Origin of the sequence: Streptomyces sp. NPDC096132 (assembly GCF_044763345.1) — a bacterium.
Lineage (GTDB): Bacteria > Actinomycetota > Actinomycetes > Streptomycetales > Streptomycetaceae > Streptomyces.
Genome location: NZ_JBIWGA010000005.1, coordinates 1 through 109,659, shown reverse-complemented (window position 1 = coordinate 109,659; position 109,659 = coordinate 1). Strand labels below are relative to the sequence as shown.

At 70.2% G+C, this 109,659-nt stretch carries 120 protein-coding genes and 4 tRNA genes (1 of these 124 only partly in view); 37 read left to right on the top strand and 87 right to left on the bottom strand.

What is annotated here, in order from left to right; translation table 11 throughout:
* The 41 genes from ACIRF9_RS13735 to ACIRF9_RS13535 form a co-directional block, all read right to left on the bottom strand.
* Positions 1-372 carry the 5' end (the start) of a DUF2206 domain-containing protein gene (locus ACIRF9_RS13735; RefSeq protein WP_403820215.1) on the bottom strand. It extends 2,112 nt beyond the left edge of the window, so 372 of the gene's 2,484 nt are visible here — the first part of the coding sequence; it begins with the start codon at positions 370-372; its stop codon lies beyond the left edge, outside the window.
* Positions 369-1,463, bottom strand: coding sequence for a glycosyltransferase family 4 protein (locus ACIRF9_RS13730; protein WP_403820212.1), 1,095 nt, complete (start codon positions 1,461-1,463; stop codon positions 369-371). Before ACIRF9_RS13730 ends, ACIRF9_RS13735 begins: the two co-directional genes overlap by 4 nt.
* Before the next feature lie 23 nt (positions 1,464-1,486).
* Positions 1,487-1,942, bottom strand: coding sequence for a hypothetical protein (locus tag ACIRF9_RS13725; protein WP_403820210.1), 456 nt, complete (start codon positions 1,940-1,942; stop codon positions 1,487-1,489).
* Between the two features lie 97 nt (positions 1,943-2,039).
* Positions 2,040-2,873 (bottom strand): glycosyltransferase family 2 protein, encoded by an 834-nt coding sequence (locus ACIRF9_RS13720; RefSeq protein WP_403820207.1) that lies wholly within the window; start codon positions 2,871-2,873, stop codon positions 2,040-2,042.
* 229 nt (positions 2,874-3,102) lie between these two features.
* A complete protein-coding gene (gene truA, locus ACIRF9_RS13715) occupies positions 3,103-3,963 on the bottom strand; it encodes a tRNA pseudouridine(38-40) synthase TruA (protein WP_403820204.1) in 861 nt (286 codons plus the stop codon).
* Between the two features lie 127 nt (positions 3,964-4,090).
* Complete coding sequence (gene rplQ / locus ACIRF9_RS13710; RefSeq protein WP_403820201.1) at positions 4,091-4,588, bottom strand: 50S ribosomal protein L17; 498 nt, start codon at positions 4,586-4,588, stop codon at positions 4,091-4,093.
* A gap of 94 nt (positions 4,589-4,682) precedes the next feature.
* Positions 4,683-5,705: a DNA-directed RNA polymerase subunit alpha gene (locus tag ACIRF9_RS13705; RefSeq protein WP_003966937.1), complete on the bottom strand. Its 1,023-nt coding sequence runs from the start codon at positions 5,703-5,705 to the stop codon at positions 4,683-4,685.
* Between the two features lie 118 nt (positions 5,706-5,823).
* The gene (gene rpsK / locus ACIRF9_RS13700; protein ID WP_055718826.1) at positions 5,824-6,228 is read right to left on the bottom strand and encodes a 30S ribosomal protein S11; all 405 of its coding nucleotides are present in this window, start codon (positions 6,226-6,228) and stop codon (positions 5,824-5,826) included.
* Between the two features lie 66 nt (positions 6,229-6,294).
* Entirely contained in the window at positions 6,295-6,675 is a 381-nt protein-coding gene (rpsM, locus tag ACIRF9_RS13695; RefSeq protein WP_030788235.1) for a 30S ribosomal protein S13, read from the bottom strand.
* A gap of 203 nt (positions 6,676-6,878) precedes the next feature.
* On the bottom strand, positions 6,879-6,992 hold the full coding sequence (gene rpmJ, locus ACIRF9_RS13690) for a 50S ribosomal protein L36 (protein ID WP_004984509.1): 114 nt from the start codon (positions 6,990-6,992) through the stop codon (positions 6,879-6,881).
* A gap of 71 nt (positions 6,993-7,063) precedes the next feature.
* Positions 7,064-7,285 (bottom strand): translation initiation factor IF-1, encoded by a 222-nt coding sequence (infA, locus tag ACIRF9_RS13685; protein ID WP_003948620.1) that lies wholly within the window; start codon positions 7,283-7,285, stop codon positions 7,064-7,066.
* A gap of 185 nt (positions 7,286-7,470) precedes the next feature.
* Complete coding sequence (gene map / locus ACIRF9_RS13680) at positions 7,471-8,307, bottom strand: type I methionyl aminopeptidase (protein WP_403820197.1); 837 nt, start codon at positions 8,305-8,307, stop codon at positions 7,471-7,473.
* Positions 8,308-8,460: 153 nt separating this feature from the next.
* A complete protein-coding gene (locus ACIRF9_RS13675) occupies positions 8,461-9,123 on the bottom strand; it encodes an adenylate kinase (protein WP_403820194.1) in 663 nt (220 codons plus the stop codon).
* A complete protein-coding gene (secY, locus tag ACIRF9_RS13670) occupies positions 9,123-10,436 on the bottom strand; it encodes a preprotein translocase subunit SecY (protein ID WP_403820191.1) in 1,314 nt (437 codons plus the stop codon). The genes ACIRF9_RS13675 and secY overlap by 1 nt, the downstream gene beginning before the upstream one ends.
* A gap of 259 nt (positions 10,437-10,695) precedes the next feature.
* Positions 10,696-11,151 (bottom strand): 50S ribosomal protein L15, encoded by a 456-nt coding sequence (gene rplO / locus ACIRF9_RS13665; RefSeq protein WP_003974249.1) that lies wholly within the window; start codon positions 11,149-11,151, stop codon positions 10,696-10,698.
* A gap of 2 nt (positions 11,152-11,153) precedes the next feature.
* A complete protein-coding gene (rpmD, locus tag ACIRF9_RS13660) occupies positions 11,154-11,336 on the bottom strand; it encodes a 50S ribosomal protein L30 (RefSeq protein ID WP_055632353.1) in 183 nt (60 codons plus the stop codon).
* The gene (gene rpsE / locus ACIRF9_RS13655; RefSeq protein ID WP_009190144.1) at positions 11,336-11,941 is read right to left on the bottom strand and encodes a 30S ribosomal protein S5; all 606 of its coding nucleotides are present in this window, start codon (positions 11,939-11,941) and stop codon (positions 11,336-11,338) included. The genes rpmD and rpsE overlap by 1 nt, the downstream gene beginning before the upstream one ends.
* Before the next feature lie 36 nt (positions 11,942-11,977).
* Complete coding sequence (rplR, locus tag ACIRF9_RS13650; RefSeq protein WP_055632352.1) at positions 11,978-12,361, bottom strand: 50S ribosomal protein L18; 384 nt, start codon at positions 12,359-12,361, stop codon at positions 11,978-11,980.
* Positions 12,362-12,364: 3 nt separating this feature from the next.
* On the bottom strand, positions 12,365-12,904 hold the full coding sequence (gene rplF, locus ACIRF9_RS13645; protein WP_403820187.1) for a 50S ribosomal protein L6: 540 nt from the start codon (positions 12,902-12,904) through the stop codon (positions 12,365-12,367).
* A gap of 24 nt (positions 12,905-12,928) precedes the next feature.
* Positions 12,929-13,327, bottom strand: coding sequence for a 30S ribosomal protein S8 (gene rpsH, locus ACIRF9_RS13640; RefSeq protein WP_055632350.1), 399 nt, complete (start codon positions 13,325-13,327; stop codon positions 12,929-12,931).
* A 241-nt stretch (positions 13,328-13,568) separates the two neighbouring features.
* Positions 13,569-13,754 (bottom strand): type Z 30S ribosomal protein S14, encoded by a 186-nt coding sequence (locus ACIRF9_RS13635; RefSeq protein WP_403821196.1) that lies wholly within the window; start codon positions 13,752-13,754, stop codon positions 13,569-13,571.
* Between the two features lie 5 nt (positions 13,755-13,759).
* Positions 13,760-14,317 carry a 50S ribosomal protein L5 gene (gene rplE, locus ACIRF9_RS13630; protein ID WP_403820183.1) on the bottom strand — a complete coding sequence of 186 codons (558 nt, stop codon included), beginning with the start codon at positions 14,315-14,317 and terminating at the stop codon, positions 13,760-13,762.
* A complete protein-coding gene (rplX, locus tag ACIRF9_RS13625) occupies positions 14,317-14,640 on the bottom strand; it encodes a 50S ribosomal protein L24 (protein WP_030039760.1) in 324 nt (107 codons plus the stop codon). Before rplX ends, rplE begins: the two co-directional genes overlap by 1 nt.
* 2 nt (positions 14,641-14,642) lie before the next feature.
* On the bottom strand, positions 14,643-15,011 hold the full coding sequence (rplN, locus tag ACIRF9_RS13620) for a 50S ribosomal protein L14 (RefSeq protein WP_003998823.1): 369 nt from the start codon (positions 15,009-15,011) through the stop codon (positions 14,643-14,645).
* 106 nt (positions 15,012-15,117) lie between these two features.
* Positions 15,118-15,402 carry a 30S ribosomal protein S17 gene (rpsQ, locus tag ACIRF9_RS13615; protein WP_067249205.1) on the bottom strand — a complete coding sequence of 95 codons (285 nt, stop codon included), beginning with the start codon at positions 15,400-15,402 and terminating at the stop codon, positions 15,118-15,120.
* On the bottom strand, positions 15,402-15,626 hold the full coding sequence (rpmC, locus tag ACIRF9_RS13610; protein WP_003974259.1) for a 50S ribosomal protein L29: 225 nt from the start codon (positions 15,624-15,626) through the stop codon (positions 15,402-15,404). The genes rpsQ and rpmC overlap by 1 nt, the downstream gene beginning before the upstream one ends.
* Positions 15,626-16,045: a 50S ribosomal protein L16 gene (gene rplP / locus ACIRF9_RS13605; protein ID WP_030788270.1), complete on the bottom strand. Its 420-nt coding sequence runs from the start codon at positions 16,043-16,045 to the stop codon at positions 15,626-15,628. The genes rpmC and rplP overlap by 1 nt, the downstream gene beginning before the upstream one ends.
* Positions 16,046-16,050: 5 nt before the next feature.
* Entirely contained in the window at positions 16,051-16,878 is an 828-nt protein-coding gene (rpsC, locus tag ACIRF9_RS13600; RefSeq protein ID WP_189712338.1) for a 30S ribosomal protein S3, read from the bottom strand.
* Positions 16,878-17,225, bottom strand: coding sequence for a 50S ribosomal protein L22 (gene rplV / locus ACIRF9_RS13595; RefSeq protein ID WP_403820179.1), 348 nt, complete (start codon positions 17,223-17,225; stop codon positions 16,878-16,880). The genes rpsC and rplV overlap by 1 nt, the downstream gene beginning before the upstream one ends.
* 45 nt (positions 17,226-17,270) lie before the next feature.
* A complete protein-coding gene (gene rpsS, locus ACIRF9_RS13590) occupies positions 17,271-17,552 on the bottom strand; it encodes a 30S ribosomal protein S19 (protein ID WP_023547380.1) in 282 nt (93 codons plus the stop codon).
* A gap of 12 nt (positions 17,553-17,564) precedes the next feature.
* Positions 17,565-18,401: a 50S ribosomal protein L2 gene (gene rplB, locus ACIRF9_RS13585; protein ID WP_030788280.1), complete on the bottom strand. Its 837-nt coding sequence runs from the start codon at positions 18,399-18,401 to the stop codon at positions 17,565-17,567.
* A gap of 40 nt (positions 18,402-18,441) precedes the next feature.
* The gene (gene rplW, locus ACIRF9_RS13580; RefSeq protein ID WP_133914848.1) at positions 18,442-18,861 is read right to left on the bottom strand and encodes a 50S ribosomal protein L23; all 420 of its coding nucleotides are present in this window, start codon (positions 18,859-18,861) and stop codon (positions 18,442-18,444) included.
* Entirely contained in the window at positions 18,861-19,517 is a 657-nt protein-coding gene (gene rplD, locus ACIRF9_RS13575; protein ID WP_403820174.1) for a 50S ribosomal protein L4, read from the bottom strand. Before rplD ends, rplW begins: the two co-directional genes overlap by 1 nt.
* Before the next feature lie 8 nt (positions 19,518-19,525).
* Positions 19,526-20,170, bottom strand: coding sequence for a 50S ribosomal protein L3 (gene rplC / locus ACIRF9_RS13570; RefSeq protein ID WP_007384065.1), 645 nt, complete (start codon positions 20,168-20,170; stop codon positions 19,526-19,528).
* A gap of 17 nt (positions 20,171-20,187) precedes the next feature.
* On the bottom strand, positions 20,188-20,496 hold the full coding sequence (gene rpsJ / locus ACIRF9_RS13565) for a 30S ribosomal protein S10 (protein WP_003948644.1): 309 nt from the start codon (positions 20,494-20,496) through the stop codon (positions 20,188-20,190).
* 481 nt (positions 20,497-20,977) lie between these two features.
* Complete coding sequence (locus ACIRF9_RS13560) at positions 20,978-22,126, bottom strand: acyltransferase family protein (protein WP_403820171.1); 1,149 nt, start codon at positions 22,124-22,126, stop codon at positions 20,978-20,980.
* A gap of 198 nt (positions 22,127-22,324) precedes the next feature.
* Positions 22,325-23,518, bottom strand: coding sequence for an elongation factor Tu (gene tuf, locus ACIRF9_RS13555; RefSeq protein WP_403820168.1), 1,194 nt, complete (start codon positions 23,516-23,518; stop codon positions 22,325-22,327).
* A 170-nt stretch (positions 23,519-23,688) separates the two neighbouring features.
* A complete protein-coding gene (fusA, locus tag ACIRF9_RS13550; protein ID WP_403820165.1) occupies positions 23,689-25,815 on the bottom strand; it encodes an elongation factor G in 2,127 nt (708 codons plus the stop codon).
* Positions 25,816-25,854: 39 nt separating this feature from the next.
* A complete protein-coding gene (gene rpsG, locus ACIRF9_RS13545) occupies positions 25,855-26,325 on the bottom strand; it encodes a 30S ribosomal protein S7 (protein ID WP_168371942.1) in 471 nt (156 codons plus the stop codon).
* Positions 26,326-26,327: 2 nt separating this feature from the next.
* A complete protein-coding gene (rpsL, locus tag ACIRF9_RS13540) occupies positions 26,328-26,699 on the bottom strand; it encodes a 30S ribosomal protein S12 (RefSeq protein WP_003948652.1) in 372 nt (123 codons plus the stop codon).
* 253 nt (positions 26,700-26,952) lie between these two features.
* Positions 26,953-27,981, bottom strand: a complete 1,029-nt coding sequence (locus ACIRF9_RS13535) for a glycosyltransferase family 2 protein (protein ID WP_403820162.1) — start codon at positions 27,979-27,981, stop codon at positions 26,953-26,955.
* Positions 27,982-28,093: 112 nt separating this feature from the next.
* Here ACIRF9_RS13535 and ACIRF9_RS13530 point away from each other — a divergent pair, with 112 nt between their 5' ends.
* Positions 28,094-29,371: a hypothetical protein gene (locus ACIRF9_RS13530; RefSeq protein WP_403820159.1), complete on the top strand. Its 1,278-nt coding sequence runs from the start codon at positions 28,094-28,096 to the stop codon at positions 29,369-29,371.
* A 22-nt stretch (positions 29,372-29,393) separates the two neighbouring features.
* On the opposite strand, the gene ACIRF9_RS13525 is transcribed toward ACIRF9_RS13530, so the two are convergent.
* The 4 genes from ACIRF9_RS13525 to ACIRF9_RS13510 form a co-directional block, all read right to left on the bottom strand.
* Complete coding sequence (locus ACIRF9_RS13525; protein WP_403821193.1) at positions 29,394-29,879, bottom strand: DUF1707 and DUF4190 domain-containing protein; 486 nt, start codon at positions 29,877-29,879, stop codon at positions 29,394-29,396.
* Between the two features lie 127 nt (positions 29,880-30,006).
* Positions 30,007-30,237 (bottom strand): hypothetical protein, encoded by a 231-nt coding sequence (locus ACIRF9_RS13520; RefSeq protein ID WP_403820156.1) that lies wholly within the window; start codon positions 30,235-30,237, stop codon positions 30,007-30,009.
* Positions 30,234-30,884: a hypothetical protein gene (locus ACIRF9_RS13515; protein ID WP_403820153.1), complete on the bottom strand. Its 651-nt coding sequence runs from the start codon at positions 30,882-30,884 to the stop codon at positions 30,234-30,236. Before ACIRF9_RS13515 ends, ACIRF9_RS13520 begins: the two co-directional genes overlap by 4 nt.
* Positions 30,877-31,194 (bottom strand): hypothetical protein, encoded by a 318-nt coding sequence (locus tag ACIRF9_RS13510; RefSeq protein ID WP_403820150.1) that lies wholly within the window; start codon positions 31,192-31,194, stop codon positions 30,877-30,879. The genes ACIRF9_RS13515 and ACIRF9_RS13510 overlap by 8 nt, the downstream gene beginning before the upstream one ends.
* 222 nt (positions 31,195-31,416) lie before the next feature.
* Between ACIRF9_RS13510 and ACIRF9_RS13505 the strand changes: the two genes are divergently transcribed.
* From ACIRF9_RS13505 to ACIRF9_RS13485, 5 genes are all read left to right on the top strand, one after another.
* The gene (locus tag ACIRF9_RS13505; protein WP_403820147.1) at positions 31,417-31,914 is read left to right on the top strand and encodes a helix-turn-helix domain-containing protein; all 498 of its coding nucleotides are present in this window, start codon (positions 31,417-31,419) and stop codon (positions 31,912-31,914) included.
* Positions 31,915-32,335: 421 nt separating this feature from the next.
* Positions 32,336-32,749: a hypothetical protein gene (locus ACIRF9_RS13500; protein ID WP_403820144.1), complete on the top strand. Its 414-nt coding sequence runs from the start codon at positions 32,336-32,338 to the stop codon at positions 32,747-32,749.
* Between the two features lie 134 nt (positions 32,750-32,883).
* On the top strand, positions 32,884-33,486 hold the full coding sequence (locus ACIRF9_RS13495; RefSeq protein WP_403820141.1) for a phage tail protein: 603 nt from the start codon (positions 32,884-32,886) through the stop codon (positions 33,484-33,486).
* A 97-nt stretch (positions 33,487-33,583) separates the two neighbouring features.
* Positions 33,584-33,874 (top strand): hypothetical protein, encoded by a 291-nt coding sequence (locus ACIRF9_RS13490; protein WP_403820138.1) that lies wholly within the window; start codon positions 33,584-33,586, stop codon positions 33,872-33,874.
* A gap of 65 nt (positions 33,875-33,939) precedes the next feature.
* Positions 33,940-34,281 carry a hypothetical protein gene (locus ACIRF9_RS13485; RefSeq protein WP_403821189.1) on the top strand — a complete coding sequence of 114 codons (342 nt, stop codon included), beginning with the start codon at positions 33,940-33,942 and terminating at the stop codon, positions 34,279-34,281.
* 27 nt (positions 34,282-34,308) lie between these two features.
* Here ACIRF9_RS13485 and ACIRF9_RS13480 read toward each other — a convergent pair whose 3' ends face one another.
* Positions 34,309-35,055, bottom strand: a complete 747-nt coding sequence (locus ACIRF9_RS13480) for a hypothetical protein (RefSeq protein ID WP_403820136.1) — start codon at positions 35,053-35,055, stop codon at positions 34,309-34,311.
* A gap of 389 nt (positions 35,056-35,444) precedes the next feature.
* Here ACIRF9_RS13480 and ACIRF9_RS13475 point away from each other — a divergent pair, with 389 nt between their 5' ends.
* Positions 35,445-35,654 (top strand): hypothetical protein, encoded by a 210-nt coding sequence (locus tag ACIRF9_RS13475; RefSeq protein WP_403820133.1) that lies wholly within the window; start codon positions 35,445-35,447, stop codon positions 35,652-35,654.
* Between the two features lie 122 nt (positions 35,655-35,776).
* Here ACIRF9_RS13475 and ACIRF9_RS13470 read toward each other — a convergent pair whose 3' ends face one another.
* Positions 35,777-36,205, bottom strand: coding sequence for a DUF3592 domain-containing protein (locus tag ACIRF9_RS13470; protein WP_403820130.1), 429 nt, complete (start codon positions 36,203-36,205; stop codon positions 35,777-35,779).
* Between the two features lie 91 nt (positions 36,206-36,296).
* Between ACIRF9_RS13470 and ACIRF9_RS13465 the strand changes: the two genes are divergently transcribed.
* The 14 genes from ACIRF9_RS13465 to ACIRF9_RS13400 all read left to right on the top strand — a co-directional run bounded on the left by ACIRF9_RS13465 (position 36,297) and on the right by ACIRF9_RS13400 (position 49,212).
* A complete protein-coding gene (locus tag ACIRF9_RS13465; RefSeq protein ID WP_403820129.1) occupies positions 36,297-37,163 on the top strand; it encodes a hypothetical protein in 867 nt (288 codons plus the stop codon).
* A gap of 31 nt (positions 37,164-37,194) precedes the next feature.
* Positions 37,195-38,388, top strand: coding sequence for a phage tail protein (locus ACIRF9_RS13460; RefSeq protein ID WP_403820126.1), 1,194 nt, complete (start codon positions 37,195-37,197; stop codon positions 38,386-38,388).
* Positions 38,385-39,665, top strand: a complete 1,281-nt coding sequence (locus ACIRF9_RS13455; protein ID WP_403820123.1) for a tape-measure protein — start codon at positions 38,385-38,387, stop codon at positions 39,663-39,665. Before ACIRF9_RS13460 ends, ACIRF9_RS13455 begins: the two co-directional genes overlap by 4 nt.
* A gap of 62 nt (positions 39,666-39,727) precedes the next feature.
* Entirely contained in the window at positions 39,728-40,657 is a 930-nt protein-coding gene (locus ACIRF9_RS13450) for a phage distal tail protein (protein WP_403820120.1), read from the top strand.
* A gap of 4 nt (positions 40,658-40,661) precedes the next feature.
* Complete coding sequence (locus tag ACIRF9_RS13445) at positions 40,662-41,855, top strand: hypothetical protein (RefSeq protein WP_403820117.1); 1,194 nt, start codon at positions 40,662-40,664, stop codon at positions 41,853-41,855.
* A gap of 50 nt (positions 41,856-41,905) precedes the next feature.
* Positions 41,906-43,120 (top strand): hypothetical protein, encoded by a 1,215-nt coding sequence (locus ACIRF9_RS13440; RefSeq protein ID WP_403820115.1) that lies wholly within the window; start codon positions 41,906-41,908, stop codon positions 43,118-43,120.
* A gap of 21 nt (positions 43,121-43,141) precedes the next feature.
* Positions 43,142-44,332, top strand: a complete 1,191-nt coding sequence (locus ACIRF9_RS13435) for a hypothetical protein (protein ID WP_403820112.1) — start codon at positions 43,142-43,144, stop codon at positions 44,330-44,332.
* A 44-nt stretch (positions 44,333-44,376) separates the two neighbouring features.
* A complete protein-coding gene (locus ACIRF9_RS13430) occupies positions 44,377-45,480 on the top strand; it encodes a hypothetical protein (protein WP_403820109.1) in 1,104 nt (367 codons plus the stop codon).
* Positions 45,477-46,622: a hypothetical protein gene (locus tag ACIRF9_RS13425; RefSeq protein WP_403820106.1), complete on the top strand. Its 1,146-nt coding sequence runs from the start codon at positions 45,477-45,479 to the stop codon at positions 46,620-46,622. The genes ACIRF9_RS13430 and ACIRF9_RS13425 overlap by 4 nt, the downstream gene beginning before the upstream one ends.
* Positions 46,622-47,335, top strand: a complete 714-nt coding sequence (locus ACIRF9_RS13420) for a hypothetical protein (protein ID WP_403820103.1) — start codon at positions 46,622-46,624, stop codon at positions 47,333-47,335. The genes ACIRF9_RS13425 and ACIRF9_RS13420 overlap by 1 nt, the downstream gene beginning before the upstream one ends.
* Before the next feature lie 26 nt (positions 47,336-47,361).
* Positions 47,362-47,763 (top strand): ATP-binding protein, encoded by a 402-nt coding sequence (locus ACIRF9_RS13415; protein ID WP_403820100.1) that lies wholly within the window; start codon positions 47,362-47,364, stop codon positions 47,761-47,763.
* Between the two features lie 79 nt (positions 47,764-47,842).
* Positions 47,843-48,706: a peptidoglycan-binding protein gene (locus tag ACIRF9_RS13410; RefSeq protein WP_403820097.1), complete on the top strand. Its 864-nt coding sequence runs from the start codon at positions 47,843-47,845 to the stop codon at positions 48,704-48,706.
* A 15-nt stretch (positions 48,707-48,721) separates the two neighbouring features.
* On the top strand, positions 48,722-48,949 hold the full coding sequence (locus ACIRF9_RS13405) for a hypothetical protein (RefSeq protein WP_403820094.1): 228 nt from the start codon (positions 48,722-48,724) through the stop codon (positions 48,947-48,949).
* Entirely contained in the window at positions 48,946-49,212 is a 267-nt protein-coding gene (locus ACIRF9_RS13400; protein WP_403820092.1) for a hypothetical protein, read from the top strand. The genes ACIRF9_RS13405 and ACIRF9_RS13400 overlap by 4 nt, the downstream gene beginning before the upstream one ends.
* 55 nt (positions 49,213-49,267) lie before the next feature.
* Here ACIRF9_RS13400 and ACIRF9_RS13395 read toward each other — a convergent pair whose 3' ends face one another.
* The 11 genes from ACIRF9_RS13395 to ACIRF9_RS13345 all read right to left on the bottom strand — a co-directional run bounded on the left by ACIRF9_RS13395 (position 49,268) and on the right by ACIRF9_RS13345 (position 63,518).
* Entirely contained in the window at positions 49,268-53,164 is a 3,897-nt protein-coding gene (locus ACIRF9_RS13395) for a DNA-directed RNA polymerase subunit beta' (RefSeq protein ID WP_403820089.1), read from the bottom strand.
* Between the two features lie 97 nt (positions 53,165-53,261).
* Positions 53,262-56,747 (bottom strand): DNA-directed RNA polymerase subunit beta, encoded by a 3,486-nt coding sequence (gene rpoB / locus ACIRF9_RS13390; protein WP_403820087.1) that lies wholly within the window; start codon positions 56,745-56,747, stop codon positions 53,262-53,264.
* A 526-nt stretch (positions 56,748-57,273) separates the two neighbouring features.
* Positions 57,274-57,657: a 50S ribosomal protein L7/L12 gene (rplL, locus tag ACIRF9_RS13385; protein ID WP_403820084.1), complete on the bottom strand. Its 384-nt coding sequence runs from the start codon at positions 57,655-57,657 to the stop codon at positions 57,274-57,276.
* A 127-nt stretch (positions 57,658-57,784) separates the two neighbouring features.
* Positions 57,785-58,315: a 50S ribosomal protein L10 gene (gene rplJ, locus ACIRF9_RS13380; protein WP_403820081.1), complete on the bottom strand. Its 531-nt coding sequence runs from the start codon at positions 58,313-58,315 to the stop codon at positions 57,785-57,787.
* Positions 58,316-58,609: 294 nt separating this feature from the next.
* Positions 58,610-59,605, bottom strand: coding sequence for a hypothetical protein (locus ACIRF9_RS13375; protein ID WP_403820078.1), 996 nt, complete (start codon positions 59,603-59,605; stop codon positions 58,610-58,612).
* Between the two features lie 59 nt (positions 59,606-59,664).
* Entirely contained in the window at positions 59,665-60,570 is a 906-nt protein-coding gene (locus ACIRF9_RS13370) for a hypothetical protein (protein ID WP_403820076.1), read from the bottom strand.
* A gap of 149 nt (positions 60,571-60,719) precedes the next feature.
* On the bottom strand, positions 60,720-61,445 hold the full coding sequence (gene rplA / locus ACIRF9_RS13365; RefSeq protein WP_403820073.1) for a 50S ribosomal protein L1: 726 nt from the start codon (positions 61,443-61,445) through the stop codon (positions 60,720-60,722).
* Between the two features lie 82 nt (positions 61,446-61,527).
* On the bottom strand, positions 61,528-61,962 hold the full coding sequence (gene rplK / locus ACIRF9_RS13360) for a 50S ribosomal protein L11 (RefSeq protein WP_003998857.1): 435 nt from the start codon (positions 61,960-61,962) through the stop codon (positions 61,528-61,530).
* 153 nt (positions 61,963-62,115) lie between these two features.
* Complete coding sequence (nusG, locus tag ACIRF9_RS13355) at positions 62,116-62,964, bottom strand: transcription termination/antitermination protein NusG (RefSeq protein ID WP_403820070.1); 849 nt, start codon at positions 62,962-62,964, stop codon at positions 62,116-62,118.
* An 80-nt stretch (positions 62,965-63,044) separates the two neighbouring features.
* A complete protein-coding gene (secE, locus tag ACIRF9_RS13350; protein WP_403820067.1) occupies positions 63,045-63,332 on the bottom strand; it encodes a preprotein translocase subunit SecE in 288 nt (95 codons plus the stop codon).
* 113 nt (positions 63,333-63,445) lie between these two features.
* Positions 63,446-63,518, bottom strand: a tRNA-Trp gene (locus ACIRF9_RS13345).
* 227 nt (positions 63,519-63,745) lie between these two features.
* Between ACIRF9_RS13345 and ACIRF9_RS13340 the strand changes: the two genes are divergently transcribed.
* Positions 63,746-64,972 carry a pyridoxal phosphate-dependent aminotransferase gene (locus ACIRF9_RS13340; RefSeq protein ID WP_403820064.1) on the top strand — a complete coding sequence of 409 codons (1,227 nt, stop codon included), beginning with the start codon at positions 63,746-63,748 and terminating at the stop codon, positions 64,970-64,972.
* A gap of 124 nt (positions 64,973-65,096) precedes the next feature.
* Positions 65,097-66,128 carry an adenosine deaminase gene (locus tag ACIRF9_RS13335; protein WP_403820061.1) on the top strand — a complete coding sequence of 344 codons (1,032 nt, stop codon included), beginning with the start codon at positions 65,097-65,099 and terminating at the stop codon, positions 66,126-66,128.
* A 31-nt stretch (positions 66,129-66,159) separates the two neighbouring features.
* On the opposite strand, the gene ACIRF9_RS13330 is transcribed toward ACIRF9_RS13335, so the two are convergent.
* From ACIRF9_RS13330 to ACIRF9_RS13320, 3 genes are read right to left on the bottom strand one after another with little or no spacing between them, the layout of a single operon-like run.
* A complete protein-coding gene (locus ACIRF9_RS13330) occupies positions 66,160-67,641 on the bottom strand; it encodes a hypothetical protein (RefSeq protein ID WP_403820058.1) in 1,482 nt (493 codons plus the stop codon).
* Positions 67,616-68,362 carry a hypothetical protein gene (locus ACIRF9_RS13325; protein ID WP_403820055.1) on the bottom strand — a complete coding sequence of 249 codons (747 nt, stop codon included), beginning with the start codon at positions 68,360-68,362 and terminating at the stop codon, positions 67,616-67,618. Before ACIRF9_RS13325 ends, ACIRF9_RS13330 begins: the two co-directional genes overlap by 26 nt.
* The gene (locus ACIRF9_RS13320; protein WP_403820052.1) at positions 68,359-68,964 is read right to left on the bottom strand and encodes a hypothetical protein; all 606 of its coding nucleotides are present in this window, start codon (positions 68,962-68,964) and stop codon (positions 68,359-68,361) included. The genes ACIRF9_RS13325 and ACIRF9_RS13320 overlap by 4 nt, the downstream gene beginning before the upstream one ends.
* A gap of 346 nt (positions 68,965-69,310) precedes the next feature.
* On the opposite strand from ACIRF9_RS13320, the gene ACIRF9_RS13315 reads away from it, so the two are divergent.
* Positions 69,311-70,012, top strand: a complete 702-nt coding sequence (locus tag ACIRF9_RS13315; RefSeq protein ID WP_403820049.1) for a 4Fe-4S single cluster domain-containing protein — start codon at positions 69,311-69,313, stop codon at positions 70,010-70,012.
* 188 nt (positions 70,013-70,200) lie between these two features.
* Here the strand turns inward: ACIRF9_RS13315 and ACIRF9_RS13310 are convergent, their stop codons facing one another.
* Complete coding sequence (locus tag ACIRF9_RS13310; RefSeq protein ID WP_403820046.1) at positions 70,201-71,313, bottom strand: Appr-1-p processing protein; 1,113 nt, start codon at positions 71,311-71,313, stop codon at positions 70,201-70,203.
* Positions 71,314-71,663: 350 nt separating this feature from the next.
* Between ACIRF9_RS13310 and ACIRF9_RS13305 the strand changes: the two genes are divergently transcribed.
* The 4 genes from ACIRF9_RS13305 to ACIRF9_RS13290 all read left to right on the top strand — a co-directional run bounded on the left by ACIRF9_RS13305 (position 71,664) and on the right by ACIRF9_RS13290 (position 78,933).
* On the top strand, positions 71,664-74,150 hold the full coding sequence (locus ACIRF9_RS13305) for a protein kinase (RefSeq protein WP_403820043.1): 2,487 nt from the start codon (positions 71,664-71,666) through the stop codon (positions 74,148-74,150).
* The gene (locus ACIRF9_RS13300; protein WP_403820040.1) at positions 74,147-75,865 is read left to right on the top strand and encodes a hypothetical protein; all 1,719 of its coding nucleotides are present in this window, start codon (positions 74,147-74,149) and stop codon (positions 75,863-75,865) included. Before ACIRF9_RS13305 ends, ACIRF9_RS13300 begins: the two co-directional genes overlap by 4 nt.
* Before the next feature lie 432 nt (positions 75,866-76,297).
* Positions 76,298-78,352 (top strand): AAA family ATPase, encoded by a 2,055-nt coding sequence (locus tag ACIRF9_RS13295; RefSeq protein ID WP_403820037.1) that lies wholly within the window; start codon positions 76,298-76,300, stop codon positions 78,350-78,352.
* A 38-nt stretch (positions 78,353-78,390) separates the two neighbouring features.
* Complete coding sequence (locus tag ACIRF9_RS13290) at positions 78,391-78,933, top strand: FHA domain-containing protein (RefSeq protein WP_403820034.1); 543 nt, start codon at positions 78,391-78,393, stop codon at positions 78,931-78,933.
* A 10-nt stretch (positions 78,934-78,943) separates the two neighbouring features.
* Here ACIRF9_RS13290 and ACIRF9_RS13285 read toward each other — a convergent pair whose 3' ends face one another.
* From ACIRF9_RS13285 to ACIRF9_RS13245, 9 genes are all read right to left on the bottom strand, one after another.
* Positions 78,944-79,600, bottom strand: coding sequence for an RES family NAD+ phosphorylase (locus tag ACIRF9_RS13285; RefSeq protein WP_403820031.1), 657 nt, complete (start codon positions 79,598-79,600; stop codon positions 78,944-78,946).
* Positions 79,597-80,319, bottom strand: a complete 723-nt coding sequence (locus ACIRF9_RS13280) for a hypothetical protein (RefSeq protein ID WP_403820028.1) — start codon at positions 80,317-80,319, stop codon at positions 79,597-79,599. The genes ACIRF9_RS13285 and ACIRF9_RS13280 overlap by 4 nt, the downstream gene beginning before the upstream one ends.
* Positions 80,306-84,118: a CHAT domain-containing protein gene (locus tag ACIRF9_RS13275; protein WP_403820025.1), complete on the bottom strand. Its 3,813-nt coding sequence runs from the start codon at positions 84,116-84,118 to the stop codon at positions 80,306-80,308. Before ACIRF9_RS13275 ends, ACIRF9_RS13280 begins: the two co-directional genes overlap by 14 nt.
* Before the next feature lie 270 nt (positions 84,119-84,388).
* On the bottom strand, positions 84,389-85,444 hold the full coding sequence (locus ACIRF9_RS13270) for a UDP-N-acetylmuramate dehydrogenase (protein WP_403820022.1): 1,056 nt from the start codon (positions 85,442-85,444) through the stop codon (positions 84,389-84,391).
* Between the two features lie 289 nt (positions 85,445-85,733).
* The gene (locus tag ACIRF9_RS13265; protein WP_403820019.1) at positions 85,734-86,162 is read right to left on the bottom strand and encodes a MaoC family dehydratase; all 429 of its coding nucleotides are present in this window, start codon (positions 86,160-86,162) and stop codon (positions 85,734-85,736) included.
* 6 nt (positions 86,163-86,168) lie between these two features.
* On the bottom strand, positions 86,169-86,621 hold the full coding sequence (locus ACIRF9_RS13260; RefSeq protein WP_403820016.1) for a MaoC family dehydratase N-terminal domain-containing protein: 453 nt from the start codon (positions 86,619-86,621) through the stop codon (positions 86,169-86,171).
* A 111-nt stretch (positions 86,622-86,732) separates the two neighbouring features.
* Positions 86,733-86,897 carry a 50S ribosomal protein L33 gene (gene rpmG / locus ACIRF9_RS13255; RefSeq protein WP_003948671.1) on the bottom strand — a complete coding sequence of 55 codons (165 nt, stop codon included), beginning with the start codon at positions 86,895-86,897 and terminating at the stop codon, positions 86,733-86,735.
* Between the two features lie 90 nt (positions 86,898-86,987).
* A tRNA-Met gene (locus ACIRF9_RS13250) sits at positions 86,988-87,060 on the bottom strand.
* Between the two features lie 46 nt (positions 87,061-87,106).
* Positions 87,107-87,179, bottom strand: a tRNA-Thr gene (locus tag ACIRF9_RS13245).
* 358 nt (positions 87,180-87,537) lie between these two features.
* Here ACIRF9_RS13245 and ACIRF9_RS13240 point away from each other — a divergent pair.
* Both ACIRF9_RS13240 and ACIRF9_RS13235 read left to right on the top strand, forming a co-directional pair.
* Positions 87,538-88,815, top strand: coding sequence for an amidohydrolase family protein (locus tag ACIRF9_RS13240; RefSeq protein WP_403820013.1), 1,278 nt, complete (start codon positions 87,538-87,540; stop codon positions 88,813-88,815).
* 77 nt (positions 88,816-88,892) lie between these two features.
* Positions 88,893-89,549, top strand: coding sequence for an SDR family oxidoreductase (locus ACIRF9_RS13235; RefSeq protein WP_403820010.1), 657 nt, complete (start codon positions 88,893-88,895; stop codon positions 89,547-89,549).
* A gap of 63 nt (positions 89,550-89,612) precedes the next feature.
* Here the strand turns inward: ACIRF9_RS13235 and ACIRF9_RS13230 are convergent, their stop codons facing one another.
* Entirely contained in the window at positions 89,613-89,834 is a 222-nt protein-coding gene (locus ACIRF9_RS13230; RefSeq protein WP_403820007.1) for a hypothetical protein, read from the bottom strand.
* A gap of 98 nt (positions 89,835-89,932) precedes the next feature.
* Here ACIRF9_RS13230 and ACIRF9_RS13225 point away from each other — a divergent pair, with 98 nt between their 5' ends.
* A complete protein-coding gene (locus ACIRF9_RS13225) occupies positions 89,933-90,205 on the top strand; it encodes a hypothetical protein (protein ID WP_403820004.1) in 273 nt (90 codons plus the stop codon).
* A gap of 112 nt (positions 90,206-90,317) precedes the next feature.
* Here the strand turns inward: ACIRF9_RS13225 and ACIRF9_RS13220 are convergent, their stop codons facing one another.
* Both ACIRF9_RS13220 and ACIRF9_RS13215 read right to left on the bottom strand, forming a co-directional pair.
* Positions 90,318-90,551 (bottom strand): hypothetical protein, encoded by a 234-nt coding sequence (locus tag ACIRF9_RS13220; protein WP_403820001.1) that lies wholly within the window; start codon positions 90,549-90,551, stop codon positions 90,318-90,320.
* A 264-nt stretch (positions 90,552-90,815) separates the two neighbouring features.
* Positions 90,816-90,897: transfer RNA gene (locus ACIRF9_RS13215), tRNA-Tyr, on the bottom strand.
* Between the two features lie 224 nt (positions 90,898-91,121).
* Here ACIRF9_RS13215 and ACIRF9_RS13210 point away from each other — a divergent pair.
* Entirely contained in the window at positions 91,122-91,610 is a 489-nt protein-coding gene (locus ACIRF9_RS13210; RefSeq protein ID WP_403819998.1) for a YajQ family cyclic di-GMP-binding protein, read from the top strand.
* 106 nt (positions 91,611-91,716) lie between these two features.
* Here the strand turns inward: ACIRF9_RS13210 and ACIRF9_RS13205 are convergent, their stop codons facing one another.
* Positions 91,717-91,983 carry a GlsB/YeaQ/YmgE family stress response membrane protein gene (locus tag ACIRF9_RS13205; protein ID WP_403819995.1) on the bottom strand — a complete coding sequence of 89 codons (267 nt, stop codon included), beginning with the start codon at positions 91,981-91,983 and terminating at the stop codon, positions 91,717-91,719.
* A 190-nt stretch (positions 91,984-92,173) separates the two neighbouring features.
* Here ACIRF9_RS13205 and ACIRF9_RS13200 point away from each other — a divergent pair, with 190 nt between their 5' ends.
* Complete coding sequence (locus ACIRF9_RS13200) at positions 92,174-93,424, top strand: APC family permease (protein ID WP_403819992.1); 1,251 nt, start codon at positions 92,174-92,176, stop codon at positions 93,422-93,424.
* Between the two features lie 149 nt (positions 93,425-93,573).
* On the opposite strand, the gene ACIRF9_RS13195 is transcribed toward ACIRF9_RS13200, so the two are convergent.
* The 12 genes from ACIRF9_RS13195 to ACIRF9_RS13140 all read right to left on the bottom strand — a co-directional run bounded on the left by ACIRF9_RS13195 (position 93,574) and on the right by ACIRF9_RS13140 (position 105,113).
* Positions 93,574-93,966: a YccF domain-containing protein gene (locus ACIRF9_RS13195; RefSeq protein ID WP_403819989.1), complete on the bottom strand. Its 393-nt coding sequence runs from the start codon at positions 93,964-93,966 to the stop codon at positions 93,574-93,576.
* The gene (htpX, locus tag ACIRF9_RS13190) at positions 93,963-94,826 is read right to left on the bottom strand and encodes a zinc metalloprotease HtpX (RefSeq protein WP_403819986.1); all 864 of its coding nucleotides are present in this window, start codon (positions 94,824-94,826) and stop codon (positions 93,963-93,965) included. The genes ACIRF9_RS13195 and htpX overlap by 4 nt, the downstream gene beginning before the upstream one ends.
* Before the next feature lie 248 nt (positions 94,827-95,074).
* Positions 95,075-96,598, bottom strand: a complete 1,524-nt coding sequence (locus ACIRF9_RS13185) for an NADH-quinone oxidoreductase subunit N (protein WP_403819983.1) — start codon at positions 96,596-96,598, stop codon at positions 95,075-95,077.
* Positions 96,595-98,169 carry a NuoM family protein gene (locus ACIRF9_RS13180; protein ID WP_403819981.1) on the bottom strand — a complete coding sequence of 525 codons (1,575 nt, stop codon included), beginning with the start codon at positions 98,167-98,169 and terminating at the stop codon, positions 96,595-96,597. Before ACIRF9_RS13180 ends, ACIRF9_RS13185 begins: the two co-directional genes overlap by 4 nt.
* A gap of 6 nt (positions 98,170-98,175) precedes the next feature.
* Positions 98,176-100,170, bottom strand: a complete 1,995-nt coding sequence (locus ACIRF9_RS13175) for an NADH-quinone oxidoreductase subunit L (protein WP_403819978.1) — start codon at positions 100,168-100,170, stop codon at positions 98,176-98,178.
* A complete protein-coding gene (gene nuoK / locus ACIRF9_RS13170; protein ID WP_403819975.1) occupies positions 100,167-100,544 on the bottom strand; it encodes an NADH-quinone oxidoreductase subunit NuoK in 378 nt (125 codons plus the stop codon). The genes ACIRF9_RS13175 and nuoK overlap by 4 nt, the downstream gene beginning before the upstream one ends.
* On the bottom strand, positions 100,544-101,200 hold the full coding sequence (locus ACIRF9_RS13165; protein WP_403819973.1) for an NADH-quinone oxidoreductase subunit J: 657 nt from the start codon (positions 101,198-101,200) through the stop codon (positions 100,544-100,546). The genes nuoK and ACIRF9_RS13165 overlap by 1 nt, the downstream gene beginning before the upstream one ends.
* A complete protein-coding gene (locus tag ACIRF9_RS13160; protein WP_403819971.1) occupies positions 101,197-101,757 on the bottom strand; it encodes a NuoI/complex I 23 kDa subunit family protein in 561 nt (186 codons plus the stop codon). The genes ACIRF9_RS13165 and ACIRF9_RS13160 overlap by 4 nt, the downstream gene beginning before the upstream one ends.
* A gap of 2 nt (positions 101,758-101,759) precedes the next feature.
* Positions 101,760-102,728, bottom strand: a complete 969-nt coding sequence (locus ACIRF9_RS13155; RefSeq protein WP_403819968.1) for an NADH-quinone oxidoreductase subunit H — start codon at positions 102,726-102,728, stop codon at positions 101,760-101,762.
* Positions 102,725-104,140 carry an NADH-quinone oxidoreductase subunit C gene (locus ACIRF9_RS13150; RefSeq protein ID WP_403819965.1) on the bottom strand — a complete coding sequence of 472 codons (1,416 nt, stop codon included), beginning with the start codon at positions 104,138-104,140 and terminating at the stop codon, positions 102,725-102,727. The genes ACIRF9_RS13155 and ACIRF9_RS13150 overlap by 4 nt, the downstream gene beginning before the upstream one ends.
* Positions 104,137-104,727 carry an NADH-quinone oxidoreductase subunit B gene (locus ACIRF9_RS13145; protein ID WP_403819962.1) on the bottom strand — a complete coding sequence of 197 codons (591 nt, stop codon included), beginning with the start codon at positions 104,725-104,727 and terminating at the stop codon, positions 104,137-104,139. Before ACIRF9_RS13145 ends, ACIRF9_RS13150 begins: the two co-directional genes overlap by 4 nt.
* Complete coding sequence (locus tag ACIRF9_RS13140) at positions 104,718-105,113, bottom strand: NADH-quinone oxidoreductase subunit A (RefSeq protein WP_403819959.1); 396 nt, start codon at positions 105,111-105,113, stop codon at positions 104,718-104,720. The genes ACIRF9_RS13145 and ACIRF9_RS13140 overlap by 10 nt, the downstream gene beginning before the upstream one ends.
* 209 nt (positions 105,114-105,322) lie before the next feature.
* Here ACIRF9_RS13140 and ACIRF9_RS13135 point away from each other — a divergent pair, with 209 nt between their 5' ends.
* From ACIRF9_RS13135 to ACIRF9_RS13120, 4 genes are all read left to right on the top strand, one after another.
* On the top strand, positions 105,323-106,606 hold the full coding sequence (locus ACIRF9_RS13135) for a sensor histidine kinase (protein ID WP_403819956.1): 1,284 nt from the start codon (positions 105,323-105,325) through the stop codon (positions 106,604-106,606).
* Between the two features lie 146 nt (positions 106,607-106,752).
* Complete coding sequence (locus tag ACIRF9_RS13130) at positions 106,753-108,159, top strand: sensor histidine kinase (RefSeq protein WP_403819953.1); 1,407 nt, start codon at positions 106,753-106,755, stop codon at positions 108,157-108,159.
* A 347-nt stretch (positions 108,160-108,506) separates the two neighbouring features.
* Entirely contained in the window at positions 108,507-109,178 is a 672-nt protein-coding gene (locus ACIRF9_RS13125; protein WP_403819950.1) for a LuxR C-terminal-related transcriptional regulator, read from the top strand.
* Between the two features lie 287 nt (positions 109,179-109,465).
* Positions 109,466-109,659 (top strand): hypothetical protein (locus ACIRF9_RS13120; protein ID WP_403819947.1); only part of this gene is annotated, 194 nt, incomplete at its 3' end.

Sequence of the window (109,659 nt, the reverse complement as noted above, 5' to 3'; positions counted from 1 at the left end):
CGAGACCAGCGTGCGGCCGCTGCCCGTCGGCACGATGCGTCCGGCGAGCGGACGCCACAGCTGCAGCGGGGCGCCGAAGAGGAGATACAGGCCGGCCGCGAGACGTACGAGCGGGGGCGTGACGGGCAGCAGGACCGCCAGGGTGGAGAGCGCGGAGGCGATCAGCACCGTGCCGGCCGGCACCGCGAACCGGTTGTTCTTCCGGCGACGGTCGGCCCGCGGACCGGTCCCGGTGCCTGTCCCGGTGCCTGTCCCGGTGCCTGTCCCGGTGCCTGTCTCCGTGTCGGTCTCCGTGTCGGCTTCCGCCCGGTGCTCCCGGGGGTGCGTCACGGTGGTCAGCGCGAGTGTGTTGTCGTCCGCCTCGATCGTCATGCCAGCGCCTCGGTGTACACCTGCTCGACGCGCTCGGCGACCCGGGACCACGACAGTCCCGCCGCGGTGCGGGCGCTGCGCGCGGCCAGGTCCCGCCACAGGTCCACGTCGGCGGCCAGCTCGTCGATCCGCCGCGCGAGTGCGGCCGGGTCGGGCGCCGCGAGCAGTCCGGTGCCGTCGACCAGTTCGCGGTTGCCGGGCACATCGGTGGCGATGACGGGAAGCCCCGAGGCCATCGCCTCCAGCAGCACGAGCGGCATCCCCTCCTTGTCGGAGGGCAGCACGAAGGCGTCGCTGTCCGCGTACGCCTTCACCAGGTCGTCCCCGTACAGCGCCCCGGCGAACTCGACGTGCCGCAGCCCGAGCCGGGCCGCCTGTTCCACGAGAGAGGCGCGGAGTTCGCCGTCGCCGACGATCCGCAGCCGCACGTCCCCCTGGACCAGCGCCATCGCGTCCAGCAGCCGGGCCACGTTCTTCTGGATCTGCAGCCGTCCGACGAAGAGCAGGCGCAGGGGCCGCGCCGGAGCGGTCCGGGGTTCCCGGAAGTACTCGTGCGCCACCCCGTTCGGCACGATGTGCAGGCGCTGCCGGGACACCCCGTACCGCTCCACCAGGAAGTCGGCCATCTCCTCGGTGAGCGCGACCACCGCGGCGGCCCGGCGCAGCACCCGGCCCAGGAAGTGCTGCTTGTACCAGGGCAGCAACCGCCCCAGCGGACCGCTGGCGTCCACGTCGAGATGGAAGTGGGCGACGTACGGGACCTGCCGCAACGCGGCGACCGCGGAGACGAGTTCGGGCACGAGGGCGTGCGCGATGTGCAGGTGCACGATGTCCCCGGGCCGCGCCTTGGCCAGCTGTACGGGCAGCAGCGCGGAGACGGCCGTGTTGGCCACCTCGACGGCGGGCAGCCGGTGCACCACGACGCCGTCCTCGACGCTGTGCCGCGGCAGGTCGGTGGTCCGCAGCCCCGTGGTGACCACATGCACCTCGTGCCGGTCGGCGAGTTCGCGGGACAGCTGCGCCACCACGCGCTCGAGCCCGCCGAGGGCCGGCGGGTAGTAGGGGGTGACCTGAATGATTCTGCGCCCCATTCGCGGGGGCTCCTTCCCCGCGCTCATCCGGCGCTCTCGAGATGGCCGAGCACGTACTCGGACCGGCCCGCCACCGTGATGCGCAGCGCGTCGGCGCCTTCCGCCTTCGGCACGGAGACCTGCACGACGCTCGCCTTCCCGCTGACGGCACGCACCGTGGCCCATCCGGTGGCGATCGGCTTGCCGTCCCGGTCCGCCTCGGCCTTGAGGACGAAGGTGCCGGACTTGGGCTCGGGCGCGCCGTCCTCCCGCTCCTCGGCGGACGGCCCGGCGGACGACACCGCCCCGTGCGAGGTGAAGGCGACCTGCGCCTGGAGCTTCGTGCCCACGTAGGAGGGGAGCTCGATGAAGTAGAGCTCCAGATAAGGGCGGTCCTGGCGGGTGAAGGACTTCGCGAGTTCCTCACGGACCGCCGGAGTCGACCACGCGGTGATCAGCGCGGCGGCCAGCGCGACCGCCACCAGGGCACGCCGGACCAACGAGCCGCGCCCGCGAACCGGCCTCCCGGCTCCCCCACGGCGCTCGCCTCGCGCTGTCTCAGTCGGCATGTGTCCTCTCAAAAAACCTGGCGGCCCGTCACGCCAGAGAGTGGCCGCTTCCCACCGTTCCCTGTGCCGCGCGGTCCACGGCGCCCCGGGGCACCTCACGCTGAGCCGGCATCAGGGGCGGTGGGACGGGTCTGGTGGAACGGTCGTACCACTGGGCCCGGGTGTCGGTGCGCAGTGCGTTGTCGCGGAGCCGGTGGCGGAACAGCTGGGCCACGTTGGACACCCCGTCGGAGAAGGCGTTGAGCTTCACCTCGCCGCCGCGTGGCCGGTACTCGATGGGTACCTCCATGCAGCGGAAACCTTCCCGCACAGCGGCGTTCTTGATCTCCTGGGAGAAGCCCATGCCGTCGGAGGTGACCTTGAGAGTCTCCCAGATGTAGCGGCGGAACACCCACATCCCGCTCTGGGAATCACGCATCGTGCTCTTGAAGAGCTTTCGGCTGACCAGGCTGAGCGCGTGGTTGGCCACGGTGTGCGAGGGCTTCATGGCCTCGCGGTTCTCCCGGCCGAGCCGGTTGGTGTTGAGGAACTCGACCTGGTGCTCGTCGACGATGCTCAGCAGTCTGGGCAGGTCGTCGAAGGGGTACGTGCAGTCGGCGTCACCGGTGGCGATCACCTCGCCGCGGGCCGCGGCGATCCCCGCCTTGTAGGCGTTGCCGTAGCCGCGCAGCGGCTGGTGGACCACCCTGGCCCCGTAGGACTCGGCGATCTCGGCGGTCCCGTCGGTGGAACCGTTGTCGGCGATGATCACCTCGACGCCCCAACCGGCCGCGGTGAGTTCCTCCACCGGGATCGTCGCGAAGACGCCAGGCAGGTTCTCGGCCTCGTTCAAGGCAGGTATGACGACAGACAGACTCGACACAGCGGGCTCCCCCCCGGCTGACACAAAGGATCGGGCACAGCTCCGGCACCTCTGTTGTCACAACACGCCGGTCTCCCCCGATGGCAGCCTTCACCCTAAACCCACACGATGCACACACCAACCATCAAGGGATGACCTTAATCACACAACTCCCGTCACGGAGGAAAATTAACGTGCACGAAGCACTCCCTCACCAGAAGGGCAACACAGCCCAAATGGTGACGGCCCGTCAGCAGCACCCGGCGCCACCGGACAACGTCCGTTTGTTCCGCGCCTCCTTGCTGCGCGCGGCGAGCAACTCGTCGGCCGGGTAGCCGACCTCCTCCAACGTCAGCCCGTGCGGCCGTACGACATGCACGGCGGAGTCCCGGACGCCGGCGGCCAGTACCTTCCCGGGCCACTCGGGCCCCCGGTGCCCGTCCCCCACGAACAGCAGCGCCCCGATCAGCGACCGCACCATGTTGTGGCAGAAGGCGTCGGCCCGCACGGTGGCCGTGATGATCCCGTCCTCGCCCTTCACCAGGCTCAGCTCCTGGAGCGTACGAATGGTCGTCGCCCCCTCCCGCCGCTTGCAGTAGGCGGCGAAGTCGTGCTCGCCCAGGAGCCGCCGGGCGGCCTCGTTCATGGCGTCGACGTCGAGCGGCCAGTCGTGCCAGAGGACGTGGTTCCGCAGCAGCGGATCGACACCCCCGGGATTGTCGGTGACCCGATACGCGTATCGCCGCCAGACGGCCGAGAACCGAGCGTTGAAGCCACTCGGCGCCTCCCTGAGCGCCCACACCCGTACATCCCGCGGCAACCGCCCGGCGAGCCGCTTCAGCAGCTTCTCGTGGTGCTCACGCCAGACGCCCTCCGGCAGATCGACATGCGCGACCTGCCCCCGCGCATGCACCCCGGCATCGGTCCGCCCCGCCACGGTCAGCTCGTACGACGTCTCCCCCGACCGCGTGACGGTCCGCAGAGCGTCCTCGATCTCCCCCTGCACGGTCCGCCGCCCCCCGGCCTGCTTGGCCCACCCGGAGAACTCGGTCCCGTCATAGGAAAGGTCCAGGCGGACACGGACGTAACCGGGCTGTACTTCGTCACTCACACAGAGATCCTCTCAAGACCACAGAAGCGGGCCCGCTCCTCGAAAGGAACGGGCCCGCTGACGCGCCCCAAAGGGGCGCGGGGAACTGCGCGACCAGCCACAACGGACCGGCAGCAAAAGGACAGCCTTACGCGTCCTTGGACTCCTCGTCGGCCTCAACCGGCGCGGCGTCCTCGACGACCTCGGCGGGAGCCGCGGCAGCCTCGGCGTCCTTGGCGGCACGCTTGGTCGCGGCCTCGGCCTCACCCGTCGCAGCCTGTGCAACGGTCAGCGCCTCGACCAGCTCGATGACGGCCATGGGCGCGTTGTCGCCACGGCGGTTACCGATCTTGGTGATACGGGTGTAGCCACCCGGGCGGTTCTCGTAGCGCGGGCCGATCTCGGTGAAGAGCGTGTGGACGACGCTCTTGTCCGTGATCACCTGGAGCACCTGACGGCGGTTGTGAAGGTCGCCCTTCTTCGCCTTGGTGACCAGACGCTCGGCGTACGGCCGCAGACGGCGGGCCTTCGCCTCGGTGGTGGTGATACGGCCGTGCTCGAAGAGGCTCTTCGCGAGGTTCGCGAGGAGCAGCTTCTCGTGCGCGGCGCTGCCGCCCAGACGGGCACCCTTGGTGGGCTTCGGCATGGTTCTTCTCCTGTGTGTCTGCCCCGGCCGTATCAGGTACCGGGGTCAGGAACCCGATGAGCGGATGCTCACCGGCAACGACCGGTCAGTACGGTCAGTACTGCTCGGTCTCCACGAAACCCGCGTCCGCGTCGTCGTCGGCGCCGAAGGCGTCGGCGGCGGCCGTGGGGTCGAATCCGGGCGGGCTGTCCTTCAGGGCCAGGCCCATGCCGGCCAGCTTCGCCTTGACCTCGTCGATGGACTTCGCACCGAAGTTGCGAATGTCGAGGAGGTCGGCCTCGGAACGAGCGACGAGCTCACCCACGGAGTGGATGCCCTCACGCTTGAGGCAGTTGTACGACCGAACGGTGAGCTCCAGCTCCTCGATCGGCAGCGCCAGGTCGGCGGCGAGGGCGGCGTCCGTCGGGGACGGACCCATGTCGATGCCCTCGGCGTCGATGTTGAGCTCACGCGCCAGACCGAACAGCTCGACCAGGGTCTTACCGGCCGACGCCATGGCGTCACGCGGACGCATGGCCTGCTTGGTCTCGACGTCGACGATCAGCTTGTCGAAGTCGGTGCGCTGCTCGACACGAGTCGCCTCGACCTTGTACGTGACCTTCAGAACCGGCGAGTAGATGGAGTCGACCGGGATACGGCCGATCTCCTGGCCCACCTGCTTGTTCTGCACGGCGGAGACGTAACCGCGGCCACGCTCGACCGTGAGCTCCATCTCCAGCTTGCCCTTGCCGTTGAGCGTGGCGAGGACGAGGTCGGGGTTGTGCACCTCGACACCGGCCGGGGGCGCGATGTCGGCGGCGGTGACCAGACCCGGACCCTGCTTGCGCAGGTACATCACGACCGGCTCGTCGTGCTCACTGCTCACGACCAGCTGCTTGATGTTGAGGATCAGGTCGGTGACGTCCTCCTTGACGCCCGGCACGGTGGTGAACTCGTGCAGGACACCGTCGATACGGATCGACGTGACCGCCGCACCCGGGATCGACGACAGGAGCGTACGGCGGAGGGAGTTGCCGAGGGTGTAGCCGAAGCCCGGCTCCAGCGGCTCGATCACGAACCGGGAGCGGAACTCGTCGACGACCTCTTCGGTCAACGAGGGACGCTGAGCGATCAGCATGTTGTGTTCCTTCAGTCAGGGGCGCCCGCTATTTGACGCCCGACTCTGTACTGCAAGGGTACGGGCGATACGACCCTTTATGGAGCCGTACCGCCCGTAGCCTCAAAACAACCGTGCGTCAGACGCGGCGACGCTTCGGCGGACGGCAGCCATTGTGCGGGGTCGGGGTGACGTCCTGGATGGAGCCGACCTCGAGGCCCGTGGCCTGCAGGGAACGGATGGCGGTCTCACGACCGGCGCCCGGGCCCTTGACGAAGACGTCGACCTTGCGCATGCCGTGCTCCTGCGCGCGACGGGCAGCCGACTCGGCGGCCATCTGCGCGGCGAACGGCGTGGACTTGCGGGAGCCCTTGAAGCCGACGTGGCCGGCGGAGGCCCAGGAGATCACGTTGCCGCTCGGGTCCGTGATGGACACGATCGTGTTGTTGAACGTGCTCTTGATGTGCGCCTGGCCGTGCGCGACGTTCTTCTTTTCCTTGCGGCGCACCTTCTTGGCAGCGCCCTGACGACCCTTGGGGGGCATCTATTACTCCTACGGGAGGTGGTCGGTCCTACAGCGAAGACCGCTGGACGGCGTGTCCGCTGCGGACTACTTCTTGCCCGGCTTCTTCTTGCCGGCGATGGCGCGACGCGGGCCCTTGCGGGTGCGGGCGTTGGTGCTGGTGCGCTGACCGCGGACGGGCAGACCGCGACGGTGACGGAGACCCTGGTAGCAACCGATCTCGACCTTGCGGCGGATGTCGGCCTGGATCTCGCGACGGAGGTCACCCTCGGTCTTGATGTTGTTGTCGACGTACTCGCGGATCGCGACGAGCTGCTCCTCGGAGAGGTCGCGAACGCGGGTGTTCGGGTCGACGCCGGTCGCAGCCAGCGTCTCCTGCGAGAGGGTCCGGCCGATGCCGAACACGTAGGTGAGGGCGACCTCCACGCGCTTGTCGCGCGGGATGTCAACACCGGAAACGCGTGCCATTCAATGGCTCCTGGTGATCTTCGGAGGTCTTCCGCAGAACCGGATCCCAGCCGCCGTACTAGGTACGAACTGGGTCCCCGGCCTCCGAACCGGGGGTGTCAGACAAGGAAAAACCCCCGCCTGGGCCCTGCGTATGAACATATTCAGCTCGCGTCGCGCGAAGTCTCTGCGATATCGATGCAGAGGGTGTGATCAGTGAACGATCAGCCCTGGCGCTGCTTGTGGCGCGGGTTCTCGCAAATGATCATGACCCGACCGTGACGGCGGATCACCCTGCACTTGTCGCAGATCTTCTTGACGCTCGGCTTGACCTTCATGGGATGTGAGGTTCTCCGGGTCAGTTGCCGGCAACCCCGCACACCTACGGCGTACGGGGCCTGGGCAAGATCTACTTGTAGCGGTAGACGATCCGGCCACGCGTCAGGTCGTACGGAGACAGCTCCACCACGACCCGGTCGTCAGGGAGGATGCGGATGTAGTGCATGCGCATCTTGCCGCTGATGTGTGCCAGGACCTGGTGGCCGTTCTGGAGCTCGACCTTGAACATGGCGTTCGGCAGAGACTCGACGACAGTGCCCTCGATCTCGATGGCACCTTGCTTCTTGGCCACGCTTCGCCCTTCGAATCGACTACCTTGATCGACTCCCGGGCTTTCCCTCAAGGGGCGCATGCAGACATGCGGGTGCACAAGAGCCGACGAGTCAGTCTACGTCAGCGCCCCGAGAAACACGAATCGAGAGAGTCTGCCCCACCGAGGAGATCCTTATGCCGCGGATCCCCAGAGGCCGCAGGCGCCTAGCCCAGCGGATCCGGCGCCGCCGTCACCCCGTGCTCCGCCAGCTTCGCCCGGCCCCCGTCCGGAGCCGTCAGGACCAGTGGCCCCTCCTCCGTCAGGGCCACGCTGTGCTCCCAGTGCGAGGACCAGGTGCCGTCCGTCGTGATGACGGTCCAGTCGTCCTCCAGGACCTCGGTGCGCGGGGTGCCGAGGGAGACCATCGGCTCGATCGCGAGGCAGAAGCCGGGGACCAGCTTGGGGCCCTTGCCCCGGCGGCGGTCGACGTAGTTCAGCAGGTGCGGGTCCATGTGCATCTCGGTGCCGATGCCGTGGCCGCCGTAGTCCTCGATGATCCCGTACCGCCCGCCGCCGGGCTTCGGCTGGCGGCGGATGTACGTCTCGATGGCCCGCGAGACGTCGACGAGCCGGCTGCCCTGCTTCATGGCCGCGATGCCCGCCCACATCGACTCCTCGGTGACCCGGGAGAGCTCGATCAGCTCCGGGGCATGGCCCGACCCCACGAACGCCGTGTACGCCGCGTCACCGTGCCAGCCGTCCACGATCGCACCGCAGTCGATGGAGATGATGTCGCCGTCCTTGAGGACGACGTCGTCGGACGGGATGCCGTGGACGACCACGTCGTTCACCGAGGTGCAGATCGTCGCCGGGAAGCCGCCGTACCCCAGGAAGTTCGACTTCGCGCCGTGCTCCGCCAGGACCTTGCGGGCGACCTCGTCCAGGTCCTTCGTCGACGCCCCCGGCACCGCCGCTTCCCGCGTCGCCGCGTGAATCGCGGCGACGACGAGCCCCGCCGCCCGCATCTTCGCGATCTGCTCGGGGGTCTTGATCTGCACCATGTCGGGTTGCGCCTCCTGGCCACTGGTATCGCGGCGCTCCAGGATACGCGTACGCCCGGACGTACGCCGAAGCGGCGGAGGCCACACACGCAAGGCGCCCGGCTGGGAGACCCCGGCCGGGCGCCTTGCGTGAACCGCTTCTGCTTGCCGCTTCTACTTGCCGACCTCGTCGCGCTGCAGCGCCTCCATGGCGCGCGCCGTGACCTCGTCCACCTTGCCCAGCGCCGAGATGGTGACCACCAGACCCTGCGCCTTGTAGTAGTCGATGATCGGCTCGGTCTGCGTGTGGTAGACCTCCAGCCGCTTGCGGACGGTCTCCTCGGAGTCGTCGTCCCGCTGGTACAGCTCGCCACCGCAGACGTCGCAGACGCCCTCCGTCTTCGGCGGGCTGTACGTGACGTGGAAGACGTGGCTGGAGTCCTTGCGGCAGATCCGCCGCCCGGCGATCCGCTTGACGACCTCCGCCTCGGGGACCTCCAGGTCCAGCACCGCGTCCAGCTTCATGCCCTCGGACTGCAGCATCTCGTCGAGCGCCTCGGCCTGGGACACGTTGCGCGGGAAACCGTCCAGCAGGAAGCCACCCTCGGCGTCCGGCTTCTCCATGCGGTCCTTGGCCATCCCGATGGTGACCTCGTCCGGTACCAGGTTGCCCGCGTCCATGTAGGACTTCGCGAGTTTCCCGAGCTCCGTCTGCTGGCTGATGTTGGCCCGGAACAGGTCGCCCGTGGAGATGTGCGGGATCGACAGGTTCTTGGCCAGGAACGCGGCCTGCGTTCCCTTACCGGCACCAGGCGGCCCGACGAGGACGATACGCATCAGCGGAGGAACCCTTCGTAATTGCGCTGCTGGAGCTGGCTCTCGATCTGCTTCACCGTCTCGAGACCGACACCCACGATGATCAGGATGCTGGTCCCGCCGAACGGGAAGTTCTGGTTTGCATTGAAACCAACCAACGCCATCGTCGGGACGAGAGCGATCAGACCCAGATACAGCGAACCCGGCCAGGTGATCCGGTTGAGCACGTACGACAGGTACTCAGCGGTCGGCCGGCCAGCCCGGATGCCCGGGATGAAGCCACCATACTTCTTCATGTTGTCGGCGACTTCCTCGGGGTTGAAGGAGATGGCCACGTAGAAGAAGGCGAAGAACACGATCAGCAGGAAGTACAGGCTGATGTAGATCGGGTGGTCACCCTTGGTCAGGTTGGTCTCGATCCAGGTCTTCCAGCTGGAGTTGCCGCTGGAGAACTGGGCCACCAGAGCCGGGATGTAGAGCAGCGACGAGGCGAAGATGACCGGGATCACACCGGCCTGGTTCACCTTGAGCGGGATGTACGTGGACGTACCGCCGTAGGACCGGCGGCCGATCATGCGCTTGGCGTACTGCACGGGGATCCGGCGCTGGGCCTGCTCGACGAAGACCACCAGGGCGACCATCACCAGGCCGACCGCGACGACGGTGCCGAACTCGATCCAGCCGTCCGCCAGGGTGCCCTGCTTCTTGATGGCCCACAGCGCGGAGGGGAAGGTCGCGGCGATCGAGATGAACATCAGGATCGACATGCCGTTGCCGATGCCGCGGTCGGTGATGAGCTCACCGAGCCACATGACGACGGCCGTACCGGCGGTCATGGTGATGACCATGGTGATGGTGGTGAAGATCGCGCGGTCCGGGACGATCTGGCTGGCGACCGTGCAGCCGGAGAACAGGGCGCCGCTGCGGGCGGTGGCCACCAGGCCGGTGCCCTGCAGGATGGCCAGCGCCACCGTGAGGTAGCGGGTGTACTGCGTGATCTTCGAGGTGCCGGCCTGGCCCTCCTTCTTGAGGGCTTCCAGGCGCGGGATGACCACGGTCAGCAGCTGAAGGATGATGCTCGCCGTGATGTACGGCATGATGCCCAGCGCGAAGACCGTGATCTGCAGCAGCGCACCGCCGCTGAACATGTTCACCAGACCGAAGATCCCCTGGTTGCCGGACGCTTCGTCCACACAGCGCTGAACGGACGTGTAGTCGACGCCGGGGATCGGAATGTGCGTGCCGACCCGGTAGACCACGATGATCCCGAGCGTGAAGAGCAGCTTCTTGCGCAGGTCGGGCGTCTTGAACGCCCGGGCGAACGCGGTGAGCACGGTGCCTCCTGCGACCCCCGCGCATCTGCGTCAAGGGTGACGGTCTTGAAGGTCCAATAAGAACAACGACAAACGACAACGACATGAGTAACGGCCGACTGCCGCTCAAGGTGCCCCCTTGGGAGAACCTTGTGAAAAGTGGGCAGTGCTGGTCACCTTACCCGCGACACAGCTTCCCTAGGAACGACCAACCGGGGATACCCCATTTGTGGGGTATCCCCGGTCGGGGTCGCTCAAGTCATCGAGACACCTGATGGAGTCAGACGAGCTCGGTGACGGTACCGCCGGCGGCGGTGATCTTCTCCTTGGCGGAGCCGGAGACGGCGTCGACCGTCACCTGCAGCGCCACGGAGATCTCGCCCTGGCCGAGGACCTTGACGAGGCTGTTCTTGCGAACGGCACCCTTGGCGACGAGCCCCTCGACGGTGACCTCGCCACCCTCCGGGTACAGCGCGGCCAGCTTGTCGAGGTTCACGACCTGGAACTCGGTCTTGAACGGGTTCTTGAAGCCCTTCAGCTTCGGGAGACGCATGTGGAGCGGCATCTGGCCACCCTCGAAGCGCTCCGGAACCTGGTAACGGGCCTTCGTGCCCTTGGTACCACGACCGGCCGTCTTACCCTTCGACGCCTCACCACGACCGACACGGGTCTTGGCGGTCTTGGCGCCCGGGGCGGGACGGAGGTTGTGGATCTTGAGCGGGTTGTTCTCCGCCATGATCAGTCGACCTCCTCGACCGTCACGAGGTGGCGGACGGTGTGCACCATGCCGCGGAACTCGGGGCGGTCCTCCTTGACGACCACGTCGTTCAGGCGCTTGAGCCCGAGCGAGCGCAGGGTCTCACGGTGGTTCTGCTTGCTGCCGATGTACGACTTCGTCTGCGTGATCTTGAGGCGAGCCATTACGCACCCGCTCCCGCACGCGCACGAAGCAGAGCCGCGGGGGCGACGTCCTCGAGCGGCAGACCACGGCGGGCCGCGATCTCCTCGGGACGCTGCAGGCCCTTCAGGGCCTCCACGGTCGCGTGCACGATGTTGATGGCGTTGTCGGAGCCGAGCGACTTCGACAGCACGTCGTGGATACCGGCGCACTCGAGCACGGCACGCACCGGACCACCGGCGATAACACCGGTACCCGGGGACGCGGGCTTGAGCAGCACGACGCCGGCAGCCTTCTCACCCTGGATGGGGTGGGGGATGGTGCCCTGGATACGGGGGACCTTGAAGAAGTGCTTCTTGGCCTCCTCAACGCCCTTGGCGATGGCGGCCGGCACCTCCTTGGCCTTGCCGTAACCGACACCCACGGTGCCGTCACCGTCGCCCACCACGACCAGCGCGGTGAAGCTGAAGCGACGACCACCCTTCACAACCTTGGCGACGCGGTTGATCGCGACAACGCGCTCAACGTACGCGGTCTTCTCGGCGGCAGCAGCGCCGCCGTCACGGCCCTTCCGGTCCCGCCGCTCGCCGCCACCGGCACCGCCACCGCGGCGCTGGGGTCCAGCCATTGGATTACCTCTCTCTTTCCGCTAGCTACAAGCGGCTCAGAACTTGAGCCCGGCTTCGCGGGCGGCGTCCGCCAGGGCGGCGATGCGCCCGGCGTACTGGTTGCCACCACGGTCGAACACGACGGCCTCGACACCGGCGGCCTTGGCGCGCTCGGCGACCAGGGCACCGACCTGCTTGGCCTGCGCGGACTTGTCGCCCTCGCCACCGCGGACCGAGGTGTCCAGGGTGGACGCCGACGCCAGGGTGTGACCCTTGATGTCGTCGATCACCTGGGCCACGATGTGGCGGTTCGAGCGGGTAACGACCAGACGGGGACGCTCCGCCGTACCGGAGATCCGCTTGCGGATCCGGATGTGACGGCGCTTGATCGCGGCGCGCTTGTAGGCGTCGCCCTTCAGGATCTTCTGTCCGTATGCCATGGCTTACTTACCCGCCTTTCCGACCTTGCGGCGGATGACTTCGCCCTCGTACTTGACGCCCTTGGCCTTGTACGGGTCGGGCTTGCGCAGCTTGCGGATGTTCGCCGCAACCTCGCCGACCTTCTGCTTGTCGATGCCCTCGACCGAGAAACGGGTCGGAGCCTCGACCTTGAAGGTGATGCCCTCGGGGGCCTCGACGAGGATCGGGTGGCTGTAACCGAGCGCGAACTCGAGGTTCGAGCCCTTGGCGGTCACGCGGTAACCGACACCGCTGATCTCGAGCTTCTTCACGTAACCCTGGGTCACGCCGGTGATCATGTTCGCCACCAGCGTGCGGGAGAGGCCGTGCAGGGCCTTGCTCTGACGCTCGTCGTTGGGGCGGGTCACCTGGAGAGTGCCGTCCTCGCCCTTGGCGATGTCGATCGGAGCAGCAACGGTGTGGGTCAGCGAACCCTTCGGGCCCTTGACCTCGACCGTGCGGCCGTCGATGGTGACGTCCACGCCGGCGGGAACCGCGATGGGGAGCTTGCCGATGCGCGACATAGCTGTTTCCTCCGTTCCCTTCTGCTACCAGACGTAGGCGAGGACTTCCCCACCCACGCCCTTCTTGCCGGCCTGCTTGTCGGTGAGGAGCCCGTGCGACGTGGAGATGATCGCCACGCCGAGGCCGCCCAGCACCTTCGGCAGGGAGGTGGACTTCGCGTACACCCGGAGACCGGGCTTGGAGATCCGCTTGATGCCCGCGATGGAGCGCTCACGGTTCGGGCCGAACTTCAGCTCGAGGGTGAGGTTCTTGCCGACCTCGGCGTCCTCGACGCGCCAGCCCGTGATGAAGCCCTCCTGCTGGAGGATCTCCGCGATGTGAGACTTGATCTTGGACGCCGGCATCGTCACGGAGTCGTGGTACGCCGAGTTCGCGTTCCGCAGACGAGTCAGCATGTCTGCGATCGGATCAGTCATGGTCATGAATTGGCCTGTGGCCTCTCTCGCCGGGGTTTCCTGGTGCGCCATCCCTCTCCCCGATCCGAGACGGGACGGGTGCGGCGCGGTGGACCTACGGCGTAGTAAGCAGACTTCAGCGGACAGCTGTCCGCGTGCGTACGGGCGACCGTCAGGCGCCCAACCCTCCAAGCCTAAGCCATGAAAGGGAGGGCGCCTGACACGCCCATTGCTTACCGAGAGCTTCAGGAATCCCGAATTACCGGGATTACCAGGAGCTCTTGGTCACGCCCGGCAGCTCGCCACGGTGAGCCATCTCACGAAGGCACACGCGGCAGAGGCCGAACTTGCGGTACACGGAGTGCGGACGGCCGCAGCGCTGGCAGCGGGTGTAGGTGCGCACACCGAACTTGGGCTTGCGAGCAGCCTTAGCGATCAGAGCCTTCTTCGCCATCTCGCTCACGCCTCCTTGAAGGGGAAGCCGAGGTGACGAAGGAGCGCGCGGCCCTCAGCGTCGTTGGTCGCCGTGGTGACCACGGTGATGTCCATACCCCGGACACGGTCGATCTTGTCCTGGTCGATCTCGTGGAACATGACCTGCTCCGTGAGACCGAAGGTGTAGTTGCCACGGCCGTCGAACTGCTTGGGGGACAGACCACGGAAGTCGCGGATGCGCGGCAGCGCGAGCGACAGGGTGCGGTCCAGGAACTCCCACATGCGGTCGCCACGGAGCGTGACGTGGGCACCGATCGGCTGACCCTCACGCAGCTTGAACTGCGCGATGGACTTGCGGGCCTTGGTGACGGCCGGCTTCTGACCGGTGATCTGGGTCAGGTCGCGGATCGCGCCCTCGATGATCTTCGAGTCACGGGCGGCGTCGCCGACACCCATGTTGACCACGATCTTGACGAGGCCGGGGATCTGCATGACGTTCTCGTACTTGAACTCGTCACGCAGCTTGCCCGCGATCTCCTCGCGGTACTTCGTCTTGAGACGCGGAGTGGTGGTGGTAGCCATCAGATGTCCTCACCCGTCCGCTTGGCAACGCGGATCTTGTTGCCCTCGTCGTCGAAGCGGTAACCGACACGCGTGACGACCTTGTTGCCGTCCTTCTCCACGACCAGCTGAACGTTGGACACGTGGATCGGGGCCTCGGTGGTCACGATGCCGCCGGCCTGGGAGCCCTTGGCGGTCGGGCCGGCCTTGGTGTGCTTCTTGACCCGGTTGACACCCTCGACCAGGACGCGGTCCTCGCGGGGGAAGGCCGCGATGACCTTGCCCTGCTTGCCCTTGTCCTTACCGGTGATGACCTGGACCAGGTCGCCCTTCTTGATCTTCATGCTTACAGCACCTCCGGCGCGAGCGAGATGATCTTCATGAACTTCTTCTCGCGCAGCTCACGGCCGACCGGGCCGAAGATGCGGGTGCCGCGAGGGTCGCCGTCGTTCTTCAGAATGACGGCGGCGTTCTCGTCGAAGCGGATGTACGAGCCGTCCGGACGGCGGCGCTCCTTGACGGTGCGAACGATGACCGCCTTGACGACGTCACCCTTCTTCACGTTGCCACCGGGGATCGCGTCCTTGACGGTGGCGACGATGACGTCACCGATGCCCGCGTAGCGGCGACCGGAGCCACCGAGCACACGGATGCAAAGGATCTCCTTCGCACCAGTGTTGTCGGCGACACGCAGTCGCGACTCCTGCTGGATCACGTCTATCTCCTGTTTGTCTGCCGGTTCCCGGCAGGGGCTTCCTCTTTACGAGGTGAAGCCCCTGCCGAGCCTGGCGGAACTGTCCTGCGGGGATGCCCGCAGGAAATTACTTGGCCTTCTCGAGGATCTCGACGACGCGCCAGCGCTTCGTCGCGGACAGCGGCCGGGTCTCCATGAGGAGGACGCGGTCGCCGACACCCGCGGCGTTCTGCTCGTCGTGCGCCTTGAGCTTGTTCGTACGGCGGATGACCTTGCCGTACAGCGCGTGCTTGACGCGGTCCTCGACGGCGACGACGACGGTCTTGTCCATCTTGTCGCTGACGACGAGACCCTCACGGGTCTTGCGGAAGCCGCGCGCCTCTGCGTTCTCAGTCACGTTGTTCTCGCTCATCAGGCGCTCTCCACCGTTTCGATGCCCAGCTCACGCTCGCGCATCAGGGTGTAGATCCGCGCGATGTCCTTGCGGACCGCCTTCAGACGGCCGTGGTTCTCAAGCTGTCCGGTCGCCGCCTGGAAGCGGAGGTTGAACAGCTCTTCCTTGGCCTCGCGGAGCTTCGCCAGAAGCTCCTCGTTGCCCAGCTCGCGCAGCTCGGACGCCTTGGTACCGGCCGACATCACGCTTCACCTGCCTCGCGCTTGACGATCCGGCACTTCATCGGCAGCTTGTGGGCGGCGCGAGTGAGGGCCTCACGGGCGATCTTCTCGTTCGGGTAGGACAGCTCGAACATGACCCGGCCCGGGTGCACGTTCGCGATCCACCACTCCGGCGAACCCTTACCGGAACCCATGCGGGTCTCGGCGGGCTTCTTCGTGAGCGGGCGGTCCGGGTAGATGTTGATCCAGACCTTGCCGCCACGCTTGATGTGGCGGGTCATCGCGATACGGGCCGCCTCGATCTGGCGGTTGGTCACGTACGCCGGCGTGAGGGCCTGGATGCCGTACTCGCCGAACGCGACCGTCGTACCGCCCTTGGCCTCACCGCGACGCTTCGGGTGGTGCTGCTTGCGGTGCTTGACCCTACGGGGGATCAGCATGTCGGTCAGGCCTCCGTTCCGGTGCTCTCAGCCGGAGCGGCAGCCGGAGCCTCGGCCTTGGGGGCCTCGGCAGCGGGAGCCTGCTGCGGCTTGCGACCGCGACCGCCACGCTCGCCACCGCGGCCACCACGGGCCGGGCGGTCGGCGCCGCCACGGGCCGGGCGGTTGCCGGCGCGGGCAGCAGCGTTCTCGGCGCGGACCTCGGCGATGTTCTTGACGTCGCCCTTGTAGATCCAGACCTTCACACCGATGCGGCCGAAGGTCGTCTTGGCCTCGAAGAAGCCGTAGTCCACGTTCGCGCGGAGCGTGTGCAGGGGCACACGGCCCTCGCGGTAGAACTCCGAGCGGGACATCTCGGCGCCGCCGAGGCGGCCACCGCACTGGATCTTGATGCCCTTGGCGCCGGCCTTCATGGCGGACTGCATGCTCTTGCGCATGGCCCGACGGAAGGAGACGCGGGAGGAGAGCTGCTCGGCGACGGCCTGGGCCACCAGCTGAGCGTCCGTCTCCGGGTTCTTGACCTCGAGGATGTTGAGCTGGACCTGCTTCTTGGTCAGCTTCTCCAGGTCACCGCGGATACGGTCGGCCTCGGCGCCACGGCGGCCGATGACGATGCCCGGACGCGCGGTGTGGATGTCCACACGCACACGGTCGCGGGTGCGCTCGATCTCGACCTTGGAGATGCCGGCGCGCTCCATGCCGGACGTCATCATCCGACGGATGGCGACGTCCTCGCCGACGTACTCCTTGTACGACTTGTCGGCGTACCACCGGGACTTGAAGTCCGTGGTGATGCCGAGCCGGAACCCATGCGGGTTAACCTTCTGGCCCATTACCGGGTTCCTTCCTTGCTGGCGACGACCACGGTGATGTGGCTGGTCCGCTTGCGGATCCGGTAGGCACGGCCCTGGGCGCGCGGACGGAACCGCTTCAGGGTCGGACCCTCGTCGACGTACGCCTCGCTGATGAACAGCGAGGAGGCGTCCGTGTGGTCGTAGTTGTGCGCGGCGTTGGCAATGGCGCTGTCGAGCACCTTGCCGACCGGCTCGGAGGCTGCCTGCGGAGCGAATCGCAGAACAGCCTGAGCCTCCGTGGCGTCCATGCCACGGATGAGGTCCACCACACGGCGGGCCTTCATGGGCGTGACGCGGATGTACCGCGCCTGGGCCCTGGCTTCCATGGTTGTCCCTTCAGAGTTACTTACGTGTCTGAATGCGATCCGCTACTAGCGGCGCTTCGACTTCCGGTCTTCCTTGACGTGACCCCGGAAGGTGCGCGTCGGCGAGAACTCGCCGAGCTTGTGGCCGACCATCGACTCGGTGACGAACACCGGGATGTGGGTCTTGCCGTTGTGCACCGCGAGCGTGTGGCCGAGCATGGCCGGCACGATCATGGAGCGACGGGACCAGGTCTTGATGACGTTCTTGGTGCCGGCTTCGTTCTGGGCGTCCACCTTCTTGATCAGGTGGTCGTCGACGAAGGGCCCCTTCTTGAGACTGCGCGGCATCTAAACCCGCTCCTAGCGCTTCTTGTTCGTCTTGCGGCGGCGGACGATGTACTTGTTCGAAGCCTTCTTCGGCGAACGAGTACGACCCTCCTTCTGACCCCACGGGGAGACCGGGTGGCGACCACCGGAGGTCTTGCCCTCACCACCACCGTGCGGGTGGTCGACCGGGTTCATCGCGACACCACGGACGGTCGGGCGAACGCCCAGCCAGCGCTTGCGGCCGGCCTTGCCCCAGTTGATGTTGCTCTGCTCGGCGTTGCCGACCTCGCCGACCGTGGCGCGGCAGCGCTGGTCGACCAGGCGGATCTCACCGGAGGGCATGCGGAGGTGGGCCATCGAGCCCTCCTTCGCGAGCAGCTGCACGGAGGCACCGGCGGAGCGGGCGAACTTGGCGCCGCCACCGGGACGGAGCTCGATCGCGTGGATCGTGGTACCGACCGGGATGTTGCGGAGCGCCAGGTTGTTGCCCGGCTTGATGTCGGCCCCGGGACCGTTCTCGACGCGGTCACCCTGCTGCAGGTTGCGCGGGGCGAGGATGTAGCGCTTCTCGCCGTCGGCGTAGTGCAGCAGCGCGATGCGCGCGGTGCGGTTGGGGTCGTACTCGATGTGCGCGACCTTCGCCGGCACGCCGTCCTTGTCGTGACGACGGAAGTCGATCACGCGGTAGGCGCGCTTGTGTCCGCCACCCTGGTGGCGAACGGTCACACGACCGGAATTGTTACGGCCGCCCTTGCTGTGCAGGGGGCGGACCAGCGACTTCTCCGGCGTGGACCGCGTGACCTCGACGAAGTCGGCGACGCTGGAGCCACGACGGCCCGGCGTAGTCGGCTTGTACTTGCGGATTCCCATTTCTCAGTCCTCGTCCGATATCGGACGATCCGGACCGCCGTCAGGCGGTCGGACCGCCGAAGATGTCGATACGGTCGCCCTCGGCGAGGGTCACGATCGCGCGCTTGGTGGCGGCGCGCTGGCCGAAGCCCGTGCGGGTCCGCTTGCGCTTGCCCTGGCGGTTGATCGTGTTGACCCCGGTGACCTTGACCGAGAAGACCGCCTGGACGGCCTGCTTGATCTGGGTCTTGTTGGCGTTCGGGTCGACGATGAACGTGTACTTGTTCTCGTCGAGGAGCGCGTAGCTCTTCTCCGACACGACCGGCTTCAGCAGCACGTCACGGGGGTCCGTGTACGCCTTGCTGGGCGCGGTGACGACGGTGTTCTTGCCCTCGGTGGCGTGGCGCTTCGCCTTGGCGACGCGCGCGGCCTTGGCGGCCTTGGCCGCCTTGGAGGCGATGCTCGGGTGACGCGTAGCCATCAGGCCTCGCTCCCTTCGGTGTCGTTGGCCTTCGGGCCGGCGACGAAGGACTCGAGAGCGGCCTGGGTGAAGACCACGTCGTCCGAGACGATCACGTCGTACGTGTTCAGCTGGCCCGGCTCCAGGATGTGGACCTGGGGCAGGTTGCGGGCGGACAGCCACGCGGCCTCGTCGGCGCGCTCGACGACCAGGAGCAGGTTCTTGCGCTCCGAGATCTTGCCGAACAGCGTCCGAGCGGACTTGGTGGAGGGGGTGTCGCCCTCGATCACGCCGGTGACGACGTGGATGCGGTTGTGGCGGGCCCGGTCGGTGAGGGCGTGACGCAGGGCGGCAGCCTTCATCTTCTTCGGGGTCCGCTGCGAGTAGTCACGCGGCTGCGGGCCGTGGACGACGCCACCGCCGGCGAACTGCGGCGCGCGGGTCGAGCCCTGACGGGCGCGGCCGGTGCCCTTCTGGCGGTAAGGCTTCTTGCCACCACCACGGACCTCGCCACGGGTCTTCGTCTTGTGCGTGCCCTGGCGGGCAGCCGCGTTCTGCGCGACGACGACCTGGTGGATCAGCGGGATGCTGACCTTCTCCACGCCGAAGATCTCCGCGGGGAGCTCGACGCTACCGGTCTTCTCGCCGGCAGGCGAAAGGATGTCAACAGTGCTCATCGGTTACCTCAGGCCCCCTTGGCCGCGGTGCGGACCAGGACGAGGCCGCCGTTCGGACCGGGGACAGCGCCCTTGATGAGCAGCAGACCCTTCTCCGCGTCAACGGCGTGGACGGTCAGGTTCTGGGTGGTGACACGCTCGTTGCCCATGCGACCCGCCATGCGGAGGCCCTTGAACACGCGGCCCGGGGTGGCGCAGCCACCGATGGAACCGGGCGAGCGGTGCTTGCGCTGGGTGCCGTGACCGGCGCCGAGGCCCTTGAAGTTGTGACGCTTCATGACACCGGCGAAGCCCTTGCCCTTGCTCTTGCCGGTCACGTCGACCTTGATGCCGGCCTCGAACACCTCGGCGGTGATCTCCTGGCCGAGGGTGTACTCGCTGGCGTCAGCGGTACGGATCTCGACGAGGTGGCGGCGGGGAGTGACGTCGGCCTTGGCGAAGTGGCCCTTGAGGGGCTTGTTCACCTTGCGCGGGTCGATCTCGCCGAACGCGATCTGGACGGACTCGTAGCCGTCGGCGTCGTTCGTACGGACCTGGGTCACGACGTTGGGGCCGGCCTTGACGACGGTGACCGGAACAACACGGTTGTTCTCGTCCCACACCTGCGTCATGCCGAGCTTCTCGCCCAGGATGCCCTTGATCTGCTTAGCCATTCTCAGATCACCGGCCCCTAGAGCTTGATCTCGATGTCGACACCGGCCGGGAGGTCGAGTCGCATCAGAGAGTCAACGGTCTTGGGCGTCGGGTCGAGGATGTCGATCAGGCGCTTGTGCGTGCGCATCTCGAAGTGCTCGCGCGAGTCCTTGTACTTGTGCGGCGACTTGATGACGCAGTACACGTTCTTCTCAGTGGGCAGCGGCACCGGGCCCGCGACCGACGCACCAGTGCGGGTCACCGTCTCGACGATCTTCTTCGCCGAGGAGTCGATGACCTCGTGGTCGTAGGCCTTGAGCCGGATGCGGATCTTCTGTCCCGCCATGGCTACTCAGTAGTCCTTTGTCTCGTAACGCTCTGGAACCCGGTGCCCCGGCGACGTCTCCGCCGCCCCTTCTCCGACCCACGCGGTCGGGCGTGTCGCGCTCCCGCTGACACAGATGCCCCTTGTTCGAACATCCCTGCAGGGAATGCACACGGCCCTTCCGGAACCGCAAGCCGGGGACAAAGGTCCACCGGGCGCCTGGCCGGTGCCGCACCTTGCTTCCCGAAAGATTCCCGTACGTCCGCCCCAGCGCTGCCGTACGGCAGTTAGGGCGACGAGTACTGTGGGACTCGCTTCCGGTCCTCCCGGCGGGAGGCGCGCAGCATCAACACTCGACCGAGCAACCCCGCTAGTCTGCCATACGGGGCCGCACCTCCGCCAATCGAGCCGGAGAGAATACCCCGGACGTGACACAGGTCAAACGCGTGTGGGACTCACCCTCGATTCCGGGGCCCGCGTTGAGGGTGATCACCCAGCAAGCTCAACCCGCCTGCCCCCCACTCCGCACCCGGGCGAACGCCCCGTCCAGCCCCCGCTTCACCACCCCCGCCACCGGCCGCTCCACAAAGCGGTGCACCGCCCAGCTCAGCGCCAGGAACCCGGCCAGGACCGACGCCACCAGCAGTCGTGGGTCCATGTCGTCCCGCAGGCGGCTGATCACGGCCGTGCCCGCCGCGTAGTGCATCAGGTAGAGCGGATAGGTGAGGCTCCCCGCCGTCACCAGCCACCGCCACCGGATCCGGTCCGTGAAGCCGAGGGCCACGGCGACCATGATCAGCAGGAACACGGTGAAGATGACCACCGCGCCCCGCCAGCTCCCCACATGCTCGACCTCGTCGATCCGCTGGCCCAGTTCCTTCTGGCCCATCAGCCAGGCCATCGCGAGGATGCCCCACAGGAGCAGGTCCTGGCCGAAGCGGTGCATGAGGTACAGGGCGAGGCCGGCGATGAAGTACCAGGAGGCCTCAGGGTCGGCGACCAGCTCCAGCAGGGGCAGCTTCGCGACCGGGGCGAGCATGGCCGCCGCGCCCCACACGCAGCAGAACACCACCACCCGGCGATAGGTCAGGCCCATCCACACCACGACCAGGAACAGCAGGTAGAAGCGCAGTTCCGACCAGAGGGTCCAGTAGACGCCGTCCACGTTCTGCACGCCCGAACCCGACTGAAGCATCGTCAGGTTCAGCAGGACGTCCCGCAGCCGCAGCCGCTCCCACACCCCCGGCAGGGCCACCAGCACACCCGTCGTGAACAGCACCGCGAACCAGTAGGCGGGGTAGAGCCGGATGACCCGCGACACGAAGAACTGGCGCGGCGTCCGTCCCCAGCACGACATGCAGATCACGAAGCCGCTGATCACGAAGAAGATCTCGACGCCGATCCAGCCGTAGGCCGCGAAGTGGAAGACCGTCGGCATGATGTCCGACGTGGGGCGGTCCCAGATCAGGTTGCCGGGCTGGTTCACGCGGCGGGTGCCGGCGTAGTGGTGGACCGCGACCATGAGCGCGGCGAGGAGCCGGATGCCGTCGAGGGCGTAGAGGCGGGGGCGCCGCGCGCGGCTGGGGCGTGGCGGCACCACGAGGGGCGTGGGGAGCGGTTGTGCGGTGCGTATGAGAGGGAGGCCAGACATCGTCCGTCAGGCTAGGCCCGGCACAGGTACCTCATGGGCGACACAGGGCAACGTTCGTCCACGGTTCACCCACCGCACATCCGTACGACTCCCCGCGCCGAAAAGCACGCACCCAAGCGCGAAAGGGCCCGTACGACCGGAGTCGTACGGGCCCTCTCAGGAGCTCAGCTCAGGCTGTGCTGCCGCTCAGGCTCAAGATCACTTGTTGATCTTGATGACCTGGCCGGCGCCGACCGTCCGGCCACCCTCACGGATGGCGAACTTCAGGCCCTCTTCCATGGCGACGGGCTGGATGAGCTCCACCTTCATCTCGGTGTTGTCACCCGGCATGACCATCTCGGTGCCCTCGGGGAGGGTCACGACGCCGGTCACGTCCGTCGTACGGAAGTAGAACTGCGGACGGTAGTTGTTGAAGAACGGGGTGTGGCGACCACCCTCGTCCTTCGACAGGATGTAGGCCTGGGCCTCGAACTCGGTGTGCGGGGTGACCGAACCGGGCTTGATGATGACCTGGCCGCGCTCGACGTCCTCGCGCTTGATGCCGCGGAGCAGCAGACCGACGTTCTCACCGGCCTGGCCCTCGTCGAGCAGCTTGCGGAACATCTCGATACCGGTGACCGTGGTGGTGGTCTTCTCGGTCTTGATGCCGATGATGTCGACGGTCTCGTTGACCTTCAGGACACCACGCTCGATACGGCCGGTGACGACCGTACCGCGACCGGTGATCGTGAAGACGTCCTCGATCGGCATCAGGAACGGCTTGTCGACGTCACGCTCGGGCTCCGGGATGGAGGTGTCGACGGCGTTCATGAGCTCGAGCACGGACTGGGTCCACTCGGCGTCGCCCTCGAGCGCCTTGAGCGCGGAGACGCGGACGACCGGCAGGTCGTCGCCCGGGAACTCGTACTCGGAGAGGAGCTCACGGACCTCGAGCTCGACGAGCTCCAGGATCTCCTCGTCGTCCACCATGTCGGCCTTGTTCAGGGCGACCACGATGTACGGAACGCCGACCTGGCGGGCCAGGAGCACGTGCTCCTTGGTCTGCGGCATCGGGCCGTCGGTGGCGGCGACCACGAGGATCGCGCCGTCCATCTGCGCGGCACCGGTGATCATGTTCTTGATGTAGTCCGCGTGACCCGGGCAGTCGACGTGCGCGTAGTGACGGGTCTCCGTCTGGTACTCGACGTGCGCGATGGAGATGGTGATACCGCGCTGACGCTCTTCGGGCGCCTTGTCGATGTTGTCGAACGCGGTGGCCTCGTTCAGGTCCGGGTACGCGTCGTGCAGCACCTTGGTAATGGCGGCCGTGAGGGTCGTCTTACCGTGGTCGATGTGACCGATGGTGCCGATGTTGACGTGCGGCTTAGTCCGCTCGAACTTCGCCTTCGCCACTGGGGTCCTCCTGTGGAGTGGTTCTGTACGCCTTGGATCGTCGGCGCCAGGTGATCTTTGCTGTTAAGTCCCGGGCCCCGGGTCATTCACCCACAAAGGCGGATGAATGACCCGTGAGGCTCCAGGGTCAAGCCTAAAGCGTGTGCACGCGGTGCGTTAAACGCGGTGCGTCACTCGCCCTTGGCCTTCGCGATGATCTCCTCGGCGACGTTCCGCGGAACCTCGGCGTAGGAGTCGAACTGCATGGAGTAGCTCGCACGGCCGGACGTCTTGCTGCGCAGGTCGCCGACGTAACCGAACATCTCCGAGAGGGGCACGAGGCCCTTCACGACGCGGGCACCCGCCCGCTCCTCCATGGCCTGGATCTGGCCACGGCGGGAGTTGATGTCGCCGATGACCTCGCCCATGTAGTCCTCGGGCGTGGTGACCTCCACGGCCATCATCGGCTCGAGCAGCACGGGGCTGGCCTTGCGCGCGGCCTCCTTGAAGGCCTGCGAACCGGCGATCTTGAACGCGAGCTCGGAGGAGTCGACCTCGTGGTAGGCACCGTCGATGAGCGTCACGCGGACACCGGTCATCTCGTAACCGGCGAGGATGCCGAACTGCATGGCCTCCTGCGCACCGGCGTCGACCGAGGGGATGTACTCCTTCGGCACGCGGCCACCGGTGACCTTGTTGACGAACTCGTACGACGTGTCGCCGCCCTCGATCGGCTCGATGCCGATGATGACGCGCGCGAACTGGCCGGTACCACCCGTCTGCTTCTTGTGGGTGTACTCGACCTTCTCGACGGCCTTGCGGATCGTCTCGCGGTACGCGACCTGCGGCTTGCCGACGTTGGCCTCGACCTTGAACTCACGGCGCATACGGTCGACCAGCACCTCGAGGTGCAGTTCGCCCATGCCGCCGATGATGGTCTGGCCGGTCTCCTCGTCGGAGTGGACCTGGAAGGACGGGTCCTCCTCGGCGAGGCGCTGGATCGCGATGCCCAGCTTCTCCTGGTCGCCCTTCGACTTGGGCTCGATGGCGACCTGGATAACCGGCGCCGGGAAGTCCATGGACTCCAGGATGACCGGGTTCTTCTCGTCGGCCAGCGTCTCACCGGTGGTGGTCTGCTTCAGGCCCATGACGGCGACGATGTCGCCGGCGCCCACCGACTCGATCTCCTCACGCTTGTTGGCGTGCATACGGTAGATCTTGCCGATGCGCTCCTTGCGGCCCTTGACCGAGTTGAGCACGGCGGAGCCGGACTCGAGGCGGCCGGAGTAGACGCGCACGAAGGTGAGCTTGCCGAGGTGCGGGTCGCTCATGATCTTGAACGCCAGCGCCGACAGCGGCTCGTCGTCGGACGGCTTGCGCTTGACGACCTTCTCCGGGTCCTTGACGTCGTGGCCCTCGATGGCCTCGATGTCGACCGGGGACGGCAGGTAGCGCACGACCGCGTCGAGCAGGGGCTGAACGCCCTTGTTCTTGAACGCGGTTCCGCAGAACACGGGGGTGACGGTGGTGCCGCCGCCCTTGCCGGACGCGATGGTGATACGACGGATCGCCGCGTAGAGCTGCTCCTCCGAGGGCTCCTCGCCCTCGAGGTACAGCTCCATGAGCTCCTCGTCGTTCTCCGCGACGGCCTCGAGCAGCTTGCCGCGCCACTCCTCGGCAGCCTCGGTGTGGGTGGCCGGGATGTCGACGACGTCGTACATCTCGCCCTTGGTCGCCTCGGCGGACCAGACCAGGGCCTTCATGCGGACCAGGTCGACGACACCCTGGAAGTCGGCCTCGGCACCGATCGGGAGCTGCATGACGATCGGCTGCGCGCCCAGGCGGTCGACGATCATGTCGACGCAGCGGTGGAACTCGGCACCGGTGCGGTCGAGCTTGTTGACGAAGCAGATACGCGGAACGCCATAGCGGTCCGCCTGACGCCAAACCGTCTCGGACTGGGGCTCGACGCCGGCGACGCCGTCGAACACCGTCACGGCACCGTCGAGCACGCGGAGCGAACGCTCCACCTCGACGGTGAAGTCGACGTGACCCGGGGTGTCGATGATGTTGATCGTGTGGTCAACGTCTTCGAGCGGCCAGTGACAGGTGGTGGCAGCAGAGGTGATCGTGATGCCACGCTCCTGCTCCTGCTCCATCCAGTCCATGGTGGCAGCACCGTCGTGGACCTCACCGATCTTGTACGACACACCGGTGTAGAACAGGATCCGCTCGGTGGTGGTCGTCTTGCCCGCGTCGATGTGGGCCATGATCCCGATGTTGCGGACCTTGGCCAGGTCAAGCGAAGTGGTAGCCATAAGGCTTCAGTCTTCTCTCGGTCTCGATGTGGACTGCGACTACCAGCGGTAGTGCGCGAAGGCCTTGTTGGACTCGGCCATCTTGTGCGTGTCCTCGCGCTTCTTCACAGCGGCGCCGAGGCCGTTGGACGCGTCGAGGAGCTCGTTCAGCAGACGCTCGGTCATGGTCTTCTCGCGACGGGCGCGGGAGTAACCGACGAGCCAGCGCAGCGCCAGGGTGTTGGCACGGCCGGGCTTGACCTCGACCGGGACCTGGTAGGTGGCGCCACCGACACGGCGGGACTTGACCTCGATGGTCGGCTTGATGTTCTCGAGAGCGCGCTTGAGCGTGATGACCGGGTCGTTGCCGGTCTTGTCGCGCAGGCCCTCCATGGCGCCGTAAACGATCCGCTCGGCAGTCGAGCGCTTGCCGTTCAGCAGCACCTTGTTGATCAGGGAGGTCACCAGAGGAGAACCGTAGACCGGGTCGATGATGACCGGGCGCTTCGGGGCGGGGCCCTTACGAGGCATTCTTACTTCTCCTTCTTGGCGCCGTAGCGGCTGCGGGCCTGCTTGCGGTTCTTGACACCCTGGGTGTCGAGCGAACCGCGGATGATCTTGTAGCGAACACCCGGCAGGTCCTTCACACGGCCGCCGCGCACGAGCACGATGGAGTGCTCCTGCAGGTTGTGTCCCTCACCCGGAATGTAAGCGGTGACCTCGATCCCGCTGGTCAGACGCACACGCGCGACCTTACGCAGGGCCGAGTTCGGCTTCTTCGGGGTGGTCGTGAACACACGCGTGCAGACGCCGCGACGCTGAGGGGAACCCTCGAGTGCGGGCGTCTTGTTCTTCTCGACCTTGTCCTGCCGGCCCTTGCGGACCAGCTGCTGGATCGTAGGCACTACTTCTCCGGTTTCTGTGTGCCGATGGGTACAGCTAACCTGGAACTTCGCCGACCCACGCGGTCGGGTGTGTCGAATCCCGCGGACTTCCGCCGCGAGGCAGCGGAAAGCTCGGATTACGGTGGCCGGTCTCGGCCCCGATGCGGTGTGATGGCACGCACGAGGGCCAGGGCACACCCCAGGCACAAGGTCTGAGCGTACCCAGCGCAATCACTCCGGTCAAAACAGAAGCAGTACGCCCGACACACCGCGGTTACGTTCGCGAACCCGATCGCTGCTGTGGTACGGGCGTTTCCCCGCCCTTCGGCTGCTGAGCCGCGGTGTCGTGGCCGACGAAATACGTCGGCCGGTTCTGCACGGCCGTGTAGATACGGCCGACGTATTCGCCGAGCAGCCCCACGCAGATCAGCTGGACCGCGCCGATGAACAGCACGCCGGTGAACAGGGAGGTCCAGCCGGGGACCGTGTGGTCGAGGAAGTGGGCGCTCAGGGTGTACCCCATCAGCCCCAGACAGACCAGGAAGGCGAAACCGCCGAGCCAGGTGGCGATCCGCAGTGGGGCGGCGGAGAATCCGGTCACACTGTCGACGGCCAGCCGGATCATCCGGCCCAGCGGGTACTTGCTCTGCCCGGCCGGGCGCGGGGCGCGCTCGTACGTCACCCGTCCGCTGGGGAAGCCGAGCCAGGGCACCAGCAGCCGGTAGACGCGCTGCTGGTCGGGCAGTTCCTTGAGCGCGTCCACGGCGGCCCGGCTGAGCAGCCGGAAGTCGCCGGCCTGGGCGGGAACGGACGGCCCGGCCAGCCGCCGCACGAGCCGGTAGTACAGACCGGCCGTCCACCGCTTGAACCCGGTGTCGCTGGCGCGGTCGGCGCGGATGCCGTAGACGATGTCGAGCTTCTCGGCGCGGGCCAGTTCCAGCATCTCGGGGATCTTCTCGGGCGGGTCCTGGAGATCGGCGTCGATGCTGACGACGTAGGCGCCGAGGGCGCGGTCCAGGCCGGCGGTGAGGGCGGCCTGGTGGCCGGAGTTGCGGCGCAGCCCGATGATCCGCAGTTCGGGCCAGCCCAGCCGGAAGGCGGCGAGGAGTTCGGCGGTGCGGTCGGTGGAGCCGTCGTCGACGGCGACGACCTCGTACGCCGTGCCGAGACCGGCGAGCACCGGGCGCAGCCTGCTGACCAGCGCCGGAAGGACCTCTTCCTCGTTGAACATGGGAATGACGACCGACAGGACGGTCGCCCCGGCCACGGTGTCCGACGTCTCCGCCACGCGCCCTCCCCTCACCTGTGGCCCACATGTGCGACTCTGGTGCGATCTTATGACCACGCTTCACGATCGCCCGGACGGCGGCTCCGACCCGGCCCGTCCGTTGATCGCCCTAGGGGGGACCCCAGTCATGAGCACGGCCCGCAGCGACGCGGCGACGGACTCGGCCATACCCGAACAGGGGCAGGAGCGGCCCCCGCGCGGCCGCCGGCTCGCGCTTCCGGACGGTCTCCGACCGTACCTCCTGCCGCTGCTCCTGTACGGCGTGACGAAGCTGGTCGGTCTGACCGTCTTCGCCTGGCTGCTGGAGTGGGCCGACGACTACCACAAGAAGAACCCGCGCTTCGGCGGCGGCGCCCACTGGTGGGACGTCCTGGCCACCTGGGACGGCTGGTGGTACCTCCAGGTCGCGGAGAAGGGGTACGACCCCCGGCCGCTGGAGCCGCTTCCGCCCGGTGGGCTGTTCACGGTCCAGCAGAACTCGGTCGCGTTCTTCCCGCTCTTCCCCGGGCTGATCCGGGGCGTCTCGGAGAGCACCGGCCTCGGCCTGTACGGCTCGGCGATCCTGGTGTCCGTGCTGGCGTCCTTCGTGGCCGCGGCCGGGATCTACGCCGTGGTCGCGGCGCTCGCGGGCGTGCGGGCGGGCACGATCGCGGCCGGGCTGTGGGCCGTGGTGCCGGGCGCGGGTGTGGAGTGGGCGGTCTACTCGGAGTCGCTGTTCGTCGCGATCGCGTCCTGGTGCTGCTACTGCGTGATGAAGCGCCGGTGGGTGGCGGCCGGGCTGCTCGCCTTCCTGGCCGGACTGAACCGGCCGACGTCCGCCGCGCTCATCGGGGCGGTGGGGCTCGCCGCGATCGTGACGCTGGCGCGGCGGGAGAGCAGGCGCGAGCACGGCGTCGCCGGTCCGGTGTACGCGATGCTCGCCGCGCCGCTCGGGCTGCTCACCTACATCGCCTGGGTGGGGCTGAGCATGGGCGATCTCACCGCCTACTTCACGCTCCAGCGTGAGGGGTGGGCGCACTACTTCGACTTCGGCAAGTACACGCTGGACGTGCTCGGCAACACGGCGGTCGGCCACAACCAGTATCTGTTCGCCTTCTCCGTGCCCGATCTGTTCGGCGTCCAGATCGTGCTGGCGCTGCCCTTCCTGGTGGCGCTGATGCTGCGCAGGAAGCCGCCGCTGGTGCTGGTCGCGTACGCGCTGGCGTCGATCGTGACGGTGCTGGGGACGCAGCAGATGTTCGCCAACACGGGGAGGTATCTGCTCCCGGTGTTCCCGCTGCTGCTGGCCCCGGCGGCGGCGATGAGCCGGCTGAAGTGGCCGAGCCTGGCGGTGTTCTTCACGACGGCGTCGATCGCGTCGGGCTGGTACGCGCACTATGTGATCTTCGAGCTGGGGATTCCGTAGCCGAGGGGGCCCCCGGCGGCGGTCAGGTGGAGGAGACCGCCGCCAGGACCATGATCATCACGAAGAACGCCCAGCCCGCCACGGAGAGCCAGCCCAGGATGAGGCCCGCCATGGCGAACCCGTCACCGCCCTCGCCGGTGCGGCGGATCTCGGCGCGGGCCTTGTGGCCGAGGATCACCGCGGGGAGGCCGGTGAGCCCCGCGGTCATGGTGGTGAGCACACCGCAGACCATGGAGCCCACCGCCTTGCCGTTCGTGGGCGGCGGCGGGGCGGGCAGGAACGTACGCGGGACGGGCGGGCCGAACGCGGGGGGCGCGGCGAGCGTGGGCTGGACCGCCATGGGGCCCTGCGGAAGGTCGGAGATGACGAGTTGCAGTTCGCCGACGGTACGGGCCTGGTAGGCACGCTCCACGCGCTTGTTGAACTCGTCCTGCTGCAGGCGTCCTTCGCTGAAGCCGGCCCTGAGCACGTCCACGGCGCGCTCGCGGTCGGCGTGCGAGGCGAGCATCGAGGCACCGTTCGGCACCGGCCCCTGCGGCTGCCATGGTGACGGATAGGACACGGGCACCTCCCCCCGGACGGCTGAATGCCTCCATCATCTCTCAACGCGCTCCGAGTGCCCACGGTTCCCCCGGTCAGCGCAGGTTACGGTTCGGTCCGCGCGCCGCGCGTTCGGCCGCGAAGACGTCCTCCAGCCGGAAGAGCTGGGCCCGGCCCGCCTTGCCGGCCGGTTTCAGCCGGCCGAGCTGGACCCACTTGCGGATGGTCGCGGGGGCGACGCCGACCTCCTGGGCGGCGAGCGGCGCGGGAATCAGGGTGGGCCGGTCAGGGCCGTTCGCGGTGGCGCCGTTGCTCCCGTCGCTCATGCCCGCTCCCACTCCCCCTGGTCCCAGGTGTGCCGGTAGGCGGGGTCGTCGTGGCAGCCGCAGTCGGGGTCGGCGCAGCGGCAGGCCGGGTTGACGCACAGGACCGCGTGACGGTCGGGAAAGGCCCGCAGGGAGACCGAGTCGCACCAGGGGCAGCGGCCGGAGATCCGTACGACGGTCTCGGTGTCGCCCAGCGCCCGGGCGCAGCGCCGGGCCATCCGCCGGGTCTCGTCCCGTACGTGCGCGGACAGCACCGGGTCGGCGGCGATGCCGTCGAGGAGGCCGGCGATCCGGCGCAGCCGCTCGGGCACGGGTGCGCGGCGCGCCCGGGGCAGTCCGAGCCGGTCGCGGACGGCCTCCTCCAGCTCGACCACGCCGTCCGTGATGTCCCGGATGGTGTCGGAGACGTGCAGGCGCAACGGGGCGGCGCTGTGGCCGGGTGCGACGAGTCCGTGCCGCTGCTGGAGCAGCAACGCCTCCTCCCGCTCCTCGCGCGACCGCGCGGCGAGTTCGGCGGGCGGCGGAGCGGAGGGACGGGGAGCGGGGGTGCCGCGGCCCGGCACGAGTTCCGCGGACAGCTCCGGGAACTGCTGGAGCAGGGTGGCGATCCAGAGGGCGGCGTGGGTGGTGGGGCGGTCCTCAACCACGGGCGCCTCCCGGGTTCGGGAGGTGGGCGGCCACGGCGGCCAGGGCGGGCGGCAGGAACTGGGACGGTACGGAGACCGGCCGGCCGGAGCGCCACAGCCGGCCGCCGCAGACGCCGTCGAACCAGCTCTCCGCCGGCGCCACCGTCTCCTCGCAGGCGCGCCGGACCCGGCAGACCCCGCACGCCCGCAGCGCCGGGGCGGCCTGCTTGGGCTTCTTGGAGAAGACGACATGGGCCGGGAGCCCGGCGCAGGCGGCCGCAGACTGCCAGCGATCAGGTGGTGGGCAGGAACTGGTTGCGGGCACGGACATGGGACCCCCCTGTCGGTTCGTGAACGAGCCGTACGAAGTGAACGCCCCAAGAGTACAGATTGCGCGCGCGCTCGCAACGAACTTCCGGACCCCGTCCGTCCGCCATTCCCCCCCGAACCTCCATGAACCGCACGGATTTTCCTCATTGCTTGCACGAGAGCACGTAATTCCGCGCGCGCAAGCAAGCTAAACTCTTGCCACCCCCGAAGGAAGCGAGCTGACATGACCAGCCAGGATCTGGACGCGTTCGCCGCGTGGGTCGAAGACCTCATGCGCGACCGCGGCTACGACATCGACAGTCCACGCGGCGGCGGAAAGTCACGGATCGCGGACGAGGCGGGCGTGCACCGCGCGGCCGTCACCCGCCTGCTGCAGCGCCAGAGCATGCCGGACCTCGAGACCACGCGCCGCCTCGCGCGGGTGCTCGGCGTTCCGGTCCGCGACATGCTCATCCGTTCCGGCCGGCTGACCGCCGAGGAACTGGCCGATCCGCACGACTACCTGGCCGCGCCCGCGCCCAGCGCGGAGTCCGGCCGCCGCCCCACGCTCGAGGAGGTCGCCGACCTGCTCGGCGTGCCCGCCGACCGGCGGGAGATGTTCGTGCGGGTGGTGGAGCAGTTCCTGCCGAACGAGGCGGAGGCCGTCGGCCACAAGGGCGAGGGCGGCGACGGACGGGTGCTGGTGGAGTCGGCGACGGCCGCGTCCACCGGCGCCGACTAAACCCCGGCCGACCGACTGCGGGCACCCGTGGGCCGACGGGTGCACCTCGTGACACGGTCGCTTCACCCTCGTACGCCCCACCAGCCCCACCAGCCCCACCAGCCCCACCACGTACGCCTCCCCCACTCCCCACCGCGCTTCCCCCCACATCACCACTCCCCCCAGCCTCACCGCCCCCGCCTCGCGCTTTCCCCCCTCCCGCGCCTCCCGGCGCACCTCTCTCGCAGATTTAGTTGCGTGCGCGCACGCTCATCTGTCACAGTTGGTGCAGCGGCGGAGCTGTGCCCGCACCCCGCAGGACGGGGTCGTACCTCTCGCCGTACGCCGGGCCGAGGCGCCGTGCCGCCTCCCCCGCCCCGCCCCCGCGCGGCGCCCGCCCGGCTGCCTTCCCCTTCTTCCCGCTTCCGGCGAGGTGACCGGCATGACCACACCCACTCCACCGAGTTCGTTCCCCGACGTCGAAGCCATGATCGTCGACGTTCTGCAGGACGACTCCAGGCTCTCCGGCGCGATCGTCGACGTACAAGCCCCCACCGGTTTCGACGGCACGGCCGCCGCCGTCTTCGTCAACCGGCGCGGCGGCGCCTGGGTCGGCGAACTCCACGTCGACCAGCCGCTGATCGAGCTGGAGGTGTACGGCCCGACCAAACAGGCCGCGCACGTCCTGGCCAACGACGCCCGTCAGGCCGTGCTGGCCATGGCCAACAACCGGTACGGCACCAACCTCGTCACGGAGGTCGAGGAACAGGACGGCCCGCGCTGGCTGCCCGACTACCTCTACTCGGCGGCCAACCGCTACGTGACCGTGATGAAGGTGTACGTGGACATCTACTGACGGACGCTCCACCCCACAGACCGAAGGCCCCGCCCCTCGCCTCCCCGAGCCGGCGGGGCCTTCGCCGTACCCGGAAACCGCCGGGACGGCACCCCGCACCACCACACCGCACCCCTATATAAGGAGACCCACCCATGGCAGGCACCAACTCCTCCGAGATCCGCATCGCCGGAGTCGGCCGGCTCTACGTCGCCGCCGCCGACACCAAGGTTCCGACGACCTTCTCCACCGACCCGTCCACCGACTGGGCCACCGGCTGGAAGAACCTCGGCTTCACCAACGGCGAGGGCGTCACCTTCAGCAAGAAGGACAAGCTGGAGCCGGTCGACGTGTGGCAGGCCGTCAGCCCGGTGCACTTCGTGTACTCGGACCGCGACCTGACCCTGAAGTTCTCGCTGCTGCAGTTCAACGAGGACACGCTGCCGTTCTTCATGGGCGGCGGCCAGGTCGACGCCGTGACCGGCTCGACGGGCGTCTACAAGTACGACATCGCCGACCGCCCGTACGCCGATGTGCGCGCCCTCGGCCTGGAGTTCACCGACGTCCGCGCCGGTGACGGGGCGGCCGTGACCTACCGCTTCGGCATCCCGCGCGGCCAGGTCACGGCGGCGGACGACATCAAGCTGGCCCGCAAGTCGCCGGCCCAGCTCGGCATCACCTTCACGGCGATGGCCGCGACCGACGGTTCGGCGCTGGCCAGCTTCGTGATGAAGGACGCCGCGTACGCCGCGTCCTGACCCTCCGGGGTGGGGTGAGCGGGCACCCCTGCCCACCCCACCCCGGACCCCTTCTCCTTCCCCATCAGGCCTCATGACCCAAGGAGCACCCATCACCATGGCCCGTTTCGACGTCAACGCCGCCCGCGCCCAGCGCCTCGAAGCCCTCGGCCGTACCTGGTCGTTCGAGCTCGACGGCGAGAGCTTCACCCTGCCCACGGAGCTGACCCGCGCCACCGCGAAGGCGCTGCGGGGGCTCGACGACAACGACGTGGACGGGCTGCTCGGGCTGCTCATGGGCGAGCAGCAGTTCGCCCGCTTCGAGCGGCACGACGTGACCATGCAGGACATCGCCGCCATCCTGGAGGCCTACGGCAAGGAGACCGGGCTCGGCCTGGGGGAAGGCTGAGCCTCGTCGGGTTCGTCGACGAACACGCCGAGGCCCTCGAAGCGGATCTGCTCCGCTACTACGGCATCGACCTGCTCGACTGGCACCGGGAGCGGCTCTCCGCCCGACGGCTCTCGGTGCTCATCAAGCATCTGCCGCGGGACAGCGCGCTCAACCGGGATCTGCACGGCGAGGCCGCGGACTGGTCGGTGACCGACCATCTGCTGGCCGCCGCCGTGGACCATCTGGCGGCTGCCAACTGGATGTTCGCCTGCGTCAACTCCGACGAGGGCGATCAGCCGGAGCCGCCGGCGCCGGTGCCGCGTCCCGGGGACGCGGGGGAGGAAGAGGAGGACTCGCCTCCGCCCAAGGAGCCGAGTGAGGGTGCGGCTCCGTCCGCGGTTCAGTTGGCTCGGTTCTTCGGGTGAGCGGGTACGTCCGGTCCCGTCGATCGATCAGTCCTCCCTGCGACGACTGCCCGCTCTTCCCTCCAGTTCCTCTGCCAGGGCCCGCGCCTTGTCCGACAAGCGGGGGCGTGGCTCGGTGAGGTCCTCGGGTGAGCGGTCCTGCGGGTCCGCACGGCGGCTCCTCTCCCGGCTCGTTCCCCCCGTGCCCTCTGTGTTCAGCGGGGGCACGCTGGGGCGGCCGTTGCGGCGGACCACCGCTCTGCGGGCCGAGCGGGCCGTGCGCTTCTCGCGGACCTCACGGGCGGAGAGCAGGATGTCGCCCGCGGAGTCGCCCGGCGCGGGAGCGGAGGCGGAGGCGGGGGCAGGAGTCGGCGCCGGCGCGGGCACACGTCCCGGGCCGCCGTCCGCCACCGAGCGTTCCCGTTCCCCCCGCTGTTCGACGCGCGTCACCGCGGAAGGCGGTCGCAGCAGCTGGACGTACGGCAGTGGGATGACCTCGCCGCCGGGCTCTCCCTCCGCGCGTCGGGCGCGGTGCGGGCGGTGGCCGGTGCGGGCGTCCTCCTGGCCCTGGAGGTAGGCGGCGGTGATCCGCTCCTCGTAGGCGCGGCGGATCGCCGGAACCTGTTCGGCGACGACGTCGGCCCAGCCGGCGCTGTAGGCGGCCAGTTCGCGGCGGTCGAGTTCGCCGCGCGGAAGGATCACCAGGTCTTCCGGGGCGATGCCGAGGCGCAGGACGAACTCGGAGAGACGGGCTATGAGGTGGGGCAGATCAGGGGACTGTTCGAGCCAGTCCATCGCTTGATCATTTCGCGCGTTGCTCGCGTCACTGTCCACCCCGTTTGGCCTTGCTCTCGTCTCCTGCCCCTTCGCGCCCCCGCGCGAGGACGGCTCCCCTTCGCCGTCCGCCGTCGTCTGTCGTGCCCTCAGTTCACTTGCGGGGCACCGCAGTTCACCGTTGTCCACCGACGGAAGAACGGCCGGATCCTACTCCAGGTTCCCGACGCGGCATTCAGCGCACCCCCGGCATCGCCGCAGGTCCGGACCGTTGAAACACGGAGAGTTCTGACCAAACACGGAACGACACCATGAGATTACTCGTACACTAGTTCGAAAAGACGCTTCGAACACCCCAGGAGCGTCATCTGCACCACAGCCCAGCGGACAGACCGGAAAGCAGGCCCGACATGGCGACTGGCACCAGCAACTCCCCGAAGCAGCCGATCGACACCTACACCCGCCTCGCGCACCTCCTGCACAGCCCCACGCACGACCACGAGGCCCTGCTCGACCGGGTGTACGAAGAACTGCTCGCCCGGGAGTCCCGCGCCTACGCGGCCGGCTGGACGGACGCCCTGACGGAGGCCCGCCGGGCACAGCGGGGGCGCCGGCCCTGACGGCCGGTCCCACCCAGGTCCCCCACACCCCGAGCCGTCGGGTGCCGCGCACAGCGGGCCCCGACGCCGTCGCGCCGCGCGAGTCGAGGCATCCCAGCCCGTTGACTCGCGGCGCCGTTACGTCACACCAACACGCCGATGAGGCACAGCAGCGCCCCGGCGCCCAGCATCACGAGCCCGGCGCCACCCATGAGGAGCACGACAGGCCGCTCCTTGTCGAAGTCGAGATCCTCGCGTTTCCCCGTCTTCGCGCGCTGCGGCTTTCTGCTGTCGTACACGACCGGCACGACCGTGCCCTCGGGGCCGGGCAACGCCTGCATGTACTCGTGGAACCGGGCCTGCGGCTGCCCCTCCGGGAGGCGGACGTCGAAGAAGGCCCGATGCGATCCGGTCACGTACTCATAGAACTTGTAGACGGCCTGCCCTTCGACGCCATGGTGCTTCAGGTGCCGCATGAGGCGATATTCCACGAAATTGCCCGACTGGGCCAACAGGGCAAAACACCCGAACATCATGAGAACAAGACCCAGGACCACCGGGAAATCAGGCACGACCCCCACCCTTCCCACTCCCGTTAAAAATTCCAGACATATTACCATTCGGTAACCACGGGAAGCAACCCCTCGATATCAAGAGGTGAATATGGCCAGCGGTTCGGACTCCCAAGTCCTGGACAGGATCGCCGAGCTCAAGGACGAGATCAGCAAGGTGAAAACCACGCTGAACACGCATGTCCTGGACGCGAACAACGTGACCGACAAGGAACTCACGGCCGCCAAGGACGAGATCAAGGAGGCGGTCAAGAAAGGAAAGGACGAAACAAAGACGATCTGGGAGGCCCTGTTCGAGTCGCTCGGCCTCAAGGACTTCTTCGAGGCGTTCAAGCAGGAGGACTTCTGGACCAAGGCCACCCTGATCATCGGCGCCCTGGGCGCGGTCATCATGGGCAAGCTGCTCGATCTGGGGAAGCTGTTCAACCTCGGATTCGAGAAGCTCACGAAACTGATCGCCCGCCGGATGCTGGGCCGTACGAATTCCCAGGGACGTGTTCTTGCCACGGGAGAGAGCGGTCTTCCACGGGCCCTGAGCCGCCAGCAGGCGGACGCCCTCTCGGCGGTCAACATCAGCCCGACCAACGTCACCGCGGCGACGCTCAACGGCCTCAGGGACGCACTGAAGGAAGTCGTCCCGGAAATCATCAAATTCAACGACGCGATACGGGACACACCTTCCTCGGGGAAGATCAACAGGATCGCCAAGGCGGTGGAGAAGCTCAAGGCCAAACTGACCCCCGACCCGAGCCAGACCATCAGCGGCGCGGCCACGGCCATCGGAGCTCTCAACACGAAACTCGAGCACTACGACGCGAACAAACTCCCCAAGGTGAACGACCTCCGTCAGGTCCAGAGCGCGGCCCACAACCTCGCCGAGACCGCCGAGACGCTCCGGGCCAAGTTCGTGGCCCTGTCCAACGGGTTCAGCGGCGCCGCCGGCTCCCTCGGTACCTAGTGATCCCCGTCCCGTTCGAAGGAGGTGTGCGATGACTCTCATCAGTTCCCTGAAGAAGGCCTCCGGCTCGCTGCAGGACTTCAAGTCGAAGGCGTCCGGCGCCGCGAGCGCGGCCAAGGGGATCGGCAGTGCCGGTCAGACCGGGGCGGACAGGCTCAAGGCCCTGAAGACCGCCGCACAGGGCTCCGAGAAGGAGCTCAAGGAGCTCAAGACCGCGTCCGACCAGGCCGAGAAGTCCATCGGCAAGACCGGCAAGACCGGCTCCAGCGCCGGCAAGAACCTCGGGAAGTACGAGTCGGGGGCGAGCAAGGCGGCCAAGGGCCAGGACAAGATGAACAAGTCGATGAAGGGCAACTTCTTCGGCATGCTCATGAGCCTGCTCCAGCCGCTGATCGAGAAGGTCGTCGACATGGCGGCCAACTCCAAGACGATGCAGAAGGTCCTGAAGACGGCCTTCGAGGTCATCAAGTCCGTGATCAGCACCGTCATGAAGGCCATTGGGCCGATCATGAAGAACGCGGCGAAGCTGATCAAGTCGGTCTGGAACGGCATCAAGAAGGCGGTCTCGGCCGTCGTCAAGGCGATCGCCACCGTCATCAAGACCTACGTCAACATCTGGAAGAAGGTCATCAGCACCGCGCTGAAGGCGATCAAGACCGTCGTCTCCAGCGTCTGGAAGGGCATCAAGGCCGTCATCTCCCCGGTCGTGAACTGGGTCAAGTCGGCGATCCCCAACGCCTTCCGCGCGGTGAAGGACAAGCTGTCCAGCATCTGGGGCGGCCTCAAGGGCATCGCGAGCCGAGCGTTCGACGGCATCAAGAGCGCGGTGAAGGGCCCCATCAACGCCGTCATCGGCATCATCAACCGCGCGATCGGCGCCCTCAACGGCATCAAGGTCTCCATCCCGGGCTGGGTCCCGGGCGTCGGCGGCAAGACCTTCGGCGTCAGCCTGCCGAAGATCCCCATGCTGGCCACCGGTGGTGTCGTCATGCCCCGCTCCGGCGGTGTCCCGGCGATCCTCGCCGAGGCCGGTGAGGCGGAGGCGGTCCTGCCGCTCAGCAAGCTCGACCGGCTGCTGCGCCGGGCGGCGGCGCAGGGTTCGGCGTACGCCGGAGCCGCCGGCAGCGGCGGCGCGCTGCACATCGAGCACTACTACGCGGCCGAGACCAGCAGCCCGCAGCGCACCGCCGACGCGCTGATGTTCCTGGCGAAGGCACGCGGATGAGTGCCGCCGTCGCCGCGGGCGGTGTCACCCTCCGCAACCCGTTCAAAGGGGCCGTGCCCGTCCTGCGTTCCTTCCGGACCAAGGTGGAGCAGACCCACACCGCCGTGCGCTCCTTCACCGACCGGATCAGGGCGACCGCCACCGCCGTCGACGGCATCCGTCCCGCCACCGACCAGTCCGGCACCGCCCTACGGCAGTTGAAGACCCGTGCCGACGGCGCCGCCCGTTCCGTCACCACCGCCGGCCGGACCGCCACCACCGCCGCCCCCGGGATCAGGAACGCCGGTGGCAAGGGCTCCACGAAAGCCCTCGGCAGGCTGAAGTCCGCCCTCGGCGGGGTCTTCACGATCGTCGGCGCGCTGATCGAGGCCTCCGGCGTCTTCGGCGACCTCCTCGGCACCTTCGGCACCCTCATGACCATCGGCTCCGGCGTCATGCTGATCATCAACGCCCTCACCCGCGCCAACCCCATCGGCTTCGTCACCGGCCTCCTCCTCCCGGTCGCCGGCTGGCTGCTCGATCTCGCGCTGAACTCCGAGACCGGGCAGCGGCTGATGGAACAGCTCGCCGGCCTCGTACTGAAGTACGTCGAGGGCTACTTGACCGCCATGACCCCGCTGCTCAAGGCCATCGCGAGCGCGGTGAACACGTACGTCACCGGCTACCTCGCCGTCGTCACCACCGCGCTCACCGCCATCGGCGCCCTCGTCGGCACCGGCTTCGCCGTGCTCAAGGCGCTGACCACCGGGGACACCCGGGCGCTCAGCGGAAGGGTGGCGTCGATCTGGCGCGGGTTCAAGGACGCGATCAGGCCCGCGCTGAACTGGATCACCAAGGACATCCCGCGGATGTTCACCCGGATCAAGGAGGCCACCTCCCGCACCCTGAACGCGATGGGGCAGTTCGTCACCACCGGCGCGCAGACCTTCGCCAGTGTGGTCAAGGGGCCGATCCAGGGGCTGATCGCCTTCGCCAACTGGGTCATCGACAAGCTCAACGGCCTCAGCGTCAACATCCTCGGCAAGGAGTTCGGCGTGCACCTGGACAAGATCCCGATGCTCGCCGAGGGCGGCATCGCCGTTCCCGGCGCCTCCCGCCGGGCGGGCCGGGTGCTGCCGCTGACCGCCCTGGACCGGCAGCGGGCGCTCGCCCGGCGGCACCGGACGCCCTCTCAGCTGCCGTACCGCGTCAAGGAGTTCCACGAGAGCCGGGGCACGGGTGCCCGCGGTACGGCGGAAGACCTGCTCTTCCTCGCCGACGCCCACGCCTGCACCTGAGCCCCCGCCCCCGCCTCCGCCCCCGCCCACACCCGCGACCGAGAGCGAGGTGACGGCCCACCATGGCCGAGATCACGACAACCGCATACACCGACTACACCGAGGACACGGCTCCCGGCTCACTCATCACCCGCGACGGGCAGATGCAGTGGGCCGGACTGCTGATGGGGCCCGGCACACCGTACGAGATCGACCGGGGCGGGCTCAGCGGCTGGGAGGACCTGCCGGAGTACGACTCCTCCGACGCCGACCACCCCACCGCGCACGGCGCCTGGCCCGGCGCCCGCTACGCCAGGCCCCGCAAGATCGGCGGCACGGTGTGGACCGTACCGCCGCAGGACGACACCGCCTCCTCGCTGGCCGCGACCCGCGCCCTGCGCCAGGCCCTGCTCCTCGGCGACCAGGAGCGCTGGCTGGCGGTACGGCTGCACGGCGAGACGCTGGCCGTGCGGGCCCGGGTCAGCCAGCGGGTGCTGGCCGCCGACCGGACGTACACCACCCAGGGCGTGTCGAGGGCGTCCGTGCAGTGGTACGCCACCGACCCGCGCCGCTACGCGGTCACCGAGCAGAGCGCGGTCACCGGCGCCCCGCAGCCGGAGAGCGGACTGACCTGGCCGCTGACCTGGCCCCTGTACTGGGGACAGGCGGCCTCCACCGGCGACGTCAACGCCGACAACCACGGCTCCGCGCCCACCCACCCGGTGCTCACCTTCACCGGCCCGTGCACCAACCCGACCGTCACCGACCGGACCTCGTCCCTGCGGCTGCGCTACGAGATCGGGCTCGCCACCGGTGACGAGCTGGTCGTGGACACCGCCGCCGGCACGGTCACCCTCAACGGCACCGCCTCCCGCCGGCACACCGCGGCCGCCGACAGCAGCCCCGAGGAACTGTTCGCCTTCGCCCCGGGCCGCGCCCAGCTGGCCTTCCGACCCGACACGAACGACACCGGCGCCCGGATGACGGTGCGCTGGCGAGCAGCGGAGTGGTGATCACATGACCGTACGCCCCGCGTGGCTGACCGAGACCGGTCAGACCCGCGAGGACACCCGCCTCACGCTGTCCGGTCTGCTCACCGTCAACGCGTCCGCCGCCGAGAACATCCCGCTCAAGTCCCGGGGCGGCATCGTGCCCGGCGGCTTCGCACTCACCGGCGGCGCCGGCGGCATGACCTTCACCGTCGGCACCGGCCGCGCCTTCGTCCAGGGCGGCCGGATCAACCAGGGCGCCTACCCCGTCGCGATCACCGAGCCGGAGACCCTCACGGTCCCCGACGGCGACGCCCAGTACGCCCGGATCGACCTCGTCGAACTCGTCGTCCAGGACGGCGTCTACGACGGCACCGCCACGACCGAGGCCAAGGTGCGCCTGGTCAAGGGCACCCCCGCGGCCACGCCCGTGGTGCCGAACACGCCCGACGGCAGCGCCCTGCCGCTGTACCTGATCACGGTGCCCGCCGGGACGTCCGCCGGGACCGGCGGTGTGTCCTGGGACTCCGCGGTCACCAGTCTGCGCTACCCGACGGTGGCCCTCGGCGGGATCGTCCCGGCCGGCGGCTTCAACGGCGCCTACGCCGGCCAGTACCGCGAGGAGTCGGGGGTGCTCCAGCGCTGGGACGGCTCGGCCTGGGTGCCGTATCCGAGGTCGGTCGGCGGGATCGCCCCCTCCTCCCCCCTGCCGGCCACCGGCAGTTACGTGGGCCAGTACCGGGAGGACGCCGCCGGGCTGCTCCAGCGCTGGAACGGCAGCGCCTGGAGTTACGCGGAGGGCCGGACGACCGTCCTGCTCAGCGTCTCGCAGAGCACCGCGCAGTCCGTGCCCAGCGGCACCTGGACGCAAATGAACCTGAACGTCACGGACGTCGACGACGCGGCCGGCTGGGCGACCAACGTCTACACCGTGCCGAGGTCCGGCTGGTGGCGGGTGGCCGGCGCCGTCACCTGGTTCACCGAGTCCACCTCCGGCACCCGGGGCTCGCGCATCCACGTCAACGGCACCGGAGTCCCCCGCGCCACCTGGCAGATCGGCGCGGGCCCCGGCGCGACCACCGTCGGCGGGACGGCCCTGCTGAAGCTGGCGGCCGGCGACAAGCTCGCCCTGTACGGGATGCAGGGCTCGGGCTCCACGATGACCACCCTCGGCGGCTCCGGCTACTACACCAGCCTCAACGCCGAGTGGCTCAGGTCCTGACACCCCCTCAACCCCACCCGTACCTCCGTGAGATCACAGGAGACCAGCAGATGAACCTGCGCAGCTCATGGGTGGCCGCGACCGGCCAGACCCGCGAGGACACCCGGCTCACCCAGATGGGCGCGACGACGCCGGCCAACCCCCTGGAGGTCCGCTCCGGGATCCTGCCCGGCTCCTACGACGGCCAGTACCGGCTCTCGGGCTTCTGGATGGAGGGCGGCGCCGGCACCATGTCCGCCACCGTCCACGAGGGCCGGGCCGTCGTCCAGGCCGGCGGCAGCCAGGGCGCCTACCCGGTCACGCTCCCCGAGCAGCTGACCCTGACCTTCGCCGACGGCGACGCCTCCGCCGGCCGCATCGACCTGGTCGTCCTGAGGATCTACGACACCCAGTACGACAACTCCGGCTTCACCAAGGTCGCCGTCGAGATCGTCAAGGGCACCCCGGCCGCCACCCCGGCCGAGCCGGCGGTGCCGGGCATCGGACTGCCGATCTACCGGGTCCTGGTCCGCGCCGGCGTCAGCTCCGGCAGCGGCGGCATCAACTGGAACAACGACGTCACCGACCTGCGCACCCCCACCGTCGCGGTCGGCGGCATCCTCCCGGTGTACGGCGAGACCGGCAACGGCGCCTACCCGGGCCAGTACCGCGACTCCGGCGGCGCCCTGCAGCGCTGGGACGGCTCGGCCTGGGTCGGCTATCCGAGCGCCCTGGGCGGCATCGCCCCGGCCGGCGCGGTCACCACGGCCAGCTACACCGGCCAGTACCGCGACAGCGGCTCCGCGCTCCAGCGCTGGAACGGCACGTCCTGGGTGACGTACCAGCCGGTGCCGACCTGGACCGACTACACGCCGGTGTGGCGCGCCGACACCGGCACCGCGCCCAGCATCGGCAACGGCACGCTCGCCGCCTCGTACGCGAAGACGGGCACGATCGTGCACGTCCGGATCTATCTCAAGATCGGTTCGACGACCAACCTGTCGGCCCAGGCGGCCAACGGCAACTGGTCCTTCTCCCTGCCGGTGGCGCCGCTCGGGACGACCTGGAAGCTGGACGGCCGGGTGCTGGACGTGCTCGGTTTCGACAGCTCCGAGGGCCTGATGTACCCGGGCAGCGGGCTGCTGTCGACCAGCAACGGCGGTGTCGTGCGCTCCCTGCGCGAGTCCCTGAAGCAGGCCAACGCCTTCTGGGACAAGGGCTTCCCGTTCACCTGGGGCACCAACGACGTGCTGTCGATCCACGGCACCTACGAATCCGCCTCCTGACCCTCGCCGGAAGGACTCGCCATGAACGCACGTTCCGCCTGGCTGTCCCCGGACGGCCAGACCCGGGAGGACACCCGGGTCACCCCGCTCGGCGCCCACACCCCGGTCTCCCCCATCGGCACCCGCTCGGGCGTCCTGCCCGGCTCCTACACCGGCGAACACCGCGTCTCCGGTTTCTGGCTGGCCGGCAACGCCGGCACCATGACCGCCACGGTCAGCGCGGGCCGCGCCGTGGTCCAGGCCGAGGAGTCGCGCGGGGTGTATCCGGTGGCCGTCACCGACGGCGTCGCGCTGACCTTCGCCGACGGCGACGCCCAGTACGGCCGCCTCGACCTCGTCGTCCTGCGGATCTACGACAACGCCTACGACGCCTCCGGCCGCACCGAGGCCGCCGTGGAGATCGTCAAGGGCACCCCGGCCGCCACCCCGACCGCGCCCGCCGCACCGGGCCTGTCGCTGCCCCTGTTCACGGTCGCCGTGCCGAAGGGGACCAGCACGGGCGGCGGCGGCATCACCTGGAGCACGGCCCTGACCGACCTGCGCACCACCACCGTCGCCCTCGGCGGCATCCTGCCGACCGTCGCCGGCGACACGGTCAACGGCGCCTACCCCGGCCAGTACCGGGACGTCAACAGCGCGTTGCAGCGGTGGAGCGGCACGGCCTGGGTGCCGTATCCGAGGGACATCGGCGGCGTCGCCCCGGCCGGGGCGCTGGCCACGGGCGGCTATCCGGGCCAGTACCGCGACTCCTCGCTGGGCCAGCTCCAGCGGTGGAACGGCAGCGCCTGGCTGCCCGCCGTACCGGGGCCTGCTTTCGCCCAGTCGCTGGACGCCGGGTACACCACCTCCACCACGTACACCGCCGCCCTGCAGGACACGACCCTCGCGGCGCTCACCCTCACCTTCACCGCCCCGCCCTCCGGCGCCGTGATCGTCAGCGCCGGCGCCCGGATCTCCACCTCGGGCAGCGAGACCGTACAGGCGCACATGTCCCCGCAGGTCACGCTGGGCTCCACGGTGATCTGGGCGGCCGACGACGAGCGCGCCGCGTCCGGCTCGGGCGCCGTGAGCAAGTCGAACCAGACCCAGCTGCGCCTGGGCTCCCTCACCGCCGGCTCCGTCTACACGGTCACCGCCATGCACCGGTCGAGCAGTGCCAGCGTGAACGCCTGGTTCGACACGATCTTCCTGCGCGTCGACCCGATCGCCTGACCTCGCCCGCTTCCGCACCAGGAACTCTTCGAAAGGAGCCGACCATGCCCGTACGTTCCGGATGGCTGTCCCCGGACGGTCAGTCCCGCGAGGACACCCGGCTCGTCTCGCTCGGCGCCCTCACCCCCACCTCACCGGTCGCCACCCGCTCCGGCATCCTGCCGGGCTCCTCGGACGGCGTCTCCCGCATCTCCGGCTTCACCCTCACCGGCGCCGCCAACACCATGACCGCCACGGTCAGCCCCGGCCGTGCCGTGATCCAGAGCACCGACGCCCGGGGCGCCTACCCGGTCGCCCTGACCGAGTACCTGCCCCTGACCTTCGCCGACGGCGACGCCCAGTACGGCCGCATCGACCTCGTGGTCCTGCGCGTCTACGACCACGACTACGACGCCTCCGGCCGCAGCGAGGCCGTCGTGGAGATCGTCCAGGGCACCCCGGCCGCCACCCCGGCCGTCCCGGCGGCGCCCGGGCTGTCCCTCCCGCTGTACGAGGTCGTCGTGCAGAAGAACGCGAGCGGCGGCACCAACGCCATCGCCTGGAGCACCGCGCTCACCGGCCGCCGCACCGCCACGGTCGGCGTCGGCGGCATCCTCCCCGTGACCACGGACACGTCGATCGGCGCCTACCCCGGCCAGTACCGCGACCTGGGCGGCCAGCTGCAGCGCTGGAGCGGCACCGCCTGGGCCAACTACCCGGTCCTGCCGACCTGGCAGAGCTGGACGCCGGCCTGGACGACCGGCACCGGCAGCGCCACTCCGTCGTTCGGCGACGCCACCGTCAACTGCCGGTACCTCAAGTCCGGTACGACCGTGCACCTCAACTTCGTGATCCAGTTCGGCAGCACCACCAACTTCGGCACCAGCCCGACCACGTCGGACAACTGGCGGTTCTCCCTGCCGGTGACCGCTTCCGCCGCCCACCCCGTCATCGGCTTCGCCGAGCTGGGCGCCTCCAACGCCGCCCGGGCCATGAGCCGGATCTATCTGCCCACGACCGGCACGTTCGAGCTGGGCATCTCCTCGGGCCGGCCCGACGCCAGCGCGATCGCCGCCGCCGGCCAGGGCAGCGTGGACTCCCTGTCGCCCTGGACCTGGGCCAATGGCTTCGCCATCCGGGGCACCGCCACCTACGAGGCGGCCGTATGAGCACCGGCACGCCGTATCGGGCGATCTTCTGCGACCTGCTCTCCGACCACCCCATCGACATCCTGCCGCTGCGCGACGTCACCGTCGACGACTACATCGGCAAGGCCGGCTCGCTCTCCGGCACGATCCCGGTGCCCGACGCGGCGATCGCGGCCCGGGTCCGCCGGATCGAGGAGGGCCGTACCTCGGTCTACCTCCAGCGCGGCAACGACCTGTGGTGGGGCGGCATCGTCTGGACGGCCACCCTGCAGAGCGACGACCGCGGGGTGCTCAGCCTGGGCATCCAGGCGGCCACCTTCGAGTCGTACGCGGGCCGCCGCCGCATCCGCCAGGACCTCTCCTTCACCGGCCAGGACCAGCTGGAGGTGGCCCGCAAGCTGTGGCGGCACCTCCAGACCGGGACGGTCGATCCGCTCGCCGAGAACGTGCCGCCCCCGGTCGACGGCGGCGACATCGGCGTCAGCTACGGGGCGGAGACCTCCGACCCGCCGCATCCGGTCACCGTGACCTACCGCTACGGCGACGAGACCGTCTATCTGGAGGCCCTCGACGCCCTCGCCGCCGTGGACAAGGGCTTCGAGCACCACATCGCCGTGTACCGCGACCCGGGCACCGGGCAGCGCGTGCGCCGGCTGCGGCTGGGCAGCCCGACGATCGAGATCGGGACGACCGACCTGGTGCTGGACCGGCCGGGGAAGATCCTGTCGTACAGCTTCCCCCGGGACGCGACCCGCGGCGGCACCACCGCCATGGCCCGCGGGGCGTCCCAGAACGACAACCAGGCGGCCGAGTCCCGCCCGCAGTGCTCGGACGTCCAGGTCGCCCAGGAGCTGCTCGACGCCGGTTTCCCCCGCGTCGATCTGTCCTCCGACCACACCGAGGTCACCTCCGGGGCGACCCTGAACTCGCTGGCCACGGCCGAGCTGGACTCGGCGACCGCGGCGGTGGTGATCCCCGAGATCAGCATCCGGCTGGACGACCTCGTCCCGCCCGCCCTGCTCGGCCGGACCGTCCGCCTGCGGATCACCGACGAATGGTGGACCGAGGGCCTCGACGCCCGCTACCGGATCATCGGCGTCAAGGCCAGCCCCGCCCAGCGCGGCCGCCCCGACACCGCCGAGCTCTACCTGGAGGAGGTCTGATGCCCCAGCTCCCCGAAGACATCATCGACCGGCTGACCCAGATGGAACGCCGGATCCAGCAGCTCTCCACCGCCGTCAACAGCCTGCCCCCGCTCAACAAGGGGTCCGGCGGCGGCGGTTACGTCTCCGTCCGGGCGCCGAAGAAGGAGGGCGAGAGCACGGGCGTGGAGGTGTTCCGGGTCGGCAACTGGGGCGGGGAGGAGTTCGGCCTCGCGATCCGCCGCCAGACCGGCAAGTACGCCCTGAGCCTGTACAACGGCGACGGCACCAGCACCTCCCGGCAGCCGCTGCGGATCTACGACGCCGACGGCCGCGAGATCATCTCCGACGACATCGTCGCCGGTGGCCTCGCCCGGCCCTGGCTGACCATGCTGCCCCCGCAGGACAGCTCCACCGCCCGCTGGCCGCAGACCACGGCGACCGCCTACACCACCATCGCGATGTCGTACAACGTCGTCTGGCAGCCGCAGATGAGGCTCCTGGTGAGCACCAAGGTCAGCTCCGGCGGCTCCGGCACGGTCCAGGTGCTCGTCAACGGCGCCGTCTGGGGCACCGAGGTCGGCGCCGGCACCGACTACGACCACACCGGGCCGGTCAGCAGCGACTTCGCCTCCGCCTTCGGCGGCCTGCTCAAGGTCGAGATCCAGGCCAAGGCGGCCTCCGGCAGCACCGTCTACGCCAACCCGATCCTGATGTACGGCCGCCAGAGCTGATCCGCACCCCGAGGAAGGCAGCACCCATGGACATCGACCCCACCCAGCCCTGGGGCCTCGCGATCGACTACGCCGGGCGGGCCACCGTCACCGAGAACGGCCACACGGTCTACGTCAACGTCACCGACACGAGCCTCAGCTCGATGATCGGCCCCGACTCGCTCACCGGCACCTACTCGCCGGTCACCGTCACCGCCCAGTTCACCGAGACCGGCGACCGCGGCACCGTCCTGCGCGGCACCGGCCGTATCACCGTCATGCCCGTCGGCACGGACCCGGTCGTCCCCGACCCGACGGCGATCCAGCGGGCGATCGCCGCGGCACTGGCCGACTTCGAGGCCGGTACGGCGGCGTACACCGCCCTGTGCGTCACGTGGACGACGGCGGCCGGCGGCGACACGGGCGGGGGAAGCGAACCCGCCGCCTGACATCCCTCCGACCTCCGACCCCGAGCCGCCGCGGCCGGGGTCTTCTCATGCCCGAACACTCCCCCAGGGAGGCACCACCATGGCCAAACCCCTCTCCGCCGACGCCCTCGTCGCCGCTCTGCAGGCGGAGGGCGTCACCGTCGTCGAGCACTCCGGCTGGCGCACCCACAACCGCAACCACAAGGGAAGCTGGGGCCCGGTCAACGGCGTGATCATCCACCACACCGTCACCTCCGGCACCGGCAACAGCGTGAGCCTGTGCTACAACGGCCACTCCACCCTGCCCGGTCCCCTCTGCCACGGCGTGATCGCCAAGGACGGCACGGTCCACCTCGTCGGCAACGGCCGCGCCAACCACGCCGGCAGCGGCGACGGCGACGTCCTGCGGGCCGTCGTCGCCGAGAGCGCGACCCTGCCCGCGCCCAACGAGAACGACACGGACGGCAACGTCCACTTCTACGGCTTCGAGTGCGTCAACCTCGGCAACGGCAAGGACCCCTGGCCCGAGGTCCAGTTGGAGGCCATGGTCCGGGCGTCCGCCGCGCTGTGCCGGGCGCACGGCTGGTCCGCGCACTCCGTGATCGGCCACAAGGAGTGGACGAACACCAAGATCGACCCGCGCGGCTTCGCGATGTCCGACTTCCGGTCCCGGGTCGCGACCCGGCTCGGCGGTGAGCCGCGGCCCACACAGCCGTCCTACCAGCCCTTCCCCGGCACCGAGTGGTTCCACAAGAACCCCAGGTCGGCGATCGTCACCGCGATGGGCCGGCGTCTGGTCGCCGTCGGCTGCTCCGCCTACGCGAGCGGCCCCGGCCCGCAGTGGACCGAGGCCGACCGCACGTCGTACGCCGCGTGGCAGCGCAAGCTCGGCTACACCGGCTCCGCCGCCGACGGCTGGCCGGGCGCAACGTCCTGGGCGGCCCTGAAGGTCCCGCACGTCTGAGAGCGAGGTCAGCACATGTCTGAGGCCGCCAAGCGGACCCTCCGCACCGTCGTACAAACCGCTGTCGGCCTGTGCGTCCTGCTGCCGACGGTCGTCGACGCCGCCGGCATCCCGGACACCCTGCCCTGGGTCGCCGGCGCCCTGGCCGTCGCCGCCGGCGTCACCAGGATCATGGCCCTGCCCGCCGTACAGGCCCTGCTGCCCGGCTGGCTGCGGACGGACACCGAACGGAGGGATGCATGAACGAACCCCAGCCGTTCTCCGATCCGACCGCCGTCGCCGTGGAACTGGAACGCCTGCGCGGCACGGTGGAAGCCGGTTTCGCCCGGGTCGACGGCTCGCTCGCGCTGCTGGTGCAGCGCAGCGACCAGACCGACAAGCAGCTCGCCGACCACGAGCAGCGCCTGGACGCCCTGGAACGCTCCCGCTGGCCGCTCGCCAGCATCGGCGCGCTGGCCGCCGTCGCCACGGTGGCCGTGACGGTCTGGGAGCTGACAGCGCGTTAGACATGCCGAAGGGCGGTCACCCCGTACGCAACGGGGTGACCGCCCTTTCGGTCATTTACTGGTTGTACGGACCGTAGTCGTAGTCCTCCAGCGGAACGGCCTGGCCGGAGCCCGTGCCGAACGGCGAGTAGTCGATGTCGTCGTAGCCGACGGCCGAGTACATCGCGGCCTTCGCCTCCTCGGTCGGCTCGACCCGGATGTTGCGGTAGCGGGACAGACCCGTACCGGCCGGGATGAGCTTACCGATGATGACGTTCTCCTTGAGGCCGATGAGGCTGTCGGACTTGGCGTTGATCGCCGCGTCCGTCAGGACTCGGGTCGTCTCCTGGAAGGAGGCGGCCGACAGCCAGGATTCCGTCGCCAGCGAGGCCTTGGTGATACCCATCAGCTGCGGACGACCGGAGGCCGGGTGACCGCCCTCCTGGACCACACGACGGTTCTCGGTCTCGAACTTCGAGCGCTCGACCAGCTCGCCGGGCAGCAGCTCGGCGTCGCCGGACTCGATGATCGTCACACGGCGCAGCATCTGCCGGATGATGATCTCGATGTGCTTGTCGTGGATCGACACACCCTGCGAGTTGTACACCTTCTGGACCTCGCCGACCAGGTGGACCTGGACGGCACGCTGACCCAGGATGCGCAGCACGTCGTGCGGGTTGGTGGCACCCACGGTGAGCTTCTGGCCCACCTCGACGTGCTCGCCCTCGCTGACCATCAGACGGGCACGCTTGGAGATGGGGTAGGCCATCTCGTCGCTGCCGTCGTCCGGGGTGACGACGATCTTCTTGGTCTTCTCGGTCTCCTCGATCCGCACGCGGCCGGAGGCCTCGGAGATCGGGGCGACACCCTTCGGGGTACGGGCCTCGAAGAGCTCGACGACACGCGGCAGACCCTGGGTGATGTCGTCACCGGCCACACCACCGGTGTGGAAGGTACGCATCGTCAGCTGGGTACCGGGCTCACCGATGGACTGGGCGGCGATGATGCCGACCGCCTCACCGATGTCGACCAGCTTGCCGGTGGCCAGCGAGCGGCCGTAGCACATGGCGCAGGTGCCGACGGCGGACTCGCAGGTCAGGACCGAGCGGGTCTTGACCGTCTCCACGCCGTGGCGGACCAGCTCGTCGATGAGCACGTCGCCGAGGTCGGTACCGGCCGGGGCCAGCACCTTGCCGTCGACCACGATGTCCTCGGCGAGGCAGCGCGCGTACACGGACGTCTCGACGTTGCCCGTCTTGCGCAGGACACCGTCCTCGCGCTCGGCGATCGCCAGCTTGAGGCCGCGCTCGGTACCGCAGTCCTCCTCGCGGATGATGACGTCCTGCGAGACGTCCACCAGACGACGGGTGAGGTAACCCGAGTCGGCGGTACGCAGGGCGGTGTCCGCCAGACCCTTACGGGCACCGTGCGTGGAGATGAAGTACTCCAGCACGGACAGACCCTCGCGGAACGAGGCCTTGATCGGACGCGGGATCGTCTCGTTCTTGGCGTTCGACACGAGACCACGCATACCGGCGATCTGACGCATCTGCATCATGTTGCCTCGTGCACCCGAGTTCACCATCATGAAGATCGGGTTGGTCTTCGGGAAGTTCTCGTTCATCGCCTCGGCGACCTCGTTGGTCGCCTGGGTCCAGATCTGGATGAGCTCCTGGGTGCGCTCTTCCTTGGTGATCAGACCGCGCTCGTACTGCTTCTGGACCTTCTCGTCCTTGGCCTCGTACCCGGCGACGATCTCCTTCTTCGCCTCGGGGACGACGACGTCGGAGATGGCGACGGTGACACCGGAACGGGTCGCCCAGAAGAAGCCGGACGCCTTCAGGTTGTCGAGCGTCGCCGCCACGATGACCTTGGGGTAGCGCTCGGCGAGGTCGTTGACGATCTCGGAGAGCTGCTTCTTGCCGACCTCGTAGTCGACGAACGGGTAGTCCTCGGGCAGCAGCTCGTTGAAGAGCGCACGGCCCAGCGTGGTGTTCAGCCGGAAGCTGTCACCCTGCTGCCACTCCGGCTCGCCCTCCTCCTGCGCCGGCGGGGTCCAGCCGCGCGGCGGGATGGTGCCCACCGGGAAGCGGACGTCCACCCGCGACTGCAGCGAGAGCTCACCGGCGTCGAACGCCATGATCGCCTCGGCCACGGACGCGAACGAACGGCCCTCGCCCTTGACGTCCCGCATCTCGCCGTCGGTGGTGAGGAAGAACAGACCGAGGACCATGTCCTGGGTCGGCATCGTCACCGGACGGCCGTCGGCGGGCTTGAGGATGTTGTTCGAGGACAGCATCAGGATGCGGGCCTCGGCCTGCGCCTCCGCGGACAGCGGCAGGTGCACGGCCATCTGGTCACCGTCGAAGTCCGCGTTGAACGCGGTGCAGACGAGCGGGTGGATCTGGATGGCCTTGCCCTCGACCAGCTGCGGCTCGAAGGCCTGGATGCCGAGGCGGTGCAGGGTGGGCGCACGGTTCAGCAGCACCGGGTGCTCGGCGATGACCTCTTCGAGGACGTCGTACACCACGGTGCGGCCGCGCTCGACCATCCGCTTGGCGCTCTTGATGTTCTGCGCGTGGTTCAGGTCGACCAGGCGCTTCATCACGAACGGCTTGAAGAGCTCCAGCGCCATCGCCTTCGGCAGACCGCACTGGTGCAGCTTCAGCTGCGGACCGACGACGATCACGGAACGCGCCGAGTAGTCGACACGCTTGCCGAGCAGGTTCTGACGGAATCGACCCTGCTTGCCCTTCAGCATGTCGCTGAGGGACTTCAGCGGGCGGTTACCGGGGCCGGTGACCGGGCGACCACGACGGCCGTTGTCGAACAGGGCGTCGACGGCCTCCTGGAGCATGCGCTTCTCGTTGTTCACGATGATCTCGGGCGCACCGAGGTCGAGAAGGCGCTTCAGTCGGTTGTTCCGGTTGATCACACGGCGGTACAGGTCGTTCAGGTCGGAGGTCGCGAAGCGGCCACCGTCCAGCTGCACCATCGGGCGAAGGTCCGGCGGGATGACCGGCACGCAGTCGAGCACCATGCCCTTGGGGCTGTTGCTGGTCTGCAGGAACGCGGAGACGACCTTCAGGCGCTTGAGCGCACGGGTCTTCTTCTGGCCCTTGCCGGTACGGATGATCTCGCGGAGCTTCTCGGCCTCCTCGTCGAGGTCGAAGGACTCCAGGCGCTTCTGCAGCGCCGCGGCACCCATCGAACCGTCGAAGTACGTGCCGAAGCGGTCGCGCAGCTCGCGGTAGAGCAGCTCGTCGCCCTCGAGGTCCTGGACCTTGAGGTTCTTGAAGCGGGTCCACACCTCGTCGAGACGGTCGATCTCGCGCTGGGAGCGGTCACGCAGCTGCTTCATCTCGCGCTCGGCGCCTTCGCGCACCTTGCGGCGCACATCGGCCTTGGCACCCTCGGCCTCGAGCTCGGCCAGGTCGGTCTCGAGCTTCTTGGCGCGGGCCTCCAGGTCGGCGTCCCGGCGGTTCTCGATCTGCTGCCGCTCGACGGAGACGTGCGCCTCCAGGGAGGGCAGGTCACGCGTACGGCGCTCCTCGTCGACGTACGTGATCATGTACGCCGCGAAGTAGATGACCTTCTCGAGGTCCTTGGGAGCCAGGTCGAGCAGGTAGCCCAGCCGGCTCGGGACACCCTTGAAGTACCAGATGTGCGTGACGGGCGCGGCCAGCTCGATGTGGCCCATCCGCTCACGGCGCACCTTGGCGCGCGTGACCTCGACGCCACAGCGCTCACAGATGATGCCCTTGAAGCGGACGCGCTTGTACTTGCCGCAGTAGCACTCCCAGTCCCGGGTCGGACCGAAGATCTTCTCGCAGAAGAGTCCGTCCTTTTCGGGCTTGAGGGTGCGGTAGTTGATGGTCTCGGGCTTCTTGACCTCGCCGTGGCTCCACTGACGGATGTCGTCCGCGGTGGCCAGGCCGATCCGGAGCTCGTCGAAGAAGTTGACGTCGAGCACTATGCGTCAATCCCTCTCAGGGTTGTAAGTCTTGGGGTCTGAAACGGGGGTCCCGGGGCCGGCGGACCCTGATGGTTCAAGGTCCGCCGAACTCCCGTCAGACCTCTTCGACGCTGCTCGGCTCACGCCGGGACAGGTCGATGCCGAGCTCCTCCGCTGCGCGGAAGACGTCCTCGTCGGTGTCACGCATCTCGATGGACATACCGTCGCTGGACAGCACCTCCACGTTCAGGCAGAGCGACTGCATCTCCTTGATGAGCACCTTGAAGGACTCGGGGATGCCGGGCTCGGGGATGTTCTCGCCCTTGACGATGGCCTCGTAGACCTTCACGCGGCCGGTGACGTCGTCGGACTTGATGGTCAGCAGCTCCTGGAGGGCGTACGCGGCGCCGTAGGCCTCGAGGGCCCACACCTCCATCTCGCCGAAGCGCTGGCCACCGAACTGCGCCTTACCACCCAGCGGCTGCTGGGTGATCATCGAGTACGGGCCGGTCGAGCGGGCGTGCAGCTTGTCGTCGACCAGGTGGTGCAGCTTCAGGATGTACATGTAGCCGACCGAGATCGGGTCCGGGAACGGCTCACCGCTACGGCCGTCGAACAGCCGCGCCTTGCCGGACGGGAGCACCATGCGCTCGCCGTCGCGGTTCGGGATGGTGTGCTGCAGCAGACCCGCCAGCTCGTCCTCGCGGGCACCGTCGAAGACCGGGGTCGCGACGTTGGTGCCGGGGGCGACGGAGTCGGCGCCGATCGCCTGGAGGCGCTGCGCCCACTCGTCGGCGAGACCGGAGACGTCCCAGCCGCGGCTGGCGAGCCAGCCGAGGTGGATCTCCAGGACCTGTCCCGGGTTCATTCGGGACGGGACACCGAGCGGGTTGAGGATGATGTCGACCGGGGTCCCGTCCTCGAGGAACGGCATGTCCTCGATGGGCAGGATCTTGGAGATGACACCCTTGTTGCCGTGACGGCCGGCGAGCTTGTCACCGTCGGTGATCTTGCGCTTCTGCGCAACATACACACGGACCAGCTGGTTGACGCCGGGCGGCAGCTCGTCGCCCTCCTCGCGGTCGAAGACGCGCACACCGATGACCTTGCCGGTCTCGCCGTGCGGCACCTTCAGCGAGGTGTCACGGACCTCACGGGCCTTCTCACCGAAGATCGCGCGCAGCAGGCGCTCCTCCGGCGTCAGCTCGGTCTCACCCTTCGGGGTGACCTTGCCGACGAGGATGTCACCGGCGATGACCTCGGCACCGATGCGGATGATGCCGCGCTCGTCGAGGTCGGCGAGGACCTCCTCGGAGACGTTCGGGATGTCCCGGGTGATCTCCTCGGGGCCGAGCTTGGTGTCACGGGCGTCGACCTCGTGCTCCTCGATGTGGATCGAGGAGAGGACGTCGTCCTGCACGAGGCGCTGCGACAGGATGATCGCGTCCTCGTAGTTGTGACCCTCCCACGGCATGAACGCCACGAGCAGGTTCTTGCCGAGCGCCATCTCGCCGTTCTGGGTGGCCGGACCGTCGGCGAGGACCTGGCCCTCGATGATCCGGTCGCCCTCGTTGACGATGACCTTCTGGTTGACCGAGGTGCCCTGGTTGGAGCGGGCGAACTTGGCCAGCCGGTAGGTGATGTAGGTGCCGTCGTCGTTGGCGGTGGTGATGTAGTCCGCGGAGACCTCCTGGACCACACCCGCCTTCTCGGCCTTGACCACGTCGCCGGCGTCGACGGCGGAGCGGTACTCCATGCCGGTGCCGACGAGCGGGGACTCCGAGCGGATCAGCGGCACGGCCTGACGCATCATGTTCGCGCCCATGAGGGCACGGTTGGCGTCGTCGTGCTCGAGGAAGGGGATCATGGCGGTCGCGACCGACACCATCTGGCGCGGCGAGACGTCCATGTAGTCCACTTCGTCACCGGGGACGTAGTCGACCTCGCCGCCACGACGGCGGACCAGGACGCGGTTCTCGGTGAAGCGCAGGTCGTCGTCGAGCGTGGCGTTGGCCTGCGCGATGACGAAGCGGTCCTCTTCGTCGGCCGTCAGGTAGTCGACCTCGTCGGTGACGACACCCTCGACGACCTTGCGGTACGGCGTCTCCACGAAACCGAACGCGTTGACGCGGCCGTAGGAGGCGAGCGAGCCGATCAGACCGATGTTCGGGCCTTCGGGCGTCTCGATCGGGCACATGCGGCCGTAGTGCGAGGGGTGCACGTCACGGACCTCGAAGCCGGCCCGCTCACGGGAGAGACCACCCGGGCCAAGAGCCGACAGACGGCGCTTGTGGGTGAGACCCGACAGCGGGTTGTTCTGGTCCATGAACTGCGACAGCTGGCTGGTGCCGAAGAACTCCTTGATGGAGGCGACGACCGGCCGGATGTTGATCAGGGTCTGCGGCGTGATCGCCTCGACGTCCTGGGTCGTCATGCGCTCACGGACGACGCGCTCCATACGGGCCAGACCGGTGCGGACCTGGTTCTGGATGAGCTCGCCGACGCTGCGCAGACGACGGTTGCCGAAGTGGTCGATGTCGTCGGTCTCGACGACGATCGTCTGACCGCTGTCGCCGACCGTCTCGGTCTCGCCCGCGTGCAGCTTGACCAGGTACTTGATGGTCGCGATGACGTCCTCGACGGTCAGGACACCGGCGTCGAGCGGCGCGTCCGCGGCCAGCTTCTTGTTGACCTTGTAGCGGCCGACCTTGGCGAGGTCGTAGCGCTTGGGGTTGAAGTAGAGGTTCTCGAGCAGCGTCTGCGCGGCCTCACGCGTCGGGGGCTCGCCCGGACGGAGCTTGCGGTAGATGTCGAGCAGCGCGTCGTCCTGGCCCTGGGTGTGGTCCTTCTCCAGGGTGGCGCGCATGGACTCGTACTCGCCGAACTCCTCGAGGATCTGCTCGGTCGTCCAGCCGAGCGCCTTCAGGAGGACGGTCACGGACTGCTTGCGCTTGCGGTCGATGCGGACACCGACCATGTCGCGCTTGTCGATCTCCATCTCCAGCCAGGCACCCCGGGACGGGATGATCTTGGCGGAGAAGATGTCCTTGTCGGACGTCTTGTCGATCGAGGAGTCGAAGTACACACCCGGCGAACGGACCAGCTGCGACACCACGACACGCTCGGTGCCGTTGATGACGAACGTGCCCTTGTTCGTCATGAGCGGGAAGTCGCCCATGAAGACCGTCTGGGACTTGATCTCGCCGGTCTCGTTGTTGGTGAACTCGGCCGTCACGAACAGCGGAGCCGCGTACGTGAAGTCGCGCTCCTTGCACTCGTCGATGCTGTTCTTCGGCGGCTCGAAACGGTGGTCGCGGAAGGTCAGCGACATCGACCCGGAGAAGTCCTCGATCGGGGAGATCTCCTCGAAGATCTCCTCGAGGCCGGACTTGGTGGGGACGTCCTGACCGTTGTCCAGAGCCTCCTCGACCCGACTCTGCCAGGCGGTGTTGCCGAGCAGCCAGTCAAAGCTCTCGGTCTGCAGCGCGAGCAGGTTGGGAACCTCGAGAGGCTCCTTGATCTTTGCAAAGGAGATGCGCAGCGGGGCGGTGCTGGCGCCGTTGTTCGTATTCGCGGTCGAGGCGTTGCGCGAGGCGGCCAAGAGGGGGTCCTTCCGAGGGCTCGGACTCACTACGCGCGTACCGGCCCCTCTCCCGGACACACAGCCAGAAATCCCAGCTCACGGGATGTTCGGCCGTCGGTCTCGAGTGAGGACAGACCCCTGGTGACGGACAGGGGACAGCTAACAGGCAGCGCAAAGGGTCAGTGTAGCCAGATGGCACACTGATGTCCAGTCCCGTTTTTCAGAGACCCCTGCTGTCCTCAACGCCTGCGTCACATGCCTGCCTTCAACGCGTTGATACTGCCCTCTTCGTCGTCGATCCATGCCTCGGATTCGGATCGTTGTGACGACGCGTCCTGAGAATTGCGCGCTGCGTGCGGTTCGTCAAGGCCTCCCTGCGTCAGCTCTGGCTGCAGGAGACACGACGAAGATCACCATACCCCCCGCCGTCACGGGTGCAAGGCAACCGTGGCCGACCCCCCGGGAACGCCGAAGAGCGACCACCCAGATGGATGATCGCTCTTACGCGCTACGGCGTTACAGGTCTCGTGGGACCTGTGCGGTGTTACTTGACCTCGACGGAGGCGCCGGCGCCCTTGAGGGCCTCGGCGGCCTTCTCCGCGGCGTCCTTGGCGACCTTCTCGAGAACGGGCTTCGGGGCGCCGTCCACGAGGTCCTTGGCCTCCTTCAGACCCAGGGAGGTCAGCTCACGCACGACCTTGATGACCTGGATCTTCTTGTCGCCCGCACCGGTGAGGACGACGTCGAACTCGTCCTTCTCCTCCTCGGCCTCGGCGGTGACGGCCGGACCGGTCGGGCCGGCGACGGCAACCGCGGCGGCGGCGGTGACGTCGAACTTCTCCTCGAACGCCTTCACGAACTCGGAGAGCTCGATGAGGGTCATCTCCTCGAACTGCGCGAGCAGGTCTTCCTGGCTGAGCTTCGCCATGGTGGGCGATCCTTCCACTAATTTCGGCTGGTGCCGGATGTACATGTCTGGCGGGCGTACGTTCGGCCCGCTACGACCTCTGCCTCAGGCGGGCTGCCTGAAGGCGGCGGTCATTTCGCGAGCCGAGTTACTCGGCACCGCCCTGCTCGGCCTGCTTGGCGCGAAGCGCGTCCACGGTGCGGACGAGCTTCGACGGGAGCGCCTGGAACACCTGAGCAGCCTGAGTCTGCTTGCCCTTGAAGGCGCCCGCCAGCTTGGCGAGCAGAACCTCGCGGGACTCGAGGTCCGCAAGCTTCTTGATCTCGTCGGCGGACAGCGCCTTGCCGTCAAGGACACCGCCCTTGATGACGAGGTTCGGGTTGTCCTTGGCGAAGTCACGAAGACCCTTCGCCGACTCCACCGGGTCACCGGTGACGAAGGCGACCGCCGTCGGACCGTTGAACAGGTCGTCGAGCGAGGTGATCCCGGCCTCGTTGGCCGCAATCTTGGTCAGCGTGTTCTTCACCACGGCGTACTGGGCGTTCTCACCGAGCGATCGGCGCAGCGTCTTGAGCTGCGCCACGGTGAGACCCCGGTACTCGGTCAGCACGGCGGCGTTCGAGCTACGGAACTGCTCCGTGAGCTCGGCCACCGCGGCAGCCTTGTCGGGCCTTGCCATAGAGCGTCGGCCTCCTTCCGGGTGATGAGGACCGCTCGGAAGGGGCTGGAACAAACGAAACGCCCCGGCGCAGGCGCACGGGGCGTAGCTCGACCGAACGAGATCCTGGCGGATTCCGGTCCGGGAGCACTTCCACTGTCACCTGCGCGGGTCGTCCGCATATCAAGCGGATCCTTCGGCCACCGCACCCTCTCGCGAGCGCACGGCAACGACCAGCGGTCTTTGGCTTCGATAGGAGAGTACGGGACCCGGACGCCGTCAAGCAAATCCGCCCGTACGGGGCCGGCGGCACCCTCAGAGGGCGGGCGCGGTCTCCAGCCCCTCCAGGTCGAGGCTGCCGCCCAGGTCGGCCAACTCCTCGTCCAGCGCCGGGTCGCCGGTGCCGTCCTCGTCGAAGCCGCTGTCCTGCAGGTCCTTGAACATCTCGGCCATGTCGAAGGTCTCGTCGGCCGGCGGCACCTCGACCTCGGCCTTCGTGCCGTAGTCGGAGAAGCTCATGCTGATCTCGATGTCGCCCTCGGGGGTGTCCATGCCGACGTCCATCCGCACCGGCAGATCGTCGTCGTTGACCCAGACCTCGGTGTCGTAGCCCGTGACACCGGCCTTCTCGGCCTCCTTCAGGACCTTGTCCCGCTCGTCGGGGTCGAGCACGTCCAGCGAGTCGCCCGAGTCCAGCATCTCCTTCAGGGTGAGCGTGCCCTTGTAGTGCTGGGCCTCGGCCCCGTCGATCTTCTCGCTGCCCACGTGCTTCAGGTTGGGCGAGTCGAGCAGCACGGCCAGCTGCTCGGCCGGGTCCTGGTTCATGTTCTCCAGGCCGGAGGTCATCTGCCTCCGCGCGGCCTTGTCGTCGACGGTCTCCGCCAGGGCGGCCATGTCCAGCTTCACCCAGCGCTTGCCGTCCATCTCGGCCGATGCCTCGGCACCCATGTCCATGTACATCACGCTGTCGCGGACGATCATCCGGACCCGCTTCGGGGCGTCCGGGTCCGCCGCGAGGGCGGAACCCTCCATCGTGACGTCCATGACGGCGGGGTCCCAGCCCATGACCCCGGACATCCTCATGTCGCCGAGGTCGCCCCCCAGGGCCGCGGGCGCGGACATGGTCATGGTGACCCGGGCGGACCTGGCCTCGGCCGTCTTCTCGTACGCGGCCGTGAGCACCTGCGTGGCGGACCGCTGGACGCCGTCCGCCGCACCCTTCCCCCGGCCCGCCTGGCCCCCGCACGCCACGGCGCCGGTGAGCAGCAGGACCGTGCCCGCTGCCGCGGCGGTCTTGTGGCGTCTGTTCATGTGTCCCCCTCGTTCAGAAGTCCGTTCCCCGCTCCGAGCCCCCCGAGGCCGACGGGAGGTCAGCCCGCCGACTGCTGCTGCACCAGCTCGGTGAAGTCGGCCGTGTCGCTCGCCGGGGGCTCCTCGACCGCGACCTCGGTGCCGTAGTCGCTGTAGTACGCGGTCTGGCTGTACGCGCCCGCCGTGGTCTCGCCCTTCTCGACCTTCTTGACCAGCAGGTCCTGGTCGTCGACCCAGATGTCGACGGTCTCGGTGGTGACACCGGCCTGCTCCAGGGTCTTCTTCAGGTCGTCGAGCTGGCTCTGGCTGAGGTTGGAGTTCTTCTCGGCGAGGTCGGCCACGTCGACCGTGCCCGAGTAGTGCGTGGTCTGCTGACCGCGCACCTTCTCCTCGCCGACCTTGCGGACGTCCCCGGAGGCCAGCAGGAGCTTCACCGACTGGTTCGGGGTGGTGTTCTGCATCTGGTCCTTCAGATACGCGCCACCGCTGCCGCCGAGGGTCTCCAGGTCGTCGTACGCGTACTTGATCCAGTGCTTGCCGCCGGCCTGCTCGGCGAAGGTGTCGCCCATCCGGGCGTAGTAGGCGTCGGGCAGATACCGGGCCTCCATCGACGCACTGCCCATCTGGCGCATGGTGTCGGCCATGGTGCCGTCGGTGTACGTGATGGTGAGCTTGCCCGTGAGGCCGTCGCCCCAGGCGAGGGCGCCGTCGGCCGTCATCGACATCACCGAGCCCATGGTGGTGGTGGACTCGACCTTCGCGGAGTCGGCGCCGTCCGTGGACTTCTCCGCGCTGCGCAGGGCGGCGATGGGGTCGAACCGGACGCTCCCGTCCCCGCCGGAACCGCCCGAGCCACCGGAACCGCCGGAGCCCTTCGAGCCGCCCGAGCTGCAGGCCGTCACTCCCGCCAGCAGGATCGTCGCCGCGATGGACAGGCTCGCCGTCCGCACGATCGTGCGCTTCATTCGCCCCACCCCCATGAGAATTCCGTGAATGCACGCTAACGCACGGCACTGACAGCCGTACGAAAATAAGTGCGTACGACCAAAAGGGACGAGCCCCGCACCTCGAAAGGTTGCGGGGCTCGTCGCCGACCGAAAAGGAACCGTCAGGTTCAGACCGCGGCCGGGTCCTCCTCGACGAGGAGGTTGCGGGTGCGGTTCGGGTCGACCGGGATGCCGGGGCCGATCGTGGTGCTGATCGCGGCCTTCTTGATGTAGCGACCCTTGGCGGCGGACGGCTTGAGACGGGTGATCTCTTCCAGCGCCGCGGCGTAGTTCTCCACCAGCTTGGTGTCGTCGAAGGACGTCTTGCCGATGATGAAGTGCAGGTTCGAGTGCTTGTCGACGCGGAACTCGATCTTGCCGCCCTTGATGTCCGTGACGGCCTTGGCCACGTCGGGGGTGACGGTGCCGGTCTTCGGGTTCGGCATCAGACCACGGGGACCGAGCACGCGGCCGAGGCGGCCGACCTTGCCCATGAGGTCCGGGGTGGCGACGACGGCGTCGAAGTCCAGACGGCCCTTCGCGACCTCGTCGATCAGTTCGTCGGAGCCGACGATGTCGGCGCCCGCGGCCTCCGCGGCCGCAGCACGGTCACCGGTCGCGAAGACCAGGACCCGGGCGGTCTTGCCGGTGCCGTGCGGCAGGTTCACGGTGCCACGGACCATCTGGTCGGCCTTGCGCGGGTCGACACCCAGGCGGAAGGCGACCTCGACGGTGCCGTCGAACTTGGTCGTGGAGGTCTCCTTGGCGAGACGGACGGCCTCGAGCGGGGCGTAGAGCTTCTCCCGGTCGACCTTGGCGTCCGCAGCGCGGAGAGACTTGCTGCGCTTGCTCACTACTGCTCCTGGTGATTCTGAGGAGTCGTGGTTCGGGCCGAGCAGGCCCCACCACTCATCTGCTTGGTACGGGGGGTGGGGGTCAGCCCTCGACGGTGACGCCCATGGACCGGGCGGTGCCCGCGATGATCTTCGCGGCGGCGTCCAGGTCGTTGGCGTTGAGGTCGGGCAGCTTGGTCTGGGCGATCTCGCGGACCTGCGCCTCGGTGATCTTGGCGACCTTGGTCTTGTGCGGCTCGCCGGAGCCCTTCTCGATGCCCGCGGCCTTGAGGATCATCTTCGCGGCCGGCGGCGTCTTGGTGATGAAGGTGAAGGAGCGGTCCTCGTAGACCGTGATCTCCACCGGGATGACCCAGCCACGCTGCGACTCGGTCGCGGCGTTGTAGGCCTTGCAGAACTCCATGATGTTGACGCCGTGCTGACCCAGCGCCGGACCGACCGGCGGAGCCGGGTTGGCGGCACCGGCCTGGATCTGGAGCTTGATGAGCCCCGTGACCTTCTTCTTCTTGGGAGGCATTTCGGGTCCTCTCCCGTTTCTTGTCGATTTCCGAGTGCCCGAAGGCAACCGCACAACCCTAACGGGTAGGGTCGCGCGGCTAAAAACCGAGCAGGTCAGGCGGGCTGTGTGAGCCCGTCTGACCTGGCCGGTAGCTCTGTGTCGCCGAAGGCGTCAGTTCTTCTGGATCTGGTCGAAGGAGAGCTCGACCGGGGTCTCCCGGCCGAAGATCTCCACCAGACCCTTGACCTTCTTCGAGTCGGCGTTGATCTCGTTGATCGTGGCCTGCAGCGTGGCGAACGGGCCGTCGGTGACGGTGACCGAGTCGCCCACCTCGAAGTCCAGCACCTGGACCTCGACCTTGCGCTGCGGAGCCGGCTTGCCCTCGGCCTCGGCGGCCTCGCGGGCGGCCTTCTCCTCGGCCTCCGGGGCGAGCATCTTGACGATCTCGTCCAGGGTCAGCGGGTACGGGTCGTAGGCGTTGCCCACGAAGCCGGTGACACCGGGGGTGTTGCGGACGACGCCCCAGGACTCGTTCGTCAGGTCCATACGGACCAGGACGTACCCGGGAAGCTTGTTCTGGCGGATCGTCTTGCGGTCGCCGTTCTTGATCTGGACGACCTCTTCCTGCGGCACCTCGGCCTGGAAGATGTAGTCCTCGACATTCAGCGAGACGGCGCGCTGCTCCAGGTTGGTCTTCACGCGGTTCTCGTAACCGGCGTAGGTGTGGATCACGTACCACTCGCCGGGGAGGGTGCGCAGTTCCTCGCGCAGGGCGGCGACGGGGTCGACGGGCTCGGCCGGCTCTTCTTCCTCGGCCTCGAACTCGTCCTCGGCGTCCTCGCCATCCTCGGAGTCGGCCTCGTCCTCGTCCTCGACGTGCAGCGCGGTTTCCTCCGCGGCCTCGCCCGCCTCGGCGTCGGCAGCCTCGAACTCGTCCACCTCGTCCGCGCCCTCGACGATGTCGAGCTCGTCGTCGACCTCGTCGGGCTCGATGGCGTCGTTCAGGTTCTGGTCAGACACGGTGGCTGCTTCTTCCTGGATACATAGGGGTGGAACATGCGAAAGGGGCGCCGGATACCTCGGCGCCCTTCGCTCTTGGATCAGCCGAAGACGTACTTGGCGGCGTGGCTGAGTCCATAGTCAATCACGGTCACCAGGCCGATCATGATGATGACGAAGACGATCACCACGGTCGTGTACGTCGTCAGCTGGCTTCGCGTGGGCCAGACGACCTTGCGGAGCTCCGCGACGATCTGGCGGTAGAAGAGGGCCAGTCGCTTCAGCGGACCCTTCTTTGCACGCTTGCCACCCTTGCGGGTCTTCTTCTGCGCCTCAGGCAGCTCGTCCTGGGCATCAGGCGTGTCGATGGAGCCCACGGCATCCGCCATTCGTCCTCACCTGTTCCCGGGTCGTGGCCGTGCCGCGCCCGGTCTGAGCCGCACGGCGGTGCGTTGCTGTACGTACATGCGCTGCGCACACATCCTGGTGATGGTGTGTGTAGCAGGGCCGGAGGGACTTGAACCCCCAACCGCTGGTTTTGGAGACCAGTGCTCTACCAATTGAGCTACGACCCTTTGTGTGTCCCCAACGTACCGCATCCGACCGGGTGCTCGGTGTGCACCTGCTCTGCCACGGGCTGTTGAAGGCCAACGACGGATGAGTGTACGTGGTCCGACGCGTGCCGTCGAACGGAAAGTGGTCTTGAGCGGATTCATTCTGATGTTCAGTCGGCTGCCCGTCCGGTGCCCAGTCCGTGAAACCCGTGTGCCCGGCCGGTTTCCGGTCTGAAAACATGGGCCGTATGAGCGCTGCAACCCCTCCCACCGAGCGCCGGGTCTCCGCCCGAGTCGGCGCGATCTCCGAGTCCGCCACCCTCGCCGTGGACGCCAAGGCCAAGGCCCTGAAGGCCGCCGGGCGTCCGGTGATCGGCTTCGGCGCCGGTGAGCCCGACTTCCCGACCCCGGACTACATCGTCGAGGCGGCCGTAGAGGCCTGCAAGGACCCCAAGTACCACCGCTACACGCCGGCCGGCGGCCTGCCCGAGCTGAAGGCCGCGATCGCCGCGAAGACCCTGCGCGACTCCGGCTACGAGGTCGACGCCTCGCAGATCCTGGTCACCAACGGCGGCAAGCAGGCGATCTACAACGCCTTCGCCGCGATCCTCGACCCGGGCGACGAGGTCATCGTCCCGGCGCCGTACTGGACGACGTACCCGGAGTCGATCCGTCTCGCCGGCGGTGTGCCGGTGGACGTCGTGGCCGACGAGACCACCGGCTACCGGGTCTCCGTCGAGCAGCTGGAGGCGGCGCGCACGGAGAAGACGAAGGTCGTGCTCTTCGTGTCCCCGTCCAACCCGACCGGCGCGGTCTACAGCGCCGAGGAGGCCGAGGCGATCGGCCGCTGGGCCGTCGAGCACGGCCTGTGGGTGCTGACGGACGAGATCTACGAGCACCTCGTCTACGGCGACGCGACGTTCACCTCGCTGCCCGCGATCCTGCCCGAGCTGCGCGACAAGTGCGTGGTGGTCAACGGTGTCGCCAAGACGTACGCCATGACCGGCTGGCGGGTCGGGTGGATCATCGGCCCGAAGGACGTCGTCAAGGCCGCCACGAACCTGCAGTCGCACGCCACCTCGAACGTCTCCAACGTGGCGCAGGTCGCCGCCATCGCCGCCGTCTCCGGTGACCTGTCGGCCGTGGAGACGATGAAGGAGGCCTTCGACCGGCGCCGCAAGACCATCGTGCGGATGCTGAACGAGATCGACGGCGTGGTCTGCCCGGAGCCCGAGGGCGCGTTCTACGCGTACCCGTCGGTGAAGGCGCTGCTCGGCAAGGAGATCCGCGGCAAGCGCCCGCAGAGCAGCGTCGAGCTGGCCGAGCTGATCCTGGAGGAGGCCGAGGTCGCGGTCGTCCCGGGTGAGGCCTTCGGCACGCCGGGCTATCTGCGGCTGTCGTACGCGCTGGGCGACGAGGACCTCGTCGAGGGCGTGAGCCGGATCCAGAAGCTGCTGGCGGAGGCCACGGACTGACGTCGGCTTCCCGCAGGGGGGCACGTCCCGGATTCGGGAGGTGCCCCCCGTTGTTTTGTGCGAGCAAGACCACGTTCGGGGAATCGGCTACCGGGACACCGTCGCCGTACGGCAGGATCGCTGAATGGAGCGTGTACGTGATGTCTCTGAGCTGCCGAAAGCCCATCTGCACCTGCACTTCACCGGGTCGATGCGGCCCGCGACCGTGCTGGAGCTGGCCGACAAGTACGGGGTGCGCCTGCCCGAGGCGCTGACCGACGCGCTGACCAGCGGGGAGCCGCCGAGACTGCGGGCCACGGACGAGCGGGGCTGGTTCCGCTTCCAGCGGCTGTACGACGCGGCGCGGTCCTGCCTGCGGGAGCCGGAGGACATACGGCGGCTCGTGCGGGAGGCGGCGGAGGAGGACCTCGCGGACGGCTCCGGGTGGCTGGAGATCCAGGTCGACCCGACGTCGTACGCGCCCCGGCTGGGCGGGCTGATCCCGGCGCTGGAGATCATCCTGGACGCGGTGGAGACGGCCTCGCGGGACACCGGGCTCGGGATGCGGGTGCTGGTCGCGGCGAACCGGATGAAGCATCCGCTGGACGCCCGGACGCTGGCCCGCCTCGCGGTGCGGTACGCGGACCGGGGCGTGGTCGGCTTCGGGCTGTCGAACGACGAGCGGCGGGGCATGGCGCGGGACTTCGACCGGGCCTTCGCCATCGCGCGCGACGGTGGGCTGCTGTCCGCGCCGCACGGCGGTGAGCTGACCGGTCCGTCGTCCGTACGGGACTGTCTGGACGATCTGCACGCCACCCGGGTCGGGCACGGCGTCCGGGCGGCGGAGGACCCGCGGCTGCTGAAGCGGCTGGCGGAGCGGGGGGTGACCTGCGAGGTGTGCCCGGCGTCGAACGTGGCGCTGGGGGTGTACGAAAAGCCCGAGGACGTGCCGCTGCGGACGCTGTTCGAGGCGGGGGTGCCGTTGGCGCTCGGCGCCGACGACCCACTGCTGTTCGGCGCGCGGCTGGCCGCGCAGTACGACATCGCGCGGCAGCACCACGGCTTCACGGACGAGGAGCTGGCGGAGCTGGCCCGGCAGTCGGTGCGGGGTTCGGCGGCGCCGGAGGACGTACGGGCGAAGCTGCTGTCGGGGATCGACGACTGGCTGGCCTCCTGAACGCGGGTGCGTGCGGGAGGCCGGCCCGGTCTCACCGTGGTGCCGGGAGTTCCGGCAGGAGCGGGTAGCGGGTCGACAGACGCATCGCGCCCTCGGTGACCGCGGGGTCGCGCGAGGCCGACTGGACGCCGTCGAGGTAGGCGTGGGCCGCCGCCTCGAAGACGTTGTCCACGGCCGTGAGTTCGGCGGCGAGGGCCTGGGCGCGCTCGGTGCGGCGGCTCTCCTGGGTGTCCTGTTCCCGCTGGGCCGCCGCGACCGCCGCCTCCGCCCGCGCCAGCGCCTCCTCGGCCTTGGCGAGCCGCTTGCCGTGGAGGCGGTAGGCGGCGACGAAGGGGTGTTCCTCGGACACCGCCAGCAGGAAGGCGATGCCGCCGGACAGCAGCAGCAGGGCGATGAAGGTCACGCTGACCGTGTGCTCGTCCAGATGGAGCTGGTCGAGCAGGGTCGGCGCGGGCGGCAGGTCGACGCCCAGCTGACGGGCGGTCTCCTCCAGGCCCGAGGTGTCGTTGTCGCGGAAGACGATCCGGGCCCGCAGGTCGCCCAGGTACCAGGCGGCCCAGCCCCACAGGGTGACGAGCGCGGCCGCGACCGGCAGGACCAGCCGCAGGGCGGCGGTGGCGCCCCGGCGGCGCCACTGGCGGCCGGCCTGGAAGGGGCCGAGGGTCATGGCGACGCCGACGGCGGCGGTCAGCAGGAAGGCGCTCGCCCGGCCCTCGGGGGTGCCGTCGTGGATCGCCAGGAACACGCTGAGGTACACGGGGAGTTCGACCAGGATCAGCAGCAGGGTGAGGATCCGCCGGGGCCAGCGGGCCATGGCCGCGGTCTCCGTCAGTCCCTCCCAGGGCACCTCGGTGGCGGCGGCCGGCCGGGGTGCCGGCTCCCCTTCGGAGTCGTCGTCCCACTCGTCGGGGGCGTACAGCCCCTGGTCCTCGCCCTTGGGGTCGGGGTACGGGTCCGTGTCGTCCGGCCGGCGGCGGGCCCCGGACCGCGCCTCGGACCGGGCCACGATCCGGGGCAGCAGGCGGTCGCGGCGGTCCTCGCGGGCGGCCATCCGGGTCGCCGCCCGGTCCAGGCGGGCGGACGCCGCGTGCCGGCGGCGGGTCTCCTCCTCCTGGGTGTCCCGGGCCCGGCGGGCCTCGGCCAGCCGGGCCGCCGTGTCGGCGTACAGCTCGGCGGAGGCCCGCAGTTCACGCTCCTCGCGCTCGTGGTGCTCGGCGACGACCCGGTTGCGGGTGTGGTCGCGCAGGCCCTGGAGCCGGCCGAGGTAGGGCAGCCGGCGGCTGGAGCCGAGGACGTACGGGTTGAGCGTGCCGTCGGCGGCGGCGCGGCGGCCGGCGTTCTCGGCCCGCTCCAGCAGGCGCCGGCCCTCGCGCGTCTCGGACAGCGGGACCCGGCCGCGGGGTGCGGCGGGGGCGGTGCGGCCCAGGCCGGGGGCCCGGCCCTCGGAGCGGCGCAGCCGGAAGGGGTTCCGCAGCCGGCGGGGCTCGTCAGGCGCCGTATCCGTCGTCGACATCGACCTTCACCTCCTTCTCCAGGAGCTGCTTCCAGAACTCGCCCAGCTGCTCGACGTGTTCGGGGCTGGTCTTGCCGCCGCGCATGGCGAAGCCGACCCGGTAGACGGTGGTGTCGGGCAGGTCGGGCAGATTGCGGCCGTCGACCATCGCGGCGACGGCGGTGTCCCGCTGGGCCTGGGTCGCGATCTTGTACTTGGACAGCTTGAAGCCGGGGTCGGCCTGTTCGAAGTCGCTGACCACGAGGACCTGGAAGGTGCCGTCGCCGTCGCGGGGCACCTTGGCCGCGCGGGTGAGGCCGCCGAGGACGTCCGAGCCGGGCTGGCGGTCGCGGGCGCACTCCAGCATCTTCTCGGCGCCGGCCTCGGCCAGGACCCGGGTCTGCTTCCACAGGGGCTCGCGTTCGGAGCGCTTGTCGGAGTCCGGGTCGATGTCGATGCGGGGCACCTGGCAGGAGGAGGCCTCGGAGGCGGAGGTGATGGGCGCGTAGGAGACGTACTTGCACTTCTTGTCGGCGAGGAAGCGGGGCAGGGTCGCCTTCAGCTTCTCCTGGGCCCGGAAGCCGTCGTCGCTGTCGGCGCCGGAGCCGGAGCCGTCCACGACGACGGCGCAGTCGGCCTTGAGCCGTTCCGGTCCCTTCAGCTGACTGCACCCCGTCAGCAGCAGCGCCGCCGCACCCAGAGTCGCGACCACGCGGATCGCGCCGGTGGTGGTTCTCGTCATCGGTTCCCCCGCTCTCTTCGGCCGGCCGCCGCGGGCGCCGGCCCGATCCTCTGCTCCAGAATCTGCAGCGCCCTGCGGACCACGACGCCGTCGAGCAGCCAGTCCGGCGGGCCCGTCCAGGTCTCGTCGAGGGCCGCGGCGCCCGGGCTCTCGGCGGGCGGCAGCTCCTCCAGCCGGGCGGCGCGGGCGTACGCGGCCTCGTAGTGGGCGAGTTCCTGGTCGGCGCAGGCGGCGAGGGCCAGGCCGCGCTGCTGGCAGGCCGTCACCTCCGTGCGCCATTGCGACACCCAGCCGCCGAAGCGGGCCAGGGCCGCCGGTACGTCCTCGCGTCGCAGGTCGTCCTCGCGCGGAGCGTCGTACTCCGTCACGATCCGTTCGGACTCCTCGTGCACCCGGCCGACGAGGGCCGTGTGTTCCTTCAGGAACCGGGCCATCAGATCGTCCAGGGCCATGCGCGCCCCGCGTTCCAGCTGCCGGGCGTAGTGCTCGGTGCCTATGCCGGCCCTGCCGTCCCGCCGCGCGCGGCGGGAGGCCCGCCAGCGGGTGCGTGCGGTGAGGCGGGCGCGGCCGTAGTCCGCCGGGACGGACTTCACCTCGCTCATTCCATCCCCCTCGTCGGATTCCCCGGACCACCCACGGGGATTCGCGCGCAGCCTAGGGGATAAACGAACGCGCGCGGGAGAGATTTACGACACCGGATTTACCGCATCCGGAAATCAGCCGGAGATCGACCGGCGAACGACCAGGGCACCGGCTTTGCCGCCGGAGGGTTCTTGGAAAACTTCCGAAAACCCGGGCCGCTCCGGCGGGACTCGGAATAGGCTCCCTTCCGCTCGGGCGGGAGTGTGCCCGGAGACGAAGAAAAGATCTTCGAATAGGGGTACGGAGTTTCGGCATAGGGCTTCGGGCATATGCCGATGCGGGAAAAGCGGGGGACATGTGGCTGGAGTGACGGGAGAGACCACCGGGGACAGGGCCGTCGAGGCGGAGCTGCCGGTGCGGGTGGCCGACGGGTACTTCCCGGTGGAGACGCTCGGTCCGGGCCGTCGGCTGGCCCTGTGGTTCCAGGGCTGTGCGCTGGCCTGCCCGGGCTGTATGTCCCGGCACACCTGGGACCCGTCGGGCGGCCGGGCCGCCACCGTCGGTGAGCTGTTGCGCCTGTGGGAGACGGCGCTGGCGCGGGGCGCGGAGGGCCTGACCGTGAGCGGCGGGGAACCGCTCGCCCAGCCCGTCGCGCTGGCGGCGCTGCTGCGCGGCGCCGGCCGGCTGCGCGAGCGCGCGGGGCGGACCGCCGACCTGCTCGTCTACACCGGTCACGAGCCCGACGAGGTGCCCGAGGAGGTGTGGGCGGCGCTGGCGGGCGCGGACGCGGTCGTGACGGGCCGGTTCCGGGTCGCCGAGCCCACGGACCTGGTCTGGCGCGGCTCCGCCAACCAGCGGCTCGTGCCGCGCACCGCCCTCGGCGCCCGCCGCTACGGCCCGCATCTGGCCCGGGTGTGTCCGCCGGGGCCACGCGTGAGCCTGCGGGCGGACGGCACCGGGACGGGCACGCGCGTGTACGGCGTCCCGGCCCGCGGCGAGCTGCGCCGGCTGGAGCGCGACCTGGCGGCGGGCGGAATCCGTCTGAACGGCCCGAGCTGGCGCCCGTGATGCCGGGCCCGGCGGGAGCACCTGCTCCGACGTCTGTCTCGCGCGCCCCTTCACAAGCCCCCCGCGCTTCACAAGCCTCGCGCGCTTCTCTACGAGCCTCGCGCACCCCCGTGAGCGTCGCGTGCGCCCCCGTGAGCGCCCTGCGAATCAGGGCTTCCGACCTCTTATGGAACCCTTCACCGCTCTCATTACCGCTCTCTTTTCTCCGCTGTCTCCACCCCGAACACCCGGGCCGCGTCCGGGTAGCGCGTCACGACGTGGACGGACCAGTCGGGGTCCGCGGTGAGGGCGTCCTCGATGGCCCAGCACAGCCATTCCGCGCTGGTCCTCCGCTCCAGGCCGCCCCGGCCGGCGCCCAGCAGCGGGAAGCAGATCGACCGCAGGGCCGGTGGGCCGTCCGCCCGCTCCCGGCGGGCCTGCGCGAAGCAGGCGGCGACGGCCGTCGCTATGTGCTGCGGGTCGACGCGATAGGCGTGCCCGTCCGGTACCGCCACGGCCGCGTGATAGACGCGCCGCACCCCGCGCTCGGCGAGGGCGCCCGCCCCGGTCGGCACGACCGTGCCCGGCCGCAGCGGCAGCACACCGGGCCGGTCCCGCACCCAGGCGGCGAGCTCGTCCGCGAGCACGTCGACCACCGGCTCGTCCGCCGCGCGGCCCAGGGCGGCAGAGCGGCGCAGCGCCCCGGAGACGGTGGGCCGGAACGACTTCGACATCTCCAGGTGCACGTTCTCGGAGGAGACCAGGATGTCGATGTCCCGCAGCAGTTCGATGGGCGAGAGATGGACCGTGACCGGCCTGGTCCCGGCCCGGCCGGCCAGCCCGGTGCGCGGTACGACGATCGGTCGGGCCACCGCGGCCCGTGTGGGCCCGGCACCCGGCGGCACCGGCCGCGCCGGACGCCCGGTGGGCTCACGGGCCTCGGCGAGCACGGCTCCGGCCAGCTGCTCGACGACCTGTTTCTCCTGGCTGTGCCGGAACCGCTCGCTGGTCACCCCGTACACCAGGGCGGCCGCCCGGCGCCGGTCCGCGGCGGGGTCGCCGCGGTGGCCGGGCAGCAGTCCGAAGGTGCACTGGGCGGCGCGGCCTATCAGGTCGTCGGTGCCGAGCCGCTCGGCGGCCGCGCGGATCATCCGTTCCGCCCCGTCGGCCAGATCCTCCTCGCCCCCGGCGTACCCCGCGTGCAGGGTGACCGCGCGCAGCGCCTCGGGCACCAGCGCCTGGAGCGCGGGCAGACCCCCGCGGCGAAGCTGCCGCAGCTCCCGCACCAGGTCGGCACGCTCGGGCAGACCGTCAGGGTTCATGGCCGTCAACATATCCACGCCGGTGCCGCGCCCGCCCCGCCTTCACACAGGACCTTCCCGATCGCTGTACACGCCCGGTACCGGTCGCGGATTTCCCCGTTTCCCGGTGCGCGGCGCCAAGATCCCGCTACCCTTCCGGCCCGGGTGTCTTCCTGCGCCGGGGCGCCGCTCCCCGTGTCCCGTAATTCGGTGCGCCGCGCGGCGGAGCCGTATCTCGTGTCCATCCGGATTCCTTTTCCGGCACACCATTCCGCACACGGTTCCACACATCTTTCCGCAGATCCTTCACACATCCTTCCGTACGCCCTCGCCGGCGGCCGCCGGTTCCTTTCCGCGCGCAGGTGAATTCCATGACGTTTCCTGTCGGTCCCGATCCCCGTGGCGACGACGACGGTCTGGCCCCGCCCACGCTGTACGAACCGCCGAACGGCAGCGGCGGCATGGCCGCGCCCGACCCTCGGGGCGACCCGATCGAGCTGCCGCCCTCGCTGGCCGGCCGTTTCCAGCCGCGTGAACGGCTGCCGCGGCGCGGGGAGCAGACCGTGCACCGGGCGGCCGAGGAGGGGCGCTCCGCCGAGCTGCGGGCGGCCGTGTTCCGGGTGCGCTGCCCGGCCGACGGCGCCGAACGGATCGTCAAGTGGTTCCACCCGGACGCCGCGCCCGACCCCGAGGTGACCGCGCTGCTGTCGCGGGGGCAGCTGCACGCGGGGCTGTCGTACGTCCTGGAGGCGGGGGCCGACCGGGGGGCGCCGTTCCATGTGCTGCCCTCGCACGGCAACACGGATCTCGCCACCCGGCTGCGCGACCACCCGGGCCGGCTGCCCGCGGCGGACGTCGAGCGGATCGTGGAACGGCTGCACGGGGCGCTGACCGCCCTGCACGCGGCGGGGGTGGTGCACCGGGACGTCAAACCGTCCAACCTGGTCCTCGGCGACTACGACGACCCCGCCGGAAGCATGGTCCTGATCGACTTCGGCATCTCCGTCGCCGGACACTTCCCGCGCGAGGTGCGCCGCGGCTGGGCCGGCACCCCCGGGTACGCGTCGCCGCAGGCGCAGGTCCAGGTGCCGATCGTGCGGCCGGCGGACGACTGGTGGTCGCTCGGGATCGTCGTCGCCGAGGCCGCGCTCGGCCGGCATCCCGTCCCGCACCGGGAGACGGCCTCGGTCATGGACGCCGTCCACCGCGGCGACATCGACCTCGACGGCATCCGCGACCCGCGCCTGAGGCTGCTCTGCGAAGGGCTGCTGACCTGGAACCACGAGAACCGCTGGGGCGCCGACCAGGTCCGCCGGTGGCTCGACCGCGAAAGCCCCGAGGTGGTCCGCGAGGGGCCCCGGCCCCGGCCGGGCGGGCGGCCGGCCGCCGACCCCGAGGCACCCCGCTTCGAGCACGCGGGCCGGCGGTTCACCGACCCGGCGGAGCTGGGCGAGGTGTTCGACGCGGACTGGCCCGCCATGAACCGCCGGCTGTCCCGCGGCAAGGGCCGGGAACAACTGGCCGACTGGCTCGCCTGGTTCCGCCCGGAGGGGGACGCCGACCGGGCCGAGGAACTCGACGCGCTGCTGGAGCGGCTCAGAAGGTCGCGGCGGAGCCCGGGCGCGGCCACCTTGATCGACCTGATCGGCTGGATGGCGCCCCAGCAGGAGCCCGGCTACCGCGGCATCCCGCTGGGCATGGGCGACCTGCCCGCCTTCGCCCGGCGCGCCGCCGACGGCGACCGGCAGTGCGTGTCCGTCATGAACGAGCTGTACGAACAGCGCCTGCTGACCCGGCTGGCCCGGCGCCGCGGCGGCGAGGAGCTGACGTACGTCGCGCGGCGCTGGCACGACCACCATCGGCAATGGGCGCAGGCCACCGCCCGGCTGTCGGAGATACCCGAGCTGCGCGACCACCGGGACGATCTGCGCGCCGCGACCGCCACCGGCCCGGCCCTCACCGCCGAGCTGCTGCGGCTGGCCGCCGATCCCGCCCCGGTCACCCGACGGCTGCGCGCCGAGCTGCGGGACGCGCTGCGCGCGCTGCCCGCGCCGGTGCCCTGGTTCATCCGGCTTGCCGAGGAGGCCGAGGAACCCGTACCGCTGCTGCTGACCCTGCGGCTGCGGCCGCTGGCCGAGGCCCGGGCCCGGGAGACCCGGCGGGCCCAGGAGGAACGCCGGCAGCTGGTCGCCATGGGCCGGCGCGCGGAGCACACCCGGCTGGTACGGCGCCGCCTGGAACTGCCCGTGGTGCTGGGCCGGGCCGCGGGCGGGGCACTGCTGCTGTTCTTCCCGCACACCTTTCTGGTGGGCCTGGCCGACCTGTACGGGTGGGCGCCGCAGACCACCGTGCTGATCGCCTGGATGCTGAGCGTGCCCTCGCTGGCGGCACTGCTCGTGATCGAGTGCTGGACCGCCTGGTACATCGGCCCCTGGTACCACCCCCGGTTCTCGGTGATGGGCCTGATGACCCGCCGGGCGCTACCGCTGACCAGCAGGATCGGGCGGCGGGGGTGGAAGCGGTACCTGTGGGCGGCCGTCGGCGCCGCGGCGCTGGGCGGCACGGTCGCGGGGACGTTCTTCCTCGCGGTGTGGATCTGGCCGACGGGCACCGTGCTGGCGCTGCTGGTCTCGGCGGTGCTGCGGGCGCGGGCCTGGCACCGCTACCAGGCCGACGCCCGCAGCGGCACCCCGCCGGCACCGCCGGCCGATCCGCGCGAGGACCCGCGCGACGACCCGCCGGCCGACCCGCGCGGCACGGTCCCGGGTGCGCGCAGGCCTCCAGGGTCCCCGTCCCCCTCCCCCTCCCTGTCCCCATCCGGTCCCCGACCCGGTTCCCGTACTGGAGGAATGGCGTGAGCAGTGCGTACGCCGGTACCGATCTGTTCGCCGTGATGCCGGACGTCTCGGCGTCCGGGGTCGACCCCACGCTGGCCCAGCCCGACCTCGGCCTGCAGCTGCCGGACACCAACGGTCTCCAACTGCCGGACACCAGCGGCCTGCAGTTGCCGGACACCGGCGTCGGCGATCTGGCCCACACGGCGACCGGCCACATCGACGCCGTGCAGCACGCCGTCGACCACGCGGTGGACGAGGCGGTCCAGGAGCTGCACGACATGATCGTGCCCGCGCTCATCGGCCTCGCCGACCTCAGCGGGGCGCTGCTCGTCACCCGGCTGGCGCTGCGCGGCACGATGGCGCTCGCCGCGTTCAACAACAAGGTCGCCGTGGAGCAGGAGGCCATGGTCCGGCGGCAGATGTCGCTGGAGGACGGCAGCGAGTGCTGGCGGCGCGCGGCGGAGGCCGCGGCCGGCCTCAACGCCCGTATCACCGTGCTCGGTCTCGACCCCGCCGGACCGGGCGACCCGCCGCTGCCCGCCCCGGTGCAGCCCGTCGGCGTCCCCCTCGACCTGCTGTGGAGGCGGCTGGCCGAGACCGAGCGGGCACTGCGCCGGGTGGAGGCCCAGCGCGCGGCCCGCGCCACCGCCCGGCTGCCCTTCCAGCACCGCGAGGACCCGGAGCGCGCCGACTGGTACGACAGGCTGCGCGAGCAGCGCCGCCGCGCCCTGAAGACGTACGCGGAGGGCGGGGAGCTGCCCGCGCCGGCGACGACCGGGCCCCGTACGGACCGGAACACCGCGCTCACCGAGGACGACGTCCTGCGCGAGGGCGCCGAACTGCTCGCCCGGCTGCCGCTGGAGTTCACCTCCGAGAGCCGGGAGCTGATCGACGACTGCCTGCTGGAGGCCCTCCGGGCGATCGGCCGCCGCCCCACCGCCGTACGCCGCTACCTCGACGAGGCCGCGCTCATCGCGCACAAGGAGTCCGAGCGGGCGCGGCGCGCCGAGACGGCCCGCCGTGAGGCCGCCCTGCGCCTGGAGGTGCTGCGGGCCGCCACGCCCGAGGGCGTCGACCCGCTGCCGGAGGCACCCACCGCGGTCGGGATCCTCGAGCGGGTGCTGCGGGACGGCGTCCCGGCGTCGAAGGAGGACGAGCGGACCGTCCAGCAGGCCCTCGCCGCCCGCTCCGCCGCCCTGCACCGGGCCTACCTGGTGGCGGCGCTGCGCCGGGCGAGCGAGCGGTGGGGGGACGGTTCGGTGCACGCCCGGGCCGACGCCGAGCACTGGGACTTCGCCCCGGCGGCCTGGGGCGGCCACTACTGGCTGCGGGTCCGCCTCACCACCGGCGGCCAGGCCCGCGTCCTCACCATGCGCAGACCGCTCACCGCCCGGGAGGCCGCCGATCCGGAGACCGCGGCCCGCTGGCAGGCGCTGGACGCCGAACGCTGCGCCGAGAGCGCGGCGTACGTCGACGAACTCGGCCTGCTCAGCGAGGAGGAGGGCGTCCGCGCGGAGTTCACCTGGACGGAGAGCCAGGTCCTCACCGGGGAACCGGCGCCGGGCCTCACGGTCGAGCCCGGACGGGCCCTCACCGCCGAGTCCGGCCGGAACGCCGACGGCACCTCCGGCCGGGCCCGCGGCGACGGTCCCGGCGCGGTCGGGGCCCGGCCCCGGCGGACTCCGCGCCGCCCGTCACCGGCAGCGACCAGGTACCGACAGAGCGGCGACCACTGATCCGGCCGGCGCCCGACGACCCACCGACGACCACTGGCCCGATCGGCCCCCGACGACCCACCGACGACCACTGACCCGATCGGCCCCCGACGACCCACCGACGACCACTGACCCGTCCGACGCCCGACGACCCACCGACGACCACTGACCCGGCCGACGCCCGACGACCCACCGACGACCACTGACCCGATCGGCCCCCGACGACCCACCGACGACCACTGACCCGGCCGACGCCCGACGACCCACCGACGACCACTGACCCGATCGGCCCCCGACGACCCACCGGCGACCACTGGTCCGATCGGCCCCCGACGACCCCGCTGCCGCACCGCCCGACGCCCCGGCTGCCGACCCGACAGCCGCCTCCGCCCGACGCCCCGCCCGGCGACTCACCGCCCGCCCGCCCCTCCCTTCCCGCCCCGTGGAGGCCCCTTGACCAGCACCCCCGTCGAGTCGCTGCGCGTGACCCGGACGGTCCATCCGCCGTTCGCCGCCGAACTCGTCCACACCCTCAGCGTCCACTCCCAGTACGTGCTGCACGGCAACATCCGCGACGACTACGTGGTCGCCGACGACCTGAGCGACGACCGGCGGGTCTACCGGGCGGTGTCCCTGGAGGACATGCTGTGGGAGCCGTTGCAGCGGGCCGGCTACAAGAGCCTGCTGCGCTACGACCCGGTGGCGGGCTTCCGGGTCGTGCACAGTTCCGTCGAGGCGGAGATGAACACGCTGCTGGAACGCAACACCCGCCGGTTCCCGGGCCGTTCGGACGACTCCGGCACCGACGAGGTGGCCCGGGTCCTGGAGTCCTTCTCCCGCGGCTGGGTCGGCGAGCGCCCCGGCCCGCCGCAGAAGGACCCCCGCTACGAGGACTACCAGCAGCCCCTGCACGCCGCCCTGATCGTCGACTACGCCTCCCGGATCCCGACGCAGGTCAACCAGCTCAGCGACGAGGAACGCACGTTCTTCCTGCGCTGTCTGAAGATCGCCGAGGAGGCGCGGCCCTTCGTCCGCGCGAAGTCGGGCCGCGCCCTGTTCAACCCGGTCATCTGGCTGGCGGACGGCGAACGGGACCTGCCGGCCTGGCTGGTGACGAGCGGCGTACGGGTGCGCGGCATCGGCGTGCCGACGCCGGACCTCGGCCAGCGCCGCCGGATGGCCGCGCTCCTCGCCCAGCAGGCCGGCGTCCCCGGCACCGCCACCAAGCTGGACGTGGGCCCGCTGGTGAACCGGGACGTCCGGGAGGAACCGACGGACGAGGACGTCGAGCGGTTCGCCCGGGCGGCCAGCGGGCTCACCCTGCGCGCCATGCGGGAGAGCATGCGGCTGGCCCGCGCCTCGAAGATCACCTTCGACCGGATGGAACAGGCCGTACGGATCTACGAACTGGGCGTCAGCCGCAACCCGTGGACCGGCGGAGCGGTGACCGACAGCATCCGCGACGGCCAGGCCTACATCGGCGGCCGGGTGCAGGGGCAGGAGAAGGCGGTGACGCAGACCCTGGACGTGCTGAAGCGGGCGGCGCTCGGGCTGTCCGGCGCGCAGGCGTCCTCGCCGGCCGTGCACCGGCCCCGGGGTGTGCTGTTCTTCGCGGGGCCCACCGGCACCGGCAAGACGGAGCTGGCGAAGGCGGTGGCCACCACCTTGTTCGGCTCGGAGGACGCCTGTCTGCGCTTCGACATGAGCGAGTTCTCGGCACCTCACTCGGCGGACCGTCTCGTGGGCGCCCCTCCCGGGTACGTCGGCTACGAGGCGGGCGGCGAGCTGACCCGCGCGGTGCGTGAGGACCCGTTCCGGGTGGTGCTCTTCGACGAGATCGACAAGGCCGACAAGGGCGTCCTGGACAAGTTCCTCCAGGTGCTGGAGGACGGCAGGCTGACGGACGGCCAGGGCGTGACGACGTACTTCAGCGAGTGCGTCCTCATCTTCACGTCCAACCTGGGCGTGCACGGCCCGTCGGGCGAGGACGGCCGCCCCCTGGCCGCCTCCTCCGGGCAGGAGCGGATCCCGGAAACCCCCGAGGAACGCGCGGAGTTCGAACGGCGGATCCTGGGCAACGTACGCCACCACTTCGAGCACACCCTGAAGCGCCCGGAACTGCTGAACCGGCTCGGCGGGAACATCGTCGTCTTCCAGTACATCGACGCGGACACCGCCCGGCGCATCTTCGCCGGCCAGTTGAGCAACATCGTCGACCACATGGAACGCCAGAGCGGCCTGCGGCTGCGGGTGCTGCCCGAGGCCGAGGAGGTGCTGGCCGGCCTGTGCACCGCGGACCTGCGCAACGGCGGCCGGGGCATCGGCATGAAACTCGAGACCCACCTCATCAACCCGCTCGCCCGTGAGGTGTTCGACCTCGGCACGCTCGAGCCGGGCTCGGTGGTCACCGTCTCGCAGGTCACGCCCCTCCCGGACGGCGCGGTCCGCCTGACGGTGGAGGCGTCGGCCGACGAGCCGCTGTCGATGCGGAAGCCGACCGTCCGGTGACGGAGGGCCCACGCCGCCCCGAGGGCCCCCGTCGCCATGTGGACAAGAGCCTCGCCCAGGACGACCTCCTGCCGGACTACGGGGACGAGGGCGACGACGACGTCGTACTCCCGCCGTACCAGGGCGGCCACGGGGGCGACGCGCAGGCGCCTCCGGAACCGTCCCGCTCCCACCCCTGCTGGTCCTGTGGCACGGCCGTGCCCTCCGGCTCCCCGGTCTGCCCCGAGTGCCAGGAGTCGACCCGGCATCTGCGGCTGCTCGGCCCCGGGGCGTCGATCGACCTGCGGCACGGCGAGGGACCCCCGCTGCGCCTCGGCCGGCACCCGGTGTGGGCGACCGCCGTGGCGGCCGCCCTCGCCGGCGACAGGGGGAAGGGTGTGTCGCGCCGCCACGCGGAGATCCAGCTGACGCCCGACGGCAGGATGTGGCTGACCGAGTACGCCCACGGCACGCTGAACGGCACCTACGTCAACGACGAGCGCATCGGCCGGGGTGCCCGTGTCCCCCTGGACGACGGGGACGTCATCGGGCTCGGCCAGAACTGCGCCTTCACGGTGCTGCTGGTCGAGCCCGACGCGTGACCCTCCCCGGTCACCCGGTCGGCGGCACGATCGCGGCGCGCAGCGGGGCCAGCAGCAGGTTCGCGGCGTGGGCGCCGTCGAGGGTGCCCAGGTCATGGCTGACCAGCGGCTCGGGCGCGAACGGCAGGTCGCCGCAGCGGTCCCCGAACAGCACCAGGGCCTCCCGGGGCCGGTGCCGCCGGGACGTCCACACCAGCCCCTGCGCCTTCTCCGCCTGCCGTCGCAGCTCCTGCGCCCAGTAGCGGGTGCGCGGGTAGTCGTCGGGCTCGGAGTCCAGCAGCCAGCTGTCCTGGCAGACGGCCGCCAGGTCCTCCTCCACCCGCAGCGACACGAGGGTCAGCTCGGCCGTCGTGACGATCTCGGCGAGCGTGTACCGGGCGGCCTGCGCCCACGGCACGAGCCTGCTGCCGAGGACCGGGTCGAAGTCCATGGACCGCAGCAGCACCTCGGCCAGCGCGGTGGCGGGTTCCCGGGTGGCGTAGAGGTAGGGGTACGGGTCGTCGGCCGTGCAGTCGAAGCGGCTGCCGCCGAACAGGGTGTGCGCGGCGGCCTCCTTGAAGCCGGTCGCCGGGTAGTTGCTGCGGTGGCAGCGCCATAGCGGGGTACCGGCCGGAAGCACGGTGGTGCGGGGCGCCATGGTGACCGAGGGCGGGATCTGCCGCGTCATCGGGCGTCCTCCTCGACCAGGGCCAGCGCGGCGTCGGCGAGCCGGTCGTCCGGCACCCGCCCGAGCAGCGTCGCGGGCGCGCCGCCGAGCCAGGAGTTGCCGCCCAGCCACCAGTCGGCGGCGCCCCAGGGGTCGCGGTCGGCGAGCAGGATCCGGTTGATGCGTACGACGATGTCCAGCGGCCGCCCGGTGTCCGGGTCGAACTGGAACTCGGGACTGCGCCGCCCCGTCTCCGGATCGGCCAGCACGATGACGTCGGCGCTCCCCCCGGCACCGGGTCCCGCCGCCCGCGACGGCGCGGCCAGCAGCCTGCGCCGGGCGGCGGCGACGAGGTCGGCGACCGAGGGCTCCTCCCGCTCCGGCGGGGGCGCCGGGCGGTCTCCCGGCTCCACCGCGCGGTGTTCCGGCTCCGCCGCCGGCGCCGCGTACAGCGCCTCCAGGGCCGCGAGGACCACGTCCTCGGTGGGCACGGTGGCCGTCGCGGCGGCCGAGCGGCCGTAGTCGTGCAGGAGCCGGGCGAGTTCGCCGGCCTCGTCGGGGACCGGCCACAGGGAACGGATGATCCCCATCACGGCCATCGCGGCCCGCTCGGCGTCGGCGCCGGCTTCGCGGAGCCGTTCCAGCATGGCCAGGAAGTGCTGGTACTGCTCGTCGTCCAGCCACCGTCCGAGGTCCTCGCGGTGGCGGACGAGCAGGGCCAGCAGCTCATTGGTGTCCAACGTGTTCCCTCCGGGTCGGGCCGGTGGCCGGTGTCGGATTGCCCTGGTGGATGAAGGGGGCCCAGGCCGCCACGGGCAGGGCCCCCTTGCCCCGGATCCGGGCGGCCAGCGGCCCGTGGAAGCCGGGGAAGAGGGTGCGGGCGGGGTCGAGCGCCCACAGCTGGGTGAGCCGCAACGCCTGTGCCGGGTCCGCGCCCTGGGCGAGATGGTGGTGGACGACGTACATCAGGACGGCCGAACTCGCGTCGTCCACACCCCACTTGGAGCCGATCACGTCGGCGGCTCCCCGGGCGACGAACGCGGTGGTGAGGGTGAGCGCCTCGTCGTGGTCACGGGAGCTGAAGTCGGTCTCGCAGGCGCTGAGCACCACCAGCGGCCCGGCCGCGTTCCGCCCGCCCGCCGAGGGCGCCCCGAGCAACTGCCGTACGGTGAGCGCCCCCGGGTCGTCCCCGTCGCCCTCGCCCGGGCGGGGCGGATGCAGCAGCAGCCTCGACACGGTGGGCCGGTCCCCGACACGGCCGTGCACACTGAGCTGCACGAGCGTGGCGGGCCGCTCGGCCGTCCCGCCCGGCAGCAGCGGCAGCAGCTCGTCGGGCGTGCCGTCCACCTTCCACAGGTTGCGCGCGAGATAGCCGTGGCACCGGGCGTGCGGGTAGAAGGACTCCCGCACTCCGTCGATCTCGTGCTCCGCGTACGGCAGCGAGAACCGCGGATCCGCGACCAGTACGGGATCGGCGGCCACGGGCAGCCGGGCCCGGCCGACGGACCGCAGGAACTCCGCCTCGGACGCGGCATGGCTGATGACGGCGAGATCGACGGCGTACACCGGCCGCTCCCCCGCCCCCGCGGCGACCCGCGCCGCGTGCCAGGGCACGGATCCGAGGTTCCCGGCGGGCAGCAGCACCAGCCGCACGGGGTCCACGGGCCGCGCGGGCCGTCCGGGCCGTACGACGTCCAGGACCGGCCCCATCACGGCCGGCCCCGCCCAGTCGCACACCTCCTCCAGCGCCCCCTGCCACGCCGCCTCGGCCTCCGCCCGCCCGGGCGCGTCGCGCGGCACACCGGGCGCGGTGAACGCGGACCGGTCACGGGCCGCGTCCAGATACCGCTCCAACGGCCCGCGCTCCGCCCTGCCCAGCCCGCCCAGCTCCAACGGCAACGGCGCCAGCCCGGGCCGCACGACCAGCGCCCGGCCCGCCCCGTCCCCCTGCCCGACGAGCAGATGCACCACGGCGTCCACGCCACCGCGCTGAGCCGCGTCCGCCACCTCCTGCCAACCGCCCCCGCCCGGGGAGACCTGCTCCTCCGGTCCCCCGATGGCATGGGTCCGCAGCGCGGCGAGGGCGCGTCGGCGCAGGGTGCTGGGGATGAGGGTGTCGGGGGTGTCGGGGGTGTCGGCAGATGTACGGGGTCCGTCGGCGCCGTCGCCCGCGCGGGCGGCCTCCCGCCACCGGACGGCCAGTTCGTGCTCGCCGTACGCCTCCAGTTGCTCCGGCACGCTCGCGGAGGCCGCGACCGCCCTCAGCACCAGCGCACGGCCCGCTTCCAGCACGCGCAGCGCGGTCACCGCGTCGTCCGCCTCCGCCGCCCATACGGCCGCGGTGACGCCCCGGTCGGCGGCCGCGCGGGCGGCGGCGAGCCCGTGCTCGGCGCCGATCTGCAGCAGCACGTCCTCGGCGACCTTCTCCAGCTGCCGTTCCGTCGCCTCCAGCGCCCGCGCGGTGTCCCCCGGACCCTTGCGGCGGCGGTACAGCCCGGCGAGCTCCTTGTACACCTCCTGGGCCGTGCCGCCCCCGGTGTGGTCGCCGATCTCGGCGCGAGCCGCCTCCAGTTCGCGCAGCGCGCCGTCGAGGGCGGCCGGGTCGCCGTGGCGCTCGTGCTGGACGTTGAGGGCGAGGGCGATGCCGAGCCGGGCCCGGATGTCCTGGTCGGCGAGGACGACGGTGCCGCCGAGTGCGGCGCGGGCCCGTTCGACCTCCTCCAGAACGCCGCGGGAGGAGGGGTCCACGTACTGCTCCAGCGCGCTGGTGACGGCCCCCATCGAGGCCATGACCCCGCGCAGCGCCATCGGCATCGCCGGATGCTCCTGTGCCTCGCGCAGATACATCAGCGCCCGCCGCAGCGGCGGTCCGACCGTGCCGCCCGCGTTCCCGATGGCCATGGCCCGACGCAGTTGCACCGTGCCGAGGTTGAACAGGACGAGGGACGCCACGCTGTCGTCGTCGGCCAGGTCCTGGCGCATGTCCAGCAGGATCTCGGCGATCTCGTCCAGCTCGTCGAGGTCGTCGTCGGCGGCGGCGCTGATGCGCTGGTGCAGCAGCAGGGCCCGGCCACTGGTCGACAGCTCCTTTCCGGCCGGCCCCGGCAGGCTGTCCCCCGTGGTGTCCCCCTTGCCGAAGAGGCCGGTGAGCAGCTGGTGCGCGGTCGCCTCGTCGAGGAGGTTGCCGCCCTGCATGGAGGCACTCGACAGCAGGCCGGCCAGCAGGATGGGCGACAGTCCGGCGGGGGCGTCCGCGCTGCGGGCGGCGTCGAGGAGCGGTTCGCCCGCCTCGACCAGCCCCTCCGCCGTGCCGTCGCGCATGGCGATCGCCATCCGGATCAGACCGGCGGTCATCTGCTCCTGCCAGGTCCCCACCGGCAGCGCCTCGGCGGCCCGCTCGAACTCCTCCGGCTTCAGCAGCCCGGGCGACATCAGCTCCATGGCGGGCAGCCACTCCTGCGCGAACCGCGCCAACTCCTCGGGCGACGTGCCCGGCATCTCCTGGGCGGGGCCGGGCGAGGTTCCCTGCGTCTCCGGGGCGGGCCCGGGCGAGGTTCCCTGCGTCTCCGGGGCGGGCCCGGGCGAGGTTCCCTGCGTCTCCTGGGCGGGCCCGGGCGAGGTTCCCTGCGTCTCCGGGGCGGGCCCGGGCGAGGTTCCCTGCGTCTCCGGGGCGGGCCCGGGCGAGGTTCCCTGCGTCTCCTGGACTGGTCCGACCGAGGTTCCCTGCGTCTCCTGGGCGGGCCCTGCCGGGGTCACCTGCGTCTCCTGGGCGGGCCCGGCCGGGGTGTCGGGCATCCCCTTGAGCAGTTCCGCGACCGCGTTCATGGCCAGGCTGATCTGGGGTGGCATCGTGCCCAGCGTGTTGGCCCGGGCGAGCACGTCGAGGAGGGAGGCCCGGTCGTTCGTCATCCCGGAGATCATCCGCAGGGAGGCGATCCAGCGTTCCAGGTCCGGGCGGTCGACCGGATCGGCCGTCTCGGCCAGTTCCTCCAGCAGCGAGGCCACTTCGGCGATGTCCGCACGCGAGCCCGAGCCGCCGGGCGCCAAATAGGCGGCGCCGACCTTCATGATCTCGGTGAAGTCCCGCTGCCCCTGCCCCTCCAGCTCCGGAAGCCTCGGCATCAACAGCCGGATCAGCAACCGGACCACGGCCTCCCGGGACCGCACCTCCCGCTCCGTCACGGGAACCGCCGACCGTGCCTCCCGCAACAGCACGAGCGCCTCGGCCCGCTCGCGATCGGGATCCACTCCGCCCCCGGCCAGATGCCGCACCGCCAGCAACGCCCCCCGAGCCATCCGCAGAGCCCGCCGCTCCACCTCCCCCACGGCCCGCTCGGCCTCGACGAGCTCCCGCAGCATCCGCTCGGTGGCAGCGGTGTCGGGTAAGGACGGGAAGGGGTCTGCCGCGCGCCGCTCCCTGGCGGCCTGGTCCGCGGCGGCCCACTCCCGGCTGAGCGCGGAGGCCCGGTCGAACAGCTCCCCGCCTCCTGCCGCTCCCTCGTCCGCTCCGGCACTTCCCTGCGTCCCGCTGACCGCCACGCGCGCCTCCCCGGCTCCCCTTCGCCCCACATACTGGCGGCGCCGGGGCGCCCGCGAGGCGCGTTCGGCCGCATTTCAGCCGAACCGACCGGGAAACAACCGCACTTCGGGGCCCTCGGCGGCAACGGAAGCGGCACCATCGAGGAGGGGGCGCCGCGGCAGCCCGGGCTACGGATCGGGGGAGGCCCAGGGCCCGCGGACGCCCCCGCCCGAAAGCCGGGGAACCACCCGTCGGGAAGCCGGGGAACCACCCGTCGGGAAGCCGGGGAACTACAACTCGACGCCGACCATCACCGGTTCGTTGACGAGGGTGATCCCGAACGCCTCCCGCACCCCGGCCACGACCTCGCGGGCCAGCGCCAGCAGATCCTCCGTGGTGGCCGCGCCGCGGTTGGTGAGGGCGAGGGTGTGCTTGGTGGAGATACGGGCGGGCCCGGTGCCGTAGCCCTTGGTGAAGCCGGCCTTGTCGATCAGCCAGGCCGCGGAGGTCTTGGTGTGCCCCTGGCCCGTGGGGTAGGCGGGCGGCTGCACGCCGTCCCCCAGCCGCTCCTTCACGCGCGCGTGGAACACCGCGAAGTCGGCGTCGGTGAGGATCGGGTTGGTGAAGAACGACCCGGCGGACCAGGTGTCGTGGTCCTCGGGGTCGAGCACCATGCCCTTCCCGGCCCGCAGCTTCAGCACGGTCTCCCGGGCGTCGGCGAGCGCCACCCGCTCCCCCGGCTCCACTCCGAGCGCCCGCGCGGTCTCGGCGTACTTGATCGGCGCCGACAGCCCGCCCGCGTCCTCCAGCTCGAACCGGACCCGCAGGACGACGTACCGCTCGGGGTCGGCCTTGAAGCGGCTGTGCCGGTAGGCGAAGGCGCACTCCTCGTTGGTGAGGGTGACCGTCTCGCCGCGTCGGCGGTCATAGGCGATGACCTCGGTGATGGTGGAGGAGACCTCCTGCCCGTACGCCCCCACGTTCTGGATCGGGGTGGCACCGGCCGAGCCGGGGATACCGGCAAGGCACTCGACCCCGGCCAGCCCGGCCTCGACGGTCCGGGCGACGGCGTCGCTCCACACCTCACCCGCGGCCAGCTCCAGCGTCGTACCGACGAGCTCGAAACCGCGCGTGGCGATGCGCAGGGCGGTGCCCTCGAAGCCCTTGTCCCCGATGACGAGGTTCGACCCGCCCCCGACCACCAGCAGCGGCGTGCCCTCGGCATCGGCCGCCCGCACGGCGTCGACCACCTCGGCATCGGTGACCGCCGTCACCAACCGAGCGGCGGCCCCCCCGAGCCGAAAGGTGGTCAGCGGCGCAAGCAAGGCATCGAAATTCTCCAACACGCCCCCAAGACTACGAGACGCCTACGACACCCAGCCGCACCGCTGACACGACGCCCGCAGCCGACGCGACATCCCTAGCTGCGGGCACGTACCGCACTTAGCTGCGGGCAGTCGTGCCGCTGGGGCGGCACGGGTGGGCGATGGGGGTCCCCCGCTCGAGCGAAGCCGAGAGTGGGGGAGGCACCCCGCAAGCGCGGGCAAGCACCCCCACCCCCGCCCAACCCCAGCGCACGCGCGCGAACAACTCCGCCCAGGACACAGCCGTACGCGCGCACCCACACCCGAGCCCTCAGCCCAGCCGCACAACCACCCGAGACATCCCCAGCACCTTCTGCCCCCCACTGGTCACCGTCAGATCAACACGCACAGTGTTGTCCTCGAGCTTCGCCGCCACCTTCCCGGTGACCTCGATCACGGCCCCCTGATCGTCGTTCGGCACGACGACAGGCTTGGTGAAGCGAACCCCGTAGTCGACGACCGCCCCCGGATCACCGGTCCAGTCCGTGACGACCCGAACCGCCTCGGCCATGGTGAACATGCCGTGCGCGATGACGTCCGGCAGCCCCACCTCCTTGGCGAACTTCTCGTTCCAGTGGATGGGGTTGAAGTCCCCGGAGGCACCCGCGTACTGCACGAGGGTGGCCCGGTTCAGAGGAAAGGACTGCGCGGGCAGCTCGGTGCCGACCTCGACGTCGTCGTAAGCGATCTTCGCCGTCATCGGCCCTCACACCTCCTCGGCCGCACGGGCGACCAGCTTCGTCCACGCGGTCACGACGTGCTCGCCGGCCTCGTCGTGCACCTCACCACGGATGTCCAGGATGTCGTTGCCCGCCATGGACTTGATCGCCTCGATGGTGGAGGTGACCGTGAGCCGGTCACCGGCGCGCACCGGGCGCTGGTAGGCGAACTTCTGGTCGCCGTGCACCACACGGCTGTAGTCGAGGCCCAGCTGCGGGTCCTGGACGACCTGTCCCGCCGCCTTGAAGGTGATCGAGAACACGAAGGTCGGCGGGGCGATCACATCGGCGTACCCGAGCGCCTTGGCGGCCTCCGGGTCGGTGTACACCGGGTTGGTGTCCCCCACGGCCTCCGCGAACTCGCGGATCTTCTCCCGGCCGACCTCATAGGGATCGGTGGGCGGGTAGGTCCGCCCCACGAAGGACTGGTCGAGCGCCATGAGCTCGGCACCTCCTGCTTGCTGTGCTGACCGATACTGACGGGTACGGGTCGTTCAACGACACGAGGCCGCCCCCGATCACTCGGGGACGGCCTCGCATACGAGCCTGATTTATCGCGTCTCGCGGTGCGCGGTGTGCGCGTTGCAACGCGGGCAGTGCTTCTTCATCTCAAGACGGTCCGGGTTGTTACGCCGGTTCTTCTTGGTGATGTAGTTCCGCTCCTTGCACTCCACGCAGGCCAGCGTGATCTTCGGGCGGACGTCGGTGGCAGCCACGTGAGTGCTCCTTGACGAACGGATGGGATTGGTTTAACGCAAGAAAGAGTAGCCGATCGAAGGACCGACCCCACAATCGGCTACTGCGTGTAGCGGTGACCGGACTTGAACCGGTGACACAGCGATTATGAGCCGCTTGCTCTACCGACTGAGCTACACCGCTTTGATGTGATCCGTTCCCGCCTCGCGACGGGAACCTCTCACACCAGAGCCCCAATACGGAATCGAACCGTAGACCTTCTCCTTACCATGGAGACGCTCTGCCGACTGAGCTATTGGGGCGAGCGATGAAGACATTACACGGTCCGCAGCCGTTCACCCAAATCCGTTTCCCGGGCCCCACGGGGGACGCGGGGACCGGCCTGCTCGCAGCCAGGAACGGCTCCACCGGGGAGACCGACACAGGCCCGCGACGGCCGCCCGAGCGGCCCGTTCTCCCCGGTCGCAGCGGCCTCGCGAGCCTCTCCGGCCCCCTCCGCCCCACCCGCCACCACGCCGGTACGACTATTGCGCTCCTCCCCGCCCGCACCGGAGGGCCGTCCTAGGCTCGACTCACTCTGCGTGACCTTGCGTCCCCTGCGCGGTCCCGGGTCTCCGCCGCGCAGCCCCGAGCCCCGAGCCCCGAGCCCCCTGGAGCGCGATGCCCGACAGCCGGCCCCAGCCACCCTCCTCGCCGTCCTCCCCGTCCTCCCCGCCCTCTTCGTCCGGCACCCCGGACCCGACCGCGATCCTGCTGTGCGGGGCGCGGCTGACGGACGGCCGGACCGTGGACGTACGGCTGGGCCGGGGGCGCATCGAGGCGGTCGGCACGGCGGGCAGTCTGGCGGCCGGTCCGGCCCGTGGGGGCGCCGGCCGGGTCGACCTCACCGGCTACCTCCTCCTCCCGGCCCCCGCCGAGCCCCACGCCCACGCCGACACGGCCCTGACGGCCGACACCGACGGCCCCGTGCCGTACGACCCCCAGGAGGTCCAGCGCCGCGCCACCGAGGCCGCACTGCTCCAGCTCGGGCACGGCGCGACCGCGCTGCGGGCACACGTGCGCGTGGGCGACGTCCAGGGCCTCGGCGCGCTGACCGCCGTACTGCGGGCCCGGCGCTCGCTGCGCGGCCTCGCCGAACTGACGACGGTCGCGATGCCCCGCGTCCTCACCGGCGTGGCCGGGGCGGACGGGCTCGCGATGCTGCGGGACGCGCTGAAGATGGGCGCCTGTGTCGTGGGCGGCTGTCCGGACCTGGACCCCGATCCCACGGGGTACGTGGAGGCCGTCCTCGACATCGCCTCCGAACACGGCTGCCCGGTCGACCTGCACACCGACGCCTTCGACCCCGCCCGGCTGGCCCGCCTCGCCGCGATGGCCGGCGGTCTGCGCCCCGGCGTCACCCTCGGCCCCTGCGGCGGCCTGGGCCGGCTCCCCGCCGGGACGGCCGGCCGCACCGCCGACCAACTGGCCGCCGCCGGCGTGACGGTGGTCTGCCTCCCCCAGGGCGGCTGCGGCGCGGCGGAACACCACGGCACGGCGCCCGTACGGCTGTTGCGCGCGGCCGGGGTGCGAGTGGCGGCGGGCAGCGGGGCGTTGCGCGACGTGTCCAACCCGGTGGGCCGCGGCGACCCCCTGGAGGCGGCCTACCTCCTCGCCTCCCTCCACGGCCTGCGCCCCGAGGAGGCCTACGACGCCGTGAGCGGCTCGGCGCGGGCGGCCCTGGGCCTGCCCGAGGTACGGGTGGAGGCCGGCTTCCCGGCCGACCTGCTGGCCGTCCGCGCCGACCGCCTGGCGTCCGCGCTCTCCCTGGCGTACAGCCGCATCGTGATCCACCGCGGCCGGGTGGTGGCCCGGACGAGCGCGGTACGGGAGTACTGCGACTCCGCGGCGTCGGCGGAGCTGGGGCTGCCCCGGCAGGGGCGGGGGCAGCTGTCGTAGGCCGACAGCGGCACGGGAAGGCGACAGGCGCCCGTACGGCGCGGCGGACGGGGACGGCCGGGCGTACGGTCGGAAGCATGCGCATTGTCATCGCTGGTGGTCATGGTCAGATCGCGTTGCGGCTGGAGCGGCTGCTCGCCGGGCGCGGGGACGAGGTCGCGGGGATCATCCGCAAAGCCGAGCAGGCCGACGACCTGCGGGCAGCCGGCGCCGAACCGGTCGTACTGGACCTGGAGTCCGCGACGGTCGAGGAGGTCGCGGAGCGGCTGCGGGGCGCGGACGCGGCGGTGTTCGCGGCGGGCGCGGGACCGGGCAGCGGGGTGGCCCGCAAGGACACCGTGGACAAGGGCGCGGCGGTGCTGTTCGCGGACGCGGCCGTCCGGGCGGGCGTACGGCGCTTCCTGGTCGTGTCCTCGATGGGCGCCGACCCGCGCCACGAGGGCAGGGAGGTCTTCGACGTCTACCTGCGCGCCAAGGGCGAGGCGGACGCGTACGTGCGGCGTCTGGACTCCCTCGACTGGACGATCCTGCGCCCCGGGGCGCTCACGGACGATCCCGGCACCGGCCTGGTCCGCCTGGAGGCCCACACGGGCCGCGGCCCCGTCTCGCGCGATGACGTGGCGACCGTCCTGGCGGAACTCCTGGACACCCCGGCGACCTCCGGCCTCACCCTGGAGCTGATCGGGGGCAAGGCACCGGTGTCGGTGGCGGTGAAGTCGGTGGCGGGAAACTGAGGGAGGCGGAAATCTGAGGGAAGCTCACCTGAGCGCCCTTCAGGACACCACCCGCCGGGGGCTTCAGAACAGTGGGAGCTGCCCCGGGAACTCGGGAATGACGTAACCGTCCAACGACGGCTGGGCCGCGCCCAGTTGGGCCAACCTGCGTGACCCCGGGCAGGAGACGAGCTCCCCGCTCTCCCGGGCCCCCGGCGGGTCGTGCCGGGCGTACCGTCCGGCCACGACGGCGATCTCACGACGGCACTCGGGGCAGGTTCTGCGACGGCTGGAGACGCTGGGCATGGGGCCAGTGTGCCCCAGTACGCCACGCGGGCGGCCGGCCGCGGCACCCGCCCCGCTCGCCGCGCGGAACGGCCGACATCTCCCTAGCATCCGTACATATGGCACATACCTTCGAGGAACTCGTGGCGATGCAGCGCCTGGCCGACGAAACCCACACCAGGGTCGAGGAGCTACGGGACGCGTACGGCCCTCCCACGAGCACCCCCTGGTCGGAGACCCAGACCGACACCTACGAGACCGCCTGGCGCGCCTGGCGCGACCTCGCCCGCGACGTCCAGGCCGCGGTGACGGAGTACGCCAAGGACGAGGCCAGACCACGCAGCGACGTGGAGGCCGAAGTGAAACAGGCAGCGAAGACACCCGGCGCCTGACCACCGGTGACCATGCGTCGCAGGCTCATCACCTCCCGCCCCGCCCGCCCTCGCCCCGAGGGCCGCCACCCGCGGTGGAGTGGCGGCCCTCAGCCGTGTTCCGTCGAACCGGTCAGACCACCACGATGACCAGGACGACGCCGTTGTTGAAGTCGTTGTGATTGTTGAAGTCGTTACGGAAGTCGCAGTTCCCGTAGCGGTCACACGAATTGGAGCTGAGCTGGGTGGGAAGGTTGGCCTGGGTGGTTGCCGAGGCCGCACCTGCCGCGCCGATCGTGGCACCCGTGGCCATCAGAACCCCGACGGCGGACACCGCGAAGAGACGCCTCGCGCGTTGTACGTTCATGGATCTACCTTTCTTCCACCCCTCGCGCGATGCACGAGACGGTGGCCGCGTCCGCTGCAGGAAACCTGGGAGCGCGGTCGTAGATGTTGCCGCCTGGGTACGTGAACAAGGCCTCGCCGATCGGCGGGCGTACCCGGAGTGCGGCTCTCACTCATAAAGGCTAGGCGCCCCACACGGATGCCGCCCCTCCAAGCCCGCCACCGCAACACGCAAAGACCCTCTCCGATCTACGTTCTCGCAGATCAGAGAGGGTCTCTCTCAGCGTGGCGGCGCCAGGATTCGAACCTGGGAAGGCTGAGCCGGCAGATTTACAGTCTGCTCCCTTTGGCCGCTCGGGCACACCGCCGGGTTTGCTGCCCTTCGAACCGCTTTTCGGCGGTGCTCCCTGGCAACGACGTAAACAATACCCGATGCCGAGGGGTGCTCCGCCACCCGATTGATCTGCACCGGGAGGACCACGGGTGGCTAGGCTTGTCCGGATGCGGCCCGGGATCACGCCGGGCTCGGCGGCCGCCCCCACGTACGCCGATCCGCACCTCACACGCACCCCGATACAAGGAGCCACAGGACATGGCCGACTCCAGTTTCGACATCGTCTCGAAGGTCGAGCGGCAGGAGGTCGACAACGCCCTCAACCAGGCCGCCAAGGAGATCTCACAGCGCTACGACTTCAAGGGCGTGGGTGCCTCGATCTCGTGGTCCGGTGAAAAGATCCTGATGGAGGCGAACTCCGAGGACCGGGTGAAGGCTGTCCTCGACGTCTTCCAGTCGAAGCTGATCAAGCGCGGGATCTCGCTGAAGGCACTGGACGCGGGCGAGCCCCAGCTCTCCGGCAAGGAGTACAAGCTCTTCGCGGAGATCAAGGAGGGCATCTCCCAGGAGAACGCGAAGAAGGTCGCGAAGCTCATCCGCGACGAGGGCCCCAAGGGCATCAAGGCCCAGGTGCAGGGCGACGAACTGCGCGTCAGCTCCAAGAGCCGTGACGACCTGCAGGCCGTCATCGCCCTGCTGAAGGGTCAGGACTTCGACTTCGCCCTGCAGTTCGTGAACTACCGGTAGCCGGCCGCCGGCCACACACTCCCGGTGACGAAGAAGGGTGGGCACCCCACGGTGCCCACCCTTCTCGCCTGCCGGTCTCGTCGGCCGGGACCGGCCCGGGCCGCGCTCAGTCGCGCGAGTTGCCGAACAACAGGCGGTAGACGATCAGGAGCACGAGCGATCCACCGATCGCCGCGGCCCAGGTGGCGCCGTCGTAGAAGTCCTTGGTGATGGGGTGGTCCAGCCAGCGGGCCGATATCCAGCCGCCGACGAACGCGCCCGCGATGCCGATGAGGGTCGTTCCGATGAAGCCGCCCGGGTCCCGGCCCGGCAGCAGGACCTTGGCGATGACTCCGGCCAACAGTCCCAGGATGATCCAGCTGATGATGCCCATGTCCTGAACCTGCCCTTCCGTGCTGTGCCCGCGCTGTCCGGGCACTGTGATCTCGCTCGCTCCGGACGGGCTGTGCTCGTCTCCCACGCGCCCGCCCCGCGTCCTGCGTCGCACGCGGGTTCGTGTCGTGTTGATGATGACGACGTCACGGCGACACCGCCCGGTTCCGCCGATCAGTAGGGTGCGGCCCATGACACAGTCCGGATCCCCCGCCGCACTGCGGCGGACCCTGGGCGTGGGCGACGCCGTGGTCATCGGGCTCGGCTCGATGATCGGGGCCGGCGTCTTCGCAGCCCTCGCCCCCGCCGCGCACGCCGCGGGCTCCGGGCTGCTGCTCGGCCTCGCCCTCGCCGCGCTGGTCGCCTACTGCAACGCCGTGTCGTCGGCACGCCTCGCCGCCCTGTATCCGGCCTCGGGCGGCACCTACGTGTACGGGCGCGAGCGTCTCGGAGAGTTCTGGGGGTACTTGGCCGGCTGGTCGTTCGTGGTCGGGAAGACGGCCTCCTGCGCGGCGATGGCACTGACGGTCGGTGCGTACGTCTGGCCGGAGCAGGCGCACGCGGTGGCGGTCGCGGCCGTGGTGGCACTGACCGCCGTGAACTACGGCGGCATCCAGAAGTCGGCCTGGCTGACGCGGGCGATCGTGGCGGTGGTCCTGGCGGTCCTCGCTTCCGTGGTCGTGGCGTGTCTGAGCTCCGGGGCGTCCGACGCCGGGCGGCTGGACGTCGGGGCCTCGGGGGGCGTGGGCGGTGTGCTGCAGGCCGCCGGTCTGCTGTTCTTCGCGTTCGCCGGGTACGCGCGCATCGCGACCCTCGGCGAGGAGGTGCGGGATCCCGCGCGCACCATCCCGCGCGCGATCCCCCTGGCACTGGGCATCACGCTGGCCGTGTACGCGTGTGTGGCGGTGGCTGTCCTTTCCGTGCTGGGGGCGGGGGAACTCGGTCGGGCGACCGCGCCACTGGCGGACGCGGTGCGGGCGGCGGGCGTGCCGGGGCTGGTGCCGGTCGTACGGGTCGGGGCGGCCGTGGCGGCCCTGGGTTCACTGCTCGCCCTCATCCTGGGCGTCTCACGCACCACGCTGGCCATGGCCCGCGACCGTCATCTGCCGGGCGCGCTGGCGGCTGTGCACCCGCGCTACCAGGTGCCCCATCGAGCCGAACTGGCCGTCGGCGCGGTGGTGGCGGTCCTGGCCGCCACGGTGGATGTACGGGGCGCGATCGGTTTCTCCTCCTTCGGTGTGCTCGCGTACTACGCCGTGGCCAACGCCTCGGCCTGGACCCTGGACACCTCTCCCGTGGCCCGCGCGGTACCGGCGGTGGGTTTCCTGGGCTGTCTGACCCTGGCGTTCGCGCTGCCGGGGACTTCGGTCGTGACGGGGGCAAGCGTCCTGGCGCTGGGCGCTGCCGTGTACGGGGTGCGGCGGTGGGCGGGGGCCCGCTGACGGGTGGGCGTCCGTTGACTTGTCGAGTCACTCACGGGCCCGGGAACGACCCGCACATCCATGGTGCAGCCCGCCACTGACAGTCGCGCAGACCTGTGGAAAACCCGCCGGTTGTGGACAACGAGCCGGGTACGGGCCGGGTCTCGGCGTCAGCGCCCGGCGAACGGCTCGTCCGTGGGCACGATCTCGCGGCCGAGCGGGAACAGCGAGACCGGGATCAGCTTGAAGTTCGCGATGCCGAACGGGATGCCGATGATGGTCACGCACAGGGCGAGGCCGGTGACGATGTGGCCGAGGGCCAGCCACCAGCCGGCGAGCACCAGCCAGAGCACGTTGCCCACGCAGGAGGGAGCGCCCGCGTCCCGCCGCTCGATCGTCGTGTAGCCGAAGGGCCAGAGGGCGTAGACGCCGATACGGAAGGCGGCAATGCCAAACGGAATGCCGATGATCGTGATGCAGAGCAGCAGTCCCGCGAGGAGGTAGGCGAGGAACAGCCAGAAGCCGCTCAGGACGAGCCAGATGACGTTCAGGATGGTCTTCACTGGTGGCGACCTGCCATTTTCTCGAGCCGGGCGATGCGTTCCGCCATCGGCGGGTGGGTCGAGAACATCTTGGAGAGCCCCTGACCGGGACGGAACGGGTTCGCGATCATCATGTGGCTCGCGGTCTCGATCCGGGGCTCGGGGGGCAGCGGAAGCTGCTTGGTGCCCATCTCCAGTTTGCGCAGAGCGCTGGCGAGCGCGAGCGGGTCGCCGGTGAGCTGGGCTCCGGAGGCGTCCGCCTCGTACTCCCGGGAGCGGCTGATCGCGAGCTGGATGAGGCTGGCGGCCAGCGGGCCGAGGATCATGATCAGGAGCAGGCCCAGCAGGCCGGGACCGTCGTCGTCGTCGGAGCGGCCGATCGGGATCAGCCAGGCGAAGTTGACCAGGAACATGATCACGGAGGCGAGGGCGCCGGCGACCGAGGAGATCAGGATGTCCCGGTTGTAGACGTGACTGAGCTCGTGGCCGATGACTCCGCGCAGTTCGCGCTCGTCGAGGATGCGCAGGATGCCTTCCGTGCAGCACACGGCGGCGTTGCGCGGGTTGCGTCCGGTGGCGAAGGCGTTGGGCGCCTCGGTCGGGGAGATGTACAGACGGGGCATGGGCTGGCGGGCCTGGGTGGAGAGGTCCCGGACCATGCGGTACAGGGCCGGCGCTTCGAACTCGCTGACCGGGCGGGCCCGCATCGCGCGTAGCGCCAGCTTGTCGCTGTTCCAGTACGCGTACGCGTTCGTACCGAGCGCGATCACGACCGCGACGACGAGGCCCGCGCGGCCGAAGAAGCTGCCGATGACGATGATGAGTGCGGACAGTCCCCCGAGGAGTACTGCGGTCCTGAGCCCGTTGTGCCGGCGGTGCACGGTACGCCCTCCAAATCGTGCAGCGGGGAACCCTTTGCCTGTGGATGGTCCTTCTCTCCGGTGCCCTCTGGTGCCGTGATGTCACGTCCAGTGGACCCTCCCGTACTGGTCAACGCCAGGCGGGAGTCACTAGTTCCCTTGTGCGTACGGGCACGGGTGTGCGCCGTCCGGGTGAGGGCGGGGCACGGGGGCGACGGCGGGCGCGTACGGGCGGCGGTGGCCGCGTACGCGCGCGTGGGGCGCTCGGCTCAGAAGAGGCCGGTGTCGGTGAAGCGCAGGACCAGTTGGGGGGCTCCGGAGAGGACGATGCCGAGGGCGGCGGTGAGGACGATCGCGGCGGTGAGGGGGGCGGGGACGCGGTGCTTGACGGGTTCGCCCTCGGGGGCGCGGAACAGCAGCGCCGTCCACTGGAGGTAGTAGTACAGGGCGATCACGACGTTGACGGCCATGACGACCGCCAGCCAGCCCAGGCTCGCGTCGACGGCCGCGGAGAAGACGGTGACCTTCGCGAAGAGCCCGATGATGCCCGGCGGCAGTCCGGCGAGGCACAGCAGGAAGAAGGCCAGCACGAGCGCGGAGACAGGGTTCCTGGTGTAGAGGCCCCGGTAGTCGGTGAGGCGGTTCTGTGCGCTCGTACGGCCCACCAGGGCGGCCACCGCGAAGGCGCCGAGGTTCACGGCGGCATACATGAGGGCGTACGCGACGGTGGAGCCGATGGCGTGCTCGGCGTCGTCGGTGTACGCGGCGGCGGCGATCGGTACGAGGAGGTAGCCGGCCTGGCCCACGGAGGACCAGGCGAGCAGGCGTACGGCGCTGTACGCGCGCGTGGCCTGCTGGCGGAGGGCGCCGACGTTGCCGACGGTCATGGTGAGGGCGGCCAGCGCGGCCAGGGCGGGGCCCCAGACGTCGGCGTAGGACGGGAGGCCGACGACCGTGACGAGGATGAGGCCGGAGAAGCCGACCGCCTTGCCGACGACCGACAGGTAGGCGGCGATCGGCAGGGGGGCGCCGACGTAGGTGTCGGGGACCCAGAAGTGGAAGGGGACGGCGGCCGTCTTGAAGGCGAAGCCGACCAGGGTGAGGACCACGCCTGTCTGGGCGAGGGTGTCCAGTTGGCCGTCGACGTGCTGGATGCGGTCGGCGACCTGGGTGAGGTACAGGGTGCCGGTGGTGGCGTAGACGAAGCTGATGCCCATCAGGCTGACGGCGGTCGCGGTGACGGACGACAGGAAGAACTTCAGGGCCGCCTCGGAGGACTTGCGATCGCCATGCCGGATGCCCACAAGGGCGAAGGCCGGCAGGGAGGCGACCTCCAGGGCGACGACGAGGGTGGCGAGGTCGCGGGAGGCGGGCAGCAGGGCGGCGCCGGCGGCGGAGGACAGCAGCAGGAACCAGAACTCCCCTTCGGGGAGTCTTCCGCGGGCGTCCTTCAGGGCGGTGACGGACAGGAGGGCGGCCAGCAGGGCTCCGCCGAGGACCAGGAACTGGATGACGAGGGTGAAGGTGTCGGCCGTGTAGCTGCACGCGCTCGGGTCGCCGGTCAGGCAGAAGGTGGAGCGGTCGCCGTCGAGGAGGGGCAGCAGCAGGGCCGTGGAGACGGCGAGTCCGGCTACGGACAGCCAGCCGAGCAGGGGCTTGCGTACGTCGGGGACGAACAGGTCCGCCACCAGGACGGCGAGTGCGACGACCGCCGCGAGGGTGGGCGGGGCGATCGCGAGCCAGTCGACGGACTGGACCAGCGATGCGGCCTGGGCCTGGGCCGGGGAGCTCATCGGGTGCCTCCTGCGAGGAGCTGCTGCACGGCCGGGTCGGTCAGGCCGAGGAGGGTCTTCGGCCACAGGCCGGCGACGACGGTGAGGGCGACGAGCGGGGTCCAGGCCGCGAACTCGTACGTCTGGACGTCGGCGAGCTTCGGCGCGTCCTGCGGCAGCGCGCCCATGCAGACGCGGCGGACCACGACGAGCAGGTACGCGGCCGTGAGGAGGGTGCCGAAGGCGGCGATCGCCGTGAAGGTGAGGAAGGCGGGGCGGCTGAGGTCGTCGGCGGGGTCGAACGCGCCGAACAGCGCGAGCATCTCGCCCCAGAACCCGGCCAGTCCGGGCAGGCCGAGCGAGGCGACGGCGGCGAAGGCGAGCAGTCCGCCGAGGCGGGGGGCCTTGCCGTACAGCGCGGCGCCGGTCTGTTCGGCGAGGGCGTCCAGGTCGGTGGTGCCGGTGCGGTCCTTCAGCGCGCCGACCAGGAAGAAGAGGAGGCCGGTGATGAGGCCGTGGGCGATGTTGGCGAACAGGGCGCCGTTCACGCCGGTCGGGGTCGTGGAGGCGATGCCGAGCAGGACGAAGCCCATGTGGCCGACGGAGGAGTAGGCGATCAGGCGCTTGAGGTCGCCCTTCGCGCCCTGCTTGGCGAGGGCCAGGCAGGCCAGGGATCCGTAGATGATCCCGACGACGGCGAAGGCGGCGAGGTAGGGCGCGAAGGTGTGGAAGCCGTCGGGTGCGATCGGGAGCAGGATCCGGACGAACCCGTACGTACCCATCTTCAGCAGGACGCCGGCCAGCAGGACCGAGCCGACGGTCGGGGCGGAGGTGTGGGCGTCGGGCAGCCAGCTGTGCAGGGGCCACATCGGGGTCTTGACCGCGAGCCCGATGCCGATCGCGAGAACGGCGATGACCTGCACGGATGTGGTCAGCGACCGGCCGTTGTCAGTGGCGAGTGCCACCATGTCGAAGGTGCCCGCCTTGATTCCGATCAGGAGCAGGCCGAGCAGCATGACCACGGATCCGAGCAGTGTGAAGAGGATGAACTTCCAGGCCGCCTGGGCCCGGCCCTCGCCGCCCCAGCGGGCGATGAGGAAGTACATCGGGATCAGGACCGTCTCGAAGGCGAGGAAGAACAGCAGCAGGTCGAGGACGGCGAAGGTGGCGAGGGTGCCGGACTCGAGGACGAGCAGCAGCGCCACGAAGGCCTTGGGGGTCGGTCCCGAAGGCATCTTGAAGTACGAGTAGAGCGCGCAGAGGAAGGTCAGCAGCGCGGTCAGGACCACGAGGGGGAGGGAGATGCCGTCGATGCCGAGGTGGATGCGCACGTCGAGTGCGGGGATCCAGCTGATGTCCGTGCTCGCCTGCATCTTCGACGGATGGTCGTGGTCGAAGCCGAGCGCGAGGACGATCGCGGCGATGAGGATCACGCCGGTCACCGTGACGCCGTGGCGGAGTACGGCCTGCTCGGGTGACTTCCCCTTCAGTCCGGGTGGGGCGGGCAGCAGAGCGGCGGCGGCGCCGAGGAGCGGGCCGACGACGACGAACGCCAGAAGGAACTGCATCACGGACTCGTTGATATCGATCACGCCTGCTCACGCTCCCGAGGCGACGAGGAGGGCGGCGACCGCCAGGACGACGGTGCCGGCGAGCAGCGCGCTCACATAGGTCTGGACGTTGCCGGTCTGGGCGCGCCGTACGGCGGCGCCGAGCCAGCGGGGCAGGGTGCCCGCGCCGCGTACGTAGGTGTCGACGACCTCGCGGTCGAGGAACCGGACGAGGCTCGCACCGCCCTGGACGGGGCGGACGAACAGCGCCCGGTACACGGCGTCGATGTGGAAGCCGACGGCCGCGGGGCGGTGCAGCGGGCCGAGCAGCAGTCGGCCGGGGTCGGCCGGGTCGGGTGCGGAGGCCACGTCTCCGTAGGCGGGCGCGTGGGTCGCGATGGCCTCGGCCTCCACCTGGGCCGCGTCTCCCTCGGGGTGGGCGGCGACCGCACCCATCGGGGCGACGACGGCAAGGACCCGGAGGTGGCTCCAGGCCGCGTAGGTGAGGAGTCCGCCGGCCAGGGCGACGCCCGTGCCGATCACCGAGGTGGTGAGCGTCGGGGCGAGGTCGTTGCCGTCGAACCAGTCGGGGAGCGTGGCGTAGGCGAGCGCGCCGAGGGCGAGGGACGGGACTGCCAGGACCCACAGCACCACGGTCATGGACAGCGGCTGGCGGCCGTGGTCGGGGGCTTCGGCGCCCCGGCCGCGGAAGGCGAGCAGCCACAGACGGGTCGCGTAGGCGGCGGTGAGGAGGGCGGTGATCAGCCCGGCGACGAGGATGAGCCAGCCGGCGGCGCCGGGGGCGTGCTCGGTGTGGCCGGTGGTGACGTCCTCGGCAGCGCCGAGGACGGACTCCTTGGAGAAGAAGCCGCTGAACGGCGGGATCGCGGCGAGCGCGAGGAGCGCCACGGTCATCGTCCAGTAGGCGTCCGGGATGCGGTCGCGCAGATGGCTCATGCGGGACATCGCGGCGAGCGAGTTGGTGCCGGCGGCGTGGATGATCACGCCGGCCGCGAGGAACAGCAGGGCCTTGAAGGCGCCGTGCGAGAGGAGGTGGAACACGGCGGCCGAGCGGTCGCCGACGGCGAGGGCGCCGGTCATGTAGCCGAGCTGGCCGATCGTCGAGTAGGCGAGGACGCGTTTGATGTCGTCCTGCGCGAGCGCCGCGAGGCCCGAGCCGACCATCGTGACGGCGGCCATCACGGCGAGGACGACCATCGCGGCCGCGGATGCCTCGAAGACCGGGAGGAGCCGGGCGATGAAGTAGACACCGGCGGCGACCATCGTCGCGGCGTGGATCAGCGCGGAGACGGGCGTCGGGCCCGCCATCGCGTCGGGGAGCCAGGTGTGCAGCGGGAACTGCGCCGACTTGCCGGCCACGCCCGCCAGGAGCAGCAGGGCGACGACGGTGGGGTGGTCCAGGCCGTCGTGGGCGACGGCGCCGAGGACCTTGGTGATCTCGAAGGAGCCGGCGTCCGTGGCGAGGGCGAACAGGCCGATCAGGAAGGGGACGTCGCCGAGCTTGGTGACCAGGAAGGCCTTGAGGGAGGCGGCGCGGGCCTCCGGGGTCTCCCAGTAGTGGCCGACGAGGAAGTAGGAGCAGATGCCCATGACCTCCCAGCCGACCAGCAGCACGATCAGGTCGCCGGAGTAGACGACCAGGAACATCGCGGAGGTGAACAGGGAGACGAGCGCGGCGTACGAGGGGTAGCGCGGGTCCTCGCGGAGGTAGCCGGTCGAATAGATCTGCACACAGGTGGCGACGGTGCCCACGAGGACGGCGACCAGGGCCGCGAAGCCGTCGATGTACAGGGACAGCTCGATCGGGATCGAGCCGGTGGGCGTGAGTTCGGTGGCCGCGGTGACGGCCGCGTCGCCGCCCTGGCGTACGGCGACGACGGCGGCCAGGGCGAGGGAGGTGAGGGTCGGCAGGACGGCGAGGGGGCGGACGAAGCCGGGGGCGGTGCGCCCGAGGAGCAGTCCGGCGATCGCGCCGAGGAAGGGAAGGAGGGGGACGAGTGCGGCGAGGGTGGTCGTGGTCACGCGGTGGCCTCAGCCTTCTCGGCGCCCGGCTCGGTCTCGGGGGTGTCGATCTCGTGGCCCTCGGCGGTGTCGCGGAGCTTGTCGATGTCCGAGGTACCGCGGCTCCGGTACACGGCGAGGACGATCGCCAGGCCGATGCCGATCTCGGCGGCGGCGATGGCGATGGTGAACAGGGTCAGGGCCTGCCCGGAGTGCAAGGTCTCTTCCGCGGTCCGGCTCAGCCAGACGTCGAAGGCGACCAGGTTGAGGTTGACGGCGTTGAGCATCAGCTCGACCGACATCAGGACCAGGATCGCGTTGCGGCGGGCGAGGACGCCGTACAGGCCGGTGCAGAAGAGGAGGGCGGAGAGGACGGCGGGGTAGGCGAGGTGCATCAGTGGGCGCCTTCCTGCTCGGCCGAGGTGTCGGAACTTTCTGTGACCGTCCGGGAACTCTTCGTGACACCTCGGGCGTTCACGGGGGGAGAGCTCGACTCCGCCTTCGCTTTGCGGGACAGGACGATCGCGCCGACCAGGGCCGCGAGGAGGAGGACGGAGAGGGCCTCGAAGGGAAGGACCCAGTTCTGGAAGAGGCTCGCTCCGGTGACCTCGGTGGAGCCGGCGGCGGGGCCGTCCAGATCGATCCAGGTGGTGCGGAAGGCGTCGACGACCACCCAGACGAGCGCGGCGGCCGCGGCGACGGCGACCGTGAGGGCGGCCCAGCGGTTGCCGGAGTCGGCGTCCGGGGAGCGGCCGATGGGGGCCTTGGTGAGCATCAGACCGAAGAGAAGGAGGACGACCACGGAACCGACGTAGATGAGGACCTGCACCCAGGCGATGAACTCGGCGGTGAGCAGGAGGTACTCGACGGCGAGGCCGCCGAGGGCGACCACCAGCCACAGGGCGGCGTGCACCAGCTGCCGGGTGGTGACGGTGACCAGGGCGGCGCCGAGGGTGGCCAGGCCGACGAGGACGAACGCGATCTCGACGCCGTTCGGGGAGAGGAAGCCGTGCGGTGCGGCGGCCAGGGCCTCCGTGGTGGCGGGGGTCACGACTCGCCTCCCTGTGGTTCGGCGGGCTCGGCCTGGGCGGCGGCCAGTTTCTCCGCCGTCTTGCGGGCGGCGGCGATCTCCTTCGGCTCCTCGGCGGCGGGGTCGAGGGCGGGCGGGGCCGGCACCGTCCACATCCACTCGCGGAGCTTGTCGCGTTCGTGGGTGAGGTCATGGATGTCGGTCTCGGCGTACTCGAACTCCGGAGACCAGAACAGGGCGTCGAAAGGACAGACCTCGATGCAGATACCGCAGTACATGCACAGGGAGAAGTCGATGGCGAAGCGGTCGAGGACGTTGCGGCTGCGCTCGCGGCCGCCGGGGGCGGCGGGCGGGACCGTCTCCTTGTGGGAGTCGATGTAGATGCACCAGTCGGGGCACTCGCGGGCGCAGAGCATGCAGACCGTGCAGTTCTCCTCGAACAGGCCGATCACGCCTCGGGTGCGGGGCGGGAGTTCCGGCTGGGCGTCCGGGTACTGCTCGGTGACGGACTTCCTCGTCATCGTGCGGAGGGTGACGGCCAGGCCCTTGGCCAGACCGGAACCCGGAATGGGAGCCATGGTTACTGGATCACCACCTTCACGACGCCGGTGAGGGCGATCTGGGCGAGGGAGAGGGGGACGAGGAGGGTCCAGGAGAGCTTCTGGAGCTGGTCCTCGCGCAGTCGGGGGTAGGTCACGCGCAGCCAGATGACGACGAAGGCGAGGACGGCGGCCTTCAGGAGGGTCCAGACCCAGCCGAGGCCGTCGGCGCCCCAGGGGCCGTGCCAGCCGCCCAGGAAGAGGACGGTGGTCAGGCCGCACAGGACGACGATTCCGGCGTACTCGGCGAGGAGGAAGAGAGCGAAACGCAGACCGGTGTACTCGGTGTAGGCGCCGAAGATGATCTCCGAGTCGGCGACGGGCATGTCGAAGGGCGGGCGCTGGAGTTCGGCGAGGCCGGCGACGAAGAAGACGATCGCGCCGACGATCTGCCAGGGCAGCCACCACCACTCGAAGGCGTCGACGATGCCGGGCAGGGAGACCGTGCCGGCCGCCATCGCCACCGAGGCGGCGGTGAGCAGCATCGGGAGTTCGTAGGCGAGGAGTTGGGCGGCGGTGCGCAGACCGCCGAGGAGGGAGAACTTGTTGGCGCTGGCCCAGCCCGCCATGAGGGAGCCGAGGACGCCGACGCCCATCACTGCGAGGACGAAGAACACGCCCGCGTCCAGGACCTGGCCGACGGCGCCCTCGCCGGGACCGATCGGGATGGCGAGGAGGACGAGGAGGTACGGCAGGAGGGCGACGGCGGGGGCGAGCTGGAAGATACGGCGGTCCGCGCCGGCGGGGACCACGTCCTCCTTCTGCGCGAACTTCACGCCGTCGGCGATGAGCTGGGCCCAGCCGTGGAAGCCACCGGCGTACATCGGGCCGAGGCGGCCCTGCATGTGGGCCATGACCTTGTGCTCGGTCTGACCGACGATCAGGGGGAAGGTGAGGAAGACGGCGAAGACGAGCAGGAGGCGCAGGGTGACGTCGAGTGCGTCGTTCACTGCGGGCCTCCTGACGGGGTTTCGGGGGTGGGTGGTTCGGACCTCGGGGGTTCGGGGTCGGTCTCGGTGTGGGGGTCCGGACCGCCGGGGTCGTCGGTGGCGGACGGTTTCGTGTCCGTGGTGGTGTCGTCCGACGGCTCGGGGACAGGAGTCCGCTCCGGCTTCGAACCCGACTCGGGCTGCGGCTGCGCCGCCGCGGGGGGCTCCTCCGCCGACGCGGGGGGCTGCTCCGGCTTCGGCCGCCCTCGCTCCGGCTCGTCGAAAGCCGGGCGGGCGTGGTGCCAGGGGGCGTCCGAGCTGCGGGGGGTTGCCGGGGAGGGGGACGGAGCCGAGGGCTGCGTGCGTTGGGAGGCGGAGCCCTGGGAGGCGCTGCGGGAGCGGCGGGGGCCGGACGGGGGACGGCCGGCTGTCGGGGCAGCCTCGGCGGGACCGGCGGCCGCTGCGGGTGACGTGCCGGTCGCCGTGTCCGTGCTGGTCGTCGTGCCCCTGCCGGTCGTCGTGTCCGGGCCGGTCGTGGCGTCCGTGCCGGTCGTGGCGTCCGTGCCGGTCGTGGCGTCGGTCGCGGGCGGCTCTCCTGTGGCCTCGGTGCGCTGGGACGCCGAGCCTGCGGCGGCGCTTCTCGTGCGGCGCGGGCCGGCGGGGGGCTGTGGAGCGCCGGCTTCCGTGCCGGGTGTCGTGTCCGGCGGGGTCGGGGGTGCGGTCGGGGCCGTCTGGCTGGCGGAGCCTTCCGCTGCCGTGCGGGCGCGGCGGACGGGGCGTTCGCCGGCCGCTGCTCGGGTCGGGCGGTCTCCTGCGGCGCGGCCCGCCGCCGCTCCACGGGCCGGGCGGGCCGGGGCGGGTGGGAGCTGGCCCTTGAGGGGGCCCCATTCGTTCGGGTCGGGGACGCCGGGGGGCAGCATCTGGCGGCGCTTGGGGCCGCCGTGTTCGGACTCTCCCGGTTCCTTGGCGCCGGGCCAGGCCTTGGCGACGCGGGCGGCGAGGACGAAGTCCTTGCGAAGGGGGTGGCCCTCGAAGTTCTCGGGGAGGAGGAGGTGGTTCAGGGAGGGGTGGCCCTCGAAGCCGACGCCGAACATTTCGTGGGTCTCGCGTTCGTGCCAGGCCGCGCCCGCGTAGACGTCGACGGCGGAGGCGAGCGTCGGGGCCTCGTGCGGGACCGTGGTGCGCACGAGCAGGCGGCGGACCGGGCCGAGGGCGACGACGTGGGCCGAGACGCGGAAGCCGGTGCCCGGTTCGTCGACGGCGCTCAGCCAGTCGAAGTAGGTGCAGGAGAGTTCGTCGCGGGCGACGCGGAGGGCGGTGAGCCAGGAGGCGGGCGGGACGTCGACGGTCAGGACGGCGTAGGACTCCTCGGCCGTGGCGTCCGTACCGAAGAGGTCCTCGACGGGGGCCGGCAGCCAGCCGATCGTGGTCATCCCGCGTTCCCCTCTGCGGTGGGCGGCTTCACCAGGGCGCTCTGCAGGGCGGCGGCCGACGGGCGGGAGGTGCCGTAGCGCTCGTGCAGGGACTCGCGGGCGATCTTCTCCTGGAGCTTGAGGATGCCCTGGAGGAGGGCTTCGGGGCGGGGCGGGCAGCCGGGGACGTAGACGTCGACGGGGATGATCTGGTCGACGCCCTTGGTCACGGAGTAGGAGTCCCAGTAGGGGCCGCCGCAGTTGCTGCAGGCGCCGAAGGAGATGACGTACTTCGGCTCGGGCATCTGCTCGTAGAGGCGCTTCACGGCCGGGGCCATCTTGTCGGTGACCGTGCCGGACACGACCATGAGGTCGGCCTGGCGTGGCCCGGGCGCGAAGGGGATGACGCCGAGGCGGATGAAGTCGTGGCGGGCCATCGACGCGGCGATGAACTCGATGGCGCAGCAGGCGAGGCCGAAGTTGAAGACCCAGAGGGAGTAGCGGCGGCCCCAGTTCAGGACGACCTTCATCGGCTCGGGGGCGAGGCGGGCGAGCGCGCCCAGCCGCTTCGGCTCGGGCAGCAGAACGGGCTCCGGGGTCACGTCCATGTCAGGACGCCCTTCTTGTATGCGTACAGCAGGCCGACGGCGAGGAAGCCGAGGAAGATGAACATCTCCACGAGGGTCGTGGCGCCGTAGCCGGGGGCGGCGAAGACCGTCGCCCAGGGGAACAGGAAGATCGAGTCGACGGCGAAGATGACATAGAGGAAGGCGTAGACGTAGTAGCGGACCTGGGTGTGGGCCCAGCCCTCGCCGACGGGGTCGACGCCGCACTCGTACGTCAGGAGTTTCTCGGGCGTCGGCACTACCGGGCGCAGCAGTCGGCCGGCGCCGAAGGCGACCGCGACGAAGAGCACGCCGATGACGGCGAGCAGTCCGACGACCGAATAGGACTCGAAATAGTCCGCCGCGATCTCGACGGTCGGTTCCCGCACGTCCGTCCCCTCGCTCCCTGACCTCAGCCTCTTCGGCTTCTCAGGCCACTCGGGCCTCTTCGACGATCTGTACGCACGGAGTCTAGGCCCTGATAAAGGGACGGTAAGCAGCCCGTCACGCCTCGGACCTCGGGGCGGGGGTTTTCCCCCGGGGGCAAGGGCGGCGAACCTCATGGCGCGGTGGCGCGCGGGGCGGCACGCTAGCCCATATGACCACTACCCACCAGCCCGACGACCGCAGACCGGACAACCGCAGACGCGACGACCGCGGACGCGAGGGCGGCAGGCCCGACGGGTGGCAGGCCGAGGGCAGAGGGCCCGATGGTGGGCTGCCGGCGGTTCGGCCCGCTCTCGATGCGCAGACGTGGAAGGAGATCGCGCATCTCCTGGCGAACCTGCCGATGTCGTTGTTCGGCTTCACATATGTGATGACGGTGCTGTTCATCGGTGCCTCGCTGACCCTGACGGTGGTCGGGCTGCCGTTGCTCGCGCTCGGGCTGGTGGGGGCGCGGGCGGTGGGCCGGTTCGAGCGGGAGCGGGCGCGGCTGCTGCTCGGGGTGCGGGTCGACGAGCCGAGCCCGCTGCCGCTGCGCCGGGCGGGCGGGCCCCTCGCGCAGATGTGGCTGGCGCTGAAGGACCCGGTGGCCTGGCGCACGGTGCTCTACGACTTCATACGGCTGCCCTGGGGCATCCTCACCTTCTCCATCATCCTCCCCTCCCTGTTCGTGCTGTGGCCGTTCCTCCCCTACGTCTCACGAGGCCTGACCAACGCGGACCGGGCGATGGTGCGGGCGCTGCTGTCGCCGTCCGACGAGCTGGAGCGGCGGATCGCCGAGCTGGAGTCGGACCGGGGGGTCGTCGTGGACACGGCGGCGGCCGATCTGCGGCGGATCGAGCGGGATCTGCACGACGGGGCGCAGGCGCGGCTGGTCAATCTGGCGATGGGGCTGGGGCTGGCGAAGGAGAAGCTGCAGGAGGGGCAAGCCGACGACGCCGTCGCGGCGATGGTGGAGGAGGCGCACGGCGAGGTGAAGCTCGCGCTGCAGGAGCTGCGGGATCTGGCGCGGGGGATTCATCCCGCGGTGCTCACGGACCGCGGGCTGGACGCGGCGCTGTCGGCGGTGGCGTCGCGGTGCACGGTGCCGGTGAAGGTGACCGCCGATCTGGCGGCCAGGCCGGCGCAGGCGATCGAGGGGATCGCCTACTTCACCGTGTCCGAGCTGCTGCAGAACATCAGCAAGCACAGCGGGGCGCGTACGGCTTCGGTGGATGTGTGGCGGACGGACGACCGGCTGTTCATCCAGGTGTGGGACGACGGCCGGGGCGGGGCGCGCCTCGACGCGGGGACGGGGATGCGGGGGCTGGCGGAGCGGCTGGACGCCGTCGACGGGGTGTTCGTCGTGGAGTCACCGGTCGGGGGTCCCACGACGGTGACGGCCGAGCTGCCCTGGCGGAAGCGGGAGCGGGAGCAGGAGCGGCACGCCAACCCGTAGGGGCCGGGGGTAGGGAAAACCCCCCTTTCGACAGGCCGACGGGCTCCATGGTGCGGCGGGGCGGCGCCGAGGAGGGTGGAGGTAGGGCACAGCAGCTGCGCGATGAGCGGGGCGAGTGGAGACGACGAGGAGAACGGACGGCGCCGATGGCCACGCAGTACGGGCAGTCTGGGGAGTACGGGCGGTACGAGCGGTACGGGTACGACGACGCGGAGTATCGCGGGGCGTACGAGGCGCGGTACGGGGACCACGGGGCGCGCCGGCATCGGCTGCCGGCCGTGCTGCGTGAGCCGCTGAGCGGGCGGCACTGGCGTGAGCTCGCCTATGTGCTGCTCGGTTTTCCGCTGAGCGTCGTGCTGTTCGTCTTCACGGTGACCATGCTGTCGGTCGGGGCGGGGCTGCTGGTGACGTTCCTCGGCATTCCGGTGCTGGCGGCGGGGCTGGCCGCCTGCCGGGGCTTCGGGGTGTTGGAGCGGGTGCGGGCGCGGGGGCTGCTGGGGCTGGAGGTGCGCGATCCCGAGCCGCTGCGGGTGCGGGGGAAGGACGGCCGCGCCGGGGTGCTGGCGTGGACGGGGGCCGTCCTGAAGAGCGGGGTGTCGTGGCGGCATGTGCTGTTCGTGCTGGTGCAGTTCCCGTGGGCGGTGTTCTCGTTCTGTGTGACCGTCACCGTGTGGGTGTTCGGCTGGACGATGCTGACGTATCCGCTGTGGTTCTGGTTCTTCCCGATGTACGGCGGCCAGGGCGGGCTTCAGCTGTACGGCGACGAGCAGCACCAGGTGTATCTGGACAACCCCTTCGAGATCACCGTCACGGCGTCGGTGGGGCTGCTCGTCACGCTGGCCACGCCGTGGATCGTGCGGGCGCTGACGACGGTGGACCGGTTGCTGGTGCACGGGCTGCTCGGGCCGTCGCGGCTGGCGTCGCGGGTGGTGGAGCTGGAGTCGGACCGGGGGGTCGTGGTGGATACGGCGGCCGCGGATCTGCGGCGGATCGAGCGGGATCTGCACGACGGGGCGCAGGCGCGGCTGGTGGCGCTGGCGATGGATCTGGGGCTGGCGAAGGAGAAGCTGCGGGAGGATCCGCGGGCGGCGGCACGGATGGTGGACGAGGCGCACGGTGAGGTGAAGACGGCGCTGCAGGAGCTGCGGGATCTGGCGCGGGGGATTCATCCCGCGGTGCTGACGGACCGGGGGCTGGACGCGGCGCTGTCGGCGGTGGCGTCGCGGTGCGCGGTGCCGGTGCGGGTGGAGGTGGATCTGGAGTCACGGCCGGTGGCGGCGATCGAGGGGATCGCCTACTTCACCGTGTCCGAGCTGCTGCAGAACATCAGCAAGCACAGTGGGGCCCGGTCGGCTTCGGTGGATGTGTGGCGGGTGGAGGACCGGTTGATGTTGCAGGTGGTGGATGACGGGGTGGGCGGTGCGGAGGCCTCCGGCGGTTCCGGGTTGTCGGGGTTGGCCGAGCGGTTGGGTGCCGTGGACGGGATCCTGGTGGTGGACTCGCCGGTCGGGGGGCCTACGAGGGTGACGGCGGAGCTGCCCTGGCGGGGCTGAGGCCGGGGCGGGCACGCCTGTTCCTCGCCCCCGCCGCCCTTACCGGTTCCCGTCTCCAGGGGCCGCCGCCCCTTCGACCCCGCCAGGGGCTTCGCCCCTGCACCCCACTGGCGGCTGCGCCCCCAGGCCTCGCCATCGGCCCTGAACGGGCCTCGTCCTCAAACTCCCCCAGAGGGGACACCCCCAGACGGGCTGAGATGCACCCCGCACGGCTGGTTCTCGCCGTACCCCCGGCTTCTTCTCGTCGTCCTGCGCCGCCGCGGGCCCGTTGCCGGGTGCGGAGGGGCCGGTTGCTGGAATGCTGGGGGTGTTCGGCACAACGGGTGGACGGCTGGGGGGCCGGAATCGTGGAGGACAGGGTGCGGGTGGTCATCGCCGAGGATTCGGTGCTGTTGAGGGAGGGGCTGACCCGGTTGCTCACCGACCGGGGGCATGAGGTCGTCGCGGGCGTCGGGGACGCCGACGCGCTCGTCAAGACCATTACCGAGCTGAGTGACGAGGGGGCGTTGCCCGACGTCGTCGTGGCCGATGTGCGGATGCCGCCGACGCATACAGATGAGGGCGTGCGGGCCGCCGTACTGTTGCGGAAGGCGCATCCGGGGCTCGGGGTGCTGGTGTTGTCACAGTATGTGGAGGAGAGGTACGCCACCGAACTGCTGGCCGGGTCGAGTCACGGGGTGGGATATCTGCTCAAGGACCGGGTGGCCGAGGTGCGGGAGTTCGTGGACGCCGTGGTGCGGGTGGCCTCCGGGGGGACCGCGCTCGACCCCGAGGTCGTCGCCCAGCTGCTCGGGCGCAGTCGTAAGCAGGACGTGCTCACGGGCCTCACTCCGCGTGAGCGGGAGGTGCTGGGGCTGATGGCCGAGGGTCGGACCAACTCCGCCATCGCCAGGCAGCTGGTGGTGAGCGACGGGGCCGTCGAGAAGCACGTCAGCAACATCTTCCTGAAGCTCGGGCTGTCGCCGAGTGACGGGGATCACCGTCGGGTTCTTGCGGTGCTCACCTATCTCAATTCGTGACGGAGTGGCACTGTGCCAGTCGTCGACGAATCATCGTGAACCGGCGCGGTCGGCCGGTGCGTCTGCGGGAGTGACGCCCGGGGGCGGGAAATCATGGCAAGTCGGGGTGCCGGCGTCTCGGACGTCTCGGAGCGGGGACCGTCACGGTGGTCGTGGCGGTCGGTCGTTCTCGAGGGCGGTCCTGTCGACAGTCGAGGGAAGGGCGCCCTTACAGACGTAGGGTTGATCCAGGGAGGGCCTTCGGGAAGGCCCCTCCGGGACAGCCACCTCGAGGGAGGTCCAGTTCAGTGACCAGTCGGGTCAGCAGCGCAACGGGACAGACGGGGCAGGCCGAGTCGGCCGACGGGACCGTCGTGGGAGAACAGCGCAAACCGGACGGTTCGGCGAAGGACGTACGCCGTCTCGACCGGGTGATCATCAGGTTCGCGGGGGACTCGGGTGACGGTATGCAGCTCACCGGTGACCGCTTCACCTCGGAGAC

Excerpts from the sequence above, each read along its gene's own strand:
- ACIRF9_RS13505 (WP_403820147.1), top strand. The coding sequence starts at position 31,417 with ATGACCAGCCAGGATCTGGACGCGTTCGCCGCGTGGGTCGAAGACCTC.
- secE (WP_403820067.1), bottom strand. The coding sequence starts at position 63,332 with ATGGCGGATGCCGTGGGCTCCATCGACACGCCTGATGCCCAGGACGAG.
- rplD (WP_403820174.1), bottom strand. The coding sequence starts at position 19,517 with ATGAGCACTGTTGACATCCTTTCGCCTGCCGGCGAGAAGACCGGTAGC.
- ACIRF9_RS13320 (WP_403820052.1), bottom strand. The coding sequence starts at position 68,964 with ATGAGCGAGGTGAAGTCCGTCCCGGCGGACTACGGCCGCGCCCGCCTC.
- rpsS (WP_023547380.1), bottom strand. The coding sequence starts at position 17,552 with ATGCCGCGCAGTCTCAAGAAGGGGCCCTTCGTCGACGACCACCTGATC.
- ACIRF9_RS13490 (WP_403820138.1), top strand. The coding sequence starts at position 33,584 with ATGGCCCGTTTCGACGTCAACGCCGCCCGCGCCCAGCGCCTCGAAGCC.
- ACIRF9_RS13230 (WP_403820007.1), bottom strand. The coding sequence starts at position 89,834 with ATGCCCAGCGTCTCCAGCCGTCGCAGAACCTGCCCCGAGTGCCGTCGT.
- ACIRF9_RS13225 (WP_403820004.1), top strand. The coding sequence starts at position 89,933 with ATGGCACATACCTTCGAGGAACTCGTGGCGATGCAGCGCCTGGCCGAC.
- ACIRF9_RS13525 (WP_403821193.1), bottom strand. The coding sequence starts at position 29,879 with ATGCTCGCCTCGCACGCCGACCGCGAGCGCGCCGTGGACGTGCTCAGG.
- ACIRF9_RS13560 (WP_403820171.1), bottom strand. The coding sequence starts at position 22,126 with ATGTCTGGCCTCCCTCTCATACGCACCGCACAACCGCTCCCCACGCCC.
- ACIRF9_RS13340 (WP_403820064.1), top strand. The coding sequence starts at position 63,746 with ATGAGCGCTGCAACCCCTCCCACCGAGCGCCGGGTCTCCGCCCGAGTC.
- rplV (WP_403820179.1), bottom strand. The coding sequence starts at position 17,225 with ATGGAAGCCAGGGCCCAGGCGCGGTACATCCGCGTCACGCCCATGAAG.
- rplQ (WP_403820201.1), bottom strand. The coding sequence starts at position 4,588 with ATGCCGAAGCCCACCAAGGGTGCCCGTCTGGGCGGCAGCGCCGCGCAC.
- rpsK (WP_055718826.1), bottom strand. The coding sequence starts at position 6,228 with ATGCCCCCCAAGGGTCGTCAGGGCGCTGCCAAGAAGGTGCGCCGCAAG.
- ACIRF9_RS13410 (WP_403820097.1), top strand. The coding sequence starts at position 47,843 with ATGGCCAAACCCCTCTCCGCCGACGCCCTCGTCGCCGCTCTGCAGGCG.
- ACIRF9_RS13510 (WP_403820150.1), bottom strand. The coding sequence starts at position 31,194 with ATGTCCGTGCCCGCAACCAGTTCCTGCCCACCACCTGATCGCTGGCAG.
- ACIRF9_RS13435 (WP_403820112.1), top strand. The coding sequence starts at position 43,142 with ATGAACGCACGTTCCGCCTGGCTGTCCCCGGACGGCCAGACCCGGGAG.
- rplK (WP_003998857.1), bottom strand. The coding sequence starts at position 61,962 with ATGCCTCCCAAGAAGAAGAAGGTCACGGGGCTCATCAAGCTCCAGATC.
- rplP (WP_030788270.1), bottom strand. The coding sequence starts at position 16,045 with ATGCTGATCCCCCGTAGGGTCAAGCACCGCAAGCAGCACCACCCGAAG.
- rpsJ (WP_003948644.1), bottom strand. The coding sequence starts at position 20,496 with ATGGCGGGACAGAAGATCCGCATCCGGCTCAAGGCCTACGACCACGAG.
- ACIRF9_RS13415 (WP_403820100.1), top strand. The coding sequence starts at position 47,362 with ATGGACATCGACCCCACCCAGCCCTGGGGCCTCGCGATCGACTACGCC.
- ACIRF9_RS13135 (WP_403819956.1), top strand. The coding sequence starts at position 105,323 with ATGACCACTACCCACCAGCCCGACGACCGCAGACCGGACAACCGCAGA.
- rpsC (WP_189712338.1), bottom strand. The coding sequence starts at position 16,878 with ATGGGCCAGAAGGTTAACCCGCATGGGTTCCGGCTCGGCATCACCACG.
- ACIRF9_RS13185 (WP_403819983.1), bottom strand. The coding sequence starts at position 96,598 with ATGAGCTCCCCGGCCCAGGCCCAGGCCGCATCGCTGGTCCAGTCCGTC.
- ACIRF9_RS13430 (WP_403820109.1), top strand. The coding sequence starts at position 44,377 with ATGCCCGTACGTTCCGGATGGCTGTCCCCGGACGGTCAGTCCCGCGAG.
- ACIRF9_RS13160 (WP_403819971.1), bottom strand. The coding sequence starts at position 101,757 with ATGGCTCCCATTCCGGGTTCCGGTCTGGCCAAGGGCCTGGCCGTCACC.
- ACIRF9_RS13265 (WP_403820019.1), bottom strand. The coding sequence starts at position 86,162 with ATGACGGCGAAGATCGCTTACGACGACGTCGAGGTCGGCACCGAGCTG.
- rplL (WP_403820084.1), bottom strand. The coding sequence starts at position 57,657 with ATGGCGAAGCTCAGCCAGGAAGACCTGCTCGCGCAGTTCGAGGAGATG.
- ACIRF9_RS13235 (WP_403820010.1), top strand. The coding sequence starts at position 88,893 with ATGCGCATTGTCATCGCTGGTGGTCATGGTCAGATCGCGTTGCGGCTG.
- ACIRF9_RS13260 (WP_403820016.1), bottom strand. The coding sequence starts at position 86,621 with ATGGCGCTCGACCAGTCCTTCGTGGGGCGGACCTACCCGCCCACCGAT.
- ACIRF9_RS13405 (WP_403820094.1), top strand. The coding sequence starts at position 48,722 with ATGTCTGAGGCCGCCAAGCGGACCCTCCGCACCGTCGTACAAACCGCT.
- rplB (WP_030788280.1), bottom strand. The coding sequence starts at position 18,401 with ATGGGAATCCGCAAGTACAAGCCGACTACGCCGGGCCGTCGTGGCTCC.
- ACIRF9_RS13370 (WP_403820076.1), bottom strand. The coding sequence starts at position 60,570 with ATGAAGCGCACGATCGTGCGGACGGCGAGCCTGTCCATCGCGGCGACG.
- map (WP_403820197.1), bottom strand. The coding sequence starts at position 8,307 with ATGGTGCAGATCAAGACCCCCGAGCAGATCGCGAAGATGCGGGCGGCG.
- rplX (WP_030039760.1), bottom strand. The coding sequence starts at position 14,640 with ATGAAGATCAAGAAGGGCGACCTGGTCCAGGTCATCACCGGTAAGGAC.
- rplJ (WP_403820081.1), bottom strand. The coding sequence starts at position 58,315 with ATGGCAAGGCCCGACAAGGCTGCCGCGGTGGCCGAGCTCACGGAGCAG.
- ACIRF9_RS13205 (WP_403819995.1), bottom strand. The coding sequence starts at position 91,983 with ATGGGCATCATCAGCTGGATCATCCTGGGACTGTTGGCCGGAGTCATC.
- rplE (WP_403820183.1), bottom strand. The coding sequence starts at position 14,317 with ATGGCTACCACCACCACTCCGCGTCTCAAGACGAAGTACCGCGAGGAG.
- rpmD (WP_055632353.1), bottom strand. The coding sequence starts at position 11,336 with ATGGCTCGCCTCAAGATCACGCAGACGAAGTCGTACATCGGCAGCAAG.
- ACIRF9_RS13330 (WP_403820058.1), bottom strand. The coding sequence starts at position 67,641 with ATGTCGACGACGGATACGGCGCCTGACGAGCCCCGCCGGCTGCGGAAC.
- rplF (WP_403820187.1), bottom strand. The coding sequence starts at position 12,904 with ATGTCGCGCATCGGCAAGCTCCCCATCGCGGTTCCCGCCGGCGTGGAC.
- ACIRF9_RS13730 (WP_403820212.1), bottom strand. The coding sequence starts at position 1,463 with ATGGGGCGCAGAATCATTCAGGTCACCCCCTACTACCCGCCGGCCCTC.
- ACIRF9_RS13210 (WP_403819998.1), top strand. The coding sequence starts at position 91,122 with ATGGCCGACTCCAGTTTCGACATCGTCTCGAAGGTCGAGCGGCAGGAG.
- ACIRF9_RS13455 (WP_403820123.1), top strand. The coding sequence starts at position 38,385 with ATGAGTGCCGCCGTCGCCGCGGGCGGTGTCACCCTCCGCAACCCGTTC.
- ACIRF9_RS13475 (WP_403820133.1), top strand. The coding sequence starts at position 35,445 with ATGGCGACTGGCACCAGCAACTCCCCGAAGCAGCCGATCGACACCTAC.
- ACIRF9_RS13375 (WP_403820078.1), bottom strand. The coding sequence starts at position 59,605 with ATGAACAGACGCCACAAGACCGCCGCGGCAGCGGGCACGGTCCTGCTG.
- ACIRF9_RS13200 (WP_403819992.1), top strand. The coding sequence starts at position 92,174 with ATGACACAGTCCGGATCCCCCGCCGCACTGCGGCGGACCCTGGGCGTG.
- ACIRF9_RS13425 (WP_403820106.1), top strand. The coding sequence starts at position 45,477 with ATGAGCACCGGCACGCCGTATCGGGCGATCTTCTGCGACCTGCTCTCC.
- ACIRF9_RS13145 (WP_403819962.1), bottom strand. The coding sequence starts at position 104,727 with ATGGACGTGACCCCGGAGCCCGTTCTGCTGCCCGAGCCGAAGCGGCTG.
- ACIRF9_RS13400 (WP_403820092.1), top strand. The coding sequence starts at position 48,946 with ATGAACGAACCCCAGCCGTTCTCCGATCCGACCGCCGTCGCCGTGGAA.
- nuoK (WP_403819975.1), bottom strand. The coding sequence starts at position 100,544 with ATGCACCTCGCCTACCCCGCCGTCCTCTCCGCCCTCCTCTTCTGCACC.
- ACIRF9_RS13450 (WP_403820120.1), top strand. The coding sequence starts at position 39,728 with ATGGCCGAGATCACGACAACCGCATACACCGACTACACCGAGGACACG.
- ACIRF9_RS13285 (WP_403820031.1), bottom strand. The coding sequence starts at position 79,600 with ATGACGCGGCAGATCCCGCCCTCGGTCACCATGGCGCCCCGCACCACC.
- ACIRF9_RS13305 (WP_403820043.1), top strand. The coding sequence starts at position 71,664 with ATGACGTTTCCTGTCGGTCCCGATCCCCGTGGCGACGACGACGGTCTG.
- rpsQ (WP_067249205.1), bottom strand. The coding sequence starts at position 15,402 with ATGAGCGAGAACAACGTGACTGAGAACGCAGAGGCGCGCGGCTTCCGC.
- ACIRF9_RS13520 (WP_403820156.1), bottom strand. The coding sequence starts at position 30,237 with ATGAGCGACGGGAGCAACGGCGCCACCGCGAACGGCCCTGACCGGCCC.
- ACIRF9_RS13325 (WP_403820055.1), bottom strand. The coding sequence starts at position 68,362 with ATGACGAGAACCACCACCGGCGCGATCCGCGTGGTCGCGACTCTGGGT.
- rpsH (WP_055632350.1), bottom strand. The coding sequence starts at position 13,327 with ATGACCATGACTGATCCGATCGCAGACATGCTGACTCGTCTGCGGAAC.
- ACIRF9_RS13220 (WP_403820001.1), bottom strand. The coding sequence starts at position 90,551 with ATGAACGTACAACGCGCGAGGCGTCTCTTCGCGGTGTCCGCCGTCGGG.
- rplR (WP_055632352.1), bottom strand. The coding sequence starts at position 12,361 with ATGGCATACGGACAGAAGATCCTGAAGGGCGACGCCTACAAGCGCGCC.
- ACIRF9_RS13675 (WP_403820194.1), bottom strand. The coding sequence starts at position 9,123 with ATGCGTATCGTCCTCGTCGGGCCGCCTGGTGCCGGTAAGGGAACGCAG.
- ACIRF9_RS13440 (WP_403820115.1), top strand. The coding sequence starts at position 41,906 with ATGAACCTGCGCAGCTCATGGGTGGCCGCGACCGGCCAGACCCGCGAG.
- rplC (WP_007384065.1), bottom strand. The coding sequence starts at position 20,170 with ATGGCTAAGCAGATCAAGGGCATCCTGGGCGAGAAGCTCGGCATGACG.
- rpmC (WP_003974259.1), bottom strand. The coding sequence starts at position 15,626 with ATGTCGGCCGGTACCAAGGCGTCCGAGCTGCGCGAGCTGGGCAACGAG.
- ACIRF9_RS13530 (WP_403820159.1), top strand. The coding sequence starts at position 28,094 with ATGAGCACGGCCCGCAGCGACGCGGCGACGGACTCGGCCATACCCGAA.
- ACIRF9_RS13635 (WP_403821196.1), bottom strand. The coding sequence starts at position 13,754 with ATGGCGAAGAAGGCTCTGATCGCTAAGGCTGCTCGCAAGCCCAAGTTC.
- ACIRF9_RS13465 (WP_403820129.1), top strand. The coding sequence starts at position 36,297 with ATGGCCAGCGGTTCGGACTCCCAAGTCCTGGACAGGATCGCCGAGCTC.
- rpmJ (WP_004984509.1), bottom strand. The coding sequence starts at position 6,992 with ATGAAGGTCAAGCCGAGCGTCAAGAAGATCTGCGACAAGTGCAGGGTG.
- ACIRF9_RS13500 (WP_403820144.1), top strand. The coding sequence starts at position 32,336 with ATGACCACACCCACTCCACCGAGTTCGTTCCCCGACGTCGAAGCCATG.
- ACIRF9_RS13310 (WP_403820046.1), bottom strand. The coding sequence starts at position 71,313 with ATGAACCCTGACGGTCTGCCCGAGCGTGCCGACCTGGTGCGGGAGCTG.
- ACIRF9_RS13460 (WP_403820126.1), top strand. The coding sequence starts at position 37,195 with ATGACTCTCATCAGTTCCCTGAAGAAGGCCTCCGGCTCGCTGCAGGAC.
- ACIRF9_RS13420 (WP_403820103.1), top strand. The coding sequence starts at position 46,622 with ATGCCCCAGCTCCCCGAAGACATCATCGACCGGCTGACCCAGATGGAA.
- ACIRF9_RS13480 (WP_403820136.1), bottom strand. The coding sequence starts at position 35,055 with ATGGACTGGCTCGAACAGTCCCCTGATCTGCCCCACCTCATAGCCCGT.
- ACIRF9_RS13150 (WP_403819965.1), bottom strand. The coding sequence starts at position 104,140 with ATGACCACGATCGGCTGGCTGCCGGCCCCCGTCGAGGACCTCTTCGGT.
- ACIRF9_RS13335 (WP_403820061.1), top strand. The coding sequence starts at position 65,097 with ATGGAGCGTGTACGTGATGTCTCTGAGCTGCCGAAAGCCCATCTGCAC.
- rpsE (WP_009190144.1), bottom strand. The coding sequence starts at position 11,941 with ATGGCTGGACCCCAGCGCCGCGGTGGCGGTGCCGGTGGCGGCGAGCGG.
- ACIRF9_RS13445 (WP_403820117.1), top strand. The coding sequence starts at position 40,662 with ATGACCGTACGCCCCGCGTGGCTGACCGAGACCGGTCAGACCCGCGAG.
- ACIRF9_RS13130 (WP_403819953.1), top strand. The coding sequence starts at position 106,753 with ATGGCCACGCAGTACGGGCAGTCTGGGGAGTACGGGCGGTACGAGCGG.
- rplO (WP_003974249.1), bottom strand. The coding sequence starts at position 11,151 with ATGGCGGAGAACAACCCGCTCAAGATCCACAACCTCCGTCCCGCCCCG.
- fusA (WP_403820165.1), bottom strand. The coding sequence starts at position 25,815 with ATGGCTACCACTTCGCTTGACCTGGCCAAGGTCCGCAACATCGGGATC.
- ACIRF9_RS13495 (WP_403820141.1), top strand. The coding sequence starts at position 32,884 with ATGGCAGGCACCAACTCCTCCGAGATCCGCATCGCCGGAGTCGGCCGG.
- rpsM (WP_030788235.1), bottom strand. The coding sequence starts at position 6,675 with ATGGCACGCGTTTCCGGTGTTGACATCCCGCGCGACAAGCGCGTGGAG.
- rpsG (WP_168371942.1), bottom strand. The coding sequence starts at position 26,325 with ATGCCTCGTAAGGGCCCCGCCCCGAAGCGCCCGGTCATCATCGACCCG.
- rplW (WP_133914848.1), bottom strand. The coding sequence starts at position 18,861 with ATGGCTACGCGTCACCCGAGCATCGCCTCCAAGGCGGCCAAGGCCGCC.
- ACIRF9_RS13240 (WP_403820013.1), top strand. The coding sequence starts at position 87,538 with ATGCCCGACAGCCGGCCCCAGCCACCCTCCTCGCCGTCCTCCCCGTCC.
- ACIRF9_RS13705 (WP_003966937.1), bottom strand. The coding sequence starts at position 5,705 with ATGCTGATCGCTCAGCGTCCCTCGTTGACCGAAGAGGTCGTCGACGAG.